General features: G+C 43.2%; 109 protein-coding genes (1 of these 109 running past the window's edge). 64 read left to right on the forward strand and 45 right to left on the reverse strand.

Annotated elements, in window-relative coordinates; translation table 11 throughout:
• Window positions 1–247 precede the first annotated feature (247 nt).
• Together MHO82_RS15865 and MHO82_RS15870 are read right to left on the reverse strand one after the other, a co-directional pair.
• The gene (locus tag MHO82_RS15865) at window positions 248–1,222 is read right to left on the reverse strand and encodes a hypothetical protein (RefSeq protein WP_239185197.1); all 975 of its coding nucleotides are present in this window, start codon (window positions 1,220–1,222) and stop codon (window positions 248–250) included.
• Between the two features lie 241 nt (window positions 1,223–1,463).
• On the reverse strand, window positions 1,464–3,044 hold the full coding sequence (locus tag MHO82_RS15870; protein WP_239185199.1) for a winged helix-turn-helix domain-containing protein: 1,581 nt from the start codon (window positions 3,042–3,044) through the stop codon (window positions 1,464–1,466).
• 297 nt (window positions 3,045–3,341) lie between these two features.
• Here MHO82_RS15870 and MHO82_RS15875 point away from each other — a divergent pair, with 297 nt between their 5' ends.
• On the forward strand, window positions 3,342–3,704 hold the full coding sequence (locus tag MHO82_RS15875) for a DUF2799 domain-containing protein (protein ID WP_239185201.1): 363 nt from the start codon (window positions 3,342–3,344) through the stop codon (window positions 3,702–3,704).
• A gap of 79 nt (window positions 3,705–3,783) precedes the next feature.
• Here the strand turns inward: MHO82_RS15875 and MHO82_RS15880 are convergent, their stop codons facing one another.
• Window positions 3,784–4,677 (reverse strand): LysR family transcriptional regulator, encoded by an 894-nt coding sequence (locus MHO82_RS15880; RefSeq protein ID WP_239185203.1) that lies wholly within the window; start codon window positions 4,675–4,677, stop codon window positions 3,784–3,786.
• A 200-nt stretch (window positions 4,678–4,877) separates the two neighbouring features.
• Between MHO82_RS15880 and MHO82_RS15885 the strand changes: the two genes are divergently transcribed.
• Window positions 4,878–5,762 (forward strand): aldo/keto reductase, encoded by an 885-nt coding sequence (locus MHO82_RS15885; RefSeq protein WP_239185205.1) that lies wholly within the window; start codon window positions 4,878–4,880, stop codon window positions 5,760–5,762.
• 100 nt (window positions 5,763–5,862) lie between these two features.
• Here the strand turns inward: MHO82_RS15885 and dapD are convergent, their stop codons facing one another.
• Together dapD and MHO82_RS15895 are read right to left on the reverse strand one after the other, a co-directional pair.
• Window positions 5,863–6,894 carry a 2,3,4,5-tetrahydropyridine-2,6-dicarboxylate N-succinyltransferase gene (gene dapD, locus MHO82_RS15890; RefSeq protein ID WP_239185207.1) on the reverse strand — a complete coding sequence of 344 codons (1,032 nt, stop codon included), beginning with the start codon at window positions 6,892–6,894 and terminating at the stop codon, window positions 5,863–5,865.
• Window positions 6,895–7,115: 221 nt separating this feature from the next.
• Window positions 7,116–7,415 carry a YebG family protein gene (locus tag MHO82_RS15895; RefSeq protein WP_239185209.1) on the reverse strand — a complete coding sequence of 100 codons (300 nt, stop codon included), beginning with the start codon at window positions 7,413–7,415 and terminating at the stop codon, window positions 7,116–7,118.
• 80 nt (window positions 7,416–7,495) lie between these two features.
• Here MHO82_RS15895 and MHO82_RS15900 point away from each other — a divergent pair, with 80 nt between their 5' ends.
• The gene (locus MHO82_RS15900) at window positions 7,496–8,182 is read left to right on the forward strand and encodes a DNA-3-methyladenine glycosylase I (protein ID WP_239185211.1); all 687 of its coding nucleotides are present in this window, start codon (window positions 7,496–7,498) and stop codon (window positions 8,180–8,182) included.
• Between the two features lie 100 nt (window positions 8,183–8,282).
• Here the strand turns inward: MHO82_RS15900 and MHO82_RS15905 are convergent, their stop codons facing one another.
• On the reverse strand, window positions 8,283–9,185 hold the full coding sequence (locus MHO82_RS15905) for a LysR substrate-binding domain-containing protein (RefSeq protein WP_239185213.1): 903 nt from the start codon (window positions 9,183–9,185) through the stop codon (window positions 8,283–8,285).
• A 137-nt stretch (window positions 9,186–9,322) separates the two neighbouring features.
• On the opposite strand from MHO82_RS15905, the gene MHO82_RS15910 reads away from it, so the two are divergent.
• The 4 genes from MHO82_RS15910 (at window position 9,323) to recD (ending at window position 19,798) form a co-directional block, all read left to right on the forward strand.
• Window positions 9,323–10,294, forward strand: a complete 972-nt coding sequence (locus MHO82_RS15910; RefSeq protein WP_239185215.1) for a TDT family transporter — start codon at window positions 9,323–9,325, stop codon at window positions 10,292–10,294.
• A gap of 128 nt (window positions 10,295–10,422) precedes the next feature.
• On the forward strand, window positions 10,423–13,857 hold the full coding sequence (gene recC / locus MHO82_RS15915) for an exodeoxyribonuclease V subunit gamma (protein ID WP_239185217.1): 3,435 nt from the start codon (window positions 10,423–10,425) through the stop codon (window positions 13,855–13,857).
• 297 nt (window positions 13,858–14,154) lie between these two features.
• Window positions 14,155–17,751 (forward strand): exodeoxyribonuclease V subunit beta, encoded by a 3,597-nt coding sequence (gene recB, locus MHO82_RS15920; protein WP_239185468.1) that lies wholly within the window; start codon window positions 14,155–14,157, stop codon window positions 17,749–17,751.
• 10 nt (window positions 17,752–17,761) lie between these two features.
• Window positions 17,762–19,798: an exodeoxyribonuclease V subunit alpha gene (gene recD / locus MHO82_RS15925; RefSeq protein WP_239185470.1), complete on the forward strand. Its 2,037-nt coding sequence runs from the start codon at window positions 17,762–17,764 to the stop codon at window positions 19,796–19,798.
• A gap of 123 nt (window positions 19,799–19,921) precedes the next feature.
• Here recD and argA read toward each other — a convergent pair whose 3' ends face one another.
• Window positions 19,922–21,259, reverse strand: coding sequence for an amino-acid N-acetyltransferase (argA, locus tag MHO82_RS15930; protein WP_239185219.1), 1,338 nt, complete (start codon window positions 21,257–21,259; stop codon window positions 19,922–19,924).
• Window positions 21,260–21,414: 155 nt separating this feature from the next.
• On the opposite strand from argA, the gene MHO82_RS15935 reads away from it, so the two are divergent.
• Window positions 21,415–21,804, forward strand: a complete 390-nt coding sequence (locus MHO82_RS15935) for a DUF2850 domain-containing protein (RefSeq protein WP_239185221.1) — start codon at window positions 21,415–21,417, stop codon at window positions 21,802–21,804.
• A 7-nt stretch (window positions 21,805–21,811) separates the two neighbouring features.
• Here MHO82_RS15935 and MHO82_RS15940 read toward each other — a convergent pair whose 3' ends face one another.
• A complete protein-coding gene (locus MHO82_RS15940; protein ID WP_239185223.1) occupies window positions 21,812–22,036 on the reverse strand; it encodes a hypothetical protein in 225 nt (74 codons plus the stop codon).
• A gap of 229 nt (window positions 22,037–22,265) precedes the next feature.
• Here MHO82_RS15940 and mltA point away from each other — a divergent pair, with 229 nt between their 5' ends.
• Both mltA and tcdA read left to right on the forward strand, forming a co-directional pair.
• Window positions 22,266–23,369 (forward strand): murein transglycosylase A, encoded by a 1,104-nt coding sequence (gene mltA, locus MHO82_RS15945; RefSeq protein ID WP_239185225.1) that lies wholly within the window; start codon window positions 22,266–22,268, stop codon window positions 23,367–23,369.
• Window positions 23,370–23,453: 84 nt separating this feature from the next.
• Window positions 23,454–24,263 (forward strand): tRNA cyclic N6-threonylcarbamoyladenosine(37) synthase TcdA, encoded by an 810-nt coding sequence (gene tcdA, locus MHO82_RS15950; protein ID WP_239185227.1) that lies wholly within the window; start codon window positions 23,454–23,456, stop codon window positions 24,261–24,263.
• A 132-nt stretch (window positions 24,264–24,395) separates the two neighbouring features.
• On the opposite strand, the gene csdE is transcribed toward tcdA, so the two are convergent.
• Both csdE and csdA read right to left on the reverse strand, forming a co-directional pair.
• On the reverse strand, window positions 24,396–24,824 hold the full coding sequence (gene csdE, locus MHO82_RS15955; protein ID WP_239185229.1) for a cysteine desulfurase sulfur acceptor subunit CsdE: 429 nt from the start codon (window positions 24,822–24,824) through the stop codon (window positions 24,396–24,398).
• Between the two features lie 39 nt (window positions 24,825–24,863).
• Entirely contained in the window at window positions 24,864–26,093 is a 1,230-nt protein-coding gene (csdA, locus tag MHO82_RS15960; RefSeq protein ID WP_239185231.1) for a cysteine desulfurase CsdA, read from the reverse strand.
• A gap of 378 nt (window positions 26,094–26,471) precedes the next feature.
• Between csdA and MHO82_RS15965 the strand changes: the two genes are divergently transcribed.
• From MHO82_RS15965 to rlmM, 4 genes are read left to right on the forward strand one after another with little or no spacing between them, the layout of a single operon-like run.
• The gene (locus tag MHO82_RS15965) at window positions 26,472–27,392 is read left to right on the forward strand and encodes a transcriptional regulator GcvA (protein ID WP_239185233.1); all 921 of its coding nucleotides are present in this window, start codon (window positions 26,472–26,474) and stop codon (window positions 27,390–27,392) included.
• Window positions 27,393–27,409: 17 nt separating this feature from the next.
• The gene (locus MHO82_RS15970) at window positions 27,410–28,036 is read left to right on the forward strand and encodes an alpha/beta family hydrolase (RefSeq protein WP_239185235.1); all 627 of its coding nucleotides are present in this window, start codon (window positions 27,410–27,412) and stop codon (window positions 28,034–28,036) included.
• The gene (locus tag MHO82_RS15975) at window positions 28,026–28,415 is read left to right on the forward strand and encodes a DUF423 domain-containing protein (protein ID WP_239185237.1); all 390 of its coding nucleotides are present in this window, start codon (window positions 28,026–28,028) and stop codon (window positions 28,413–28,415) included. Before MHO82_RS15970 ends, MHO82_RS15975 begins: the two co-directional genes overlap by 11 nt.
• Window positions 28,412–29,503, forward strand: coding sequence for a 23S rRNA (cytidine(2498)-2'-O)-methyltransferase RlmM (gene rlmM, locus MHO82_RS15980; RefSeq protein WP_239185239.1), 1,092 nt, complete (start codon window positions 28,412–28,414; stop codon window positions 29,501–29,503). Before MHO82_RS15975 ends, rlmM begins: the two co-directional genes overlap by 4 nt.
• A 92-nt stretch (window positions 29,504–29,595) precedes the next feature.
• Here the strand turns inward: rlmM and xni are convergent, their stop codons facing one another.
• The 5 genes from xni to queF all read right to left on the reverse strand — a co-directional run bounded on the left by xni (window position 29,596) and on the right by queF (window position 36,884).
• On the reverse strand, window positions 29,596–30,372 hold the full coding sequence (gene xni / locus MHO82_RS15985) for a flap endonuclease Xni (protein WP_239185241.1): 777 nt from the start codon (window positions 30,370–30,372) through the stop codon (window positions 29,596–29,598).
• Between the two features lie 91 nt (window positions 30,373–30,463).
• Window positions 30,464–31,828 carry a nucleotide 5'-monophosphate nucleosidase PpnN gene (ppnN, locus tag MHO82_RS15990; protein ID WP_239185243.1) on the reverse strand — a complete coding sequence of 455 codons (1,365 nt, stop codon included), beginning with the start codon at window positions 31,826–31,828 and terminating at the stop codon, window positions 30,464–30,466.
• A gap of 134 nt (window positions 31,829–31,962) precedes the next feature.
• The gene (locus tag MHO82_RS15995; protein WP_239185245.1) at window positions 31,963–33,522 is read right to left on the reverse strand and encodes a GGDEF domain-containing protein; all 1,560 of its coding nucleotides are present in this window, start codon (window positions 33,520–33,522) and stop codon (window positions 31,963–31,965) included.
• Window positions 33,523–33,646: 124 nt separating this feature from the next.
• Complete coding sequence (locus tag MHO82_RS16000; protein ID WP_239185472.1) at window positions 33,647–35,926, reverse strand: GGDEF domain-containing protein; 2,280 nt, start codon at window positions 35,924–35,926, stop codon at window positions 33,647–33,649.
• A gap of 112 nt (window positions 35,927–36,038) precedes the next feature.
• A complete protein-coding gene (gene queF, locus MHO82_RS16005; RefSeq protein ID WP_239185247.1) occupies window positions 36,039–36,884 on the reverse strand; it encodes an NADPH-dependent 7-cyano-7-deazaguanine reductase QueF in 846 nt (281 codons plus the stop codon).
• Between the two features lie 79 nt (window positions 36,885–36,963).
• Between queF and syd the strand changes: the two genes are divergently transcribed.
• Together syd and MHO82_RS16015 are read left to right on the forward strand one after the other, a co-directional pair.
• Entirely contained in the window at window positions 36,964–37,512 is a 549-nt protein-coding gene (syd, locus tag MHO82_RS16010; protein WP_239185249.1) for a SecY-interacting protein, read from the forward strand.
• Window positions 37,512–38,288, forward strand: coding sequence for a Zn-ribbon-containing protein (locus MHO82_RS16015; RefSeq protein WP_239185251.1), 777 nt, complete (start codon window positions 37,512–37,514; stop codon window positions 38,286–38,288). Before syd ends, MHO82_RS16015 begins: the two co-directional genes overlap by 1 nt.
• A gap of 50 nt (window positions 38,289–38,338) precedes the next feature.
• Here MHO82_RS16015 and MHO82_RS16020 read toward each other — a convergent pair whose 3' ends face one another.
• The 5 genes from MHO82_RS16020 to MHO82_RS16040 form a co-directional block, all read right to left on the reverse strand.
• Window positions 38,339–38,788, reverse strand: coding sequence for a YaiI/YqxD family protein (locus MHO82_RS16020; protein ID WP_239185253.1), 450 nt, complete (start codon window positions 38,786–38,788; stop codon window positions 38,339–38,341).
• The gene (locus MHO82_RS16025) at window positions 38,788–39,066 is read right to left on the reverse strand and encodes a hypothetical protein (protein ID WP_239185255.1); all 279 of its coding nucleotides are present in this window, start codon (window positions 39,064–39,066) and stop codon (window positions 38,788–38,790) included. The genes MHO82_RS16020 and MHO82_RS16025 overlap by 1 nt, the downstream gene beginning before the upstream one ends.
• Before the next feature lie 18 nt (window positions 39,067–39,084).
• On the reverse strand, window positions 39,085–39,306 hold the full coding sequence (locus MHO82_RS16030) for a DUF2789 family protein (RefSeq protein ID WP_239185257.1): 222 nt from the start codon (window positions 39,304–39,306) through the stop codon (window positions 39,085–39,087).
• A gap of 1,377 nt (window positions 39,307–40,683) precedes the next feature.
• Complete coding sequence (locus tag MHO82_RS16035; protein ID WP_239185259.1) at window positions 40,684–41,010, reverse strand: DUF3301 domain-containing protein; 327 nt, start codon at window positions 41,008–41,010, stop codon at window positions 40,684–40,686.
• A 51-nt stretch (window positions 41,011–41,061) separates the two neighbouring features.
• Window positions 41,062–42,102, reverse strand: a complete 1,041-nt coding sequence (locus MHO82_RS16040) for a DUF3549 family protein (RefSeq protein WP_239185261.1) — start codon at window positions 42,100–42,102, stop codon at window positions 41,062–41,064.
• 107 nt (window positions 42,103–42,209) lie between these two features.
• On the opposite strand from MHO82_RS16040, the gene MHO82_RS16045 reads away from it, so the two are divergent.
• The gene (locus MHO82_RS16045) at window positions 42,210–42,533 is read left to right on the forward strand and encodes a YqcC family protein (RefSeq protein ID WP_239185263.1); all 324 of its coding nucleotides are present in this window, start codon (window positions 42,210–42,212) and stop codon (window positions 42,531–42,533) included.
• Between the two features lies 1 nt (window position 42,534).
• On the forward strand, window positions 42,535–43,260 hold the full coding sequence (gene truC / locus MHO82_RS16050) for a tRNA pseudouridine(65) synthase TruC (protein WP_239185265.1): 726 nt from the start codon (window positions 42,535–42,537) through the stop codon (window positions 43,258–43,260).
• A 64-nt stretch (window positions 43,261–43,324) separates the two neighbouring features.
• Here the strand turns inward: truC and MHO82_RS16055 are convergent, their stop codons facing one another.
• The 3 genes from MHO82_RS16055 to map form a co-directional block, all read right to left on the reverse strand.
• Window positions 43,325–43,708: a DUF3461 family protein gene (locus MHO82_RS16055; protein ID WP_239185267.1), complete on the reverse strand. Its 384-nt coding sequence runs from the start codon at window positions 43,706–43,708 to the stop codon at window positions 43,325–43,327.
• A gap of 231 nt (window positions 43,709–43,939) precedes the next feature.
• The gene (gene glnD, locus MHO82_RS16060) at window positions 43,940–46,570 is read right to left on the reverse strand and encodes a bifunctional uridylyltransferase/uridylyl-removing protein GlnD (protein ID WP_239185269.1); all 2,631 of its coding nucleotides are present in this window, start codon (window positions 46,568–46,570) and stop codon (window positions 43,940–43,942) included.
• A gap of 156 nt (window positions 46,571–46,726) precedes the next feature.
• The gene (gene map / locus MHO82_RS16065) at window positions 46,727–47,521 is read right to left on the reverse strand and encodes a type I methionyl aminopeptidase (protein ID WP_239185271.1); all 795 of its coding nucleotides are present in this window, start codon (window positions 47,519–47,521) and stop codon (window positions 46,727–46,729) included.
• A gap of 360 nt (window positions 47,522–47,881) precedes the next feature.
• Here map and rpsB point away from each other — a divergent pair, with 360 nt between their 5' ends.
• The 24 genes from rpsB to MHO82_RS16185 all read left to right on the forward strand — a co-directional run bounded on the left by rpsB (window position 47,882) and on the right by MHO82_RS16185 (window position 72,898).
• Window positions 47,882–48,613, forward strand: a complete 732-nt coding sequence (gene rpsB / locus MHO82_RS16070; RefSeq protein ID WP_239185273.1) for a 30S ribosomal protein S2 — start codon at window positions 47,882–47,884, stop codon at window positions 48,611–48,613.
• Window positions 48,614–48,758: 145 nt separating this feature from the next.
• Entirely contained in the window at window positions 48,759–49,604 is an 846-nt protein-coding gene (tsf, locus tag MHO82_RS16075) for a translation elongation factor Ts (protein WP_239185275.1), read from the forward strand.
• 93 nt (window positions 49,605–49,697) lie between these two features.
• Window positions 49,698–50,429 (forward strand): UMP kinase, encoded by a 732-nt coding sequence (gene pyrH / locus MHO82_RS16080; protein ID WP_239185277.1) that lies wholly within the window; start codon window positions 49,698–49,700, stop codon window positions 50,427–50,429.
• A 47-nt stretch (window positions 50,430–50,476) separates the two neighbouring features.
• The gene (gene frr, locus MHO82_RS16085) at window positions 50,477–51,034 is read left to right on the forward strand and encodes a ribosome recycling factor (protein WP_239185279.1); all 558 of its coding nucleotides are present in this window, start codon (window positions 50,477–50,479) and stop codon (window positions 51,032–51,034) included.
• Between the two features lie 76 nt (window positions 51,035–51,110).
• Window positions 51,111–51,872 (forward strand): isoprenyl transferase, encoded by a 762-nt coding sequence (locus tag MHO82_RS16090; RefSeq protein ID WP_239185281.1) that lies wholly within the window; start codon window positions 51,111–51,113, stop codon window positions 51,870–51,872.
• 17 nt (window positions 51,873–51,889) lie between these two features.
• Entirely contained in the window at window positions 51,890–52,729 is an 840-nt protein-coding gene (locus MHO82_RS16095) for a phosphatidate cytidylyltransferase (protein ID WP_239185283.1), read from the forward strand.
• A 63-nt stretch (window positions 52,730–52,792) separates the two neighbouring features.
• Window positions 52,793–54,001, forward strand: coding sequence for a 1-deoxy-D-xylulose-5-phosphate reductoisomerase (gene ispC, locus MHO82_RS16100; RefSeq protein WP_239185474.1), 1,209 nt, complete (start codon window positions 52,793–52,795; stop codon window positions 53,999–54,001).
• Window positions 53,998–55,356, forward strand: a complete 1,359-nt coding sequence (rseP, locus tag MHO82_RS16105) for a sigma E protease regulator RseP (protein ID WP_239185285.1) — start codon at window positions 53,998–54,000, stop codon at window positions 55,354–55,356. Before ispC ends, rseP begins: the two co-directional genes overlap by 4 nt.
• 36 nt (window positions 55,357–55,392) lie before the next feature.
• Window positions 55,393–57,828, forward strand: a complete 2,436-nt coding sequence (gene bamA, locus MHO82_RS16110) for an outer membrane protein assembly factor BamA (RefSeq protein ID WP_239185287.1) — start codon at window positions 55,393–55,395, stop codon at window positions 57,826–57,828.
• A gap of 18 nt (window positions 57,829–57,846) precedes the next feature.
• Window positions 57,847–58,356, forward strand: coding sequence for an OmpH family outer membrane protein (locus MHO82_RS16115; protein WP_239185289.1), 510 nt, complete (start codon window positions 57,847–57,849; stop codon window positions 58,354–58,356).
• 8 nt (window positions 58,357–58,364) lie between these two features.
• Window positions 58,365–59,390, forward strand: coding sequence for a UDP-3-O-(3-hydroxymyristoyl)glucosamine N-acyltransferase (lpxD, locus tag MHO82_RS16120; RefSeq protein WP_239185291.1), 1,026 nt, complete (start codon window positions 58,365–58,367; stop codon window positions 59,388–59,390).
• Window positions 59,391–59,472: 82 nt separating this feature from the next.
• The gene (gene fabZ, locus MHO82_RS16125) at window positions 59,473–59,925 is read left to right on the forward strand and encodes a 3-hydroxyacyl-ACP dehydratase FabZ (protein WP_239185293.1); all 453 of its coding nucleotides are present in this window, start codon (window positions 59,473–59,475) and stop codon (window positions 59,923–59,925) included.
• Window positions 59,926–59,928: 3 nt separating this feature from the next.
• Window positions 59,929–60,717, forward strand: a complete 789-nt coding sequence (gene lpxA / locus MHO82_RS16130; protein ID WP_239185294.1) for an acyl-ACP--UDP-N-acetylglucosamine O-acyltransferase — start codon at window positions 59,929–59,931, stop codon at window positions 60,715–60,717.
• The gene (lpxB, locus tag MHO82_RS16135) at window positions 60,718–61,860 is read left to right on the forward strand and encodes a lipid-A-disaccharide synthase (protein WP_239185295.1); all 1,143 of its coding nucleotides are present in this window, start codon (window positions 60,718–60,720) and stop codon (window positions 61,858–61,860) included.
• Window positions 61,860–62,477: a ribonuclease HII gene (rnhB, locus tag MHO82_RS16140; RefSeq protein ID WP_239185297.1), complete on the forward strand. Its 618-nt coding sequence runs from the start codon at window positions 61,860–61,862 to the stop codon at window positions 62,475–62,477. Before lpxB ends, rnhB begins: the two co-directional genes overlap by 1 nt.
• A gap of 104 nt (window positions 62,478–62,581) precedes the next feature.
• Window positions 62,582–66,058 carry a DNA polymerase III subunit alpha gene (dnaE, locus tag MHO82_RS16145; RefSeq protein ID WP_239185299.1) on the forward strand — a complete coding sequence of 1,159 codons (3,477 nt, stop codon included), beginning with the start codon at window positions 62,582–62,584 and terminating at the stop codon, window positions 66,056–66,058.
• 54 nt (window positions 66,059–66,112) lie between these two features.
• A complete protein-coding gene (gene accA, locus MHO82_RS16150; RefSeq protein WP_239185301.1) occupies window positions 66,113–67,072 on the forward strand; it encodes an acetyl-CoA carboxylase carboxyl transferase subunit alpha in 960 nt (319 codons plus the stop codon).
• Between the two features lie 116 nt (window positions 67,073–67,188).
• Window positions 67,189–68,502 carry a tRNA lysidine(34) synthetase TilS gene (gene tilS, locus MHO82_RS16155; RefSeq protein WP_239185303.1) on the forward strand — a complete coding sequence of 438 codons (1,314 nt, stop codon included), beginning with the start codon at window positions 67,189–67,191 and terminating at the stop codon, window positions 68,500–68,502.
• Window positions 68,503–68,580: 78 nt separating this feature from the next.
• Window positions 68,581–68,889 carry a c-type cytochrome gene (locus MHO82_RS16160; protein WP_239185305.1) on the forward strand — a complete coding sequence of 103 codons (309 nt, stop codon included), beginning with the start codon at window positions 68,581–68,583 and terminating at the stop codon, window positions 68,887–68,889.
• Between the two features lie 177 nt (window positions 68,890–69,066).
• Entirely contained in the window at window positions 69,067–69,753 is a 687-nt protein-coding gene (locus MHO82_RS16165; RefSeq protein ID WP_239185307.1) for an HAD family hydrolase, read from the forward strand.
• 165 nt (window positions 69,754–69,918) lie between these two features.
• Entirely contained in the window at window positions 69,919–70,317 is a 399-nt protein-coding gene (locus tag MHO82_RS16170) for a hypothetical protein (protein WP_239185309.1), read from the forward strand.
• Between the two features lie 140 nt (window positions 70,318–70,457).
• Window positions 70,458–70,796: a nitrogen regulatory protein P-II gene (gene glnB, locus MHO82_RS16175; protein ID WP_239185311.1), complete on the forward strand. Its 339-nt coding sequence runs from the start codon at window positions 70,458–70,460 to the stop codon at window positions 70,794–70,796.
• Between the two features lie 243 nt (window positions 70,797–71,039).
• Window positions 71,040–71,837: a DUF2189 domain-containing protein gene (locus MHO82_RS16180; RefSeq protein ID WP_239185313.1), complete on the forward strand. Its 798-nt coding sequence runs from the start codon at window positions 71,040–71,042 to the stop codon at window positions 71,835–71,837.
• A 212-nt stretch (window positions 71,838–72,049) separates the two neighbouring features.
• Window positions 72,050–72,898 carry an endonuclease/exonuclease/phosphatase family protein gene (locus tag MHO82_RS16185; protein WP_239185315.1) on the forward strand — a complete coding sequence of 283 codons (849 nt, stop codon included), beginning with the start codon at window positions 72,050–72,052 and terminating at the stop codon, window positions 72,896–72,898.
• On the opposite strand, the gene MHO82_RS16190 is transcribed toward MHO82_RS16185, so the two are convergent.
• The 3 genes from MHO82_RS16190 to gloB all read right to left on the reverse strand — a co-directional run bounded on the left by MHO82_RS16190 (window position 72,878) and on the right by gloB (window position 76,041).
• Window positions 72,878–73,567 (reverse strand): YIP1 family protein, encoded by a 690-nt coding sequence (locus MHO82_RS16190; protein ID WP_239185317.1) that lies wholly within the window; start codon window positions 73,565–73,567, stop codon window positions 72,878–72,880. The two genes, MHO82_RS16185 and MHO82_RS16190, sit on opposite strands and share 21 nt — an antisense overlap.
• The gene (locus MHO82_RS16195) at window positions 73,564–75,123 is read right to left on the reverse strand and encodes a LysM peptidoglycan-binding domain-containing protein (RefSeq protein ID WP_239185319.1); all 1,560 of its coding nucleotides are present in this window, start codon (window positions 75,121–75,123) and stop codon (window positions 73,564–73,566) included. The genes MHO82_RS16190 and MHO82_RS16195 overlap by 4 nt, the downstream gene beginning before the upstream one ends.
• Before the next feature lie 159 nt (window positions 75,124–75,282).
• On the reverse strand, window positions 75,283–76,041 hold the full coding sequence (gene gloB, locus MHO82_RS16200; RefSeq protein WP_239185321.1) for a hydroxyacylglutathione hydrolase: 759 nt from the start codon (window positions 76,039–76,041) through the stop codon (window positions 75,283–75,285).
• Between the two features lie 43 nt (window positions 76,042–76,084).
• On the opposite strand from gloB, the gene MHO82_RS16205 reads away from it, so the two are divergent.
• Window positions 76,085–76,819: a class I SAM-dependent methyltransferase gene (locus tag MHO82_RS16205; RefSeq protein WP_239185323.1), complete on the forward strand. Its 735-nt coding sequence runs from the start codon at window positions 76,085–76,087 to the stop codon at window positions 76,817–76,819.
• Window positions 76,820–76,822: 3 nt separating this feature from the next.
• On the opposite strand, the gene rnhA is transcribed toward MHO82_RS16205, so the two are convergent.
• Window positions 76,823–77,287 (reverse strand): ribonuclease HI, encoded by a 465-nt coding sequence (gene rnhA, locus MHO82_RS16210; RefSeq protein ID WP_239185325.1) that lies wholly within the window; start codon window positions 77,285–77,287, stop codon window positions 76,823–76,825.
• Between the two features lie 54 nt (window positions 77,288–77,341).
• On the opposite strand from rnhA, the gene dnaQ reads away from it, so the two are divergent.
• Together dnaQ and MHO82_RS16220 are read left to right on the forward strand one after the other, a co-directional pair.
• The gene (gene dnaQ, locus MHO82_RS16215) at window positions 77,342–78,085 is read left to right on the forward strand and encodes a DNA polymerase III subunit epsilon (protein WP_239185327.1); all 744 of its coding nucleotides are present in this window, start codon (window positions 77,342–77,344) and stop codon (window positions 78,083–78,085) included.
• A gap of 8 nt (window positions 78,086–78,093) precedes the next feature.
• Entirely contained in the window at window positions 78,094–79,344 is a 1,251-nt protein-coding gene (locus tag MHO82_RS16220) for a TIGR03503 family protein (protein WP_239185329.1), read from the forward strand.
• 432 nt (window positions 79,345–79,776) lie between these two features.
• On the opposite strand, the gene fadE is transcribed toward MHO82_RS16220, so the two are convergent.
• Complete coding sequence (gene fadE, locus MHO82_RS16225) at window positions 79,777–82,233, reverse strand: acyl-CoA dehydrogenase FadE (protein WP_239185331.1); 2,457 nt, start codon at window positions 82,231–82,233, stop codon at window positions 79,777–79,779.
• A gap of 409 nt (window positions 82,234–82,642) precedes the next feature.
• Here fadE and dauA point away from each other — a divergent pair, with 409 nt between their 5' ends.
• The 3 genes from dauA (at window position 82,643) to MHO82_RS16240 (ending at window position 85,857) form a co-directional block, all read left to right on the forward strand.
• Window positions 82,643–84,328, forward strand: a complete 1,686-nt coding sequence (gene dauA / locus MHO82_RS16230; protein WP_239185333.1) for a C4-dicarboxylic acid transporter DauA — start codon at window positions 82,643–82,645, stop codon at window positions 84,326–84,328.
• 71 nt (window positions 84,329–84,399) lie between these two features.
• Window positions 84,400–84,978, forward strand: coding sequence for a D-sedoheptulose 7-phosphate isomerase (gene lpcA, locus MHO82_RS16235; protein ID WP_239185335.1), 579 nt, complete (start codon window positions 84,400–84,402; stop codon window positions 84,976–84,978).
• Window positions 84,979–85,011: 33 nt separating this feature from the next.
• Window positions 85,012–85,857, forward strand: coding sequence for a class II glutamine amidotransferase (locus tag MHO82_RS16240; protein ID WP_239185337.1), 846 nt, complete (start codon window positions 85,012–85,014; stop codon window positions 85,855–85,857).
• Between the two features lie 78 nt (window positions 85,858–85,935).
• On the opposite strand, the gene purN is transcribed toward MHO82_RS16240, so the two are convergent.
• Complete coding sequence (gene purN / locus MHO82_RS16245) at window positions 85,936–86,574, reverse strand: phosphoribosylglycinamide formyltransferase (protein ID WP_239185339.1); 639 nt, start codon at window positions 86,572–86,574, stop codon at window positions 85,936–85,938.
• A gap of 138 nt (window positions 86,575–86,712) precedes the next feature.
• Complete coding sequence (purM, locus tag MHO82_RS16250) at window positions 86,713–87,753, reverse strand: phosphoribosylformylglycinamidine cyclo-ligase (protein ID WP_239185341.1); 1,041 nt, start codon at window positions 87,751–87,753, stop codon at window positions 86,713–86,715.
• A 180-nt stretch (window positions 87,754–87,933) separates the two neighbouring features.
• Between purM and upp the strand changes: the two genes are divergently transcribed.
• A complete protein-coding gene (gene upp, locus MHO82_RS16255) occupies window positions 87,934–88,560 on the forward strand; it encodes a uracil phosphoribosyltransferase (protein WP_239185343.1) in 627 nt (208 codons plus the stop codon).
• Between the two features lie 95 nt (window positions 88,561–88,655).
• Here upp and MHO82_RS16260 read toward each other — a convergent pair whose 3' ends face one another.
• Window positions 88,656–89,906, reverse strand: coding sequence for a uracil-xanthine permease family protein (locus MHO82_RS16260; protein ID WP_239185345.1), 1,251 nt, complete (start codon window positions 89,904–89,906; stop codon window positions 88,656–88,658).
• Window positions 89,907–90,173: 267 nt separating this feature from the next.
• On the opposite strand from MHO82_RS16260, the gene MHO82_RS16265 reads away from it, so the two are divergent.
• Window positions 90,174–91,325, forward strand: a complete 1,152-nt coding sequence (locus MHO82_RS16265) for a DUF2066 domain-containing protein (protein WP_239185347.1) — start codon at window positions 90,174–90,176, stop codon at window positions 91,323–91,325.
• A 64-nt stretch (window positions 91,326–91,389) separates the two neighbouring features.
• Here MHO82_RS16265 and MHO82_RS16270 read toward each other — a convergent pair whose 3' ends face one another.
• The 4 genes from MHO82_RS16270 to MHO82_RS16285 form a co-directional block, all read right to left on the reverse strand.
• Complete coding sequence (locus MHO82_RS16270) at window positions 91,390–91,824, reverse strand: DUF2069 domain-containing protein (RefSeq protein ID WP_239185349.1); 435 nt, start codon at window positions 91,822–91,824, stop codon at window positions 91,390–91,392.
• Window positions 91,825–91,852: 28 nt separating this feature from the next.
• Entirely contained in the window at window positions 91,853–92,422 is a 570-nt protein-coding gene (gene wrbA, locus MHO82_RS16275; protein WP_239185351.1) for an NAD(P)H:quinone oxidoreductase, read from the reverse strand.
• Window positions 92,422–92,772 carry an arsenate reductase (glutaredoxin) gene (arsC, locus tag MHO82_RS16280; RefSeq protein WP_239185353.1) on the reverse strand — a complete coding sequence of 117 codons (351 nt, stop codon included), beginning with the start codon at window positions 92,770–92,772 and terminating at the stop codon, window positions 92,422–92,424. Before arsC ends, wrbA begins: the two co-directional genes overlap by 1 nt.
• Before the next feature lie 67 nt (window positions 92,773–92,839).
• Window positions 92,840–94,297 (reverse strand): M48 family metallopeptidase, encoded by a 1,458-nt coding sequence (locus tag MHO82_RS16285; protein WP_239185355.1) that lies wholly within the window; start codon window positions 94,295–94,297, stop codon window positions 92,840–92,842.
• A 169-nt stretch (window positions 94,298–94,466) separates the two neighbouring features.
• Here MHO82_RS16285 and MHO82_RS16290 point away from each other — a divergent pair, with 169 nt between their 5' ends.
• Entirely contained in the window at window positions 94,467–94,697 is a 231-nt protein-coding gene (locus MHO82_RS16290; RefSeq protein ID WP_239185357.1) for a sulfurtransferase TusA family protein, read from the forward strand.
• Between the two features lie 6 nt (window positions 94,698–94,703).
• Window positions 94,704–95,771, forward strand: coding sequence for an AI-2E family transporter (locus MHO82_RS16295; RefSeq protein ID WP_239185359.1), 1,068 nt, complete (start codon window positions 94,704–94,706; stop codon window positions 95,769–95,771).
• An 81-nt stretch (window positions 95,772–95,852) separates the two neighbouring features.
• Here the strand turns inward: MHO82_RS16295 and bcp are convergent, their stop codons facing one another.
• Together bcp and MHO82_RS16305 are read right to left on the reverse strand one after the other, a co-directional pair.
• Window positions 95,853–96,323 (reverse strand): thioredoxin-dependent thiol peroxidase, encoded by a 471-nt coding sequence (bcp, locus tag MHO82_RS16300; protein WP_239185361.1) that lies wholly within the window; start codon window positions 96,321–96,323, stop codon window positions 95,853–95,855.
• A gap of 25 nt (window positions 96,324–96,348) precedes the next feature.
• Window positions 96,349–96,891, reverse strand: a complete 543-nt coding sequence (locus tag MHO82_RS16305) for a glycine cleavage system protein R (RefSeq protein ID WP_239185363.1) — start codon at window positions 96,889–96,891, stop codon at window positions 96,349–96,351.
• Between the two features lie 183 nt (window positions 96,892–97,074).
• Here MHO82_RS16305 and dapA point away from each other — a divergent pair, with 183 nt between their 5' ends.
• On the forward strand, window positions 97,075–97,953 hold the full coding sequence (dapA, locus tag MHO82_RS16310) for a 4-hydroxy-tetrahydrodipicolinate synthase (protein ID WP_239185365.1): 879 nt from the start codon (window positions 97,075–97,077) through the stop codon (window positions 97,951–97,953).
• Window positions 97,954–97,968: 15 nt separating this feature from the next.
• Entirely contained in the window at window positions 97,969–99,003 is a 1,035-nt protein-coding gene (gene bamC / locus MHO82_RS16315; protein ID WP_239185367.1) for an outer membrane protein assembly factor BamC, read from the forward strand.
• 68 nt (window positions 99,004–99,071) lie between these two features.
• Here the strand turns inward: bamC and MHO82_RS16320 are convergent, their stop codons facing one another.
• The 4 genes from MHO82_RS16320 to MHO82_RS16335 are packed head-to-tail and all read right to left on the reverse strand — an operon-like array spanning window position 99,072 to window position 101,439.
• On the reverse strand, window positions 99,072–99,254 hold the full coding sequence (locus tag MHO82_RS16320; protein WP_239185369.1) for a DUF2897 family protein: 183 nt from the start codon (window positions 99,252–99,254) through the stop codon (window positions 99,072–99,074).
• Window positions 99,238–99,930 (reverse strand): M15 family metallopeptidase, encoded by a 693-nt coding sequence (locus MHO82_RS16325; protein WP_239185371.1) that lies wholly within the window; start codon window positions 99,928–99,930, stop codon window positions 99,238–99,240. The genes MHO82_RS16320 and MHO82_RS16325 overlap by 17 nt, the downstream gene beginning before the upstream one ends.
• Entirely contained in the window at window positions 99,927–101,060 is a 1,134-nt protein-coding gene (dapE, locus tag MHO82_RS16330) for a succinyl-diaminopimelate desuccinylase (protein ID WP_239185373.1), read from the reverse strand. Before dapE ends, MHO82_RS16325 begins: the two co-directional genes overlap by 4 nt.
• Window positions 101,061–101,088: 28 nt before the next feature.
• Window positions 101,089–101,439: an ArsC family reductase gene (locus MHO82_RS16335; protein WP_239185375.1), complete on the reverse strand. Its 351-nt coding sequence runs from the start codon at window positions 101,437–101,439 to the stop codon at window positions 101,089–101,091.
• Between the two features lie 271 nt (window positions 101,440–101,710).
• Here MHO82_RS16335 and MHO82_RS16340 point away from each other — a divergent pair, with 271 nt between their 5' ends.
• Complete coding sequence (locus MHO82_RS16340) at window positions 101,711–101,992, forward strand: helix-turn-helix domain-containing protein (RefSeq protein ID WP_239185377.1); 282 nt, start codon at window positions 101,711–101,713, stop codon at window positions 101,990–101,992.
• Between the two features lie 85 nt (window positions 101,993–102,077).
• On the opposite strand, the gene MHO82_RS16345 is transcribed toward MHO82_RS16340, so the two are convergent.
• Together MHO82_RS16345 and narQ are read right to left on the reverse strand one after the other, a co-directional pair.
• Entirely contained in the window at window positions 102,078–102,698 is a 621-nt protein-coding gene (locus MHO82_RS16345) for a response regulator (protein WP_239185379.1), read from the reverse strand.
• Between the two features lie 15 nt (window positions 102,699–102,713).
• Window positions 102,714–104,408: a nitrate/nitrite two-component system sensor histidine kinase NarQ gene (gene narQ / locus MHO82_RS16350; RefSeq protein WP_275440638.1), complete on the reverse strand. Its 1,695-nt coding sequence runs from the start codon at window positions 104,406–104,408 to the stop codon at window positions 102,714–102,716.
• Window positions 104,409–104,683: 275 nt separating this feature from the next.
• On the opposite strand from narQ, the gene napF reads away from it, so the two are divergent.
• The 6 genes from napF (at window position 104,684) to MHO82_RS16380 (ending at window position 109,248) form a co-directional block, all read left to right on the forward strand.
• Window positions 104,684–105,181, forward strand: a complete 498-nt coding sequence (gene napF, locus MHO82_RS16355; RefSeq protein ID WP_239185381.1) for a ferredoxin-type protein NapF — start codon at window positions 104,684–104,686, stop codon at window positions 105,179–105,181.
• Window positions 105,181–105,465 (forward strand): chaperone NapD, encoded by a 285-nt coding sequence (locus tag MHO82_RS16360; protein ID WP_239185478.1) that lies wholly within the window; start codon window positions 105,181–105,183, stop codon window positions 105,463–105,465. The genes napF and MHO82_RS16360 overlap by 1 nt, the downstream gene beginning before the upstream one ends.
• Window positions 105,462–107,948, forward strand: a complete 2,487-nt coding sequence (gene napA, locus MHO82_RS16365; protein WP_239185383.1) for a periplasmic nitrate reductase subunit alpha — start codon at window positions 105,462–105,464, stop codon at window positions 107,946–107,948. Before MHO82_RS16360 ends, napA begins: the two co-directional genes overlap by 4 nt.
• Window positions 107,949–108,028: 80 nt before the next feature.
• Window positions 108,029–108,490, forward strand: a complete 462-nt coding sequence (locus MHO82_RS16370; protein WP_239185385.1) for a nitrate reductase cytochrome c-type subunit — start codon at window positions 108,029–108,031, stop codon at window positions 108,488–108,490.
• A gap of 30 nt (window positions 108,491–108,520) precedes the next feature.
• Window positions 108,521–109,096 (forward strand): NapC/NirT family cytochrome c, encoded by a 576-nt coding sequence (locus tag MHO82_RS16375; protein ID WP_239185387.1) that lies wholly within the window; start codon window positions 108,521–108,523, stop codon window positions 109,094–109,096.
• Window positions 109,097–109,113: 17 nt separating this feature from the next.
• A complete protein-coding gene (locus MHO82_RS16380; protein WP_239185389.1) occupies window positions 109,114–109,248 on the forward strand; it encodes a TIGR02808 family protein in 135 nt (44 codons plus the stop codon).
• Window positions 109,249–109,952: 704 nt separating this feature from the next.
• Here the strand turns inward: MHO82_RS16380 and MHO82_RS16385 are convergent.
• Window positions 109,953–110,306 carry a DUF2956 domain-containing protein gene (locus MHO82_RS16385; RefSeq protein ID WP_239185391.1) on the reverse strand — a complete coding sequence of 118 codons (354 nt, stop codon included), beginning with the start codon at window positions 110,304–110,306 and terminating at the stop codon, window positions 109,953–109,955.
• A 122-nt stretch (window positions 110,307–110,428) separates the two neighbouring features.
• On the opposite strand from MHO82_RS16385, the gene MHO82_RS16390 reads away from it, so the two are divergent.
• The 3 genes from MHO82_RS16390 (at window position 110,429) to MHO82_RS16400 (ending at window position 114,300) form a co-directional block, all read left to right on the forward strand.
• Window positions 110,429–113,194 (forward strand): EAL domain-containing protein, encoded by a 2,766-nt coding sequence (locus MHO82_RS16390; protein WP_239185393.1) that lies wholly within the window; start codon window positions 110,429–110,431, stop codon window positions 113,192–113,194.
• A 251-nt stretch (window positions 113,195–113,445) separates the two neighbouring features.
• A complete protein-coding gene (locus MHO82_RS16395) occupies window positions 113,446–113,910 on the forward strand; it encodes a DUF2919 domain-containing protein (RefSeq protein WP_239185395.1) in 465 nt (154 codons plus the stop codon).
• Entirely contained in the window at window positions 113,911–114,300 is a 390-nt protein-coding gene (locus MHO82_RS16400; RefSeq protein WP_239185397.1) for a hypothetical protein, read from the forward strand.
• Between the two features lie 24 nt (window positions 114,301–114,324).
• Here MHO82_RS16400 and MHO82_RS16405 read toward each other — a convergent pair whose 3' ends face one another.
• On the reverse strand, window positions 114,325–115,343 hold the 3' portion of the coding sequence (locus MHO82_RS16405) for a GGDEF domain-containing protein (RefSeq protein WP_239185399.1). It continues 568 nt past the right edge of the window; the window shows 1,019 of its 1,587 coding nt (coding positions 569–1,587); its start codon lies beyond the right edge, outside the window — the gene reads right to left on this strand; its stop codon occupies window positions 114,325–114,327.

The raw sequence follows: 115,343 nt of genomic DNA on the forward strand, positions 1-115,343 counted from the left end.
TATGAGCAGCAGTTACAGTTATTAAAGGACTGATAGCGTGGTCGCCCCCTTCTAGGGGGCTATATTGCAAAACCGCCTTCTAAGAAGGCGGATATTTTTAATGAGAAATACGAGGGGATTTTGTTTATTTCTGAAGGTACGATATTTGGGGGGATATAGCCTGCTTAAATCGAAATGTTTAGTAAAAGGTAATAAAAAACCGAGCAAATAATATGCTCGGTTAAATAAAAGAAGAAAATTGGATATATTATTTAAGCTTAAATGAAGTTAATACAGTATCTTCATTCTTGTGGTCACCAATCATTTCATTTACTTTTACATTGCCAAATACTGGGTTATACCAAATAGTTTTTCGTACTGTTTGGTTCGCAGTTTTAGTTTCGCCTCGGTATGATTGACAGCTGAAATTATAGGTGTCACCAGAAACTATTTTAAAAGTTTCAATAGTGTCACTTCCTACTTTTAGGCTTTCGATGATTTTATCATTTGAATTCCAGTCTGTAGTGTAGATTAGTGTACACGTATCAGCTGAACCTCCTAGATCAGGGCCAGCTCCTTGCCATAACCTGCTAGTAAGCTCCGTAAAGTCGATTAAACGTGCCGTTTTTGTCACCGTTGAGGATACTTTAATTTGGCTGTTTAATAAATCGTTACCATTAACAATAAATTCCGCATCTTGATGTATATTTTCGATATTTTTATCGGTGCTAATAGATGAATCAGCATCTAGCTCGAAAACAAATTCAGTATTAGGAGTAGAGAAGTTGCTTGTGAAATACAGTGAGTCTTCATCTTCTCCAATTTGTGTTCCGTTTAAGTCATAGTGAGTTTCATTAATATTGAAAAAGCTGCTCTTTCCATCATTATCCAGCTTATTGAAAACTTTTTGCAGACTTTCTAGCTCTGCTTTGTCTTCCTGATTCTCTTCTTCATCAATGCTTTTTTGGATTAAACTAGCTAGTTCACTATTACTGTAGCTGCTAAATTTTTGTGTAAAGGTTCTGTTTTGTCCTGAATTGTGCGCGTTTGTTTGAGCAGTACTTGCTAGTAGGTTAACAGAATAAGTTAATTCCTCAAGCTTTGCAGCGTCAAAAGCGGTGTCTGCAATTTTGTACGTTTGGCCGCTGCTCTTTTGATGTGAGCTGCCGTTATCACCTGAACCGCTGTTACATCCAGCTAGTGCCATTGCTACAATTATTGATAGAATCGAAACTTTATTCATGAATGAGTTGCCTTATATTCTGATCATTAAAAGCAAAAATAGAATAGTGTTTCTTATTTTGCTTGAAGGGTAAATTCGATGTGGGAATATTAAGGTTCTGGCTAAGATCTTAGCAACAAACAAAAGATCTTATTGAATAAGAAAAGCTTAATTATTATTTAACTGATTGTTATTAAAAAATTATTTATGGCTTGGTTCATGTCATCAGCTGAGCTTGCCGATGACATGAATATAAATGTGGTTACTGTAGATATTCTTCAACTCGGGTACAATATGTGTCTAATGCTTGTTTCCAGTGGGTGATGGTGGCTTCCGTTTCACCTTCGCGATTAAACTTTAATTTGTACCATGGTTTCATACAGGTCTCTTTACTTTCTGCCTCTGATAAGCGTTCAAACATTTCTTCTGATGGAATAACTTCACTGAGTGCGACAAATGATTTTAAATAAAATAGCCTGAAGTTCCTTACATCCACTTCTTTTAATGCCAAAGAAGATAAGATGACATAGAGGTAAGCATTTTGAATTGAGTTATACGCATTACTTTTTTGAAGGACTTCTGTGGACTGTTGGAAATTACCTATTTTAAAATGCAATAAGCCTAGCCAGACCGCCATCTCTTTTGGTAAGTAATTAAAGCTGGATTCAATACGAGAAATAACCATGGCTATATCTTGGGGGCTGAGTGTTTGTGATTGCATGGAAAGGCGTGCAATAAACTCGGCCTCGAAGCGAGTGAGTTTTTCGTTGCCTTGTATAAAGGCAACTAATTCCTTCTCTCCACCATTAATCCACGTTAAATTTTCATCTCGATCATAAGGAGTGAAAGTATCTGATATTGGTAAAGTCATAAACTCGCCTAAGTCGAGAGATATTTGGTGCAAATCTTTTTTCAAACTATTTAGGCTAAGCGTATATTCTGCTTTCAATGCGAGTTTATTATGTGATCGAGAGATAAGTTCGACAATTGCTTTAAGCTCATCATCTTTATCGGTAGATGCTGTCGATATATTTACTTTGTAATCATAATTAATAATATTACGGCTGCCTGGCCAGTAAGGGCTATTATCAATACGATCAATAAAATAAGTAGGGGAGTTTTGGTTTCCTAAATCGATATAGGAGTAATTAACAACACTGCTTAAGATGAGTGCTTTTAATTCTCTGGTATATTGTTTTGCTTTATCATCTTTGGCTTTTAATGAGCCTAATAATACCGTGACTGATGGAATAAAGGCGCGATTTTTGAGTCCGACGCTATTTGAACTTAAATCGGAAGATAAATAGCTTTTCCAAGGGGGAGCCATTGAGCTAATTAAAACTAATAAGCCGATAATAACAGACAAGTAGATTACATGTGTTTTTCGGGGGACGAGGGTTGATTGAGTTGTGCTGATCGGGCCATGTTCAGATCGGCTTTCTTCTGCGTCAGAAGTGACCTCCGGTAGCGGTTTAATCTTTACCTCAGATAATGAAACCAGTTCGGGTTGGATGTAATACCCTTTTTTAGGGTACGTCACGATCAGCTTTTCAGCCCCTTCATGGTTTGAGTTTTGCTTGAATATGGCTCTTAATGTACTGATGCGGTTTGTTAGTACATTTTTAGAAATATAGTCACTTTGCCACACTCGTTGAATGATTTCGTCGCTTGATACGGCTTCACCTACGCTACTAAGTAGTACTTCAAGTAACTCAATACTACGGGGCTCAATATCAAGGTTTCCATCATGATTGCTTAAGTTTTTCGAAAGAGGGTTATATGTTAACCCTGCAATTATTATGTCGCAGCCAGCTTGTTTCGCTTCTTGTAAAATATCTTTCATTGATCATACCGTCTACCCGATCTTTGTTATGTCCTTTTATCGATGGGTAATTTCGTGAAAAGTAATGGGTTATCAGTAATTATTGCATCTGATTTTATAAGGATAATTTTGTCGTAATCTATCTTAAAATTTTAGCTAATACCAATAAAATACCAGCTAGAAACAGAGTGTTTATTATCATTCTCTATAGTTGTGACTTAGGTATTCATTAACATGAGTATTTCATGCTTAACTGTGGTTCAGACTCCTAGAATATACTAAAAATATATATACCGAATATAAATATACGGGGAGATTATGGTTAGTAAGGTGTTGATTTCTTTTATATCGTCTATTTTCTTATTTGGCTGCGCCTCTCCTGTGGTGGAACAATTTATTTCTGAGCAAAATTGGTACCAGGTTGGTTATTATGATGCGGAACAAGGAAATTTTTCACGGACAGAAGAAGCTGTTAATCAGTTAATAGAGAATGGTGATCCTGATTTCTCAGTGTATTTACAAGGGTATAGTGACGGTAAAGAGGCTTATTGTCAGCCTAAAAATGCCTGGATCTTGGGGCGGATAGGGCAGCCTTATCGTGGAATTTGCCGCGATTTAAAAAATGGTTGGCAGTTTCAACAAGATTGGAATGCGGGCCGAGAAAATTATTTGAGGTGGTAACGGAGTCTCTCAAGATATCGTGTCCAGAGTTCGTATCTTGAGATTATGGGTATCACGCTCAGCCCAGGTTTTGTTTATATTATTTTTTATTCTCAAACCATTGTTGTATGAAATGAGTAAAAGCGGAGAGCTTAGTACTTTGACGTAGCTGCGGGGGATAAATTAAATAAATTCTGTTTTTGGCGATGAAATACGAATCTAATACTTGTACTAACTCCCCAGATTTTAGTGAAGGCTCCACAAGGTAACAGGGCATTTTTATGATCCCTTTTCCTTGGTGAGCGGCTTTTAACAATAAGAAATTATCGTTAATGAGAAAGTCACCTTGGGTATCTACTTGAATGGTTTTGTTGCCATCAAAAAACTGCCAGTGTGTTAGGTGTGGATCCGATAAGCAATTATGGTGGTGTAAATCGTGTGGGTGTTCTGGAGTTCCGCAATGAGCTAAGTAGCTTGGTGATGCGCAGCAGATATGTTGATATGACATGAGTTTTTTGGCAACCATGTTATCCGGTGGGGTGTTGGTTGCCCGTATGGCGAGATCAAAGTGGCTCTTAGCTAAATCTTGTCTGTTATATCCAACATCAATGTCGAACTGGATGTCGTTGTACTTTTTTTGGAAGTCGTGACAAATATCGACCAAGAAACGCTGGCTGAATATGGCCGGAGCCGTGATCCTCAATAATCCGCTGATCTCACTTTTGGTGTGATCTAACTCTTTCTCTAACTGCATGATAGAGGCGTTGATGCCTTGCATCTTTTCAAGAATTTTTTCGCCAGCCGGAGTTAAACGTACACTGCGTGTCGAGCGTATTAGCAAGCTAGTGGCTAATTCTTGTTCAAGCTGATTGATTTGAGAGGACAGGTAGCTGCGAGATATCCCTAAATGGTCGGCGGCTTTGGAGAAGCTGAGTTGTTTAGCTACTTCACTGAAAAGTGCATAACGTTCAAATCGCTTGTGCATTTTATGCATGGGTTGCTTTACATCGAGCAGAGGTAAGATGGGTTCATTATATCGTTCAATATATCAAACTAATATCGAGTAATTGTGCTCTATATCGAATTATCTTTTCTTTTAAGTGGGGTTAATCCAGCCATAGACCCTAAGTATACTGATGTTAATACAGTAAGTTACCAAGTGAAGGTAACGACACAATAAAAGAGGTGTGGATTGTGCTTAAAGGAAACTCGGTTTTTTCACCGTTAGTACAAGGCTATTGGCGTATGGCTGCATGGGGAATGACGACCCAGCAGCAGCTTTCTTTTGTAAAGCAGCATATTGAATTAGGCATTACTACCGTGGATCATGCGCCCGTTTACGGAGCCGCTGAAAGCATGTTTGGCGACGTACTTGCGTTAGATCCGAGCTTGCGTGAACAGATTAAGATTGTCTCAAAATGTGGTATTTATCCTGAAAATACAGGCGATGGTAATCCGCGAGTTTCTCATTACAACAGCAGTAAAGAGGCCATTTTAACTTCAGTTGATGAATCTTTATCTCGCCTGAAAACGGATCATTTAGATGTATTGTTACTGCACCGTCCTGATTTATTGATGGATGCCGATGGAGCAGCAGAAGCGTTTGCTGAGCTGACTGCTGCGGGGAAAGTAAAACACTTTGGGGTATCGAATTTTACACCATCGCAGTTTGACTTACTTCAGTCTCGTCTAGAGGCTCCGCTGGTGACGAACCAAGTGGAAATTAACCCTGCGAATTTGCAAGTGACAGAAGACGGCACGTTAGATCAATTGCAACAAGCACGTGTACAGCCAATGGCGTGGTCGTGTTTAGCAGGTGGCCGTATTTTCACGGACAATAGCGAGCAGATGGTACGTTTACGTGAAACATTGACCGAAGTCGGCCATGAAATTGGTGCCACTTCGATTGATCAGGTCATTTTTGCTTGGGTAATGAAAATGCCATCAAAGCCTGTTCCTATTATAGGCAGCGGCAATATTGAACGTGTGCAAGCGGCTGTCGCGTCACTTGAATTGAATTTGACCCATGAACAGTGGTATCGAGTTTGGGTTGCCTCAAAAGGCCATGGTGTTGCATAGAGTCGTAACAGCAGTCGCTAAATGAGAATTAAGAGTTACTAAAGAAAAGGTTGACGGATTTCGTCAACCTTTGTGTTTATAAGCAATAAGGAAGAATGATTTAGTTATTGCTGTGTAGCTCGCTGTTTAGTTCAACGGCTGTTTTGTTTGTTAGGCATTCAATCTGGCCTGTTACTGAGTTACGACGGAACAGTAGATCAGATTTGCCAGTAAGATCGCGAGCTTTAACCACTTCCACTTCTTGGCCGGCTGTATCTAGCATACGTACTTTTGAACCTGCGGTTACGTATAAGCCAGATTCAACTGTACAACGGTCGCCCAGTGGGAAACCAAGGCCAGCATTGGCACCGAGTAGGCTGTTTTCACCAATAGAAACAACCACGCTACCACCGCCAGATAAAGTACCCATGATAGAAGCTCCACCACCAATGTCAGAGCCTTCGCCAACCATAACACCCGCAGAAATACGGCCTTCAACCATGCTAACACCCGCCGTACCTGCGTTGAAGTTGATGAAACCTTCGTGCATTACGGTTGTGCCTTCACCAACGTGAGCGCCTAAACGGACACGAGAAGTGTCAGCAACACGGATGCCAGCAGGAACCACGTAGTCCACCATTTTCGGGAATTTATCAACACAATCAACCGTGATAGTTTCACCGTTTAGGCGAGCTTCGATTTGACGATCGGCTAGCTCAGGTAGATCGATAGGGCCTTTGTTTGTCCATGCGATGTTGTGAAGCAGACCGAAAATACCATCTAAAACGGTGCCATGAGGTTTAACAAGACGGTGAGAGATAAGTTGCAGTTTTAGGAAACCTTCAGCCACAGAGCTTGGTTTCTCATCTGTTGCTAGTACAACAAGAACAAGTGGTTGAGAAGATTGCGCCGCTTTTGCAGCAAATGCACCATTTTTCTCGTCGCCATTTGCGTTAAATGCAGCTGCTAGTGCTTCACATTTGTCCGCAGAAATTTCGATAAACTGGTTACCTTCCTTGTAACCACTCACTTCAGCAACCGCACTAACTAGCGCGTCGCTTGGGTTCAGTACTGGGTTTGGAAAAAATGCTTCAATGATTTTTTCGTCACGGTTTTTCGTTGCGGTACCAAAGGCAAGTGAAAAGTGAGCCATTATTGATAGTTCTCCATTACTATTAAAGTCGACTGCTTATGCAGCGTATTCATGAGTTGATACCATCATAATGAGACTTTGATCATTATAGAAGAGCTAAACACGCGAATATTTAGAATAAGTCGGTAGGATTTACTACAAAAAGGGATATAAAAGACAGATAAGAAAGGAAAGGGGGATAAGCAGCAAACCTTAGGAGTCGGTTCACTGCTTGAGATGCTTTATGCAGCTTCTGAGTCAGAATCAGAAGACGCTTCTGGCTCTTCTTTTTTCGCTTTTTTCGGAGCTGGCTTGCGTTTTGCGCCTAAAGCAGCAAGAACATCATCTTTACGTTTGGCTAAGTATAAAGACAGCTCTTCTTGTTTTGCTTCATCTTCAATAAGCTCACTTTCACTTAATACAGTGAATAGCTCATCAGCCATATCCAGCATTTTGTCATAAGCGTCAGCTTCTGCTTTAGAGGTAAAAGTCATCTTTTCTTCTCCGTTGCGTTCCACTACGTACTTGACGATAACAGCCATGGTCATCCTCTCTCTATTGATTTACTGGCTTTTTATACAGTAGGATCCACTGTCTGTCTAGTTGATGAAGCGACATTGTGATGACAAAAGAGAAATTTGACGCCATTTATCAGCGAGCCGCTGAACGTAAAGGCGGGGAAGTGGAATTAGAAGCACGTTTAAGCCAAGTGTTAACGGATCAAGAGTTGGTTTTATTACCTGATGATCGTTGGTTGGCAGTGATGACACAAAAGGTGTTTCAGTGTGGCATTACGTGGCAGGTAGTGCGTAATAAGTGGCCAGGTTTTGAAGAAGTATTCTGGGGCTTTGATATCGAAAAAATGTTACTGATCCCAACTGATATGTGGGAAAGCAAGGCGCAAGATACCAAAATTATTCGTCATTTAGGTAAGGTTATGACCATTCCAGCCAATGCTGAGATGATTTACCAAGCTCAAAAAACACATGGCTCTTTTGCACAACTGGTCGCGCAGTGGCCTTCCGAAGACATTATAGGCTTATGGCAATACATGAAAACCAAAGGTAAGCGCTTAGGTGGTAACACTGGGCCGTACGCGCTGCGTCAAATGGGAAAAGAGACGTTTTTACTGACAGGTGATGTAGAGGCGTATTTAAGAAATACGGGTATTGTGGATAGCGGTAAAAATACCAAGCGAGCACTAACCGCAACGCAAGCGGCTTTTAATGACTGGCAACAAGAATCTGGCCGTAGCTTAACGCAAATTAGCCAGATCATTGCTTTCAGCGCCGGAGATAATCGTATTTAATCGTCTTCCTATAGGTAAGTGTGTACAGCTTTTAGCTCACAAAGTATTAAATAGCTGATTGGCACATTGTGATCTAAAAGCTCTTGAGTATAGTCTTTGACTATTGTGAAGCAGTTTGATTTTGTTGCCATTGCTGACAAAAGGCGATGAAGGCTTGCAGCAGTGGGCTTTGGTATTTTTCTTTATGCAGTAATAACCAATAACGGCGTTTCATGTCGAGAGGGAACTTGAGCTCAACCAGTCGTCCATCGGCCAAAGCATGTTGAGCGGCGAGTTGTGACAAACAAGCGATACCAAGCCCTGCGGCAGTACTGTTGATAATGGCTTCGGTGGTATTTAGCTCAAAAGCTTCTGACCATTGCTCAATACGTGGTGCAATGCGTTGTAAGAAAAACTCTCGACTACCGGAGCCTGCCTCACGCAGTAACCACTGGCTCTTTTCTAAATCTCCCAGCTGGATATTGCCTTGTTTTGCCAATGGATGATTTGGCGAGCACACCACACACATCTCATCACTGTGCCACGGCTCCATAAATAAATTGGGGTGCTGGGTTTTCCCCTCAATTAAACCAATATCTAATTCGTAATCACTGAGCTTTTGGCAAATTAAGGCGCTGTTGCCAATCAGCAGTTGTTGTTCGTGTTGATCGGTATGTTTGCGAAAATCACTGAGCAAATAAGGAGCAACTTGATTGCCAATGGTGTCACTGGCTCCAATTTTGAGTTCACCATTTAGTAAGCTTTCGCTGTCAAACAGGTGGCTGATATCGCTAGTACGCTCTAACAGTTCATTGGCCAGAGGTAATAGTCGTTTGCCCTGAGCATTAATAAATAAGCGGTTGTTGACGCGATCAAACAGCTTATGGCCGATGACTTTTTCTAACTCACCCAGTGCCATACTAATCGCAGGTTTTGATAAAAACAGTTTATCTGCCGCCGCCGTGATGGTTTTTTCCTGTGCGATGGTCACAAACACATTGAGTTGTTTTAGGGAAATATTCATAACAAATGGGCACTTATTATTACGTCTCTAAATGAGTTAAGTTATATTTAAAAGGTGGTTAAATATATTCAGATATAATTAATTATTAAGCCTGATTACACTGACAACATCAACTTAAATAGCGATGTGAGATCAGAATGTTTATAGCAACCAAAAGAAAAATAGCCGCAGCGCCAACCCCTATGGCTGGGCTTGCCCTTGGTATTGCCAGCTTAGGTTGGTGTTGGGAAAATGCTTTACAGTTAAACGGCCAAGGTCAGTTGATTGGTGCTGGTATCGCTTTTGTTCTTTTGTTTGTACTGGCAGGTAAGTTTGTTCTTCACCCGCGTTTACTATGGAACGATTTAGCGCACCCAGTCGTTGGGAGTGTGGTGCCGACATTTGCCATGGCATTGATGGTGGTGTCTAACGGTATGGGTAAGGCGCTGCCAAGTGTTGGTGAAGGGCTATGGCTGGCGGCGGTGGCGATGCACGTGATCTTTCTTATTCTTTTTTTGTACCACCGAATTCCTGAATTTGAACTGCATCATTTGGTGCCGAGCTGGTTTGTCCCCCCTGTCGGCTTAATCGTGGCAGACGTGGCTTTCTCTGGTTCTGACAGCTTACGCCCATTAGCAGAGGCATTATTGATGTTTGGTTTATGTGCGTATGCGGTGATGTTACCTGTAATGATTTATCGTTTGATCTTTAGTCATGAAGTGCCTGATGCGGCAAAACCAACCATTGCCATTTTGGCTGCCCCTGCCAGCTTATCGTTAGCGGGCTACTTAACCGTAAGTACAACGCCATCTCCGGTGATCATTGCACTATTAGGTGGTATTGCGATTTTAATGACATTCGTTATCTATACGGCATTGTTTCGCTTATTGCGTTTGCCTTTTAGTCCTGCGTATGCCGCTTTTACGTTTCCTCTGGTGATCAGTGCAACAGCATTATTTAAAACCGCGGCATGGATGGGGGAGCAAAGCGTTGCTCAGCAATACGTGAATCAGGTACAAACATTAGCAACCTTAGAGCTGATCATTGCTTCCTTGGTGGTGGGCTATGTGGCCATTCGTTATTTAGCTTTTTATCGACCTTTGACTAACTTGGTTTATAAAACACACTAATTGCTATTATTGTGAGCGTAAGGCCTGTTTTCTTTACCGAACACAGGCTTTTTTTGTTGAATTGATTGATAGCAACCCTGAGCTGATAGACAATTTAGCCATTCCCCCCTCAATACAGAGATGGCCACGTGTTTACTGTTTATCACTCAAACCAGCTGGATTTATTAAAATCTTTGCTGGTGGAACTGATCCGTTTAAATCCTCTTGATAACCCGTTCGAGCAAGAACAAATTTTAGTCCAAAGTCCTGGTATGTCTCAGTGGTTAAAGATGGAGTTGGCCAAATCATTAGGGGTAGCAGCAAACATTGAATTTCCTCTGCCTGCGACGTTTATCTGGAATATGTTCACCAAGGTGTTGTCAGATGTTCCCGAACGTAGTGCTTTTAACAAAGATGCCATGACATGGAAGCTGATGCAGGTATTGCCACAGCAGTTGGAACAACCCGAATTTGAACCGCTCAAACGTTATTTAGAAAACGATGGCGATCATTTAAAGGGCTATCAATTAGCGGAAAAAATCGCCGATATCTTTGACCAATACTTGGTGTATCGACCGGAGTGGATCCAGCAGTGGGAATCTGGCCAAGTGGTGGCCGAGCTGGAAGGGGAGCATCCATGGCAGCCTATTTTGTGGCAGGCACTGTATGATCAAACGTTGGCTTTGGGTCAATCACCGTACCACCGTGCTAATTTGTATGAGCACTTTATTGAAACCTTAGAAGGGTATTTGCACAGTGGCGATTTACCTCAAGGTTTGCCAAAGCGATTGTTTGTTTTTGGTATTTCTTCACTGCCTCCTCGCTACCTTGATGCTTTAGCGGCAATGGGTGAGCATATTGATGTTCATTTGATGTTTACCAACCCATGTCGTTACTACTGGGGAGAAGTGCGCGATCGTAAATATTTGGCTAGATTGGCGGCAAAGCGACGACTTCAAGTGAAATGGTTGGATGATCACAGTGAGCAAGGGGAGTTATCTGAACAGCTAAAAGGCACCATTGATGAAAATGTCATTGATGATTTTCATGATGATGTGGTCGGAAACAGCCTGTTGGCGTCGATGGGGAAATTAGGTCGAGACAACTTGTATTTGATCTCAGAAATGCAGGGCCAAGAAATTGAAGCCTTTGTGGACATTGAGCCCGATTCGCTCTTACACGCCATTCAAGCGGATATTTTGAATTTAGAAGAGCGTCAAGATGATTCTATTTTAGATTCAAGTTTGCATAAGTTTGCCATTGACCCAAGTGACGATTCGCTTTCTATTCACGCTTGCCATAGCCCGATGCGAGAAGTAGAGGTGCTGCATGACAAGTTGCTGACCATGTTTGATAGCGATTCAGCTCTGAAACCTCGTGATGTGATCGTGATGGTGGCAGACATTAATGCCTACAGCCCAGCGATTCAGGCGGTATTTGGTAATGCACCAGGTAACCGTTATGTGCCTTTTTCTATTTCGGACCGTACTGCAGAGCAGGAAAACCCGATTCTTTTGGCTTTTTTACGTCTGCTTAACTTACCGGAAAGCCGCTGTGCTGCCTCTGAGCTTTTAGAGTTATTAGAAGTGCCTGCCGTGATGAGCAAATTTGGTTTTGATAGCCAAAGCTTTGAACAGGTAAAGCGCTGGATTGAGGAAGCGGGTGTACGCTGGGGGCTAGATAAAGACACCGCCAGCCAGTTTGAATTGCCAGAGCAGAGCCAAAATACGTGGTTATTTGGTATTCACCGTATGTTACTTGGTTATGCGATGCCTCACGATGTGGGGTTATTTGATGGCATTTCCGCGTATGAAGAAGTTCAGGGATTAGACGCGGAATTGGCCGGGCAATTGGCACACTTTATTGATTGCCTAATTGTTTATCGTCACCAGTTAGCGAAAACGCAATCAGTGACTCAGTGGACAGCAACCTTAAACACCTTATTGGACGACTTTTTTGAGGTAGAGCTGGAAGGTGAGTTGGTCTTAAAGTCGATTCGAGATAATTTGCAGCGATTACAAGAGCAGCTTGATGATGCGGGTTATCAAGAAGGCATTACCCCAGCGGTGTTAAATTATTACCTGCAAAATAAACTGTCTGGTGAGCGGGTCAGTCAGCGCTTTTTAGCGGGGCAAGTCAACTTTTGTACTTTGATGCCAATGCGCTCCATCCCTTTTAAAGTGGTGTGTTTGTTAGGCATGAACGATGGTACTTACCCACGTAACATCGCGCCAGAAGGCTTTGATTTGATGAACGGTCGCACTAAAGCCGGGGATCGTTCTCGACGCGATGATGACCGATACCTTTTTCTAGAGGCTTTACAGTCTGCGCAAGAAACCTTGTACATCAGCTATGTTGGCCATTCAATCCAAGACAACAGTGAGAAAGTGGCTTCAGTTTTAGTCAGTGAGCTGGTGGAATATTGTCAGCAGAGTTATTGCTTGGAAGGGGATCAGCACTTAGCCGTGGATGAATCCGGAGAGCGCCTGAAAAACAACATAATTGCACACCACCCACTAGTGCCATTCAGCCCTGACACGTTTACCAGTGAAGTGGGTAGTTATGCGGCAGAATGGTTACCAGCGGCCACTCGTTCAGGTATGGCCAGCCAAGGTTTTCAATTAGCCGAGCTCAATAGTGAAGAGTTTAGTGCCGATCAGGCTCGTACGTTAGACTTGGCTGAATTTCAGCGTTTTTGGCGCTTGCCTGTTCGTTACTTTTTTAATCGCCGTTTGAAAGTGTTCTTTGAGCCTCCAATGGGCGTGTTGAAAGACGATGAGCCGTTTACCTTAAATGGCCTTGATAGCTACTTAATGCGAGATGAACTGTTAGAGCTGTTATTGAGCCACCAAGGTGGAGATGAAAGCGCTTCATTTGCTCAGTTTGCTGCTGCACAGAAAGCCGCAGGTCGTTTACCTATTGCCGCTTTTGGTGATATTGAGCTAGAGATCACTCGTGCTGAAGTGGTGAATTTAGCGGAATCTATTTTACCACTTGTGAGTACACCGAAAGACGATCATGAAGTTAAACTGACTTTAGATGTGGATGGGAAAACCGTTCACCTCCAAGGATGGCTTAAGCAGCGCTATTTTAAAGGCATGGTGCGCTATCGAAGCGGGAAAATTCGCCCTCAAGATTTGCTGACCGCGTGGTTTGATCATCTGTGTTTGGCTGCCTCAGGGGAAGGTCAGCCGACTCATGTGATTGGTACTGACAGCCACTTAGTGCTGAATAGTATTGAAACTGAGCAGGCTCGGAGTTATTTGACAGAGGTTATTTCACTTTACTACCAAGGGTTGAATAGGCCTGTTGCGTATTTTCCAAGAACGGCGTTGGCTGGCATAAAAGGCTGCATTGGCCGTGATGGAAAGTGGAAAGACGATGAAGAAACCTTAGTGAAAGCGTATAAAAAAATGGCAGACAGTTTTAACGACGGTTATCTGTTTCCAGGAGAAGGCAGCGATGTGTACATTGCACGTGTATGGCCACAATGGACAGAAGAATTAGCGGTTGAATCCATGCAGTTAGCCAATCTCGTATTACAAGCGGCGGTGATGAACAGCGAAGAAGTGGGTGATGAATAGTGAGTTGAAGATGTAGTGTGGCCGCCAGCAAATCATTTTTATTTGTAGGGTGTCCGCTGTACGACCACAGGTCCAGAGGTAGACCAAGTTTCTGTTGGCGATACTAACTAATGCATGATCTACAAACCGTGAGAAAGATCTCACATTAATAGAAACAAATTTTATTCTTAAAGCGAATTGCATTTTCTAAGTGTTTGATCACATTTGCATTGTGATCATCATCACGGCAAGCCGCTTTATTCAATACGGTGGTCTTTAATGACTAAAATAACGATAGCGGAATCTCAGCCTGTAGAGATGGTCGCCCCTCAAAAATTGCATCCGATGACGTTTCCCCTTCATGGTGCGAGATTGATTGAAGCGTCGGCAGGCACAGGGAAAACATTCACCATTGCCAGCTTATATTTGCGTTTGTTGCTAGGTCATGGCAGTGAAGAAACCAGCCATGTTAGCGAGCTAACGGTGGATCAAATTCTGGTGGTGACATTTACTGAGGCTGCGACTGCGGAGCTGAGGGATCGTATTCGAGCTCGTATTCATGATGCCCGCTTAGCGTTTAGCCGTGGAGTGAGTTCCGATCCGGTGATTGCGCCCTTGTTAGAAGCGATTAGTGATCATAAGACGGCGGCAAAAATCTTATTGCAGGCCGAACGTCAAATGGATGAGGCGGCCATTTATACCATTCATGGTTTTTGTCAGCGCATGCTAACGCAAAATGCCTTTGAATCCGGTAGCCGCTTTAACAATGACTTTGTGACCGATGAAAGCCAGTTAAAAAATGTCGTGGTGGCAGATTACTGGCGTCGTAATTTTTATCATTTACCGTATGTATTAGCTCAAGAAGTGCGTCAGGTGTGGGGATCGCCTGAGGCGTTATTAAAAGACATTGGTGGCAGCTTAACAGGTGCGCCAGTGAAGCTCAGTGTTGAAGCCATGACGGACTCTTTAGAGCAACTTCATCAGCAGAATCTAGCACGAATTGATGCTTTAAAAGCACTGTGGCGTGAGCATGAAGACGATTTAGAAGTGTTGATTGCGAACTCTGGGGTAAATAAACGCAGCTACACCAAAAAGAGCTTACCTACTTGGCTGGCTCAGGTGAGTGCATGGGCAGCGACGCCAACCTCTGGGTATGAGCTGCCGGATAAGTTGGAAAAGTTCCATCAGCAGACACTCATTGAAAAAACAGCCAAAGGGGATGCGCCAGAACACCTTGTGTTTAGCGCGATTGCTGAGTTGCTTGATAACCCAGCGAGCTTACGTGATCCGCTGATGGCCCATGCGATTAATGAATGTCGTGGTCTCTTGGCGCAAACCAAACAAAAGCAAGGTTGGCTGTCGTTTGATGACTTGCTGACTCAGCTCTCGGCGGCGATCGACAACGATCAAGATGATCTTCTGACTGATCGCATTCGTAGCCAGTACCCGGTTGCGATGATCGATGAATTCCAAGATACAGACCCACTTCAATACAGTATTTTTAGCTCGATTTATACGGGAGAACGTGCCCAGCAAGCGAGATGTGGGTTATTTATGATCGGTGATCCTAAACAAGCGATTTATGCTTTCCGTGGGGCTGATATTTTTACTTATATCAAAGCTCGACGTCAGGTCACGGATCACTACACATTGGATACAAACTGGCGCTCTACAGCCGATATGATCGCATCGGTGAACAGTGTGTTTGAGCGCCCAGATAGCCCGTTCATTTATGATCAAGATATTCATTTTCTGTCCGTGAACCACAGTCCTAAAGCACCTAGCCGAAGCTGGTGGCTTGATGGGCAGCAACAGTCAGCGCTGACATTCTGGCATCAAGACAGTGTGGATGGTAAGCCAGTAACCAAGGCCAGCTATCAACAAATCATGGCAGAAGCGACTGCTGCTCAAATTCAGCATGTTCTAACTCAATCTCAGCAAAATAATGCCTACTTCCAAGATGAAGAGCATAAAAAGGCGATTAAGGCGGGTGACATTGCGGTATTGGTGCGTACCGGAAGCGAAGGAAAGCTGGTACGAAATGCATTGGCTGAACAAGGCATTGCCAGCGTGTATTTGTCTAACCGTGATAGTGTGTTTTCCAGTGCGGAAGCGGCGGACATTCAGCGTTTATTACAAGCGGTGCTTACACCACAAGATGAACGTGCACTTAGAGCCGCATTAGCATCGAGGCTTTTTTCACTGACCGCCATGAAGCTTGATGAGCTCAATAGTGATGAAACCGAGTGGGAAAATGCGGTTAATGAGTTTAAGGAATACCGTAAGCTGTGGTTGCAGCGAGGTGTTATGCCTATGCTGCGTAGCGTGATGAGTAAACGGGAAATTGCCGAGCGTTTATTGGCCGAAGATGGGGGCGAAAGGCGATTAACCGATTTACTTCATTTAGGTGAACTGCTTCAGCAAGCCAGTCAAACTTTAGACAGTGATTATGGTTTGTTGCGTTGGTTGGCGGAAAATATTGCCGAGCCTAACGGCAATGTTGAAGATCAAACCTTACGCTTAGAATCTGAACGTAACTTAGTACAAATAGTAACAATCCATAAATCAAAAGGCTTGGAATACGATTTGGTCTTTTTGCCGTTTGTGTGCAGCTACCGTGAAGCAAGCGAGGCGAAATACCATGATGAACAGCAAAGCATCACCATACTGGATATTACTAAGCAAAAAACGTCGTTAGAGCTGGCAGATAAAGAGCGGTTAGCAGAAGACTTGCGTTTGATTTATGTGGCCTTAACGAGGGCGGTTTATGGCTGTTATGTGGGCATGGCTCCGGTTCGTAATGGTCGCAGCACTAAAGAGCCTACCGGGTTGCATCGCAGTGCGATGGGTTTTTTGGTTCAAAACGGCCAAGAAGGGGGCATTGCCGATTTGGAACTCGCTTTAGCCAAACTTTCCGAAAGTCAGCCTGCCATGAGCGTCATGGATCCACCATCATTACCTGAGAGCCCTTGGCAGCCAATGGTTTCTGGTGAAGTGGAGCTAAAAGCCAAAGAGTTTACCACGCAGATTGAACGAAACTGGTGGATGACCAGCTACTCTAGTCTCGTCAAACAAGGCCATCAAGCGCATCATGACAGCAGTTTTGATCTACCTGGTTTTGATATTGACTCAGCACAAGAGCAATTTGATGGGGTGGCTGAACATGAGTTGGAAGTTGAGCCTGAATACTCTATTTATACTTTTCCGCGTGGTGCTCGACCGGGTACGTTCTTGCACACAGTGTTTGAAGAGGTTGATTTCACCGCCCCTGTAGACAGCCCTGAAACCGTGGCGATTCTTACGGATCTATTGACTAAAGAACATTATGATTTGGTTTGGTTACCCGTACTCCAAAAGCTGATTGATGATGTATTGCAATGTCCGCTTGATGGGCATGATCTGAAATTAGCAGAGAAAAACAGCAGCCAGCGTTTAACCGAAATGGAATTTTTATTGCCCATTGAGTTACTGTCGGCACCGATGGTGAATAAAGTGATTGCCAAGCACGATGCGATTTCTGCCAAAGCCGGTGAGCTTGGTTTTGCGACGGTCAGCGGCATGCTAAAAGGGTTTATTGATTTAGTGTTTGAACATCAGGGTAAATATTATGTTCTGGATTGGAAATCAAACCATTTAGGCGATGATCCCAATGTGTACCGAGGTGAGCAGCTTACCGAGGCAATGCGCGATCATCGTTATGATTTACAGTATCAGATCTATGCAGTGGCTCTTCAGCGCTTTTTACGTAGCCGTATTCCAGATTATGACTACGACACGCACTTTGGCGGCGTGTATTACTTATTTTTACGCGGGATGAAAGCGGGGAGTGACAGCGGTATTTTTTACGCTCGTCCAAGCCAAGCATTACTGCATGATTTTGATAAATTGATTGACGGAGAACCAGTCGATGTTTAATTCATTGCCAATTCTTGAGCGCTTACAAGAGTTTGCAAAACAAGGGGTGATTCGTCAGCTTGATTACCAGTTTGCAACTTTTGTGGCCAGCCGTGTAGAACAAAACCAAGCCTCACTCGCAGCTCTGATGGGGGCTCTGGCCAGTTTTGAGCTGGGGCGCGGCCATGTGTGCGTATTGCTGAATGAATTGGATCCTGAGCGCTTATTTGGTTTGCCTGCTCGTGTTTCGAGTACTCTGACATCAGAGCTGAGTGCTCCTGAACATTGGTTGCAAGAGCTTGAGTGCATGCCTGTGGTGTCTACTGGCGGGCAAGCCACGCCGTTGGTACTTGAAGGCGGCAGATTATATCTTCACCGCTATTGGAACTTTGAGCAGCTGGTCGCCAGTAAGTTAAAACAAGCGGCATCTTCGATTGAGCCAGCTGCTATCATGAGTCAGGTTCTCGATGAGCTGTTTGCCCGCAGTTATACGTTTTTATTTGATGCTTTAAAGCAAGCGGAGAAAAAACAGCCCCTTACTCAACAAGATCGCCAGCAGCTTGTGTGTGACATGCTGGATGTGGTTGCGCCCGAACGTTTGGATTGGGGCTCTATTGAGCAAGTGCTAACAACGGCAACTCGTGTTGCTGATCTTGCGGTTTTGAATCAGCTTATTCCTAACTCAGCATGTTTGAACTGGCAAAAAGTGGCAGCGGCGGTGGCACTTACTCGTCGTTTTTCCGTGATATCGGGTGGGCCAGGTACAGGTAAAACCACCACGGTAACTAAGCTATTAGCGGCTTTAGTCATTCAGGCGCAAGAGCAGCAACAAGTGCCGACAATTCAGCTGGTGGCTCCAACAGGTAAGGCGGCTGCGCGTCTGACAGAATCCATTGGTCAGGCTGTTAATTCGTTAGCGGTAGATCCTGAGATTAAGGCGTTAATCCCAACTCAATCCAGTACGATTCATCGCTTGTTAGGCTCGATTCCAAATCAAGTGGATTTTCGCCATAACCGAGAGAATCCACTTCACCTTGATATCTTGGTGGTGGATGAGGCTTCCATGGTTGATTTGCCTATGATGGCCCGACTGCTTGATGCCATGCCAAATCATGCTCGTTTGGTACTGTTGGGAGATAGGGATCAGCTCGCCTCGGTAGAAGCGGGCGCGGTATTGGGGGACATTTGTTCGTTTGCCGATCATGGTTACAGCGAAACCCAAGCGACGCAGTTATCGAAATTAACGGGTTATCAACTTAGTCATCAAAATCTATTAAGCTTGCCAAGTGCAGTGGCGGATAGCTTATGTATTCTGCGTAAAAGTTACCGTTTTGATGCTCGTTCTGGTATTGGACAGTTGGCAAAAGCGGTCAATGCGGGTAATCGTTATCAAGTAGAACAAGTCTGGGGTAAAGGGTTTAGCGATATACGCTTTCATGAATTCAGTAGTGATCATTACCAGAGTATGATTCGCATGATGGTCAATGGCTATCGCAGTTATTTAGGCCACATTAGTGCCAATGATGAACCGAAAGTGGTGTTGAATGCTTTTTCTAAAGTACGGTTATTGTGCGCGCTCAGAGAAGGAGATTTTGGTGTTTCCGGGTTAAATCAGCGTATTGAAAGAGCGTTGATTCGAGATAACCTGATAAGCCCAAATGAAGAGCTGTGGTATGTCGGCCGGCCTATTATGATCACCCGTAATGATCATGGCTTGGAGTTATACAATGGCGATATTGGTATTGCGATGCGAGATCCCATTGAGCAGCGTCTACGGGTTTATTTTGATATGCCTGATGGCTCCATTCGTGGGGTATTACCAAGCCGTTTACCAGAGCATGAAACCGCGTATGCCATGACGATTCATAAGTCCCAAGGATCAGAGTTTGAACACACGGTAATGGCATTGCCTCAAGATTTTTCACCGCTATTAACTCGTGAGCTGATTTATACCGGGATCACGAGGGCGAAAAAGCAGTTAGATTTATTTGGTACTCAGCCTGTCGTCGCTCGAAGTGTTCAAGTGAAAACCGAGCGAGCAAGCGGTTTAGGGGTACTACTCAGTTAACAGAGCTAACGTGGTTGAGCAGATTTGACCACGTTATTTGTAAAAAAATAAAAGTGCCAGCGCTCTATGATGAGATCAGCTGGCATTTTTATGGGCATAAGTATTCAGCTTTTCCTGAGAAGTTTATACATCCAGCACCAAGATTTTTGAGCGACGCTGCAAGTTGTATAAGTCTTGTTTTTCCATCGGCAACTGTGAAACATTCACTTCATAGAAACCTTGCTCTCTGAACCAATGCAAGCTGCGGGTAGTAAGAACGAATAACTGGCGTAGCCCCTGCTCACGAATTTGCTGTCGTAAGTGGTTCAGCAGCAAAACACCCCGATCGCCATCGCGGTAGTCAGTGTGCACGGCAACACAGGCCATCTCGGCCATTCTGTCTTCTGGGTATGGATAAAGTGCCGCACAGCCAATGACTAAGCCATCTTTCTCAATAATGGTGAACTGTTTGATCTCTTGTTCAAGTTGCTCACGAGAACGACGAACGAGAATCCCTTCTTCTTCTAGCGGCCGAATAAGGTCTAAAATACCGCCAATATCATCAATGTCAGCTTTACGTACTTGTTCAGCGCTGGCCATGACGACCTGAGTACCAATACCATCAAACGAAAATAGTTCTTGAATTAAAGCGCCATCTTCTTTGTAGCTGATTAAGTGGCTACGTGGTACACCAGCTCGGCAAGCCGTCACCGCTCCTCGTAAAAAGCGCATGGTGCCCGTGGTGTTGCCATCGTTCGGATCCAAATCGCGTTCTAGACGATGAAGAATTTTATTGGCTTCACTTGGCAAAAGTTCAGCGGCGATCTGGCCATGTTCGTTAACGACCCCTTGTTCTGAGCAAAAGCCAATGAGTTTATCGGCACTCAGTCGAATGGCTAATTGAGTGGCCACTTCTTCTGATAATAAATTAAAACATTCGCCTGTCACTGAACTAGCAATAGGGCCAAGCAGTACAATGGATTGTTGATCCAGCATTCGGTTGATACCTTCAATATCAATACGGCGAATGCGACCGCTGTGGCAGTAATCCACGCCTTCATCGACCCCGAGCGGTTGGGCGATGACAAAATTACCGCTGATGACATTAATTTGTGTGCCTGCCATCGGGGTATTATTCAGGCTCATGGATAAACGAGCAGTAATGTCGAGCTGTAATTGGCCAGCGGCTTGTTTTACGAGCTCTAAGGCATATTCATCGGTGACACGTGTGCCTTTGTGATAAGGGGTTGTGTAATCATGAGTGTTGAGAATATGACTGATTTGCGGGCGAGCGCCGTAAACAATCACAATGCGCATCCCTAGGCTATTAAGCAAAGCGATGTCGTTGACGATGTTAGCGAAGTTTTGATCAGCAATGGCTTCACCACCTAGCATGATGACAGCGGTTTTGCCTCTATGGGCATTAACGTAAGGGGCAGACTGACGAAATCCCTTAACTAAAGCGGTACTACGTAATTTCACTATTAATGTCCATTTAAATAATTATCCACTTATAGTGACTAATTATTTTTATTTGTGCAATAGTTAGGTTCTGGTTCAAGTTTTTTCGTGTTCTGGATAAGGATGAACTAGGATAAAGTATAGTATCGTCAAACAGTAACCGTCTTTTGGGCCTTATGGACGACAAAACGAAGCAAGAAAAAAATATTCAGCAAAAGCGCTTTCGCACGATCGCGTTACTTTCCGTGATTGCCGTTGGCATTGTTGGGGCTGCGACAACCGCAATGATTAAAAGTGGCTATTTTAGCCCACCACCACCCAGTGACATTTACGGCACTTGGGTGGAGCAGGGGGTGCCGAAATACGCGGCCGATATGTTCATTGTAAGTAAAGAAGGAATTCGCACGGAAGGGCGACTCATTAGTACCGATTTTGAATTCGACGGCCATGAGCTAACGTATCAGCAAGGTGAGGTTCGATATCGTTATGTTATTGATGACCTTGATAATCGAATTTTACTACGTGAAGAGCCTGCCCATTATCGTTCGAAATTTGTTCGTGAGTAGGCAAGCTTCATCGCTGATTTAACAGTGGCAATAATTCATGCACCGAGCATTGTTTTATTGCCACTTGCCGCATTGTATTAGCAACGGTTGTATTGCCACCTAAGCAACGTTGTATCACTTTATTGATTTCTTCTGGTGGGTTTCCATCTTTACTGAGCCCTCGAATCCATTCGTATTCAAGAGAATTAATATTAAGTAAGGTTTCTTTACCTACTTTTAATTCAGCGTCCATGGCAGTAACTCCGTTCTTTTCATTTTTATGACGTTAATATGATCTGTGCTTTATAAATATATGTCGCATGTGACGCTTTTGTGACACTAATTATACTCTGAGAGCTATTTCAATTTATTAATGCAATAGATGTAATGTTGACCTTTTACTAACAATTCAGGGTTTGCGATTCTAGGCCGAGTTTGTCATGCTTCTTGGCACAGTGACTTATTAATTACAGGCGATATTTGTGTTTCGTAAACTTGCAGTGGCGTGTGCCATTCTTGGCTTAGCTGGGTGTGCCCAACCTACCGATCGTGGTCAGCAATATTTGGATGGCAGTTTTGAAGCCAACTTAAATGAAACCGCGGTGATCAAATCTGATAAGCCTTCTGACTTTAGTGTTTTTTATCAACAGAGCCAGCAAGTATTAGAACGTTCGCCATCGATGGCTAATCGTTATAAAGAGTTGTATGTGCAATTAAGAAAATGGGCCCGAGAAAGTGGTGATACCACGACGATGGGCAATTATGGGATTGAATTTGCACAAATGGGTGGCGGCGATCGTAACGGTAATGTGCTATTCACAGGTTACTTTTCTCCTGTGATCGAAGCGCGCCACACCAAAGATGAAACCTATCGTTACCCGTTATATTCCAAACCCACTTGTGAAGGGCGTTGCCCAGATCGTGCCGCCATAAACGCTGGCGCTTTAGAAGGTCAAGATCTAGAGCTAGGTTATGTCGCCAATATGATTGACCCGTTTATCATGGAAGTACAAGGCAGCGGCTTTGTCCATTTTGGGGATGACGATAAGCTGGAGTATTTTGCCTATGGTGGTAAAAATGGTCATGCGTATGTCAGCATTGGTAAGGTCTTGATTGAGCGTGGGGAAGTGCCGCGTGAGAAAATGTCACTAAAGGCCATTCAAGATTGGGTGTCTCAGCAAGATGAAGCGACAGTACGAGAATTATTGGAGCAAAACCCATCTTATGTATTTTTTACTCCTCGCTCCGCAGATCCGGTAACCGGAACGGCAGGCATTCCATTGTTAGCTGGTGGTTCTGTTGCGGCAGATCGCTCGTTATTACCGATGGGAACACCTTTGTTGGCGGAAGTGCCACAGTTAGATAAAGAAGGTAACTGGACAGGTCAGCACGTGTTAAAGCTTCTGCTGGCGTTAGATACCGGCGGTGCAGTAAAAGAAAATCACCTAGACTTATACCATGGCATGGGGGCAAAAGCGGGTACAGACGCTGGCCACTACAAGCACTTTGGTCGAGTGTGGAAGCTAGGTTTGCAAAATACCCCAACTCAAGCGCCTTGGGTATTACCTGAAGCCACAGAAAAATAGCGCTTATTGAGAGCACTAGACAATTCAGCTCAGAGTGCGTATAAAACGCACTCTTTTTGTATTTGCTTTCTAAAAGGCACAGTTATGCGTGAACTTACAACTCCAGCATCGGAGAACTACGACCAACGTTTTGGTGGCACTCGTCGTTTATATGGTAACAGTGAAGTGGAAATTCTTCGTGCTGCCCATGTGTGTGTGATTGGCATTGGTGGTGTAGGTTCATGGGCCGTTGAAGCTTTGGCACGAACTGGTGTGGGTGAGCTGACATTGATTGATATGGATGATGTGTGTGTGACTAACATTAACCGCCAAATCCACGCCATGACAGGCACTGTCGGTCAGAGCAAAATTGAAGTGATGGCAGAGCGTGTAAAGCTGATTAACCCAGAGTGTAAAGTTAACTTAATTGATGATTTTATTACTCCTGACAACATCGCAGAGTACATTGATAAGCGTTTTGACTATGTGTTAGACGCTATTGATAGCATGAAGCCAAAAGCGGCGCTGCTGGCTTATTGTAAAAGCAATAAAATTAAGGTTATCACTACAGGTGGTGCGGGTGGTCAGGTTGATCCAACTCAAATTAAAATCACGGATTTAGCGAAAACCATTCAAGATCCGTTAGCGAAAAAGCTGAAAGATACCCTTCGTCGTTTTCATAATTTCAGTAAAAATCCACAGCGTAAATTTGGTATTGATTGTGTGTTTTCCACCGAGCAATTGAAATACCCACAAGCGGATGGTTCAGTATGCGGCACTAAATCCACAGCGGAAGGGCCAAAGCGAATGGATTGTGCGAGCGGCTTTGGTGCCGCTACGGTGGTAACGGCAACTTTTGGTTTTGTGGCTGTGTCTCGCATTGTTGAAAAGTTGATTGCTAAGCATAAAAAATAGTACATGCTTGAATAAGCAGATGTGATAGTAAGCTGGCGTAAAGTCGAAACATGAGAGGAGCTAACCGAAAAGGGCGAGCTCCTTTTTTCTTGGAATAGAAACAGTGTTTATGGGCAGATCATAACGCAGGGTTTATTGTGTAATGGTCTTAATGGTTTCCACAATGGCTTTTAGTCCATTACCACGAGACGGGCTTAAATGTGCAATCAGCCCCAGCTGCTCAAAGTAGCCATCAATATCAAATTGTTGAATTTCTTGTTTTGTTTTGCCGTTAAAGGCCGCCATCACTAAAGCAATCAGGCCGCGCACAATGCGTGCGTCAGAGTCGGCACAAAAGAAAAATTGCTCGTCATGTTGTTGATGCTGTAGCCAGACTTGGCTTTCACAACCAGCAACCATCACTTGTTCTTGTTTTAGCTCCTCAGGCATGGTTGGGAGCTTTTTCCCTAATTGAATTACGTGGCGGTATCTGTCTTCCCAACCATTGCTGTTTTGCATTAAAGCAACAACGTGGTCTGCATGAATTTCGGTACCAAAAGGGCTTGATGGAAAGTCCGTCATGACATCATATCTCGTAAATAAGTTTGCTTGGTTGAAGAGTTACAGCAGCTCACACGCTTTGTGCAGAGCGGTAATGAAACGATCAACATCTTGTTTTGTATTATACAAGGCGAAAGAGACTCGAATGGTGCCTTTTAGCTTCAGAGCATCCAATAATGGGTGTGCACAGTGATGACCGGAGCGTACGGCAACCCCTTGTTGATCGAGTAAGGTGGCAATATCTTGGTGGTGTACACCGTCTATTACAAACGAAAATAAGCTGGCATTAGGCTGCAAGCCAATAAAGCGGATATCGTCGAGATCTTTAATTTGTTCAACCGCATAATCACGTAAGGCATGAATATGTGCTTCGACTTCAGCTTGTTCAAATTGCGTGATCCAATCTATGGCAGTCGCTAATGCAATGGCTCCTGCCACGTTGGGTGTACCTGCTTCAAACTTGCCTGGCAGAGTCGAAAAGGTCGTGCCTTCAAAAGAGACTTTTTCCACCATCTTTCCTCCACCGTGCCAAGGTGGCATGGCTTCGAGTAAGGCTTGTTTACCATAAAGCACGCCGATGCCAGCAGGAGCATACAGCTTGTGGCCAGAAAAAACGTAAAAGTCGGCATTTAATGTTTGTACATCAATAGTGTGATGAACAATGCCTTGTGCGCCATCAACCACGACCACCGCGCCAACGTGATGCGCTTGCTCAATGATGGAGTCAATGGGTAATAGGGTGCCAGTTACGTTGGTGACATGCGCTACAGCAACGATTTTGGTCTTTTGACTAAGCAGATCTTGGTAGGCTGCCATGTCCAGTTGGCAATCTGGTGTCATTGGAATTTTGACGACTTTTGCCCCAGTTTGTTCTGCAACGATTTGCCACGGGACAATGTTCGCGTGATGCTCTAATTCACTGACTAAGATTTCATCGCCTGCCTGTAGTGTGTTACGCGCATAAGTTTGAGCAATGAGGTTGAGAGCCTCTGTGGCGCCACGTGTCCAAATGATCTCTTTTTCATCTTTGGCATTAATGAAGTTTTTTACACGGCTACGAGCGGCTTCAAACTGGCTGGTGGCCGTGGCGGTTAAGCTATGACTGCCACGATGAACGTTCGCGTTATGACCACTGTAATAATCACGGATTGCATTTATGACCGCTAAAGGCTTTTGAGTGGTCGCTGCACTATCAAAATAAGCCAGTGGCTGTTGATTTACCTGTTGGCTTAAAGCCGGAAACTGGCTGCGAACGGAATCAATCGTAAACGTGGTCTTTTGAGAAGTCATAGAATTAGTCACTGTTGATGTATTGGCGTTATTCGAGCCGGATCATGCGGATAAATAGAATGAAGAGCAAGTATTGATTGTTAAAAAGGGTGAGATAAAAAAATAGCACTGTATTGGGGTACAGTGCTAACAAAAATACTTTTGACAGACAGGGTCAAAAAATACAGGAAGTTAATGGTAGAAATCTACCAACTCGGATAACCGAGTAATATGCAAACACAACATCGCAACGACCAAGCTGCTGATAAACCAATAGAGGGAAATCAACCGTTCAAGCTTGCGTTGCCGGGGCACTATAGGTTTTATCTGGTAGTTGAGCAACGGACAATTTATAATGTTGCCCATTAAAAAAACTAATGGTTCAGATAGTGAGCTTTTATGTCCAGAAGATTACCCCCATTAAATTCTTTAAAAGTTTTTGAAGCAGCAGCACGCCATTTAAGTTTCACTCGTGCCGCAGAAGAATTATTTGTTACTCAGGCGGCGGTCAGCCACCAAATTAAAGCGTTAGAAGAGTTTCTTGGCTTGAAGTTATTTCGTCGTCGTAATCGCTCTTTGTTGTTAACAGAAGAAGGGCAAAGCTACTTTCTCGATATTAAAGATATTTTTTCTTCGCTTGCGGAAGCCACAGATAAAGTTTTAGAGCGCAGTGCCAAAGGGGCATTAACGATCAGTTTACCCCCAAGTTTTGCGATTCAATGGTTGGTGCCGCGTTTAGCGGATTTTAATACCCAAGAGCCAGATATTGATGTGCGTATTAAAGCGGTGGATTTGGATGAGGGCTCATTAACCGATGATGTGGACGTCGCCATTTATTATGGCCGGGGCAATTGGCCGGGTCTCAGAGCCGATAAGTTATACCAAGAATGTTTGATCCCAGTGTGTTCACCGCAACTGTTAACGGGTTCAAAACCTTTAGAAACCATTGGTGATCTGAAACTGCATACCCTTTTGCATGATACTTCTCGTAAAGATTGGAAGAGCTACGTGCGCAAACACGAAGTGGAAGGGGTCAATGTTAACCAAGGGCCGATTTTTAGCCACTCAGCGATGGTACTGCAAGCGGCAGCACACGGTCAGGGCGTCGCATTGGGTAACAATGTACTGGCGCAACCGGAGCTGGATGCTGGGCGCTTGATCTGTCCGTTTGATGAAATGCTCGTGAGTAAAAACGCGTTTTATTTAGTGTGCAGTGAAAAGCAAGCGGATACCGGTCGAATCGCTGCTTTTCGTGATTGGGTACTGGCAAAAGCCGCCAGTGAACAAGAAAGTTACAGCAATAACTCTGGGGCAGAATAACAGTGGAAAATAGAACAATGAATGAATATTTGGTCGATGGCCCAGATGATGCCAAAGTTACGTTTCTGTTTGCTCATGGTGCTGGTGCCGGAATGGATCATGAATTCATGACGGCCATTGCAACAGGGTTGGCTAAGACGGGCATTAAGGTCGTGCGTTTTAATTTCCCTTATATGGTTAAACGCGCCGAAGATGGCAAAAAGCGTCCGCCAGATCGTCAGCCTAAACTGACGGATGATTTTTTACGTCACATTGAGGCTTTTTCTCAAGATAAGCTCGTAATAGGTGGGAAGTCCATGGGAGGTCGAATGGCCAGTATTATTGCCAATGAAGCCAACGTATTGGCGCTGGCCTGTTTAGGTTTTCCTTTTCACCCACCGGGTAAACTGGATAAGTTCAAAGGTGAGCATCTTGCAGAGTTGGAAAAGCCAAGCCTAATCTTACAAGGTGAGCGTGACACATTTGGTAAGCGTGAAGAAGTCGAAGGTTATGCTTTTTCAAAGGCTGTTAGGGTGCAGTATGTACCAGATGGCGATCACAGCTTTAAACCGCGTAAAGCGTCGGGCTACACCGAAGAACAAAACCGCCAGCAGGTGATTACTCAGTTATCGGCGTTTATTTGGGAGCAGGTCGATGCTAGCTAGTCGCACGATTTTATTGATTGCGAGCCTAAGTGGGGCCGTGAGCATTATTTTAGGTGCGTTTGCTGCACATGGCTTAAAAAGTCAGTTATCGCCTTATCTCCTTGATGTATTTGGTACTGGTGTTCAATATCAGGCGTGGCATTCACTGGCATTGCTGGGATGCGGGATCTTATTGCGCATTTGTCCGTCAAAAGCGGTATCATACGCCGCACTATTTTTTACCCTGGGTATTGTTTGCTTTAGTGGCAGCCTCTATGCGCTGGCATTAACAGGGATTAAATGGTTTGGCCCAGTGACTCCATTGGGTGGTTTATGTTTTATTATCGGTTGGGTAGCTCTTGCTGTAGCTGCTTGGCGTTTACCTGAGGTTACAAAGTGAAGCAAGTTTTGTTGTATTGTCGTCCGGGCTTTGAAAAAGAGTGTGCCGGAGAAATTCAGGACAAAGCCAATAAATTAGAAGTGTATGGTTTTCCACGCACTAAACGTAATACAGGCTATGTTCTGTTTGAGTTTTATCAAGATTCAGACGCAGTAAAATTCACCAAAGAGGTAAAATTCTCTGAGTTGATTTTCTCTCGTCAAATGATCTTGGTTGCGGCTCAATTTACTGACTTGCCTTCAGAAGATCGTATTTCACCGATTTTGAATGAGCTGGCTGACATTGAAGCGCTGCCTCGTTGTGGTGATATTCGTATTGAAACCCCAGACACTAACGAAGCCAAAGAGCTACTAAAATTCTGCCGTAAGTTTACTGTGCCACTGCGCCAAGCATTGCGTGGCAAAGGTATTTTATACAGCAAAGACAGCCCGAAAAAGCCAGTGTTGCATGTGTGTTTTACTGAGCCGGGATCGTGTTTTATTGGGTATTCTTTAACAAGCAATAATTCACCATTCTTTATGGGGATCCCTCGTTTAAAATTCCCATCAGACGCACCAAGCCGCTCAACGTTGAAATTGGAAGAAGCTTTCCATGTATTTATTCCGCGTGAAGAGTGGGATGAACGTTTAGCTGCGGGTATGTGGGGTGTTGATTTAGGTGCATGTCCAGGTGGTTGGACGTATCAGCTGGTTAAGCGCTCTATGTTTGTTCACTCTATCGATAATGGACAAATGGCTGAAAGCTTGATGAACACTGGCCAAGTGAAACATCACGAAGTGGATGGGTTCAAGTTTGAGCCACCACGTAAAAACGTCACTTGGATTGTGTGTGACATGATTGAAAAGCCAGCACGTGTGGCACACTTGATGGGCGAGTGGATTGTTAAAGGTTGGGCGAAAGAAGCCATTTTTAACCTGAAGCTGCCAATGAAAGGCCGTTACGATGAGGTGCTTCAAGATATTGAAAACTTAAAAGAGTTTCTTGCTCAAAATGGTGTGAAATTCACGTTACAGGCAAAACACCTTTACCATGATCGTGAAGAAATTACGGTTCATTTACGTAGCCTAAGCAACATCTCTCCACATTGATTTTTTGATGTTTCGTAATAGATAAATAACAACGCCAAGGTATCAAGCCTTGGCGTTTTTGTATCTTGTTTCTTTTTCTAGAAGAGTAACAGTTAAGAGGCTTGTCTATCGTAGCGAATGTCTTGCAAGTTGAAGCCTAATGGAATGTCCGTTTTTAGGGCGGAGATTTGCTTGCTGATTCTTGCTATTTCGATGTGCTCATCCATCTTTTTTCTATATTTAGGAGCAAGATCGTCGGCGTTATAGGCCGTTTCAATGTCTTCATATTGGCTTAAAATTTCGACAGCGGCTTTGGGCCCTACACCAGGAATCCCTGAAATTTTACTTGAGCTGATGCCTGCTAAGCCCCAATAATCAGGAAGTTGTTCCGGTTTAATACCATACTCTTTTTCTACAAACGGCATGTCTAACCAACGTTGTTGAAAGTAGTCACGGATGCGCAGAGTCGGATTTAATAATTGGCAGTAACCTTTATCTGTCGATACGATGGTGACTTGTTCATTGCGAGAAGCGACTTTCATGGCAATGGTGGCGATCAAATCGTCGGCTTCATCTTCAGCACAGATCAACGAATCAACCCCTATCTCCCACATGGCATCTTGTATGCTGTCCATGTTTTTGGCGAGTGCCTCTGGCATTGGCTTTCGGCCTTCTTTATAGCTTGGCAGTAGCTCTGCACGCCAGCCTCGATTCTGCTCATGGTTATCAAAAACCGCAATAATATGGCTTGGTTGGCTTTGTTTGATGATTTTTTTGAGCGCTTGTAAACACACTCTACGAGTTTGCTCAATATCCGATTCATCTTTTTGAACAGCATGAATGCGGCGGATCAGATTTAGTGCATCGATAACAACAAGGTGTAGAGACATAGTTTGGTATTTGTTTGCCAGTGAAAGAAAAAAGCTCAGAGAACTGAATTATCTGAGCTTTATTGTACTGGGGGAGAGGCGGGAGTATCAATTAGTTTCCGTTGGTGATGATCTCATAACATGGGATATATTGGGTTCCAGGTAACTTCATGCGTTTTTGATCCACAAAGTCTTTCAGTAACTTGTCCATCTTCTTCATTAAGTCGGCGTCACCATTGATTTTAAAGGGGCCATTGCGCTCAATCTCTCGAATCCCTTCTGCTTTGACATTACCAGCCACGATGCCTGAGAAAGCACAGCGTAAATTGGCGGCTAAGCTTTCAGGGCTTTGGTTTAGATGTAAATCTAAATTGCTCATTGATTCGTGCGTGGGATCAAAAGGTAGTTGGAACTCAGGGGATATCTTGAGTGACCAGTTAAAGCTGTAGGCATCGCCAGTTGATTTACGGTGTTCCCGAACTTCAGTCATGGATTGCTTCACAATTTGTGCCGCTTTTTCATAATCGTCAATCACAATGGTGTAGTGCTGTTGTGCTTCTGGTCCTAATGTATCGCCGATGAATTGGTCGATGGACTTGAAGTAGGCCTCACTCTCTTTTGGGCCCGTCAGAACAATAGGCATAGGTTGCGATTTATTTTCTGGGTGCATCATGATGCCAAGAATATAAAGTAGCTCCTCGGCAGTACCTGCGCCACCGGGGAAAATAACGATGCCGTGAGCCAAGCGCACGAAGGCTTCGAGCCGTTTTTCAATGTCAGGCATGATAACCAGTTCATTAACGATGGGGTTTGGCGGCTCAGCTGCAATAATTGAAGGCTCGGTTAAACCAAAGAATCGGCTGTCGGTATAGCGTTGTTTGGCATGACCAATGGCAGCCCCTTTCATTGGCCCTTCCATGGCACCTGGTCCACAGCCAGTACAGATATTCAGTTCACGGAGGCCTAGTTCATGGCCGACTTCTCGAGTGTATTGATATTCTATAGAGTTAATTGAATGGCCGCCCCAGCAAACCACTAGGTTAGGATCGGATCCTGGGTGCAATGATCTGGCGTTACGAAGAATACTAAAAACTAAATTGGTAATGTGGGTGGTGTTGGTTAAATTGAGTTTGGCTTTGTCTTCAAGCTGCATATTGACGTACACAATATCGCGCAGTACTGAAAACATATGCTCTTGAATGCCTTTGATAATTGTACCGTCAACAAAAGCGTGGCTCGGTGGGTTTATTAATTCGAGTTTAATGCCGCGCTCACGGCGCATGACGCTAACATCAAAAGATTTATATTTTTCGAGAAGTTCTTTTGAGTTGTCTGAGTGGCTGCCGGAGTTTAGCACCGCAAGTGAACAGTTGCGGTAGAGGCGATATAAATCACTGGAGGCGGTGTGTTTTAGTTGTTCTACTTCCAGTTGAGAGAGAAGATCCATACTGCCAGCGGGACTTATGTGTGTGATCATGGTGACCTCCTTGACGTTGGAAAGTAAAGGAGCATGGAGCCCCTTTAAAATCAGTCTGTTATTTCACCATACACAGCAAATTCAGTTTTCGCTAGTTTTCGCCTCGATTCAATGTGATATTAATGACATTAATGTTAGATCCAGATCAGCTGGTTTCGGCCACTGTCTTTAGCGTGGTACAAGGCTTTATCTGCTCTCTCAATCACATCATTAGGGGTATCGCTTTCCGTAAATAAAGTAGCCCCGATGGACACCGTAATACTGACTTGGCTGTCTTTAAATTTGAAAGGCAGCTCGCCGACCGCATCGTTGATGGATTGAAGGATAGAAGAGCGTTCTTCTTCAGTGGCGTCAGGTAACAGAACCACAAACTCTTCCCCACCAAAACGGGCGATGAAGTCAGTATCTCGCAACTGCTTTTGGATGGTCTTTGCCATTACCTTGAGGGCTTTATCTCCTGCAAGGTGCCCAAAGCTGTCATTAACGTCTTTAAAGTGGTCAATATCAATCATAGCTAGGCATAATGGGTGTTGGTAGCGTAGCCAACGTTTGTATTCATGCTCTAGGCGATCCGTTAGGGCTGCACGGTTATACACCTTGGTTAAGTGATCAAGGAACATTCTTTTTTCCTGATCATTCAAACGACGGCGATAGTCCAGCGTTTGCTCGTACAAAACAGAGATCTTGTTTTCGTTGTATTGCAGTTGCTCAAGCAGCGTTTGCTCGCGTGCTTCCATTGCTCGCTGACGATCCACCAAAGAGCTCATCTCGGCATGTAAATGGCTAAGGCCTTTTCGCCAGTCTTCTAAGTTAGCATGGCCCTCTAGCCCAGCATTGACTTTATTCGCTATGCCTTCAAACTCACTGGTCATATCGCGCCGCTGATCAAAGTAGGAGTTACCTTGGCTGAAGCTTTGATTGGTGGTTTTTTGTAAGGTGGCGAGATCACTGTTTACTTGATCAAGAAATTTTTGTGATGAACGGCGCTCGTGGTGAGTACCATCTAAAACCAGTCGAAGAGTTTCAAGTGCCAATTCAATTAGGGTTTGAGCATCGACACCCAGCAGTAAGCGGTTTCGGATATCGAGCAGGCTTTCTCCTGATTCACTGTCAAAATCAAGCTCAGTAATGAGGTGTTGCAGTTCATTGGTGAGCTGCATTTGCATGTCGGTATCTAGACTGTCTTTTAGCAGTGTGCCTTCATGACCATTGGTTGAAATTAACTTTACGGCACGTTCATACAAGTCAACTAAACGAATTACTCGACTAATGTTATCACTGCTGTCTACGATTGGGCGTTGCAGCAGATTACGCAGATCGCGTTTTAACTGGGCAGGAAGGCCACTCATTCGTTGGAGCGTTTCGCCACTGTTCCTGATTTGTTCATTTAGCCTTGCGTGATATTTGTCCATTTGTGCGGTATGCCTGATAACCATACGTTCTACGACGGCCAAACGCGGAATAAGCTTAGAAACATCTTTATTATGTTCTAAATCATTACGAAGTAGAGTAAGCTTTTGATCTAATTCTGCGTTTTGACCACGGCAAGCAATACTTAAACGTGAAATTAATCGTTTTAAGATAATTGTCTCACGTCGAGATTTTAATGTGGTATCTCTGTGAGTTAAGCGGGCTTGATCTAATTGTTGTTTCAGCTGACTAAATTCAGCTGCAACCATTGCAACTTCACTCATAAGATTAGACTAGCAACTCCTGCTGTACAACAATTCAAAATAATCAATAACATTGATGAGTAACTGGTAATAATAACAAATTTATTATTACGAGTAGAGTAATAGCAAGCAAAAAGCTCAAGTGTTAATCATTTGACGCCATATTTCTGACTGATTCGTGATCGTCGCTCCAATTAATGTCATCATCACTTGAAGTTTGTACTTTCACTAAACCTTGGTTTATTGCTTGCTGGCAAGCCAGACGGATATTGTCGGTTGCAAAACTGGCGGCTGGGGCACTTTCTATTGCACTTAAGTGTACCCAGTGACTGCCTGGTTCACTTTTGCTGATTTGACGAGCAAAGTGAGTGGCCATTAATAAAATATCAATTAACTCTCGGTCATTAATGGCGGTATACGCTCTTGGTAAAAACGGGTATTCAGTAATGCCTGTACGTATACGTCTATCTAATGTACGTTCTAGAGAAAAATTATCAATGATTGATTGAATCATATCCGCCAATTGTTGCGGATCTTTATTAGGATTGGAGTTAGGTTCAATATATAGAAACGCCGCATCGGAAAAATGATATAACCGAGAAGGTTTCTGGATGTGTTGTTTTAAGTACTCCCCAAATTCCTTTTCAAGAGCCAGGCCTTCTTGGTAGCCGTGGTGAAGATAAACATGGCGTAAAAATGGCACATCGATGAGCGCAAAGCGGAGGCGGTCACTCAGGGGTTCATTAATCAGCTCACCTAAGTGCCATTGTTCAAAATGAGCACTGCTTTGTTGTAGCGATGATGGCAAACGTGCTGTGAGCAGCCGTAAATTCCGCAAACCACTTCTTGGATGAGTGTAAAAGTCGTGACGCAGTTTATCGAAATTGCGGTTTAAACGGTTGTTGAGCCTACCACGACGAAATGAGATGGCGCTGATCAGAATTAACAGACAGAATAGCGCAAACGCCACCTTTTGCATTTTCCTAAATTCTTTCTGGCCATCTTTTAATTGCTGTTCTAGACCTTGGTAGTGCAGCGTTTTTTCAATAATTTCTTTTTGCTGGCGAAAAACATCTTCATTGATTTCATTTTGCCTAGCTTGTTTTGAATCAAACAGCTGTTCATATCGGCGCTGTGCTTGCAGCGACAGCTTAAACTCTTCTGATAGCTCATACGCTAAAGAAAGCAGTTTCTCTCCTTCCATCTTGATGTCGTTTCTTTCTATATGCTGGGCGATGGTTAAGGCGCTTTGAATATTGGTAATGGCGTCGTGTGTCAGATCTTGAGTGAGTAAGAGTTCTGCTTCTAGTAACAGAGTTCGGGCTTGTAAGGGCTTTATTTGTGTATAACTGACTAAACGCTTGGCCTGCTTTAAGTACTGATCGCTTAAGGTGTAGTTATATAGGTTTAAATAGGTTTTGGAGATGTCCAGTCGCAGCTGAATCACTTTACTTAAGTCTTGCTGGTCTTTTTCTTGGTCTAATACGTTGAAGTAGTGGACTAAGGCCAAGTTGTAGCGCCCTTGCTTGAAGTAAATTTCGGCCATCAGGTTAAGAATGTCAGCCAGATTTTGGTTGTAGTTGAAACGACCATAAAACTCGGCGGCCTGTGAAGCGTGCTCGATGGATTTATCCAAAACTTGACGTTGGAAAAAGAGTTTTGCCAGTTGGAAATTGGCTTTAGCCAGTAGGCCACTGTTGTCTTCTGATACTGACCGCCAATAGGCTGCCAATAATTCAGTTAGGGCTTGGTCGTATTGTTTATGATCCAGATAGTGCTGACCAAACGACAGGTGATATTGAATGGTGTTGGCTGGCGTATTGTCGTTGGCTAAATAGTTTTGAGCCTGTTTATAAAAGGCAATGGCTTGAGCGGCATTGTTTTGGGCTGATTGCAGTTCAGCATTGAGCAGAGCTAAACGAAAATACAGATCACCACTGAGATCAGCCGAAGGGGGCATTGTTGTGAGGTCTTTTGCTATCTCATCGAGCAAAGCTTGTGAAAGAGGTGTATTTCGAGTCTGTTGCCATAAAATTTGTGAGCGGATTAATTTTGACTCTAAATAGGTATAAGTCAGAGAGTTATTTTTGGCGATGAGCTCCGCTTCTTTAATGGCTTGTAAGGCTGCTCTTGGAGCGTTGAGCAGGCTAAGTGCTTGTGCCTGGATTTGTAAGGCATCAATGGTGTTCATTGGGGTTCGAATGGCTCGGTCTGTTTCATCATTAATATGAACACTGGAGGAGCCTTTAGGTGCACTAAGGCGACGTTGTGATAAGAAACGTTCTGCGATAATACGCGCTTGCTCTGGGTTGGTCTCCAGCAGCTGGTGAGCTTCAGCAAGAATAGGGGCGGTATAAATCTTTGCGGCTACAGGGGTGAGCCAAAAGAGTAAACCGATGCAGAGAGATCGAATCACAAGTTTCATCATATTTGTAGTGATAGCCTAACTAAGAGTTGTTCATAATATCTGTGTTATAACCAAAGTCCAACAAGTTCGCTGGGAATGAAACTTACTGGACTTGAAGAGGTTATTGCTCTTATTGGCGAGCTAAACGAAAGTTGTTTGCTGGCTGAGTTTGTTCGCTAGAGCGGTATGGGTTGATGTCTAATCCACCACGGCGAGTATAGCGAGCATACACAGTTAATGTAGTTGGTTGGCAATATTTCATGATGTCGGTAAAAATACGCTCGACACATTGCTCGTGAAATTCATTATGCTGGCGGAAAGAAATCAGGTAGCGCAATAATTTTTCACGGTTGATTTGGTGGCCCGTGTATTGGATCTCGACGCTGCCCCAATCTGGTTGACTGGTGATCAAACAGTTCGACTTTAATAAGTGGCTGTGCAGGGCTTCGGTGACAACAGTGTCTTCTTTTGCCCCTTCTAATAAACTTGGGTCAAAGTCATAACTTGTGATTTCAATATCTTGATCGTCAATACACTCACCCGCCATGCCTACAATAGGTTGGTTATCATAAGCCGTTACTGAATTGACGGTGACGCTAACACTTTCTCCAGCACACTGTGACAAGTCTTTTTGCAGTGTTTCTTCTACTTGCTGCCATGAGTCAAAGCGTGTTTGGTTAAAGCTATTTAAGTACAGCTTAAACGACTTTGATTCAATTAAGTTTGGGCTTGTAGCGGGTAAGGTCACTTCTGCGACAGCCACTTGCGGTAGACCTTTGTTATTTAACCAAGACAGTTCATAGAGAGTCCAAATATCTACGCCGTGAAAAGGCAGTGAGTCACCAAGTTCAAGATCATCACGGTTTAAGCTACGTGGTACAGGGTGTAGAAGGCTTGCGTCATATTGATCTTTGTAGTCTGTTTTTTGACCGAGGGTTAACCCCGCCAGCTCTTTTGCGCCAGAGTATTTGCTCATATTGAATTTGATTAAATTAGATTAGAATAGCCTAAGTTTACTGAATCATAATGATAGTGTCACCAATAGGAGAAAATCAATGAATCATCTTGCTGCTCAGGCATTAGCTGAGTTTAGCCAACGTTATGTTGAGGCTTGGCAACAAAAACACGATACGTTGCCGATGAGTGAAGACATGGTTGATTTACCTTCGTCTTGCGTGACCAAAGAGAATGACAGTTGTGTGATTTGGCAGCCGGTTGCTCGCAATGAGTTTGCGGATTTTGAAAATGTAGAGCAGGGCATGGAATTGCTTTTACATGAAGACAGTAAGGCTTTTTACGGCAGCCAATATAGCGCAGATATGCAAGGTGAGTGGGAAGGAAATACAATTACCTTATTACAAGTGTGGAGTGATGATGACTTTACCCGCTTGCAGGAAAACATTATTGGTCATCTGGTTACACAGCGTCGTTTAAAATTAAAACCAACCGTATTTATTGCCGCGACAGATGCTGAACTGGATGTGGTGTCTATTTGTAATTTAAGTGGTGAAGTCATTTTAGAAAAACTAGGCACCAAGAAGCGTACTGTGCTTGCTGCTAACGTAAGTGAGTTCTTAGCTAAATTAACGCCAGTGGTTGAGTAATGTACGTAATTGAATTGCAGTTTGAGTGTTTCGATAATACGACGGTTAGCGCGGTAGACAGTGCCATTAATGGCTTGATGGACGCATTGCGCTACAACGGCCAAGTGTTAGGGCGTGAGTTTCCTATTATCATGGGGGAAGGGGAGTTTCGGGTTCGGGCAGTGTGCCCTGAGCAAGACAGTTTACATCCTGACTTTCATTCTGACTCTGTGAATGCCCATTTTAATCGCTTGTCAGACGCAAAGTTGTTGGCTCCCAAGGTTCGATTACTGGGGCGCGATTTAAACTCGGAAGAATCTGCCGAAGACAGTACGCCAAGCTGGCAGGTGATTTATACCACCTTTGTTCATACCTGCTCGCCATTACGCAGCGGTGATACGCTGATGCCTATTCCGCTGTATCGAAATGGCCCGACGTTAAACGGCGATCATAAAGCGGTTGTGAAGTGGCAAACAGAATGGCAAGCGTGTGATGAGATTCAGATGACCGACGGTTGTGAAGCGAAGCACTCTGCCTTAAAAGAAATTGCTGATATTCATAGTGACCTTTTCCGCCGAGGCTGGGATTTACGAGGCCGAATCGAATACATTACCAAAGTGCCGACCTACTACTATTTGTATCGTGTGGGTGGGGAAAGTTTAGAGCAAGAGCAGCAACGCAGTTGTCCTAAATGTGGCAGTCAACAATGGCGACAAGATGAACCATTGCATGGTTTATTCCATTTTAAATGTGACGATTGCCGAATTGTGTCTAATCTGTCTTGGGATTTTCAGTAACAATAGTGGCCAGTAGTTCTTGAAAAACTGGCCCTCATTTTATTTTCGGATTAACGCTTTGCCTTGGCTAAAATGCGATCGAGCTGGTTAGCAAATTCACGGCGATCGGTTTGTGATAGTGCGCTTGGGCCACCTGTTTGAATTCCGCTTGATCTTAACGTATCCATAAAGTCACGAATGTTTAAGCGGGCTTTAATCGTTTCTGGCGTATAGAGCTCACCACGAGGGTTGAGAGCTTGTGCGCCTTTATCAATGACCTCAGAGGCCAACGGAATATCGGCAGTGATGACTAGGTCTCCTGTGTTTACGCGCTGGACTATTTCATCATCAGCCACATCGAACCCAGACTCTACTCTTAAAGATCGAATATTGGCTGCGCTAGGAACTGGAATATTGTGATTAGCGACCAGAGTTAAATCAAACCCTGTTCGAGTGGCAGCACGAAATAGTGTTTCTTTGATGACTTTCGGACAAGCATCAGCATCAACCCAAATATGCATTATTGTGCTCCTTGTTGTTCAAGTACGGCAAGGCGCTCAGTCAGTGCTTTCACTTGTTGTTCTAACTCTTCGATTCTTTGTTCATGATCTTTAGGGGCGGTGGTCACTTCAATTTTGGGTACTTTATTACCCGCTTTCCATGCTTTTAAGGCAGTAATAATCGCAGGCATAGGTGCTGGGGCGGTAAGGCGGGCTTTAATAAGAGCGACAGTGGGGGTTTTACCTTCTGCCGCTAATGTACTTATTGCGTGTTCAAGTTGTGAGGTTATGTCTTTCATTGTGTGCTCAGTTAGTGATCATTCCCTGAGCATCATATCTAATTGATCAATAACTTCACACCAATCCGCGTCATCAGCTAGGGCTTCGGCTAAAAACTGTTTTTGGGTTGGTGTCCAAAAAGGGGCTTCAGTAAGTTTCTGTCCATCTTTTAAAGAATGTTCGGCAATAAACTGAACTTCCTTTTCATTAATTCCTAACTGACTGAATAAATTAGCTAAATTATGCTCAAATACTTCCATGCTACCTCCATTACTACCAGTATTGAGTTAAGTATAGGATAAGAAAAAAGAGAAACCCTGTAGAGCTTGTAAGAGATCTCTCACAACGAATGTAAGAAAAATCGCTTTATCGTCAGCAATAATACGCACAATAAAAATTAAGTCATTGATATTTAATAATATTGGCTTTTGTCTGTGTTTTGGAGCCAGAAAAGTGTGATAAAAGACTATTGCTGAAAAATCAGGTTGGCGTAATCTTAAAAGTGTCGGAAGGATGCTGACACGGAACAGGAACTTAACCACGGATTTGGTTAGTCTCAGGATGAGGCATCGGTGATTCAGGATGAATGATCGGCATGGATAGCAAAAGGACATTGAACGGACTCAATAGTAACTAGGATGGTTACTAGCAAGGAAGACAATGGACACCTCTAGGACAGAGGCAAGGAACGAACTTCAGGATGAAGGGGTCAGGAAGGCCGAGGACACCGCTAGGACAGCGATGAAAAAAGGATTGAGCTTTAAGGATTAAAGCTAACTATCATGGAATGATGCAGGGAGCACCATCAGTAGCCGGATTGCTGCGAGTAAGACTAAGGGCCCGAGACGTGAGAGCGTATCGGGCCCATTCTTTTTATCCACTTCTTTATCTCTTTCTATAACTGCGCTTGTGTGCCTTAAGCCGTCGATAAGTGAATTTCCCTTTTGCATAAATTTCATATTATGATGATTTTTTATTCACGTTGGTGATTTTCGAGTACATTGACGAATCATGTTGTGAGAGATCTCTTACACAGGACGTAAGATAAAACGCTTTAGTACGGTGAAAAACTTGCTTTTGTTCATTTAAGTTATTGATTTTTAATGATATTGATTTTTTCGTGTTTTTAGGTGAATCACTTTTGTGATCAAGATCTATTGCTGAAAATCTTAGCTAGCGTAATCTTATTGGTGTCGGAAGGATGCTGACACGGAACAGGAACTTAACCACGGATTTGGTTAGTCTCAGGATGAGGCATCGGTGATTCAGGATGAGTTATCGGCATGGATAGCAAAGGACATTGAACGGATTCAATAGTAACTAGGATGGTTACTAGCAAGGAAGACAATGGACACCTCTAGGACAGAGGCAAGGAACGAACTTCAGGATGAAGTAAAGGACACCGCTCAAGGAACAAGCGAGAGAGTTAATACTGGATGTATTAATGGGTCAGGAAGGCCAAGGACACCGCTAGGATAGCGATGAAAAAAGGATTGAGCTTTAAGGATCAAAGCTAACTATCATGGAATGATGCAGGGAGCACCATCAGTAGCCGGATTGCTGCGAGTAAGACTAAGGGCCCGATATGCGTATGTGTATCGGGCCCATTCTTTTTCTGGACACATACAATAAACCGATCAGTAAATGACTCTTTCTGATTCATTGGCAGGCATGTGGTGAGGTGGTAGAATGAATTTCATTGAACGGAAGCCTTTCACAATCAATTGTCCTTGATAGCAATCCTCACCCGTCGCAGAAAATTCAAATAAATACACGGTATGCCAGCCTATTTTACCATTAGGTAAACGTAATTTATGTTCGCCTCGGGCCACACTCAGTAGTTGTAAATTGAGTTGTTTGCAATGGCGAGCAATGGCTTTTTTGGCGACTTCAGTTTGCTTATTTTGCTGCCAGAATCCATAGCCGACGAAAGCAAGAGCAAGTATGGCGAGTAAGTTTGTCATCGGGTTCCCTTCAATGAAATAGCCTGAGCGTTGAGGCTCAGGCTTAAATGATTATTGTTGTTTTGTGCTTTGTTGTAATTGCGCGATGGCCTTGTGCAAGGCTGGATCGGCTTCACTATTTAGAATTTGCAGCATGGTTAAGCGCAATGTTGGCTGCATCACTAAATCTGCAAACAGTTGATTAAATAAGGACTGGTTACCTGTTTGAGCTAAACGCAGTAGGTATTGGCTTGCTAGCGTTGTGTCTTGCAGAGCTTGCCAGCTTCTTCCTGCAATACCGATTAACACTTCTGGGTGGCTTAAACGCTCACTGGCTAAAATGGCGGTGAGTGCTTTTTTTAATAAGGTGGATTCTGCACCTGATAAGGCTCTAATTAATGCAGAGATCAAGAATAAATCGGGATCTGTGCTTTTACACTCTTCTTCTGTGAATTCAAGTAATCGCTCTGCTAGTTTTGTCGGTAAGTGACTGTGTTCTAAACAGCCTAACAGCGCATACAGAGGTTCTGTGGGTAATTGGGTTAATGCTTTACGAACGATCACGCCATTTTGTTGTTCGTTTAAACGGGCGCACACATCGGCCAATCCTTGTAGGCCTACGGTTTGCCAGTTATTCCAACCTAATCCACCTTCTAGGTAATGGATTGTGTGCTCGTAATACTGACTGGTTGGTTGTTTTAACGTGACACGCAATAGACTGTGAAACATCGCCATCTTGTCGTCTTGAGGCTTAAATGTATAAGGATTGTTGGCTAACTTTTGCTGCTGCTCTTCTGTTGGTTGTTTATTCAGGCTTAGGCCCGTTGCTTCAATAACAAATTTAATGAAGTTGCCCATATCGGCTTGTTTTAGCAAGCTACGTTCATCAAGAGGCAGTTTTAAGAACCACACCCAAGGCTGGGCGACATCGTTCCAGAAAGCGATGGCTAAATGTGCGTGTTTTTGCAATGGATAAGGGTATGGCTGCTGGCTGGCCTCTACGGATTCAAACTGTTGATTGTCGATCGGCTGAACACGGCGGCCTAAATCGTAAATTTGATATTGGCAGTTCGCATTATTGAGTAGTTCTGAAAGAGTATGAATAGTATCCATTGCTGTTTATCTGTTGTTCCTAAGTGGCTTTCGATTATAGGGAGTATCAAGAGAAGATGGTATCCTTGACTTCTCAAACCTCGCCTCTAGTAAGACAAAGGTACACCATGGATACATATCAACACACTTCGTTACTGCTTGATAAATTAGAGCAAGCCCTTATTGCGCATGATTTATGGCAATCCACATCACCAACGAAAGAGGCACTGGCCAGTGTGGAGCCTTTTGCTGTTGATACTTTGTCGTGCACAGAATGGCTACAGTGGATCTTTATTCCTAAAATGCGTCATTTGGTGGAGATGAAAATGGCATTGCCAATGGGTTTTTCCATTGCGCCTTACGTTGAGGAAGCCCTAAAAGAAACCGTAGGCCAACAGAGCGTTTTAGCCGTAGTGTTAGAATTAGATAATCTATCAAAAGGTGTGCAGTAACATGGAATTAGAAATTGTATACCGCGATGAATATTTAATTGCTGTGAACAAGCCTGCGGGAATGTTGGTGCATCGTTCTTGGCTTGATAAGCATGAAACGCAATTTGTAATGCAAACATTGCGTGATCAAATCGGCCAGCATGTTTTTCCTCTGCATCGATTGGATAGGCCAACCTCTGGTGTGCTTTTCTTCGCTCTTTCAAGTGAAATCGCATCCCAAGTGATGCCTTTGTTTGCCAGCCGTGAGATGAAAAAAACGTACCATGCGGTGGTGCGTGGTTGGATCACAGAAGGCGCAACGCTGGATTACGCTCTAAAAGAAGAGCTGGATAAAATTGCTGACAAGAACGCCACTAAAGAGCCAGAAGCTAAAGAGGCTATTACTGAATATCGGCCATTGGCGCAGATTGAAGTGCCATACTCGACAGGGCGTTTTCCAACCAGCCGATACTGCTTAATGGAAATGAAACCACACACAGGCAGAAAGCATCAACTTCGTCGTCATATGCATCATTTAAGTCATCCTATTATTGGTGATACTTCCCATGGTGATGGCCGTCATAATCGATTATTTCGAGAGCATTATGATTGTCACCGTCTAATGTTACATGCATCAGAGCTGGCATTTACTCATCCAATCACCAACGAAAACGTGATTATTAAGGCAGGCTTTGATGCTGTTTGGCTAAAGCTTATTGAAGAGTTTGGCTGGCAAGAGGCCTTTTAGTGATACGATAAAACGTCAATACAGAGCGGCTGAACGCTCTGTATTTTTACAGTTTATGAGCTGATTATTTTAATTTTTCCAGATCAGATTCAATCTCAGCAATTTTGCTGGCCACCACTTTTTCTAGATGACGAAGATCGGTAAGGATTTTTTGTTTCACATCGACTTCTGGTGTCTTTTCTGGTCGAGTGATTTTATTCAATTCATCAATCACAATCGTCAGGTTACGATTGATTTCAGTGACTTCCTTGTACTGATGGCTACCGCTATCAACCAGTACATTTTTGCGCTGGCGTGGGTATTTGAATTTTACGCTTTTGGCAAAAAACTCCCCTTTTTGTTTTGTGAAGTAGATTTTTAGAATGTCCGCTTGTGCTTCTTGGCGAAGTGAATAGCGGCCAATTTTCTCTGGCTCTGTGATGCCTAAGCCTTTGAGGTTTGGATACATAAATACCTCATTCATCGTTATTGTAAGTAAAGAAAAGCAAATGTGGGTGTATAGAGTCAATGTACTAAAAGGTGGTTACATTGATTCAACTAGCTGGTATTAAACAGGATAACTGTAGCAAGAACTGATGACTCCGGACAGCTACCCACCTAGGTCAAACAGGAGAGTTGTGGGCAAGATCGCCTCTTTAGTAACCAGAGGCAACCTTGCTGTGATTATTGAGGACTCAGCCTAGCTTGGGTTAGCAAGCTGATGGACGTTTTCAACTAGCTTGGCTGATAAGGCGGTTTGTTGCTCTTCATTCAGCCGTGTCCCTTGCTCTGAGGTGATAATGAACAAGTTTTCGGCGCGCTCACCAATGGTAGTAATTTTTGCAGCATGAAGATGAATCGCTAATTCAGCAAAGGTAGCGCCAATGGTGGCCAACAGCCCTGGAGAGTCAAGAGCGACAAATTCCATCAAGGTTCGCTTACCGGTTTTGGTTGGTAAAAAGTCGACTCGAGTACGCACATTAAAGTGCATCAGTTGTCTTGGTGTTCTTCTTACTTTTATCTTGGTCTGTTTTTCACTCTCAAGAACATGGGTAATGTGTTTAATTACAGCATGGTGACGAGATTCATCTATTGGTTTCCCATGGTGATCCAATACCATAAATGTGTCCAAGGCATAGCCATCTTTGCTGGTCATGATTTGTGCATCATGCACACTAAAGTTACGACGATCCAGCTCTGCTACTACGGTAGCAAATAAGCTCGGTAAATCTTTACTGTAAATAAATAGCTCAGTGCCACCTCGGCTAGGCTTTTTGCTCATCAGTACCATGGGTTTTTCTATGGGTTGGCGGAGCAGTTTTTCTGTATGCCAAGCAATTTGTTTATGAGTGTGGCGTAAAAAATAGTCGGCTTTAAAACGTTGCCACAATAATTCGATTTCTCGTGGGCTAAAACCTTCACTACGAACCAGTGCAGAAGCCATTTGTTGGTTATGACGAATGCGATCTCGAATATCTGGTGGATTTTCTAGGCCTCGGCGTAGCGCTCGTTGAGTTGAGTGGAACAATTCGGAAATTAAAGTGCGCTTCCAGCTGTTCCAAAGTTCTGGGTTGGTGGCGCAAATATCGGCCACTGTTAGGCAAACTAAATATTCAAGGTACTCTTCTTCACGAACTTGTTTGGCAAATTCAGTGATGACATCGGGATCGTAAATGTCTCGTCGTTGAGCTGTGACCGACATGAGTAAATGGTGCCGTACAAGCCACGACACTAATTTGGCTTCAGGCTTAGATAGCCCATGGCCGATACAAAAATCATAGGCTTCTACTGCACCAATTTCAGAGTGATCGCCTCCGCGTCCTTTGCCGATATCATGAAAAATAGCGGCTAAAATCAACAGCTCTTTTTTGATGATTCGGGGATACACTTCACAACAGATCGGGTGCTTTTCACGGTTATCGGGATCAGAGAAACGGTGGATATTTTTTAGTAAACGGACACTGTGTTCATCAACGGTATAGACATGGAAAAGATCGAATTGCATTTGTCCAACAATCTGGCTCCATTGGGGTAAATAAGCAGCCAGTACGCCTAAACGATGCATCAAGCTAAAGGCTTTGGTAAGAGCATTAGGGTGACGGGTTAGCGCGATGAACTTGTCTCGGGCTTCTGGAATATCACATAAAAAGCGGTTGAGGCGTCGGCGAGCTGTTCTTAGCTGGCGCAATGTCGGGGGGCTAACGCCATCAATGGTAGAGTCATTCGCCACATGCAAAAACATGTCTAAAATGGTTTCGGGTCTTGCTTGGAAGAGCGCCGGTTTTCTGGCTTCAATGAGGTTATCTCGGCGCTGAAAATCATCATCGAGAATTTCTGCTTCAGGTACTTCACCTTTGTTGATGATGGCTTCATCAAACAATTTCAGCAGCATTTTGTTGAGTTCTGCAATACGACGAAGAGTGCGATAAAACTCTTTCATCATTTTCTCTACGCCGCGGTTTCCTTCTCCCTCAAACCCTAAGTGTTCGGCTACTTGCGCCTGGTGACCAAAGGTTAGGCGGTTATCGTAGCGCCTTAATTCAATGTGCAGAGCAAAGCGCACTCGCCATAAAAAGTCTTGGCATTCGACAAGTTCACGGTATTCCGCGTCTGTTAAAAAGCCGAAGCGGCTCATTTCAAACAGCGATGTTGCACCAAAATGGCGTCTGGCGACCCAGCTTAATGTGTGAATATCACGTAGGCCACCTGGGCTGGACTTAATGTCAGGCTCTAGGTTGTAGGTTGTGTCATGGTAGCGAGCGTGGCGTTCTTTTTGCTCTATGAGTTTTGCTTGGTAAAAGTCTTCACTAGGCCAAAAGGCTTCTGAGTGAATGTGCATTTTGAGCTGATGGAATGTTTCATCACAGCCACATAGATGTCGAGATTCTTGCAGGTTAGTGGCAACCGTTAAGTCGTTCTGCCCAATATCAATACACTCTTCGATAGTACGAACACTGTGGCCGACTTCTAAGCGAAGATCCCATAAAAGAGTAATGAATTCACTGATTTTGGCACCAATTTCATCGGAGATGGCTTCACGTGAAAGAATTAGGATATCAATATCTGAGAGAGGATGAAGCTCTCCACGACCATAACCACCTACGGCCACAAGTGTCAGATTTTGTTGTTGGTTAAATCCGTAAAAAGCCCATAAACGATTGAGTAGTTGATCAATGTAATCGGATCGATCATGAACCAAATCGGTAATAGAGGCGTGATTACTAAACTGAACTTTTTGAGCATCAGCAAACAAGGTGAGCTGGTGACGTAACTCTACAGCAGAAATATGCTCACTTGAGAGACTCAATGGGGGAAGGTAGGCAGTTGTCATAGCATTCCTTGCAAGTTTTCTTAAACAATATTAAGAGTACAGAATGCTATTATTAATACAATGCAGAGATGATAATATAGTCAATATGAGGGTTGATTATAGTTACCACCTCTGTATTTATGATCCTGTATTCACAGTGAATAAAGAACAGTTAAATTAGTTTTTTAGGTGGCGAGGCAGTGTTTCATCTGAACGTAATGTTAACACTTCACAACCTGTGTCTGTTACAAGTAATGTGTGTTCCCATTGTGCCGATTTTTTACCATCCACAGTGTAAACCGTCCAGTTGTCTTCTTCGTCAAGAACACAGCCGTATTTACCAGCATTAATCATCGGTTCAATCGTAAAACACATGCCCGCTTTTAAGACAGTTTTATCGTTGTTTTTGTAGTGAACCACTTGTGGATCTTCATGGAATTCACTACCGATACCGTGACCACAGTAGTCACGCACGATTGAAAAGCGGCTGTTACCGTTTTTAATGAACTTTTGAATAGCTGTGCCAATTTCGCCTAATTTCACACCTGGTTTTACTTTCTTAATGGCTAAATATAGGCTTTCTTGAGCAACACGGCACAGACGTTTGTCTTCCAATGAGACTTCACCAACGAAGAACATTTTTGAAGTGTCGCCATGATAGCCATCTTTGATAACCGTGATATCAATGTTAATGATATCACCATCCTGTAATACATCTTTTTCACTTGGGATGCCGTGGCAAACAACGTGGTTAATTGAGGTACAGATGGATTTAGGGAAGCCATGGTAGTTCAGAGGGGCAGGAATCGTGCCTTGTTCGTTAACCATGTAATCATGACAAATCTTATTGAGCTCTTCTGTGTGTACTCCTGGCTTCACATACGGGCCAATCATTTCTAAAACGTCTGCGGCAAGTTTGCCGGCAACACGCATTTTTTCAATTTCTTCTGCTGTTTTTATTTTGCTAGTCATTCAATTTTCTCAGCTGACATGATTTAAGTGGCAATCTATTCATATTATCAGTGTGAACGCTGTCTGAAAACTCGCAGAGGAAGAAAGTTGCCAGAATATAACCCTTCTTTGTATAGGTTTATAAAATGGAAATTGTGTTGAAGAACGGAATAGTTCTGGATGTGTATCGGCATTATATGGTATAAAGCGCGCCGGATTCACAAACAATCTGTTTTGTGTCTTCCGAACTAACTTAAATTTTAATTTACACACATGCCGACACATGTTCCGGGGTGCCCCATATCTGATGCCTGAATTGGATAGCTGAGAGGGTCGGTAACATGGGGTATGTGGAGCCTAAACCCCAAAGAGGAAATCTCAATGGCAACTGTATCAATGCGCGATATGCTTAAAGCTGGTGTTCACTTCGGTCACCAAACTCGTTACTGGAACCCAAAGATGAAGCCGTTCATCTTCGGTGCTCGTAACAAAGTTCATATCATCAACCTAGAATCAACTGTACCAATGTTCAACGATGCACTAGCTGAGCTAGGCAAAATCGGTGCTCGTAAAGGTAAAGTTCTTTTCGTAGGTACTAAGCGCGCTGCATCTGAAGCTGTTAAAGAAGCTGCAATCAACAGCGACCAGTTCTACGTAAACAACCGTTGGTTAGGTGGTATGCTAACTAACTACAAAACTGTTCGCCAATCAATCAAGCGTCTAAAAGACTTCGAAGCACAGTCTCAAGACGGTACTTTCGAAAAGCTAACCAAGAAAGAAGCGCTAATGCGTACTCGTGAAATGGAAAAGCTTGAGAAATCTCTTGGTGGTATCAAAAACATGGGCGGCCTACCAGACGCTCTATTCGTAATCGATGCTGACCACGAGCACATTGCAATTAAAGAAGCTAACAACCTAGGTATTCCAGTATTTGCTGTTGTTGATACTAACTCTAACCCAGATGGTGTTGACTACGTAATCCCAGGTAACGATGACGCAATCCGTGCGGTTCAACTTTACCTGAACGCTGCTGCACAAGCTGTAACTGAAGGTCGTAACCAAGACATCGCAGTACAAGCTGAGCAAGACGGTTTCGTAGAAGAAGCTAAGTAATTTTCACTATTTAGTGAAGATCACAAATTTAGCTCGCTCCTAGTGAGTTGCTTAGTTTCTATGTAAACTAAGTTATAGTTAGCAGGGGCCTCATATTGGCCCCTGATTTTTAACTTTCCATGTTTGGAATAACGAGGAATAAACAATGGCAACTGTTACAGCAGCCCTAGTTAAAGAATTACGCGAGCGCACTGGCGCTGGCATGATGGAATGTAAAAAAGCACTTGTTGAAGCTAACGCTGATATTGAGCTAGCAATTGAGAACATGCGTAAGTCTGGCGCAGCGAAAGCAGCTAAAAAAGCTGGTAACGTTGCTGCTGAAGGCGCAATCATCATCAAAGAAGAAAACGGCGTTGCTGTTCTTCTTGAAGTTAACTGCCAAACTGACTTCGTTGCTAAAGATGGTAACTTCACTGCATTCGCAGAGAAAGTTGCGGAAGCTGCTCTAGCTTCTAAAGCAACTGTTGAAGAGCTAGTAGCTCAATTCGAAGAAGAGCGTGTTGCTCTTGTTGCTAAGATCGGTGAGAACATCAACATCCGTCGCGTTGCTTACGTTGAAGGCGCTGCAATTGCTTCTTACCGTCACGGTGAGAAAATCGGCGTGGTTGTTGCTGGTGAAGGCGATGCAGAAACTCTTAAGCACGTTTCAATGCACGTTGCTGCTTCTAAGCCTGAGTACGTTAACCCAGAAGACGTACCAGCTGACGTAGTTGCTAAAGAGAAAGAAGTTCAAGTTGAAATTGCTATGAACGAAGGCAAGCCTGCTGAAATCGCTGAGAAGATGGTTGTTGGCCGTATGAAGAAATTCACGGGCGAAATCTCTCTAACAGGTCAAGCGTTCATCATGGAACCTAAGAAAACTGTTGGCGACATCCTTAAAGAGCGTAACGCTTCTGTTTCTACTTTCGTTCGCCTAGAAGTTGGTGAAGGTATCGAGAAAGCTGAAGAAATGAGCTTTGCTGAAGAAGTAGCGGCAGCACAAAAAGGTTAATCCTAATTTATTAGGTTAAACTTAAAGACCGTGGCTTAGGCTGCGGTCTTTTTATAATCATCATTAGACAAACTCTCTATGAAAGGTAATTCCATGACTACAAGCCCGAAGCCTGCTTATCAACGTATTCTACTTAAATTGAGTGGCGAAGCCCTTCAAGGTTCTGAAGGTTTTGGTATCGATCCAACGATCCTTGATCGTATGGCTCAAGAAATTAAAGAGCTTGTTGAGCTCGGTGTACAAGTTGGTGTCGTAATTGGTGGTGGTAATTTATTCCGTGGTGCAGGCCTTGCTGAAGCGGGTATGAATCGAGTAGTGGGCGACCACATGGGCATGCTAGCAACGGTAATGAATGGTTTAGCAATGCGTGATGCGCTGCATCGTGCTTATGTGAACGCTCGAGTAATGTCCGCAATTCCTTTAAATGGTGTTTGTGATGACTATAACTGGGCAGATGCTATTAGCCAGTTGCGTAACGGCCGTGTTGTGATTTTCTCAGCAGGTACTGGTAACCCGTTTTTCACGACTGATTCAGCAGCGTGTCTACGTGGTATCGAAATTGAAGCGGACATCGTATTAAAAGCAACCAAAGTTGATGGTGTATTTGATAGCGATCCAGTAGCTAACCCTGATGCAACTCTTTATGATAAACTGAGCTACAGTGAAATTCTTGAAAAAGAACTGAAAGTCATGGATTTGGCTGCATTTACACTAGCTCGTGACCATGAAATGCCGATTCGTGTATTCAACATGAACAAACCTGGTGCTTTACGCCGTGTTGTTATGGGTGAAACTGAAGGTACACTAATCAGCAGCGCTGAATAATATTAATGCTTAAGTATTAATAAAAATAGATTTTATAGGACGATATTGTGATTAACGAAATCAAATCTGACGCTAAAGTACGTATGGAAAAAAGCGTTGAAGCTCTAAAAAATAACCTGGCTAAGATCCGTACTGGTCGTGCACACCCAAGCCTACTTCAAGGCTTATCGGTTGAATACTATGGTGCAGCAACACCTATCAACCAAGTAGCAAACATTGTAGCAGAAGACGCTCGTACTCTAGCTATCACCGTGTTTGATAAAGAGCTGGCTTCAGCAGTAGAAAAAGCAATCATGAAGTCTGATCTAGGTCTGAACCCACAGTCTGCTGGTACTGTAATTCGTGTTCCACTTCCACCATTAACAGAAGAGCGTCGTCGCGATTTCGTTAAAATCGTACGTGGTGAAGCTGAAGGTGGTCGTGTTGCTATCCGTAACATCCGTCGTGATGCGAATGGTGATCTAAAAGCACTACTAAAAGACAAAGAAATCTCTGAAGATGAAGATCGTCGTGCACAAGACGAAATTCAGAAGTTAACAGACGCAGCGGTTAAGAGTGTCGATGAGCTTCTTGAAATTAAAGAAAAAGAGTTGATGGAAGTGTAATAAGTAATACACTTTACAATCTACGAAAGCGCTGGGCGTGCAGCACAGCGCTTTTTATTTTGTATAGGGAATATATATGGCAGATAGTATTGGTGAGTCTGCTATCTCATCACAGGCTCTTCCTAAACATATTGCTGTGATAATGGATGGCAATGGACGCTGGGCGAAGGCAAAAGGTAAACCTCGAGTTTTTGGTCATAAAGCTGGCGTTGATTCAGTACGAAAAACAATTTCAGCAGCAAACCGATTAAATGTTAAAGCCATTACGTTATTTGCGTTTAGCAGTGAAAATTGGCGAAGACCTGAAGATGAAGTCAGTTTATTAATGGAGTTGTTTATCTCTGTACTTTCCAGGGAAGTGAAACGACTGCATAAAAATAATATTCAGCTGCGTATCATTGGTGACAAAAGTCGCTTTAGTAAGCGTTTACAGACCAAAATTAGGGAGTCTGAAGAGCTTACTGCAAACAATGATGGCATGGTTTTGAATGTTGCAGCTAACTATGGCGGCAAATGGGATATTACCCAAGCCGTGAAAAATATTGCTCAAGATATCGAGCAAGGTCTGTATCGTTCAGACCAAATAGATGAAGCTTTGTTAAGTTCCAAGATGACGATGTCAGATCTTCCTGAAGTCGATCTTCTAATTCGTACCAGTGGGGAATGCCGGATCAGTAACTTTATGTTGTGGCAAATGGCTTACGCTGAGATGTATTTTACAGAACAATATTGGCCTGACTTTGATGAACAAAGTTTAGCTGAGGCTGTGGCTTGGTTTGTAAATCGAGAGCGCCGCTTTGGTTGTACTGGGGAACAGATCCACGCTTTAATGAAATAAACAGAGGACGATAAAGTTTGAAACAACGCATAATTACAGCCCTCATTCTTGCTCCACTTGTTATTGCTGGGATCTTTTTATTACCAATTCCTGGTTTTTTAATCGCGTTAACTGCTGTGACGGTTATCGGCTTCTGGGAATGGACACAGTTTGTTAATGCTAAATCACGTTTAGTGGCTCTAGTGCCAGCTCTCGCTGTGGTGGCGGGCACACTCGTTTGGCTTCCGTTTGATGTTAATTCTTTATCGGAAGTTGGGGGATCACATCAAAGTGTTCTCATGGCGGGAGGCCTATGGTGGTTGATTGCTTCTGCATTGGTGATCAGTTACCCGAAAAGTTCTAAATTGTGGTCAGGTAGTAATGTGATCCGTCATGTATTTGGTTTGCTGACCATGGTGCCATTTTTATGGAGTGTGGTGTTACTGCGTGCGGCAGAGTACCAAGCTGACCCTTATTACGGTGCAAAACTGGTTCTTTTAGTGTGCTTTTTGGTATGGGCTGCTGACAGTGGTGCTTATTTTGCTGGTAAATCTTTTGGGAAATATAAGATGGCTCCCGCCGTTAGCCCGAATAAAACCATTGAAGGCCTAATTGGTGGTATAGTTGCTGCTATGCTTGTTGCCTGGGGGGCGTCTAGTCTATTTGGCATCCACTTTTCTAGCGTTGGTGCCATGCTAGGTATTTCCATGGTGACTGTGATTATTTCAGTGCTTGGTGATCTTGCTGAAAGTATGTTTAAGCGAGTATCAGGCATTAAAGATAGCGGTAACATTTTACCAGGACACGGTGGGATCTTAGACCGAATTGATAGCCTAACAGCTGCTTTCCCTGTCTTTGCTCTTTTGTATTTTTGGTAGATATACATATTTTTAAAAGTGGCTCTAAAGTAGCCACTTTTTATCTATTTTGGTCAATTCGTGATGCGTAACTTAACCATTCTTGGAGCAACTGGCTCTATCGGTTCTAGCACCTTATCGGTCGCTGCTCAAAATCCCCACTTATATAATATCATTGCCCTTGCCGCAGGCTCTAATGTTGAAAAAATGATGCAACTTTGCCTTCAATGGCAGCCTCAGTATGCCGCAATGGCGGAGCCAACAGCAGCACTTGAACTTCAAATGCGCTTAGCAGAAAAAGGCGTCAAAACCGAGGTTTTAGCGGGGAATGATGGCTTATGTCAGCTGGCCTCTTTACCCGATGTCGATACCGTCATGGCCGCTATTGTTGGTGCGGCAGGTTTATTGCCTACAATGGCTGCAGTAAAGGCTGGAAAGCGAGTTTTATTGGCAAACAAAGAAGCATTGGTGATGTCTGGTCAGTTGTTTATCGATGCTGTTGAAAAGTATGGGGCGGAATTACTACCAGTTGATAGTGAGCATAATGCAATTTTCCAATGTCTTCCCGAAAAAGTGCAAACCAACCTTGGACGCTGCGATCTTGATGAAAGTGGTATTAGCAGTATTCTCCTGACTGGCTCGGGTGGCCCTTTCCGTTACACTGATGTATCCGAGCTGAGCTCAGTAACGCCTGAAATGGCCATCGCTCATCCGAATTGGTCGATGGGGCCTAAGATTTCTGTCGACTCTGCCACGATGATGAACAAAGGCCTAGAGTACATAGAAGCACGCTGGCTGTTTAACACTCGTCAAGAGCAGTTGAAAGTGATCATTCATCCCCAGTCTGTGATTCATTCTATGGTGCAGTATCGCGATGGTTCTGTGTTGGCGCAAATGGGCCTACCGGACATGAAAACCCCAATTGCGTGCACCATGTCTTATCCTGAGCGTATCAATGCGGGCGTTGAGCCGTTAGATTTCACTAAAGTGGGCGAGTTTACGTTTTTGGAACCCGATTACCAACGTTACCCATGCTTGAAGTTAGCGATTGATGCATGTTATCAGGGGCAACAAGCAACGACAGCATTGAATGCTGCAAATGAGCAGAGTGTTGCTGCTTTCTTAAATCATCAGCTTCGATTTACCGATATCGCGATGATAAATGAGCAGGTTTTAAACAAGCTCGTAGGTTCTGAACAATTCCGTCAACTTGTTGACTTGGAAAGCTTAGTCGAGCTAGATAGAATGGCTCGCAAATACGCAGATGAAGCAATTCAAAAGGCAATGTCATGACAGGTTTATTATGGAACTTGGGTTCCTTTCTTTTAGCTCTTGGTATTTTGATTGCCGTTCATGAGTTTGGCCATTTTTGGGTTGCTCGTCGATGTGGTGTCATTGTAGAAAAATTCTCTATTGGATTCGGCAAATCTATCTGGCGAAAAGTCGCTAAAGATGGCACAGAATACAGCTTGTCTATGATCCCACTTGGTGGGTATGTGAAAATGCTGGATGAGCGAGTTGATGAGGTCCCAGAAGAGTTAAAGCATCGCGCATTTAATAACCGTCCTCTTTGGCAGCGTACTTCCATTGTGGCTGCTGGTCCTATTGCTAATTTCTTATTTGCTATTTTTGCTTATTGGATTGTGTATCTGATTGGTATTCCTGCAGTGAAGCCAGTGATTGGCGTTGTTACGCCAAATTCTATTGTTGCTCAGGCTGGAATTGAACCTGGAATGGAACTTAAAGCGGTTTCAGGACTCAAAACCGCGGACTGGGAATCAGTTAACATGGCGATCATCTCCCATATCGGTGATGAGAGCATGGCCTTTACGGTGACAGATTCTGACAATATTGGTGTTGAGCATACTAAAACGCTTGATTTATCTGAGTGGCACTTTGATCCAGAGAAAGACTCTGCAATGCAGACGTTAGGTTTTAAACCTTTTTCTCCAGAAATATCGCCAGTCATTGCCCATATTGGAGAACAAAGTGCAGCGGAGGCCGCAGGTTTTCAAGTTAATGATGAATTGCTAGAAATTAACGGTGTTGAAGTTAAAAACTGGCAGCAAGTTGTTGATATTATTCAATCTAGCCCAGGCCAAGATGTGTCAATAACGGTACTACGTGATAACAATAAGCTTGATGTTGTTTTAGTCCCAAACAGCCGAGAGCTTTCTGATGGTCGCATGGTTGGCTTTGCTGGCATTGGCCCACAGGTTGCAGAATGGCCTGAAGATTATCGTTTCGAATTACGCTTTGGTGTATTTGAAGCCATAGGTAAAGCCGTTGAGAAAACAGGTCAGTTAGTGGATCTCACTTTCGGTATGGTGGTGAAACTGATCACTGGCGATGTTGCAGTGAAAAACTTAAGTGGCCCTATCTCAATTGCGAAAGGCGCAGGAATGACGGCCGATTATGGCTTGGTGTATTTCCTGGGCTTTTTGGCTTTGATCAGCGTGAACCTAGGCATTATTAACTTATTACCTCTTCCAGTATTGGATGGAGGCCATTTACTGTTTTTTGCTATTGAAGCAGTAACAAGAAAGCCTGTTTCGGAAAAAGTACAAGATATAGGTTACCGAGTAGGTTCTGCGATTATAGTAATGTTGATGGCGGTTGCGCTATTTAACGACTTTACGCGCCTTTAATAAATGCAGTAACAGCAAGGAATAATTAGAGTAGTCATGGCGATGAAAAAACTGTTAATCGCGTCGCTTCTTTTTGGTAGTGCGATGGCGCAAAGCGCAGAACAATTTGTTGTAGATGATATCCGTTTTGAAGGGTTACAACGAGTTGCTTTAGGTGCCGCTTTGCTCAAAATACCAGTACGTGTTGGTGATAATGTTACTGAGCGTGATACTGCTCAGATCATTAAAGCATTATTTGCATCTGGTAATTTTGAAGATGTAAAAGTATATAAAGATAACAATACCTTACTGGTAAAAGTTAAAGAACGTCCAACCATTGCGAGTATTTCTTTCTCAGGAAATAAAGCGATTAAGGAAGAGCAATTACAAGAAAACCTTGATGCTTCTGGCATTCGTATAGGTGAAGCTCTTGATCGCACAACGTTAAATAAGATTGAAAAAGGCCTTGAAGACTTTTACTACAGCGTTGGTAAGTACAATGCGACGGTAAAAGCAGTGGTAACTCCATTGCCACGTAATCGTTCTGATTTGAAGTTTGTGTTTACGGAAGGCGTTTCGGCGACCATTCAGCAAATCAACTTTATTGGCAATGAAATTTTTACAGATGAAGAATTATTAGGGCGTTTTAACTTAAATGTGGATTTGCCTTGGTGGAACTTCCTTGCTGATGAAAAGTACCAAAAGCAAGTTTTAGCGGGTGATATTGAAGCATTACGCTCATATTACTTGAATAAAGGTTATTTAAAATTCCAAGTTGAATCGACTCAAGTTTCTATTTCGCCTGATAAGAAAGGGGTATACATCACCCTGACTTTGAACGAAGGTGAAGCTTATACAGTTAAAGATGTCGAGTTTAGAGGGGATTTAATTGGTAAAGAGGCTGAATTTGATGCCCTTGTGCCATTTGAGGCAGGAGAAACTTATAACGGCTCTTTGGTAACAAGCCTAGAAGAAAACGTGAAGCGTGTTCTTGGTGAGGCTGGTTATGCTTACCCTCAAGTTCGTACTTTGCCAGAGTTCGATGACGAAGCCAATGAAGTGTCCTTAGCGATTCATGTTGAGCCGGGTAATCGTATTTATGTTCGTGACATTAAGTTCTCTGGTAACACAGCAACAAAAGACGAGGTGTTACGTCGTGAAATGCGTCAAATGGAGGGGAGCTGGCTAAACTCGAAATCCATTGATCGTGGTAAAGAGCGTTTGAATCGTCTTGGTTTCTTTGAAACGGTGGATGTTCAAACGGTTCGTGTGCCGGGTACTGATGATCAGGTAGACATTGCCTACAACGTGAAAGAAGCAAACTCTGGTAATATCAACTTTGGTGTTGGTTATGGTACGGAGTCGGGTGTTAGCTTCCAGATTGGTTTACAGCAAGATAACTTTATTGGCAGCGGTAACCGTGTAGGTATCAGCGCCATGATGAACGACTACCAAAAGAACGTAAGCTTTGAATATCGAGATCCGTACTTTACGCTTGATGGTATTAGTTTAGGTGGTAAGGTTTTCTACAACGAATTTGAAGCCTCTGATGCTGGTATTGTTGACTACACCAACCAAAGCTATGGCACCACGTTAACTTGGGGTTTTCCGTTTGACGAATTGAATTATTTTGATTTGAGTATTGGTTATACCCATAACAAAATTTCGAACTTAGACTCTTATTTACAAATTGAGCAGTTCTTACAAGCTCAAGAAGAAAATGTGAACCCAGACGGTAGCTTAGAAGTGAATGACTTCGATGCCACAATTTCTTGGACTCGTAATAATTTAAACCGTGGTTACTTCCCGACAGCAGGTAATTACCAACGTGCGTATTACAAGATGACGGTTCCTGGCTCGGATGTTCAATTCTTTAAGACTCAGTACGACGTTCGTCAATATTTCCCATTAACCAAAAAGCATGAGTTCACACTCTTAATGCGTGGCCGTTTAGGTTACGGTAATGGTTATGGCCAAACGAATGGTAATGATAATTTATTGCCATTTTACGAAAACTTTTATGCCGGTGGTTTTACAACCCTACGTGGTTTCCGTTCTAACTCGGCTGGTCCTAAAGCCGTTTATGATGATCCAACGGGCTGTAGCAGTAACGTAGGTGGTAATAACCCATGTTACAGCGGTACTGATGACTCTGTTGGTGGTAACGCCACGGCACTGGCCAGTATTGAATTGATTGTACCAACGCCGTTTGCTTCGGAAGAAGCTCGAAATCAGATTCGAACCAGTGTGTTCTTTGATATGGCAAGTGTGTGGGATACCGAGTTCTCGTACCGGGAAGCTGATGCCAATATGCCGGGCAAACAGTACTACTATGATTATTCAGATCCGAGTAACTACCGTTCATCATATGGTGCAGCCTTACAGTGGATGTCACCGATGGGGCCACTAGTTTTCTCGGTTGCAAAACCAGTTAAGAAATTTGAAGGTGATGACGAAGAGTTCTTCACTTTTACTATTGGACGTACGTTCTAACACTTTGAGGTGAATATTTTGAAACAATGGATTAAAGCGGCCGGTATTGGCCTAGTAGTATTAAGCTCATCTGTGTTTGCTGATGCAGCACAAGCCGCACAGCAAGTGGGCTACGTAAATATGGCTAAAATCTTCCAGCAGTTGCCTCAACGTGAAGCCGTGAGCAAAAAGCTTCGTGAAGAATTTAAAGACCGTATCGATGCTTTACGTTCTTTAGAGCAAAAAATTAAAGATAAAGTGGGTAAAATTAAACGTGATGGCGAATTACTTGGTGAATCAGGCCGTACTCAACTTGAACGTGAAATTGCCTCTTTACAAGCAGACTATAAACTAAAAGCAAAAGCGTTGGATGAAGACAACCGTCGTCGTCAGGCTGAAGAGCGTAATAAGCTTCTGATGCAAGTGCAGAAAACTGTAGAAACAGTGGCTAAAAAAGAAGGCTACGACATGGTTGTTGATGCCGCTTCACTATTATACGCACAACCAGAAAATGATCTTTCTGATAAAGTTCTTGCTGAAATTAAATAAGGTTTACCATGGTTCGAATCACACTAGCTGAGTTAGCTGAAAAACTTGAAGCAAAATTACACGGCGATGCGTCTGTCGTTGTGTCTTCAATTGCAAGTATGGATAAAGCTAGCGAAGGCGATATTACGTTTCTGTCTAACAGTAAGTACCGCCAGCATCTTGAGCAATGTAATGCTTCAGCTGTTATGGTGAAAGAGGCTGATTTGCCTTACTGTCAAACTAACGCCCTTGTGGTTCGAGACCCTTATTTGGCTTATGCACTGGTTGCTCAAATTTTAGATACAACCCCTGCTTCAGCAGTAGGCGTTTCACCTTCTGCACATATTGCGGATGATGCGGTTATTGGTGAAGGTGTGGCCATTGGTCATAATGCGGTGATTGAATCTGGTGCGGTGATTGAATCTGGTGCTCAGGTCGGTGCTGGTTGCTTTATTGGTAAAAATGCAAAAATTGGAACAAAGACTAAACTTTGGGCTAATGTTTCGATTTATCACGATGTTGTGATTGGTGATAATTGCTTGATTCAATCCGCCACAGTTATTGGTTCTGACGGCTTTGGTTATGCTAATGATCGTGGTACTTGGGTTAAAATCCCGCAGCTCGGATCTGTTCGCGTTGGTAATAATGTTGAAATAGGCGCAAGTTGCTCTATTGATCGTGGTGCGCTAGACGATACGGTTATTGGCGATGGTGTGATTTTAGATAACCAACTGCAGATTGCTCATAATGTTGTGATTGGTGAGAAAACGGCCATGGCAGGTGCAACAACAGTTGCAGGTAGTACTACGATTGGTAAACATTGTGTGATTGGTGGAGCCAGTGTGCTTAATGGTCACATTAATATTGCAGATGGTGTACATATTACTGGCATGGGTATGGTAATGCGTTCGATTTCTGAACCTGGCGTATACTCATCAGGAATCCCATTACAAACAAATAAAGAGTGGCGAAAAACAGCTGCCCGCACTCATCGAATTGATGAGATGCATAAGCGTTTGAAAACGGTAGAAAAGAAGCTAAGCGAAGAAAAGTAAACGCGCTCTTTTCTAACAGGCCTGCCCATTGCAGGCCGTTTTCGTTTTATATTAATAATTAAATTTAGACAGGAATATTGCTTTGAGTCGCGAAAATAAAACACTCAACATCACAGAAATTCAAGAACTTCTTCCTCATCGTTACCCTTTCTTATTGATTGATCGTGTTACCGATTATGAAGAAGGTGATTATCTAATCGGTCTTAAAAACGTCTCTGTGAACGAGCCTCAATTTACGGGACACTTCCCGCAATTGCCTGTATTCCCAGGTGTGCTGATTCTTGAAGCAATGGCACAAGCCACAGGCCTGCTTGCATTTAAAACCTTTGGTGCTCCTGCGGAAAATGAATTGTACTACTTTGCTAGTGTAGACAACGCAAAGTTCCGTCAACCAGTTGTTCCTGGCGATCAGTTGTCTATTAAGGTGAATTTTTTGAAAGAGCGTCGTGGCATTGCATTATTTGATTGTGTAGCGACGGTTGATGGCAAAGCGGTTTGTACTGCAGAGCTTAAATGTGCAAGACGAGAGTTTTAATTCATGATCCATGAGACAGCTCAAATCCACCCAAGTGCGGTGGTTGAAGAAGGTGCCATTATTGGCGCAAACGTCAAGATTGGCCCATTTTGTTTTGTTGATAGCAAAGTTGAAATTGGCGAAGGTACAGAACTGACTTCTCACGTCGTTGTAAAAGGGCCTACTCTGATTGGTAAAGAAAATAAAATTTACCAATTTGCATCGATTGGCGAAGAGTGCCAAGACTTAAAATACGCGGGTGAAGATACGCGTCTTGAAATTGGCGATCGCAATATGATCCGCGAAAGCGTGACAATGCATCGTGGTACTGTTCAAGATGGCGGCTTAACTAAGGTTGGCAGTGATAACCTATTTATGATCAATGCTCACGTAGCTCATGACTGTATGATCGGCGATCGATGCATCTTTGCAAATAATGCGACGTTAGCAGGCCATGTAAAAGTAGGCAACCATGCCATTATTGGCGGCATGTCTGCAATTCATCAGTTCTGTGAAATTGGTGAGCATTGTATGCTAGGTGGCGGCTCTATTGTTGTGAAAGATGTGCCGCCTTACGTTATGGCTCAAGGTAACCACTGTGCGCCGTTTGGCATTAATATTGAAGGCCTAAAACGTCGTGGTTTTGAAAAGCCAGCATTACATGCGATTCGTCGTGCTTATAAAGAAATTTATCGTTTAGGGAAAACGTTGGATGAAGCAAAACAAGCCATTGCTGACATTGCAAAAGATCATCCAGAAGTTCAAGCTTATGTTGATTTCTTTGCCCGCTCTAAACGTGGGATTATTCGTTAGATGACTAAGCCTCTACGAATAGGTATTGTCGCCGGGGAAATCTCCGGCGATATTTTAGGTGCTGGATTTATTCAAGCCATTAAACAACAGTACCCAGATGCTGAGTTTGTGGGCATTGGCGGTCCACGTATGATAGCTCAAGGTTGTGACTCTCTATTTGATATGGAAGAGTTAGCCGTGATGGGGTTGGTTGAAGTATTGGGTCGGCTGCCGCGCTTACTAAAAGTAAAAGCAGAGCTGGTTCGTTATTTTAAGAGTAATCCCCCGGATGTGTTTGTTGGCATTGATGCACCAGATTTTAATTTACGTTTAGAAGCGGATTTAAAGCAATCAGGTATTAAAACCGTTCATTATGTGAGCCCTTCTGTGTGGGCTTGGCGTCAAAAACGTATTTTCAAAATAGAAGCGGCAACTCATCTCGTATTGGCGTTTTTACCTTTTGAAAAAGCGTTTTATGATAAGTTCAACGTGCCTTGTCAGTTTATTGGCCATACGATGGCTGATTCCATTCCATTACAGCCTGATCAAAGACAAGCTCAAGATAAGCTGGGCTTAGATCCAACTAAAACATGGCTAGCTGTTTTGCCTGGTAGCCGTGGCAGCGAAATGGGCATGCTAGCTGAGCCTTTTATCCAAGCCTGTCAAAAACTTAAAAAGCAGCACCCTAATTTAGGTTTTGTTGTTGCTTTGGTGAATCAAAAGCGCCGTGAACAGTTTGAACAAGTTTGGCAAGCAACAGCGCCGGAGTTAGACTTTGTACTGGTTGACGATACCGCTCGTGATGTTATGACTGCTTCAGATGTGGTTCTATTAGCATCGGGCACTGTCGCACTGGAATGTATGCTAGTGAAGCGACCAATGGTAGTAGGTTACCGAGTAAAACCAATTACTTACTGGATTGCTAAGCGTATGATAAAAACAGAGTATGTGTCGTTACCTAATATTTTGGCAGACAGAGCACTTGTGCCTGAATTATTACAGCACGATTGTACTCCAGAAGCATTGGCTAACGCGGTAAATCACTATTTAACCACAGACAACCAAGAGTTGATTGAACAATTTACTCAAATGCACGAGTGGATAAAAAAAGACGCAGATAAGCAAGCAGCAAGCGCTGTTTTAGAATTAATTGGCAAAGCATAATGACAAAGAAAAACACAGAATTAGAGCCGTTCGAATACCCTGAAAATGTCGATTTAATCGCAGGAGTTGATGAGGTGGGGCGGGGACCATTAGTGGGAGCTGTAGTGACGGCTGCTGTGATTTTAGACCCGAATAATCCGATCGAAGGTTTAACGGACTCGAAGAAGTTGTCAGAGAAAAAACGCAACGCCTTGTTTATAGAAATTAAAGAAAAAGCCTTGTCGTGGTCTCTTGGGCGTTGTGAGCCCGAAGAAATTGATCAGATTAATATTCTTCAAGCAACCATGGTTGCGATGCAGCGCGCTATCGCTGGGTTAGATGTTCAGCCTAACTTTGCGCTTATCGATGGCAATAAAGTACCTGAGTTACCAATGCCAGGTCAGGCAGTGGTGAAAGGTGACTTACGAGTGGCAGAAATTAGTGCTGCCTCTATTCTGGCCAAAGTCACTCGAGACGCTGAAATGGAAGCGCTTGATGAGCAATACCCTGATTATGGGTTTGCTAAACATAAAGGCTATCCGACCAAAGCGCACTTTGAAGCTTTAGAGAAATTTGGTGCCATTGAGCAACATCGTAAAAGCTTTAAGCCTGTAAAAAGGGCTTTAGGTCTAGAATAGAAATACATACAGAGCCTAATGATGTTGCGTTAGCGCTCTGTTTATCATGTCAGGTAATGACTCTTATTACTTTCATCTTCGAATAACCGGTTATAACTTCAATCATGGCAGAACCTCGTTTTATTCATCTTCGTGTTCACAGTGACTACTCCATGGTGGACGGCCTTTCCAAAGTGCCGCCATTAGTAAAGAAAGTGGCTGAGCTGGGCATGCCTGCAATGGCGCTTACGGATTTCACTAACTTATGTGGTTTGGTGAAGTTTTACTTTGCAGCACACGGAGCCGGAATTAAGCCTATTATTGGTGCTGATTTTAAAATGCAGTCACCAGAGTTTGGTGATGAGCTGACTCAACTAACCGTATTGGCAGCAAATAATGAAGGGTATAAAAATTTAACCCTTTTAATCTCGAAAGCGTATCAACGTGGTCACGTTCAGCACCAGCCTGTTATAGATAAAGAGTGGTTAGTTGAACATAAAGAAGGCCTGATCCTGCTTTCTGGTGCCAAGCAAGGTGATGTGGGTAAAGCCCTATTAAAAGGTAACCAAACGCTGGTTAACCAGTGTGTCGAGTTTTATCAGACTCATTTTGCCGATAATTATTATCTTGAGCTGATCCGCAGCGGTCGTCCTGATGAAGAAAATTATCTGCATTTTGCAATAGCCCTTGCTGAACAACGTGCTCTTCCTGTTGTGGCGACAAATGAGGTTTGTTTTCTATCTGAAGATCAGTTCGATGCCCATGAAATCCGTGTTGCGATTCATGATGGTTACACGATGGCGGATCCTCGTCGTCCTAAAAACTACAGCAATCAACAATACTTGCGTAGTGAAGAGGAGATGTGCGAGCTATTTGCAGATATTCCAGAGGCTCTTGAGAACAGTGTTGAAATTGCCAAACGCTGTAATGTGACGGTGCGTTTAGGTGAGTATTTCTTACCTAACTTTCCCACTGAAGGGATGACCATCGAAGATTTTTTAATTAAGAAATCGGAAGAAGGGCTGGAAGAGCGCCTCGAGTTTTTATTCCCAGATCTTGAAGTTAGAAACCAAAAACGTCCAGAGTATGATGAACGTTTAAAGGTAGAGCTCAAAGTAATCAATGACATGGGTTTCCCTGGTTACTTCCTGATCGTAATGGAATTTATACAGTGGTCTAAAGACAACGACATTCCTGTTGGTCCAGGGCGTGGTTCTGGTGCAGGCTCATTAGTTGCTTATGCTTTAAGCATTACCGACTTAGACCCACTCGAATATGATCTTCTTTTTGAACGTTTCTTGAACCCAGAACGTGTCTCCATGCCTGACTTCGATGTCGACTTTTGTATGGACAAACGTGATCAGGTTATTGAGCACGTGGCAGAGTTGTATGGTCGAGATGCGGTATCTCAGATTATTACCTTTGGCACCATGGCAGCCAAAGCGGTAATACGAGATGTAGGCCGCGTACTTGGCCACCCATATGGGTTTGTTGATCGTATCTCTAAGTTAGTTCCGCCCGATCCGGGAATGACACTGGCTAAAGCTTTTGAGGCCGAACCTCAGCTGCCTGAAATTTATAATGGCGATGAAGAAGTAAAAGCGCTTATCGATATGTGTCGTATCCTTGAAGGGGTGACACGTAATGCGGGTAAACATGCCGGTGGTGTTGTTATTTCACCAACGACCATCACAGATTTTGCGCCTCTATATTGTGATGCAGAAGGTCAGTTCCCGGTTACCCAGTTTGATAAGAATGATGTTGAAACTGCGGGTCTGATTAAGTTTGACTTCTTGGGCCTTAGAACCCTTACCATTATTGACTGGGCACTGGGTCTGATTAACCCAAGGTTGAAAAAAGAGGGTAAAGATCCTGTTCGTATTGAGGCCATACCTCTTGATGACCCGGCTTCTTTTGCACTAATGCAGCGCTCTGAAACTACTGCGGTATTCCAGGTGGAATCTCGAGGTATGAAAGAGCTGATTAAACGCCTTCAACCTGACTGCTTTGAAGATATTATCGCACTGGTAGCCCTGTTCCGACCGGGTCCTTTGCAATCGGGCATGGTAGATAACTTCATTGACCGTAAACACGGCCGGGAAGAGATTTCGTACCCAGATGAAAAGTGGCAGCATGAGTCTCTAAAAGACATTCTAGAGCCTACTTATGGCATTATTCTGTATCAAGAGCAGGTAATGCAGATTGCTCAGGTCTTAGCGGGTTATACCCTAGGTGGAGCTGATATGCTTCGTCGTGCAATGGGTAAGAAAAAACCGGAAGAGATGGCTAAACAGCGTGCTGTCTTTGAAGAAGGCTCGGTCAAAAATGGGGTTGATGGCGAGCTCGCCATGAAGATTTTTGACTTGGTAGAGAAGTTTGCTGGTTATGGTTTTAACAAATCTCACTCTGCGGCATATGCGTTAGTTTCTTATCAAACGTTATGGTTAAAAACCCATTATCCAGCCGAGTTCATGGCCGCCGTAATGACCGCGGATATGGACAATACGGATAAAATCATCGGTTTGGTGGATGAGTGTCTGCGCATGGGCTTAAAAGTTTTGCCGCCAGACATTAACTCCGGCTTGTATCGATTTAATGTTGACGATGGTGCTATTGTATACGGTATCGGTGCTATTAAAGGTGTCGGTGAGGGCCCCATTGAAAATATTATTCAAGCGCGGAACAAAGGAGGCCACTTTCGTGATCTTTTTGATTTTTGTGCTCGAATTGACACCAAAAAAGTCAACAAACGAGTGATTGAAAAATTAATTCAATCCGGTGCGTTAGATCGACTAGGTCCACACCGAGCGGCGATTATGGCGTCAGTGGATGATGCTGTAAAAGCTGCGGGTCAGCATCATCAAGCAGAGGCATTTGGCCAAACGGATATGTTTGGTGTCCTTACCGCCGAGCCGGAAGAAGTGGAGCAAGCGTATGCGCAAGTACCTAAATGGCCTGAGAAAGTATGGCTTGAAGGGGAGCGCGAAACCTTAGGCTTATATTTAACTGGTCACCCAGTCAATTCTTATTTAAAAGAGCTAAAACGTTACACGACATGGCGCTTAAAAGATGCACATCCTACTGGACGTGATAAAGTGGTTACAGTAGCGGGGCTAGTGCTTGCTGCTCGTGTGATGACCACCAAAAGAGGGAACCGTATTGGTTTATTAACCCTTGATGACCGTTCAGGCCGAATGGAAGTCATGTTATTCTCTGATGCGTTGGACCGTTACGCCGATTTACTTGAAAAAGACAAAATTTTACTTGTTTCTGGACAGGTCAGCTTTGATGACTTTAATGGTGGCCTTAAAATGTCAGCGCGTGAAGTGCTAGACATCTCAGAAGCAAGAGAAAAGTACGCCAGAGGACTTGCACTCTCGGTCACTGAGAGGCAAATTGATGGCCAATTTTTTGAGCGCTTTAGCCAAGTGCTGGAGCCACACCGGGCAGGTACTGTGCCGGTAAATGTATATTATCAACGAGAAGACGCTCGCGTTAAGTTAGTTCTTGGTACAGAGTGGCGGGTAACGCCTTCTGATCAATTACTTGATGATTTAAAATCGTTGCTTGGCGAAGAGCAAGTCGAACTTGAATTTAACTAGAATATCCAGTTACAGCAATAAACGTGACTGTACTGATAAAGGATTCTTAGTGGTATGAGCCTGAATTTTCTTGAATTTGAAAAACCAATTGCAGAATTAGAAGCCAAGATCGAAGCATTGCGTGATGTATCTAAACATGATGAAGATGCATCTATCGATCTAGATAAAGAGATCTCTCAGCTAGAAGAAAAAAGCCTTGAGCTAACAAAAAAAATCTTCGGAGATTTAGGCGCATGGCAAGTGGCGCAACTTGCGCGTCACCCTCGTCGTCCTTACACGCAAGACTACTTGGATCATGCGTTTACTGAGTTTGATGATTTAGCTGGCGATCGTGCTTATGCTGATGATAAAGCTATCGTAGGCGGTATCGCTCGTTTGGATGGCCGACCAGTTATGGTTATTGGTCATCAAAAAGGCCGTGAAACAAAAGAAAAAGTACTTCGTAACTTTGGTATGCCTAAGCCGGAAGGTTACCGTAAAGCGCTACGTCTAATGGAAATGGCAGAGCGTTTTAACATGCCTATCATTACTTTTATCGATACTGCAGGTGCTTACCCAGGCGTTGGTGCGGAAGAGCGCGGCCAATCAGAAGCGATTGCGAAAAACTTAAAAGTCATGGCAGGCTTAAAAGTCCCTGTGATTTGTAATGTTGTGGGTGAAGGCGGCTCTGGTGGTGCTCTTGCTATTGGTGTTGGTGATTATGTGAATATGCTTCAGTATTCAACGTACTCAGTGATTTCACCTGAAGGTTGTGCTTCTATTCTATGGCGTGATTCAGATAAAGCGCCACAAGCTGCTGAAGCAATGGGTCTAGTGGCAGAGCGTCTGAAAGAGTTGGAGCTGATCGATACGATCATCGAAGAGCCTTTAGGTGGCGCGCACCGTGACCATATTCAGATGGCTGAAAACATGAAAACGCGTTTGCTTGAGCAGCTGGCAGAGCTTGATCAATTAGATCAAGAAACGCTACTTGAGCGTCGTTACCAGCGTCTAATGAGCTACGGTTACTGTTAATCGTGTTCTGAACTAGATATTTAACTCATTGATTTGATCGATTTGTTTTTAATATCAATAATAAGCGGGCTTCGGCTCGCTTTTTTCGTTTTTAGGTTTCTTGATTGAATAACGCTATGCTTACAGATCATTTTTTCACTGTGCTTCAACCATACCTTACCCAACCGAGAAAGTTTGTTCTTGCCTTTAGTGGTGGAGTGGATTCTCGGGTGATGTTACAGCTTCTTGCTCAGTTTCAAGCAAAGCATAAAAATGCAGAGTGTATTGCGGTGCATGTCCATCATGGATTAAGTGAGCATGCGGACACTTGGCAACAGCAATGTGAGAGTTGGACGAATGAAGTGGGCATTCCATTGTATGTAGAAAAGGTCACCTTGTCATTGGGGGCTCGTGTAAGCATTGAGCAAGCCGCTCGTGAAGCCCGTTATCAAGCGTTAGAAAAATACATTAGTCGTGACGATGTACTACTAACAGGGCAACACAGCGACGATCAGGTTGAAACGTTTTTGTTGGCGTTAAAAAGAGGAAGCGGCCCTGCGGGATTGTCGGCCATGGCACCGGTGAGTCAATTTGGTCAGGGAGTGATGGTTAGGCCTTTATTGTCAGTGCCACGACATGACGTCGAAGCGTTTGCGAAGGCTGAGCAGTTAGAGTGGGTGGAAGATGAAAGTAATCAAGATACTCAGTTTGATCGTAATTTCTTGCGCCATCAAGTGACGCCCCAATTGAATCAGCGTTGGCCGGGCTTTAGAAAGTCGGTAATGCGAACCGCTGAATTGTGTGCGGAGCAGGAGAGTCTACTAACAGAGTTGTTGATGGAGAAGCTACAGTCTATTAAGCAACCTGATGGCAGTGTAGATATACCTCTTTTACGTCAAGAGTCAGATCCGGCCAGAGCGTATCTGTTGCGTATGTGGCTTGCCTCTCATCAGTGTCAGATGCCAAGTCGTATTCAGCTAGAGCAGATGTGGCAAGATGTAGCGTGTGCCAGTACCGATGCCAACCCTATTTTTAGTCTGCATGATATGCACATACGTCGTTTTCAACAGCGGTTGTATTTGGTTAGGCCATGTGAAGATATCACCGATTGGCGTGCTCCATTAGTCGATGAACTAGCTCTTCCTGATGGGCTTGGTCGTTTAGCATTAAAGGCATTATCGGGCAGAGAGCTGGTCGAATTTGGTTTACGCTTACCAAGCAAAGATGAAGTGGTAACGGTTTGCTTTAATCCTGAAGGTATTTCTGCTCATCCACAGAATCGTGGTCATAGTCGTAAGCTGAAAAAATTGTTTCAAGAGTATGGTGTTCCAAGTTGGAATCGTCGTCGTACCCCGCTTATTTTTTATGGCGAACAGCTGGCAGCGGTGGCTGGCTTATTCGTATGTCGGGGGTTTGTTGGTCAGCAGTGTGAGCTAACGTGGCATATTTAATCGGTTCAGTGGAAATTCTCAATAAGAAAAGCAAAAATATAAACTAATAAAAACACAATAAATTATTGAGAGGAAGCAATGAAAAGAGCACTAGGATTCGCAGTTGCGGCATTAATGATGGCTTCACCAGCAATGGCCGGTGATGCAGCCGCAGGAAAAGCAAAAGCAGCTGTGTGTGCGGCATGTCATGGCGCTGATGGTATCGCATTGATCCCAGGTTACCCTAATCTGAAAGGTCAAAATGAGCAGTATTTAGTGAGTTCACTGAAAGCGTATAAGTCAAAAGAGCGCAGTGGTGGTATGGCGATGGTTATGCAGCCACAAGCGGCAATGTTAAGTGATGCTGATATCGAAAACTTAGCAGCGTATTTTGCTAGTTTGAAGTAAATACAACTCTGCATATAGGTAAATAAAGCATAGTCTCTTGGCTATGCTTTTTTGTTTATATAAGGGGGCGTACACTGAAAATATCTGTGGTTTCATTGGAAAGTGTGAAAAGGCATCGCATTAGTTGATAACATGTGATTAACTTGGGGTTATCCTGTAGTAAATAAGGGGCATCTTATGATTTTCTTCGACTTGGACAACACCTTATTGGATCATGATGGCGCAGAGAAAGATGCAATTTGTGATTTTGTCGCTAAGTATCATTCACAGTTAATAGAGTTAGAGCACGCACCGGATGTAGCTTGGCGTGAAATAACCGATAAACATCGAGAGCGTTGGCGACAAGGAGAGTTGGACTTTATTGGTCAGAGGCGAGCTAGGATCAGTGAGTTATTCAGTCGCCCCTTGACCACTCAGCAAGCTGATGCGTTATTTAGCGAATTTTTTGCTATTTATCAATCTTATTGGCGTCCTTATAGTGATGTTATTCCTGCGCTTGAGAAACTAAAAGGTATCCCATTAGCAGTAATCAGTAATGGTTTTACGAGTCAGCAAGTGGCAAAATTAACAGAAACTGGATTACGCCCTTATTTTCAGTTGATAGTGAGCTCAGAAGAGGCTGGTTACGCTAAGCCAAGCCCTGAGATTTTTCATTATGCGGCTGGCATGGCGGGTGGTGACGCTAACAGCCATTGGTTTATTGGTAACCATCCAGAACGTGATGCTATTGCTGCCCATCGGGCTGGAATGCGATCAGTGTGGCTGAATCGGGATAATACTGTGTTTTCGACTGAAACCCGAGTGGTTAAAAGCTTAACGGGTTTTGCTGATTTGGTTTGTGAAAGCTATAAAATGACGGCTTGAGTCGGAACTGAGATCGTACAATTTTGGATTGTACTTTACATTTCTTACGATGATATATAGCTTAGTAAATACTTAGTATGTGCTTTCACAGGAGGTGAACAGCAATATTAAGTCATTTAGTTGTTTCAATGGATGAAATGACATTAATTAAGAAGGACTTTATTTGTGATAGCTCATGCAATTGGTGAGCTTAAACCTAATCATACGCTAGATACCGGACGGGTATTAGCCATCATATTAGGTGCTTGCCTTATTTATCATATCGATACGTTTAGTAGTGTGTTTACTGCTCGTACGCTAAGCGTGATTCCTCTATTCATCTCTGGTTTGATTTTTACGGCCGGTGGCTTGGCCGTGACTGGTTTGTGGCTAAGAAAATTGTGGGGTTATATCCCAGCTTATTTCTTTATCCCTGCCATAACCATGTTTTCTGATATTAGTCTTGTGCCTTTTTTACCGACATTGTTTCCGGGTGAGTTCCAAGCGTGGAGTATTGTGGTCAGTAATCTGGCTGTGCTGCTTTTTTCTGTCTGGTCTTTGCTTCATAAAATGAAAGCGCCGTAATCGTAAAGAGGTTTAGGTCTTTTCCTTATTTGTTAAAGAGTTCAATTTGGATTCAATACCAATATAAGTAATAATGACATCAGATTTTTGTTGCTGGTGAGATTGGTGCAAGCCAGGAGTAGCCATACTAAGGGACTATGATGAAAAAGATTGAAGCGATTATTAAGCCATTTAAGTTGGATGATGTACGTGAAGCACTGGCAGAAGTTGGCATTACTGGTATGACAGTATCTGAAGTTAAAGGCTTTGGTCGTCAAAAAGGCCATACTGAGTTGTACCGTGGTGCGGAATACATGGTGGACTTTTTACCAAAAGTAAAGCTGGAAATTGTTGTGGGTGATGAAGTCGCAGATCAGTGTGTAGACTGTATTATCGAAACGGCTCAAACAGGCAAAATTGGCGATGGTAAGATCTTTGTATTTGATGTGGATCGTGTGGTTCGTATTCGTACTGGCGAAGAAGATGAAGACGCCATCTAAGTGGCCACACAGTGATACTACTATCTGTAATTGATTTAAGCAGCCGTGGTTCATTTTTAAATTTACATGGGCTCTAAGGGATAACCTTGGGGCTTTTTTATCTTGATCTAATCCACCTTTCTTTTTTGCGCTTGGTCGACTGTTGGACTAATAATTGAAGTTGTGACTTTTTTCACTTCTTACCAATAGTTAAATACCGTCTAGACTGTATATAACCAACGAAAAATTTATTAAGGAGGATATATGCCTCGTACGGTTAACCCTTCAGACTTTGAAGATAAGAAAAAGCATGTCCCTGATCATGAGTATGCTCGAACGATTCCATGTAATCAGGTAAGTGTGTCGGCTCCATTTCATTGGCTATCACTTGGTTTACACGATTTTATTCGTATGCCAGTGATCAGTGCTTTCTATGGTCTTTGTTTTATGGCCGCCGCCATTGGTATTGTTTTATTGGTGCAGTGGCAGGGAACGCACCTAGTAGTAATGCCCAGCTTAGTTGTTTATATGCTGATTGGTCCTTTTTTAGCTTTAGGGCTCTATGATGCGAGTTGGGAGCGAGAAAAAGGGCACCATGCAAAATTGTTCCACTCCATGAAAGCGATAGGGCGTAACTCCACATCTCAATGGGCCTTTGCCGTTATGCTTGCTGTTGCGATGATCTTTTGGATGCGAATTGCTGCTTTGTTGCATGTTCTCTACCCTTCAGTGCAAGGTGCGCCATTGACTGATTTCTTGCCTTTCTTAGTGATTGGCTCTCTTATCGGGCTTGTTATTGCTAGTGTGATTTTCAGTATTTCCGCTTTCTCTATGCCACTAATGATGGAGCGTCGAGTGGATATGATGACGGCGGTATTTACAAGTTTTAATGCTGTTAAATCTAATGTACCTGCCATGATCGTATGGGCTGCCATTATCTGCGGCGGGATTTTGATTGGGTTTGCGACTTATGGAATTGGGATGTTATTTACTATGCCTATTTTAGGTTACGGTACTTGGCATGCTTATCATGAAACGGTTAAAAAGAATCATCACTTATAAATTTTTAACACCGCTTATTTAAGAATAAGCGGTGTTCCTTCCTAAAAATAATTCTCCCCTGACTTTCCTTGCTAAAAGAATGCTTGCCAGCATAATGGGTAGGCACTGGCTTAATGGCTTCTAATGTCTTTAAGCCAAACTGTTGTGTCTAATCTTAAATTCTCCTGAGTTCAGGTTATGTTTTTGGGCTCGTTAATTGAGAGCAATGTTTAATGAAAATTCTTATTGGGCTTGGTGCTGTGTTTGTAGCTGCCATAGTTTCTTTCCAAGTGTCTTTTACCATTCCTGAGCAAGCAGAAGTGATGGCACTAGAAGCTGAATCTAATGAGCTTAAAGTCCGTTGTCTTACGGAAAATCAGGTCACTGCGCTTGATCGCGACGGAAAGTTGTCATTACTGGTGTGGAATATTTATAAGCAGCAGAAGGAGAGTTGGCAATCGCAGTTGCAGGAATTATCAACGGATGTCGATCTAATTTTATTACAAGAAGCCAGTTTAACCCCATCTCTAAAAAGTGCCATAAAACAAGCAGGTTGGGTAGCAAATCTTGTGCGAGCGTTTGATGTGTTAGATACCTCAGCAGGCGTATTAAGTTTATCTCGCAGTCAGCCTAGCTCAGCATGTGCCCATACGGCGTTAGAGCCTTGGTTACGTTTACCTAAATCGGCGTTACTGAGTTTGTTTCCTTTGAGCACTCAAGAAAATTTAGCGGTGGTGAATATCCATGGTGTTAATTTTACCTTGGGTACAGAGGAGTATCACGCTCAGCTATCTGAGCTACAAAACGCGTTAGAGGCACATCAGGGGCCAATTATTGTGGCTGGTGATTTTAATACATGGAGTGAAGACAGGTTAGCGGTGGTAAGGGATCAAGTGGGTCAACTTGGTTTGAAGGAGGTGAGTTTTACTGACGATCATCGAACTCAGTTTCTGACGGGCTTGCCGTTAGATCATATTTTTTATCGGGGTTTAGAGCTTGAAAAAGCAGAAGCGCCCAAGTCGGACGCTTCTGATCATAACCCTATGATTGCCCATTTTCGATTACAAAATAGCAATGAATAGTGGCCAAACTGTAAAGCAGATTAACCATGGCAGTAGGGCGATGGTGAGCGCCTTCGCTTTATCGAAATCTGTCCATGCTCCGATGGCGGCATAGCTGAGAACAATATACCAAGGCATTAAGAGTGGGAATGCGCTGGTATAAGTTGCCCAAGGGTTATTCAGGGGTAACTTAACCAGTCCATTTAGGCTGTTTAAGTCGGCATTTCCTGGTAAAACATGCGCGTGATTCATCAATAGGTTCACATAGCTTGCTAAATCACCAATGATGGCTGGAAACATGATGATGGTACAAGCAGCGACCCATTTAAAATAGCTGTGCTGGTATTGGCTTGGTTTGGTTGCGAGTTTAAACCAAAACGCGAGCATAAGAATGGAAGCCGTACGCCCAAACACATCGTTAAAGACTTCACCTGCCAGTAGGACTTCTTTGTTTAGCCAGTCTTGTTGTACTTGGGCGTCCACTGGCCCAATGACAGCAAGTAAAGACTGAATAAGCCAGTCAAAATTGACCATACTAAAGTAGGTATCCCAAAATACTAAAGGGCTAAAAATGAGTAATAAGTAAGGGAACCAAGCCCATTTTCCTTTCTGGTACAGAGCAGCAAAGCACGCTGTGGGTGCTCTAAAAATATCTAGAATTAAGAATAATGGGTTCGCAGATGGGCTCATACGCTCACCTTAGTCACATCAACGTACAGCTTGAGTTGTTGGCCAGGCTGAATGTAGACGCCTTTTTTAAGGTTGTTCCATTTTCTTAGGTTTGCAACCGAGACCTTATGGCGAGCAGCAATGGTACTTAGAGAGTCACCCTTACGGATCTTGTAATACACCGTGCGGATTATTGCGCCGTCTTTACCGTCTTTCCATATCACGAGCTTTTGCCCAATGCGAAGGGGATCTTTAGGGCTCATGCCATTCCACTTCGCTAATGTTTTGTGTGATACCTTATTTTTACGTGCAATTGTCCAGAAGCTGTCACCGCTTTTTACGACATGAGTCAGTTTGTATTTACCACGAGACGCGGATTGTAGTTTTTCTTGGCGTTGAGCGACCGTCAGCGTGTATTGCTCACTGCCTTTGCTCGACGCAGGGATTAATAAATACTTACCGACACGGATATTATTGCTGGTGAGATTATTGCTACGCTTAATTTGGGCTGTAGTCGTGCGATAACTTTCGGCAAGTTGGCTCAGTGTGTCGCCACTTTTTACTTTGTAACGAACAACATTAATGCCTTGGCCTTTATTTTTTGCGAGGTTTGTATTGAAAGAATCTACTTTATCTAAAGGTAAGAGCAGATGGTGGGGGCCACTTGGCGAGGTTGCCCACTGATTATAAGCGGGATTATAACCTTGTAGTTCTGTAATGCTCATTCCTGCGTATTTTGCCGCTAGCGCTAAATCCATTTGTTGCTTTGGATCGATGCGTTGCAGTGCTGGTTTATTCTCAATTGCAGGTAGGTCTAAACCATATTCTTTTCTGTTTTTGATCACGTCTGCTAAGGCGATCAGTTTTGGTACATAGCCGCTGGTTTCTTTTGGTAAATCGAGAGAGAAGAAATCTGTTGGTTTACCGGCTTTTTTGTTCTTTTTAACGGCACGGAAAACGCGTCCTTCACCACTATTGTAAGCCGCAATAGCGTAAGACCAGTTACCATCAAATTTTTTGTTTAAGTACACCATTAGATCCAAAGCGGCATCGGTTGCTTCTTCCACATCACGACGACCGTCATACCACCAGTTTTGCTCCAGGCCAAAACTACGAGCGGTTTCAGGAACAAATTGCCATAAACCCGCAGCACGGCCGTGAGAGTAGGCAAATGGGTCGAAGGAGCTTTCAACGATAGGAAGTAGTGCCAGTTCGAGAGGTAAACCGCGTTTTTCAATTTCCTCTGTGATCATGTAGAGAAAAGGTTCAGCACGTTTAGAAACAGTAATAAGGTGCTGTGGGTGCTTTAGGTACCAATTGCGATAGTAATCGACTTTCTTATGATCTGGAATCGGCATTTCTAATTGCATAGCAATGCGTTGCCAAACATCACTTTGTTCTTGTGGTGTTGGCTGCTTTACAACAACAGAAGGTTTGTTAGCTTCTTTGGGTGTTGGAGATGGGGCAACTTGAGTTGTGTTTGTTGGAACCTGCTCTGTTCCCTCTTCTGTTGTGGGTTGGGTTATCTGACAACCTGTCAGAAATAATGCACCAACCCAATATAGCTTTAATTTCATTGTTCCAGCCTTTTACCTAATTGGCTGGAGATAATACTTGTCTCGATACCGTCTCGCAATGATTTGAATCTGTAGGTGCGGTTAAAATTTGACCTGACAACCAAAATAATGAAAGCGATATGAACTCTTGTTCACTTGGTTGGGAGATAACATTTCGCCTTAGAATTCATCTTTCCATTGTCGTAATGCGGTAAATGTGGCGAGGTCTGATGTATCGTAAGCCTTGCTGGCCACAGAGCGTTTTATCGTGCTTTCATGGCAACGCAAAAATGGGTTGATTAGCTTTTCTTGTTGCAGAGTAGAAGGGAGCGTTGGCGTATTTTGTACTCTGAGCTTGGTGACTTGCTCGCGATATTTATGTAAGTAAATGTTATCGGGCTCAGCGGCTAGGGCGAAAGAAAGGTTCGCTGCTGTGTATTCATGAGTGCAGTACACTTCGGTTTCATCCGGTAAAGCCAACAGTTTTTGCAAAGAATGGTACATCTGCTCAGGAGTTCCTTCAAACAGGCGGCCACAGCCAGCAGAAAACAGTGTGTCACCACAAAATAGCTTTTCATCGCCCACATAGGCAATGTGTCCTAACGTATGGCCAGGTACTCCTAGTACCATAAATTGTTCATCAAATAACTCCACTAAATCCCCATCTTCAACAGGATGCGTTAAAGTTGGAATTGGCTCTTGAGCTGGGCCAACGACATTTGTGCCTGGGTATTGGCGAATAAGCTCTGGAACGCCGCCAATGTGATCGTGATGGTGGTGTGTAATAAGTATGGCGTCTAAAGTGAAATTATGTTGTTGTAATGCATCAATAACTGGTTGAGCATCGCCCGGATCGACGACAACACAATGGTTATCATTATTGTGAATAAGCCAGATGTAATTGTCGTTAAATGCAGGTATGCTTTTTACTGTCAGCATTAATCAGATCTCCAACCTTCGGTGGTAATGAGTAGTGATATAAATGAAGCCAGCACGCACATATCGTCAGCTTGACAAACCACACTCGTGGCAGCAACTTGGTAATGGGAAATGGGTCGCTGAACTACTTCAAACCCGCTTAGATGAATGGTGTCCAAAATTTTTTGGCTACCATATGCTCAAACTTGGCGGTCTCAGTAGTGAGCTTGCCAGTGCTCAGTGTAATATTCAACATCAAGTTTGTGTAGATGAAGAAAATCCTCTTCATAATGTGATAGCCCATCCTTTTGAACTTCCTTTTGCTGAAAAAACATTCGATGTGTGTTTATTGGCTCATCAACTTGACTATTGTGATGACCCCCATCGATTACTCCGGGAAATGGATCGAGTGTTAATTAATGATGGTTATGTCATTATTTCTGGCTTTAATCCTTTAAGTTTAACAGGCATGGCCAGTTTATTACCGTGGCGGAAAAATAATTTGCCTTGGAGTGGGCGTATGTTCACTCCGTATCGAGTGAAAGATTGGTTGGGAGTATTAAATTACGAAGTGGTGCACCATGAAAGTTTTGCGGTGATCCCTGCCACCAAATACCAAACCTGCTGGACATGGTTAGAAAACAGTTGTGGGGGCTGGCTTTCAGGGGCTGGAAGTTTGTACTTCATTGTCGCTCGAAAGCGCACTTATCCCCTGAACCCCATCAAGCGCAACTGGCAGGTTAAACGACGCTTCTCACCGGTTGGCGTTAATTTTCGGACCAAGCACTTAGATCGCTAAATTTTAGCTTGGTTTGTAGCCTGTATCGATGTCCGTTGGATTCTCGGCTGCGTGACGGGCTAGCTCATCACACATTTCATTTTCTCGATGACCTGCGTGGCCTTTTACCCATTTCCACTCAATTTGATGGCGTTGGCTCTCTTTGTCGAGTAATTGCCATAAATCGGCATTTTTTACGGGCTTTTTATCAGCGGTAGTCCAATTACGCTTTTTCCAATTGTGGATCCATTTGGTTATGCCTTGGCGAACGTATTGGCTGTCTGTGGTTAAGGTTACTTGGCACGCTTGAGTGAGGTTTTCCAAACCAATGATTGCGGCTAATAATTCCATTCGGTTGTTGGTGGTGAGTGTGAACCCTTTTTTGAAGGTTTTTTCATGTTGTTTGTAGCGCATAACAATGCCATAGCCACCAGGACCAGGATTACCCAAACAAGAACCATCAGTGAAAATTTCTACCTGCTTCATCATCTTTGGTAGTATTACCTCAATACGTTAAAAAAACAGTCTGACACAATCACGCTTATGAACGCTAGCAATACAGTAGATAACGAACGCATTATTGTTCTCGATACCGAAACCACCGGTATGAATATGGGCAGTGGCCCGCATTATGAAGGGCACCGAATTATTGAAATTGGTGCCGTAGAAATCATTAACCGGAAGCTGACTGGCAGACACTATCATGTGTACATTAAGCCTGATCGTATCATTGATGCTGAGGCGATTGAAGTTCACGGTATTACGGATGAATTTTTAGCGGATAAACCTTCTTACGCCGATGTTCACCAAGAATTTTTAGAATTTATTAAAGGCGCCGAATTAGTTGCCCATAACGCGCCCTTCGATACGGGCTTCATGGATTATGAATTCTCCAAGCTTGATGCCAGCATCGGGAAAACGGAGGATTATTGCAAGGTTACCGATACCTTGGATATGGCGAAAAAGCTATTTCCGGGTAAGCGAAACAACTTAGATATCCTTTGTGATCGTTATGGTATCGATAATTCACATCGTACTTTGCACGGCGCTTTACTCGATGCCGAGATCCTTGCTGACGTATACTTGTTAATGACAGGTGGGCAAACCAGTTTAACGTTCAGTGGCTCACAAAGTGAAGAGGGAGAGGGTGCTGCTGAGGCAATAAAAAGGTTAGCTTCTGGTCGTAAATCGTTAAAGGTTTTACGTGCATCGGCCGATGAATTAGAAGCGCATGAATCGCGATTGGACTTAGTTGATAAAAACGGCGCCTGTTTGTGGCGTCAATAGGAGAAAATATGTGGCGATGGTTCTTATTGGCATTTTTGTTTCCCATAGCAAGTTGGGCTCAAGATGGAACGGACATGTCATGGTTGGATAATCGCTTTCGTGTTGATCCTACCATTCGTCAGGCTTCATTTGTGGTATACCGTGAAAAAGCGTCTCAGCCAGTGGTGCTTGTTCGTCCTGACGGGGTGAAATATTACGCTTGGAAACACCCTAAAAATGTTGCTTGGCATGAAGAAGATGGCATGGACATTATTTCGATTGAAAAACCCATGCCAGGCCCATGGCAGGCTATTGGTAAGGTCACGCCTAAAAACCGCATTAAGGTGTTATCTAACCTCACCATGAACGTGGATAATTTGCCAGCGAAGTTGTATCAATCGGAAGTGCTGAAGTTTACTGCTCGTTTATTGCAAGAGGATAAGCCATTAGTGTTACGAGACTTCTTAGATCGCGTGAACCTAAATGTGGTGTTTACCGAATACGTGGCAAATGAAGAGGACTTACCAAAAGAAGCGAAACCGCTTTCCACTATTGTGGGCACTTACGCCGATGATGGGCAGGGTATGGATGAATTCCCTGGTGATGGTGTGTTTACGGTGGATTTACCAATTACGGTAAAACCGGGTAAATATCGCGTTCGTATTCGTTCTGGTAATGGCGTGTTTTTAAGAACCATTGAACAAGAAGTGTTAGTGTACCCGCCGCCAATTCGAGCCAGCTTCATTCAAGCGCGTACGGATAAAACGGATCATGCTATGTCTATTGATACGGAAGCTGGGGTGGTTTTACCGGGTTCGTTATCAGCCCACATTGAACAGCAAGACCCGGAAGGCATTAATACGGTGAGCCAGGGCCAATCTCATGAAGAAGAGATTAAGTTGTCTTTCAATTTGCCAAATAGCAACATTCCGGGGCGCAACTCATGGTGGGGCTGGGTGTATGCAACGGATAAAGGAACGGGTCGAGAGCTGATTTTCCCTCTACCTAAGCAAAACTACGGTGTGGTTGAACCGATTGACTTAGAAAGCACATACGCCGCCTATCAAGCAGAAAAAGAGGCAAAGCGTTTAGCAGAAGAAGCACTACGTTTAGAAGAAGAACGTAAAGAGGCTCAAACCAAAGCACTGATTGCGATTGGGGTGGGTAATCTTATTGTTATTATTCTTGGCGTATTAGGTGTCTTTATTTGGCGTAAAGTGAAACAAAGAAAAGCCAAAGCGGCAGAGCAATTAAGTATGCCACCGCCACCAAAAGTGTAAGGCGATAAGCTACCTAGATAAACAGAGCCAGTTGGTATTCCAGCTGGCTTTTTTGTTTGTCAGTAACAGTGTCTTATCACTTCTTTAAGCTCATTCATCTCGTCAGAATGATGAGTGCATCCCGTGTTTATTAAAGCTTGGGATAAGGTTTGATAAAGCCTTGAATTACGCCTTGTGGTTTTTATTGAAGAGGATTCGATAAAGATAAACTGGATGTGCTATGCGGAAGTAGACAGGGCGGATGCTAGTTAACCTGATGGCCTATTGCGATAACGTTAACGAAGTTAGGCGCTAAAAGAGCGAGTAGAGTGACTTAAATGATGAATCAATGGAGAGGTGAAAAACCAGCGAGGAAGATAGGACTTTATTAAGACTCTTCAATAAAAAGGGAGAGCGTAATAGGCTCTCCCTTGCGGTACGTTGACGGTTTAATTAAGCCACACTGTGCAAATCAGGCTTTTTTATTTGAACTGGCTTGGTTGCAAGCTCTTCATGTTCAAAGTCATCGACGTTAATGGTTTCCAGTCTGCCAGCTTCTGCTTTACGAAGTAATTCTGCTTCTTCTTCGGTAATGGCTTTTGCTTCCAAACCTAGTTCAGCAACGTTATCCAGCTGCATGAATGGCAGTTTTTTCCCAGTCGCTTGGCAAACACGATCAAACAGAGGTTCCGCGGCTAGAATATCCAGCAGAGTTTGCTCAATTTTACCGATTGGATTGTGCTCACTGGCTTCTAGGAACTGACCTCGACCGATGCGTGAACGAGACTCGCTTGGTGTCTGAATAATACGAGCTACCTTGCTATCTAGTACATCTGAAGGCTTAGAGCGACTTAATCCTGTTGGGAAAAGGACCACTCGTAGCGCTTTTGCCACAAAGCGGTTAGGGAAATTAGCTAAGAACTCATCAATGGCCAATTCAGTTTGGTATAAAGAGTCTTGTAAGCCCCAGTGTACCAGTGCTAAGTCTTCTTTTTGGCGCCCTTCATCGGCAAAACGTTTTAACGTTGCAGAGCTTAGATACAGCTGGCTTAAAATATCACCTAAGCGAGCAGATAAGCGCTCACGACGTTTTAATGAGCCACCAAGTACCGCCATAGAAATATCAGATAGCAAAGCCATGTTAGTGCTGTAGCGGTTGAGTTGCTGATAATAGCGAGTCGTTTCGTCTTTAAATGGGGCAGCAGAGCCTCGGCCATCTGTTAAGCCTAACCAGAAGCTACGAGCAAAGTTACTAAAGACAAAACCCATGTGACCAAATAGCGCCGAATCAAAACCTTTTAGTGCTTTTTGTGCATCATCAGAGTAAGCCGCTTCCATTTCTGCCAGCACGTATGGATGGCAGCGGATAGCGCCTTGCCCGTAAATGATCATAGAGCGAGTAAGAATGTTGGCCCCTTCAACGGTAACGGCAATCGGAGCACCTTGATACGCACGCGCCAAGAAGTTTGATGGCCCCATGCAAATACCTTTACCACCGACGATGTCCATTGCATCAATGACGCTGCGTTGGCCGCGATGGGTACAGTGGTATTTGACGATAGCGGAGATCACCGAAGGTTTTTCACCTTGGTCGATGCCTGCAACTGTAAGAGCACTAGCTGCATCCATCACATAAGCGTTACCAGCAAGGCGTGCTAGTGGCTCTTCGATACCTTCCATTTTACCAATCGGAAGCTTGAACTGACGGCGAATACGAGCATAAGCACCTGTTGCCATCGCCACGCTTTTTGTGCCGCCTGTTGAGTTAGAAGGTAAAGTAATGCCACGGCCCACGGATAGACATTCAACCAGCATACGCCAGCCTTGGCCCGCCATGTCGGCACCACCAATAATGAAATCCAGTGGAACAAACACATCGTTACCGCGTGTTGGGCCGTTTTGGAATGGAACATTTAACGGGAAGTGACGGCGGCCAATACCAACGCCATCAATGTCGGTTGGGATCAGAGCACATGTAATGCCTAGTTCTTCTTTGTTACCTAGCAAGCCGTCTGGATCGCGCAGTTTAAAAGCAAGACCCAGTACGGTTGCGATAGGGGCTAGGGTAATGTAGCGCTTATTCCACGTAATACGCATACCAAGCACTTCTTCTCCATTCCACATGCCCTTGGTAACCACACCGTAGTCAGGGATTGAGCCTGCATCAGAGCCTGCTTCAGGACTGGTTAATGCAAAACACGGAATTTCTTGGCCTTTAGCAAGGCGCGGTAGGTAATGATCTTTTTGTGCTTTTGTACCGTAGTGTTGTAGTAATTCACCAGGGCCTAGTGAGTTAGGCACACCTACAGTTGAAGAGAGCACACCCGATACACCTGTAAGCTTTTGCAGCACTAATGATTGTGCGTAAGCCGAAAACTCTAAGCCACCGTATTCTTTTTTGATGATCATCGCGAAGAACTTATGATCTTTTAGGTACTGCCAGATCTCTGGTGGTAGATCGGCCATTTCATGAGTGATCTCGTAGTCACTGGCCATACGGCACACTTCGTTTACTGGGCCATCAAGAAAGGCTTGTTCTTCAGCGGTCAGTTGCGAAGCTGGAATGTTATGCAGCTTTTTCCAATCTGGATTACCACGGAATAAGTCAGCTTCCCACCATACGGTACCTGCATCAATTGCCTCTTTTTCAGTTTGAGACATGGCTGGCATGATGGTTTTAAACACCGCTAAAACTGGGCGGCTGATCAAAGATTGTCTGATCGATGTGATATTGATTGGAAGCGCAATAATTGCAAACGCTAGCCAACCGAATAAGCCAACAATGTCTAATGCACTGCCAGCAGCCAAAATCACCGCAGTTGTAAAGGTAAATGTTTTTAATCCGGCTCTTTGGTAGGCCAGTATGCCAAGCACTAAAACCAAAGAAAGCGAAAAGAGCAGTGTTGCCATTGTGATTCTCCTTATCGTGCAACGTATTTTTATTGTGCTTGGTAAGAGGTCCAACCACTTCTATGTAAAGTGTAATCAATTTTTTAATAAAATGTAAATTGTTTGATTGTTGAAAAAGTGATCTACTTTGCGTAAAAGCTCTAAACTTTCGTGCGGATTGATTAAGATCATGAAAAGACGTTGAGTTATCGCGCTAAAAAACAGTGATGTTCGGTATAATATTTTCTTCTGACACGTTCGTGTTGGATAGTTTGTGCAAGCTCATTAGTTGCCTTTCCCTGTTTTTACCGCTTGGTTGAAATCTCTTCTTGGGACGACAAATTTTGTAATTGCTGTCATATGACAACCTTACTCTACCGCTTCTTATCGCGTGGAGGGGTTGCCCGTTCTTTTTTATTAGGAGTAGGTTGTGTCGTTATGCTATTCATTACGTCAGGTGATGAAATCTGGTTATTCACTTGCATTATTACGGAAAGATATCGTTTCAGGGATGACAGTGGGCGTGGTGGCAATACCACTTGGTATGGCTTTAGCTATCGCTATTGGAGTACCGCCACAGCATGGTTTATATACGGTGATTGTTGCTGGTTTCTTAGTCGCTTTGTTTGGTGGTTCTCGTTTTAATATCACAGGCCCTACCGCGGCTTTTGTGGTTATTTTATTGCCTATTACTGAGCACTTTGGTTTAAGTGGGTTATTGATCGCCACTATGATGTCGGGCATGTGGTTGGCACTAATGGGAATGCTTAAGCTCGGGCGTGTGATCCGTTTTGTACCTTATCCTGTAACGATTGGTTTTACGGCAGGTATTGGCTTTGTGATTGCGTTCTTGCAGTTAAAAGATCTTCTTGGGTTAACTCTCATGTCTTCGCCTATTCACTTTTTCGATAAAGTTTTCAGCTATGTTAATGCTTTGCCGAGTATTAATTACGCAGACGCTGTGATCGGCTTGCTTACTATTGTGAGCTTTATTATGTGCAGTAAGGTGCCACCCCATGTAATGGCGCTGCTTGTTGCAACGGTTTTAGCTGCCATTATTAACAACTCTTCTTGGGCGATGGCTACGACCATAGGGGATAAATTTCATTATGTGATTGATGGGGTTTTTGGTCGAGGTATCCCTCAGCAATTACCTGAACTCTCATTACCATGGCAAGATATTGAGTTGAGCTGGGGGCTGATTTATCAGTTATTGCCTGCATCCATTGCCATTGCGTTATTGGGGGCCATTGAATCTTTATTATGTGCTGTTGTGGCTGATGGCATGACCAAAACTCGGCATGATTCGGATTCAGAGCTGGTGGCTCAAGGTTTAGGGAATATGATTGCGCCTTTATTTGGTGCTATTCCTGCTACTGCGGCGATTGCCCGAACAGCAACGAACATTAGAGCAGGGGGCGTGTCACCCATATCAGCCATGATCCACGCGGTATTTGTATTAATTGCAATGCTGATATTAGCTCCTGTGCTGGCCTATATCCCAATGGCCGGGCTGGCAGGTTTATTAATTATGGTGGCTTGGAATATGTCTGAAGCGCCTCATTTTGTAAAACTGATCAAAACCGCCCCTCGCCGAGATGTGATCGTGCTATTGGTGTGTTTTAGCCTAACCGTCGCCTTTGATATGGTTGTTGCGGTTGCCGTAGGAATAGCATTAGCAGGTGTATTGTTTATTCAGCGAGTACTGGCATTAACAGCAGCACACAGCACTGTTCCAGCGGACATTGAACATGAATCTATGGTTTATCATTACTTAGAGGGGCCCTTATTTTTTGCAGCTTGCGATAAGATAAAACAGTTGGTTGATGACACGCCTAAATCTGCCCAAGTGATCATTTTTGATATGGAAAAGGTAACCGCAATTGATATTAGTGCGTTAAATGCCATTCAGGAAGCGATGGATCAGCTATCGCATGCACGGATTTTGGTGTGTAATTTATCTTCTGAATTATGGTTAAAAGTGCAGCGTATTGGCTGGGAGAGTTTACCTAATGTGACATTATGTGAATCCGATGCACAATTTACGCATCATCTTTCAGCAATCAGAGCGGATAATCGAGTTTCAGTATCGACACCTTCTCCTCTTTCTATGTAAACTGCAATAAGGCTTGATATGGGCATGTAAAGGCATGCCTGTTCATTAATAATAAATAAAGAGATATTGCCATGTACCAAGATCTGATTCGTTCTGAGCTCACAGAAGCTGCTGATGTTCTTAATGCCTTTTTAAGTGATAACGATAACCTCGCTAACATTGAAGCAGCAGCTAAAATGATTGCAGATTCTTTCAAAAAAGGCGGTAAAGTACTGTCTTGTGGTAATGGTGGCTCCCATTGTGATGCCATGCATTTTGCTGAAGAGCTAACAGGTCGCTATCGCGATAATCGCCCAGGTTACCCTGGTATTGCTATTTCAGATCCGAGTCATCTATCGTGTGTGAGTAATGACTTTGGTTACGAGCACGTATTTTCTCGTTACACACAAGCGGTAGGTTCAGCGGGCGATGTACTGTTTGGGCTGTCAACATCAGGTAACTCTGGTAATATTCTTAACGCAATTGAAGCTGCGAAAGAGAAAGGAATGACGACCATCGCGCTTACGGGCAAAGATGGCGGTAAGATGGCGGGTTTGGCTGATATTGAGATCCGCGTACCACACTTTGGCTATGCTGATCGTATCCAGGAAATCCACATCAAAATCATCCATATTATTATTCAGCTGATTGAAAAAGAGATGGAAGCCTAAAACGGCAAGAAGTAACAAGGAGTACAACCGGATATGTGTGAATTGCTCGGAATGAGCGCCAATGTGCCAACTGATATCTGTTTTAGCTTTACAGGCTTAATACAACGTGGCGGTAATACAGGTCCGCACCGTGACGGCTGGGGGATCACTTTTTATGAAGAAAAAGGATTCCGGACTTTTAAAGACCCAAAGCCGAGTTGTGAATCTAAAATTGCAGAATTAGTTCAGCATTATCCAATAAAGAGTTGTGCGGTTGTTAGCCATATAAGGCAGGCGAATCGGGGTGGGGTTAACCTTGAAAACACCCATCCGTTTACCAGAGAGCTTTGGGGGCGTTACTGGACTTTCGCGCACAATGGGCAATTGACGGATTACGATGATCTGGACAGTGGGCGATTTCGCCCTGTTGGTCAGACCGACAGCGAATTGTCTTTTTGTTGGTTGATTAAGCAATTAGAAGATCGTTACCCTGAGCCTCCACAAGACATGGAGGGCATGTTTCGGTACGTCGCAGAGTGTTGTGATGTATTGAGAGAAAAGGGGGTCTTTAATATGCTGCTAAGCGATGGTGAGTATGTGATGATTTACTGCACAAACCACCTTTACTGGATCACCCGCCGTGCACCTTTTGGTAAAGCCAGTTTAATCGATGAAGATGTTGAGATTAACTTCCAAGAAGAAACGACACCTAATGATGTGGTTTCAGTGGTGGCTACTCAGCCTTTAACAGACAACGAAACTTGGTCACGCATGAAACCAGGAGAGTTTGCGTTGTTTCACTTCGGTGAATTGATTGACGGGAACAAAGAAGCACTTAGTCATGTGGCATTTGCGCCGAAGAAAGTGGCAAGTCAGGCACCGACGGAACCCCTTGAGTAATTCCTCTTACATGGTTATACGAAAAGAGCTGATTTATCGTCAGCTCTTTTTTGTTTATATGTAGGCGAGGCCGTGACACTATTCTTCAGCGTAGCCGTGGAGGCCGAGAACGTTGCCATCTAACACGGCTTGTCCTTCTTCCATTACAAGACGTTCTTCGACAAACCATTTTGTCACAAGAGGGTAAATTTTATGCTCTTGAGTCAGTACACGAGCTGCCAGAGTTTGGGCGTCATCTTCTTCAAATACAGGCACTTTTGCTTGTAAAATAACAGGCCCACCATCGAGCTCTTCGGTTACGAAGTGAACACTGGTGCCGTGTTCTGAATCTTTGGCATCAATGGCGCGTTGATGGGTATTAAGGCCCGTATATTTAGGCAGTAACGATGGATGAACATTGATCATTCTACCCATGTAGTGATTAACAAACTCTCCACTTAGAATGCGCATGTAGCCAGCAAGAACAATCAGATCAGGTTGATAGCGATCAATTTGATTCATTAGCTCTAAATCGAAATCGTCTCGTGAATCGAAGTCTTTCGGGTTAATGAAGTGCGCTGGAATGTGTTCGTCACGAGCGCGTTGTAATCCAAAGGCATCTTCTTTATTGGAAAAAACAGCGCTTACTTTTGCCACATCAATGTTGGTGTTACAGGCGTCTAAGATCGCTTGTAAATTACTGCCGCTACCAGAAACTAAAACAACAATATTTTTCATATGGTGCAGACCAAATTCTCTGATTAAACGTTAACGTATTGAGTAATATACTTATCTTTACTATGGTTTTATGCTGTGTAAATAGCAAAATGAGGACTCAAGAGCCCTCATTTTATTTAACCGAAGCAAGGTATTTGCTTAGTTAATTTCTACTTGTTCTTCACCTGCTTCGGCATTGGCAATTTCACCAATCACCCAAGTATTTTCGCCTTCTGCTTTTAGTAGCTCAACTGCTGCTTCAGCTTGCTCTTTAGGAAGAGCAATGACAAGGCCTACGCCACAGTTGAAAGTGCGGTACATTTCGAATGTTTCCACGTTGCCTTTCTCTTGTAGCCAGTTAAAGATAGCAGGCCATTCCCAGCTCTTACCGTCAATCACTGCTTTGGTCCCTTCAGGAAGGACACGAGGGATATTTTCCCAGAAACCACCACCTGTAATGTGCGAGATAGCGTGAATATCATGCTCTGCAATCATTTTAAGGGCTGATTTGATGTAAATTTTGGTTGGTTCCAGTAAGTGTTCACCAATGGTGCGACCTTCTAGCTCTTCATTCTTATCAGCACCAGATACTTCCAGTACTTTACGAATAAGTGAGTAACCGTTTGAGTGTGGGCCACTTGAGCCAACAGCGATAAGTGCATCACCTGCTGCTACTTTTGTACCGTCGATGATGTCTGCTTTTTCTACTACGCCAACACAAAAGCCAGCCACATCGTAGTCTTCACCTTCGTACATACCTGGCATTTCAGCTGTTTCACCGCCGATAAGTGCACAACCAGATTGAACACAGCCTTCCGCAATACCAGAAACAACGTCTGCTGCCGTATCTACGTCTAGCTTACCTGTCGCGTAGTAATCTAGGAAGAATAATGGTTCTGCACCTTGAACAATCAGATCGTTCACACACATAGCCACTAAATCGATACCAATGGTGTCGTGCTTTTTCATATCCAAAGCAAGGCGAAGTTTAGTACCTACCCCATCCGTACCTGAAACCAATACAGGTTCTTTGTATTTGGTTGGAAGTTCACATAGGGCACCAAAGCCACCAATACCACCCATTACTTCAGGGCGACGAGTGCGCTTAACGGCACCCTTAATACGGTCTACTAATGCATTACCAGCGTCAATATCGACACCAGCGTCTTTATAACTCAAAGAAGCGTTGTTACCACTCACGGGTTTACCTCGGCATAGGTTGGATTTGAAAAATCGGCGCTATTCTAACAGCAGATGATAGAAAAAGGAAAACGTTTGCGTCGCTTATTGTAATAAAAAAACACAGCAATAATATCGCCACAAATCAAAAGGAATAAGGTATAATTTTTCGGTTTTGATTAATTTGGGCCGGAGTCCGATATGAAGATTGTAGAAGTGAAACACCCACTGGTTAAGCATAAAATTGGTCTGATGCGTGAGGCTGATATCAGCACAAAACGTTTTCGTGAGCTGGCAACAGAAGTGGGTAGCCTTTTAACTTACGAAGCAACTGCGGATTTTGAAACAGAAAAAGTAACTATTGATGGCTGGAATGGTCCAGTAGAAGTAGACCAAATCAAAGGTAAAAAAGTAACAGTTGTGCCAATTCTTCGTGCTGGCCTTGGTATGATGGATGGTGTTTTAGAGCACATCCCAAGTGCACGTATTAGCGTTGTTGGCATTTACCGCGACGAAGAAACACTAGAGCCTGTACCATACTTCCACAAATTGGCTTCAAACATTGATGAGCGTTTAGCTCTTGTTGTTGATCCAATGCTTGCAACAGGCGGCTCTATGATCGCAACTATCGATCTATTAAAAGAGAAAGGTTGTAAGTCGATTAAGATCTTAGTGCTTGTTGCTGCTCCTGAAGGCCTAGAAGCACTAGAAAAAGCACACCCAGATGTGGAGCTTTACACCGCAGCAGTTGATGAGTGTCTGAATGATAAAGGTTACATCATCCCTGGCCTTGGTGATGCTGGTGATAAGATCTTCGGTACGAAATAATTTTGATTCTGCTTTGTATTAAAAGATAAGCAGAGCGAAAGGATAATGAAAGCCAACTTCCGTGAGTTGGCTTTTTTAATGACGCTTGAAAAGGCTTATTTTATCTCTTCTTCCATTTGGGCTTGATCCACCACCTTATTTTCGCCCAGATCTTTTGGCAAAATTAAATTAAGGGCAATGGCTACGATGCCACATAAGCTCACGCCTTGCAGGCTAAATTCACCAATGCCAAACGCCATGCCGCCAATACCAAATACTAAAGTCACACCAACAATGGTCAGGTTACGTGATTGATGTAAATCGACATTATTTTTGATCAGAGTATTAAGGCCAACCGTTGCGATAGAGCCAAAGAGTAGGATCATGATCCCGCCCATAACAGGCACAGGAATGGTTTGTAATGTCGCACCTAGCTTGGCAACAAGTGCAAGCACAATGGCACTGACAGCAGCCCATGTCATGATTACAGGATTAAATGCTTTGGTTAGCATTACCGCACCCGTTACTTCACTGTAGGTAGTATTTGGTGGTGCGCCAACCATAGAGGCCGCAATAGTTGCGACGCCATCACCTGTAATAGTGCGATGTAGACCTGGTTTTTTAAGGTAGTTTTTACCCGTAACGTTTGAGATTGCCAGCATGTCACCAACATGTTCCACGGCTGGAGCAATGGCGACTGGGATCATAAATAAAATGGCGTTAATGTTAAATTCAGGGGCAGTGAAACTAGGCAGAGCAAACCAAGGCGCTTGTTCTACGGCACTAAAATCGACGACTCCAAATGCAAGGCTTAAGCCGTAGCCCACAGCAATACCAGAGACGATAGGCAGCAGTTTAAAAAAGCCTTTAGCAAATACACTAACCGCAATTGTGGTTAGTAGTGATGCACAAGAAATCCATAGGGCCAAATCGGCATCGATAAGTTGAACGGCACCATCGCCAGTTTTACCAAGCGCCATATTCACAGCAACAGGTGCGAGACCTAAGCCAATCACCATGATGACAGGGCCAACCACTACTGGCGGTAAAATTTTATGGATAAATTCTACCCCTCGTACTTTGATTACCGCTCCCATAAGAACATAAATGATACCAGCGGCCATTAAACCGCCCATGGTAGCGGGGATGCCCCACGTTTGTGTTCCATACATAATCGGTGCAATAAAAGCGAAAGATGAGGCTAAGAAGATAGGCACCGAGCGGCGAGTAATAAATTGAAAGAGTAAAGTACCAATACCCGCACCAAAAAGAGCTACATTGGGATCTAACCCAGTCAGAAGGGGAACTAAAACCAGTGCGCCAAAGGCCACAAACAGCATCTGCGCGCCTTGCAGTACATTAAACATGAGCAAGTATCCATTGTTATTTTAAATAGGAATAATAAAATCGGCGAATTCTAGCATTGATGGCAATCGTTTGCCTACCAGCATAGGTCAAACTTATTAAAGACTCTTTAGCTTAAAAATGGAGTGATAAATAAAAAACACTAAATAGCCTTAGTGAATTTTATTTATCACTTTATTAACTTGGGATAGGAATCCCTAGTGCATGGCTTGCCCCATATAAAATATGCGCTTATGATCGGGGGAATTTAAATGAATAGTGGATGTACTATGCTGCGATTAGCTTTTTTATTGCTTTGTCTTTTGGCTCTGCCTGTAAAAGCAATGACTAATGTGGACTTATATAAAGCTCAGGTTGTACTGCCTGCTGGAAAAAATGCCGAAGAATTGGCTCGTCGTCAGGCACTTGAGCAAGTATTGATTAAAGTTTCTGGTCAAAGGAATGTATCGAAAAATGAAGTAATACAAAAAGCGCTGGCTAAGAGTAATCAGTATATTTCACAGTTTGGGTACGGTGAATGGCAAGGAAAGCGTACTTTAGTTCTGGGTTTTAATAATCAACTGATTCACAACTTATTGACACAAGCACAGCTAACATTGTGGGGATCGCAGCGCCCAGTGTTACTTGTTTGGTTAGCTGAAGAAGAAAACTACGATCGCAGCATCATTTGGGAGCAGTCGGGTAGCACATTGACCAAACAAGTGCGTTTCTCTGCCGAGCAACGTGGGTTACCTGTTAGTATTCCGGTTGGAGATTTTGATGACATTACGGCGATAAGTGTACCTGATCTATGGGGTGGCTTTGTTCGACCTATCGCGGAAGCAAGTTCTCGCTATCCATCTGATTCGGTTTTAGTCGCTAAAGTGGTACGTTTAGCGGGTGGTGACGTTAAACTTTATTGGCAGCTGTTTAATGATGAGCCGACCTCTATGTTAACTAGCCAGCGTTTGCCTATAGAGGGGAGAACTCAAGGCTCTGAAGCCGATGCGATTGCAACCATGATGAATACGGTTAGTGACTATTTTGCTAAGCAGTATGCAGTTAGATTAGGCGGAGAATCTGATGAAGGCGTGACGATCACTGTGTTAGATGTGAACTCACCAGAAGATTTTTTCCATCTTGAAGGGGTGATTAAGAAATTAAGCTCTGTTGCTAACGTGCAAGTGAATCAGTTGAAAGGCAATGAAGTGACTTTTTCGGTGAGTTTATTAACCAATGCCACAGAGTTTCAGCGTGAACTGCTTCTAGACTCTCGAATTCAACCAGTTCAAACTTATACGGATGTGGAGCCAGTAGATGATAAAGAGCCTACGCTGTTGGTTGAACCTGGCACTGTTGATGGTTCACTAGAGGCCCCCACAACGGAAGAGCCAACCGATACAAATGAGTCTGCTCAAACTTTGTATCACTGGGTTTCTTAACCTGGCTAAGGTTTGTTTGAAAAAGCCACGAAGATGCATTTCTTCGTGGCTTTTTTATTTGTTTTTAGTCAGAGTTTGATTGGTCAAACTTCTCTTTTTCTTGCTTCTCAACCGTTGATAGTTTGGGAAGTTTTAGACCAAGCTCTTGTCCACGGAATTTGGCGTAGAGCGTATTGCCAGCAAAGGCTGCAGAAACGATGATTAACTCCACCAGGGCTAATAATCTTTCGCCTTCATCTACCCAAATCATGGTAAGGGCGTGCAGAAAGTAGAACATTAATATGAAATTAGCCCAAGCGTGAGTATAGGCTTTTCCACGTAGTATCCCCGGTAGTGGGAAAAGTAGTGGTATTAGCCAACCAATGGTTAAGCCTAATGGATTGATTTGTGAATGAGGTGCGATCACGCTGTGCCATAGCACGACCCAAACAACCAATGAAAGATAGCTAAATAGGGCTAATCGGCGATACTGTTGAGTCTTGGGGCTCAGTTCTGTCATGTAGATTCCTTGGACTGACAAAGGTGGTTTATAGGCTCAGTTTTTTGGCGTGTTCAGCAAGTCGTTTACCTAATATGATCGCCAATTTTTGTTCGTCTTGCTCTAATCCAGCCTGTGGATTTCCGGCGTGGTGCGAAGCGCCATAAGGGGTCCCTCCATGGGCGTTAGTGTGTAATTCTGGAGTGGAATACGGGATACCCATCACCAACATGCCGTGATGAAGTAAAGGCAACATCATAGATTGTAGGGTTGTTTCTTGGCCACCATGTAAGGTGGAAGACGAGGTAAATACACACGCTGGTTTGCCTTCTAGCTCACCAGCCAGCCACAGTGGTGTAGTTTGATCTAAAAAATGTTTCAAGGGGGCGGCCATGTTACCAAACCAAACAGGGCTGCCTAATGCTAGCGCTGAACACTGCTTAAGATCATCAAGGGTAGCAATGGGGTCAACTTCAGAACCTTCTGATGTGGATAATTCAGCTACCGTTCGTATTTTGGCTTCACAGCCTTCGACTTGCTCTACACCACGGGCAATCGCACGCGCAAGGCGGCGAGTGCTTCCGTGGCGGCTGTAATAGAGAATAACAATAGAGAGCATTAAAGAATATCCAGCACTTGCTCTGGTGGTCGGCCTAATTTGGCTTTGTTATTCGCAATAACAATAGGACGCTCAATTAGCTTTGGTGTGTTATGCATTGCTTCAAATAAGGCATCATCTGAAACGCTTTCATCACCTAAGTTTTGCTCTTTATACACATCTTCTTTAGTACGCATCATGTCACGTACAGACTCAAAACCAAGTTGGCTATAAATCGTCTTAAGCTCAGACACACTTGGTGGCGTATCCAAATATTTAATTACTTCTGGTGTGATGTCTTGAGCTTCAAGTAGAGTCAATGTTTGACGGCTTTTTGAACAGCGGGGGTTGTGGTAAATGACAACAGACATGACCTGTCTCCGATATTGTTAAAAGAATGCAGTTCCATTGTAGTGGAACTGCATCATTCGTTAAATATCAAAGTGCTGAAAATCGATCTCGCGCGATTCGTAATTGGTCAATGCGAGCATCATAACGAGCTTGATTTAAGCTCCCAAGCTCTGCTAGTTGGCTAGCTTGCGTGTAGTTTTGCAAGGATTTGTTCCATAAGCCCTTTAAGGCAAAAATTTCAGCTCTGGCTGCCAATTCGCCATCGGTGATGCCTGCATTCGCATATGCTTTGGCAAGCAATGACCAGCCAGTTGTGTCGTTTGGTCGTTCATGGGTGTATTGCTGTAACGTTTTAATGGCTTGCTGAGCTTGATTATTTTCAAGCAGTGCATTGGCGTAGTTAATCATTAACACTGAGTTTTGAGGTTGTTGTTTTAACGCTTTTTCTAATCGTGTAATCGCAGAGGCATATTTTTCTTGATATAAGTCAAGATCGGTTATTGCGTCTAAATAAAAACGATTGTTGGGGTTGTCTTTTAACAGCTTATCTAAGATTTTTTGGGCGTCATCGAATTTCTTATCGTCTAGGTACACTAGCGCTTTACCATATTCTAAAGAAGGCTTAACCGTAGCACTGGCCTTTTTTAATTGACGATCGAACCAGTCGTGAGCGGCACTGCTTTCAATGCCAGCATAGCGGGCCACAATTCGTGCTCTCGCCAAATGATAACGTAGTGATGGTGCGACTTTTTTACTCTTGTATTGCTGAGCCCGAGAGCGAGTGTCGGTGATACGGTCTTCTGGTAAGGGGTGGGTCAGCAGCATAGGCGGCGGCGTGCTGGCGTAACGGTACTGATCCGCTAGACGACCAAAGAATCGAGGCATGGCATTGGTATCAAAACCACTTTTGGCTAATGTACTGATGCCAAATCTATCTGCTTCTTTTTCATTGCTACGAGTGTAGTTGATAGAGCTTTGCATGGACGATGCTGTTGTGGCATGAATAGCGGCAATACCAGCTTCAGGAGCGGCGACAGCTAAAATGAGCGAGCCTATTAAAGCAGCCATGGTTGCCGGAGAGCGGCGAGCTTGTTCTTCCATGCTACGAGCTAAATGGCGTTGGGTTACGTGGGCAATTTCGTGGGCAACAACAGATGCGAGCTCACTTTCAGTTTGAGCGTGTAGAAATAGGCCAGAGTGCAGGGCGACATAACCACCAAAAAACGCAAACGCATTAATATTACGATCTTGGATCATAAAAAAGTTAAATGGCGTTTTTACATCGTTGGCGTTAGCAACTAAGCGGTGCCCTAAATCTTGAATGTATTCGTTTAAAACGGGATCTGAGATGACAGGTTGGCTTGCGCGTAACATTCGCATGTAAGCATCACCATACTCCAGCTCTTGATCGATAGTAAGTGTCGCGGCAGCAGCTGTTCCGATATCGGGTAAATCTAAGCTATTAGCAGCCACACTGGTACTGAAACCAGAGCTTAATAACGCTGACAATAATAGGTAAACGGGGGCTTTTTTAAATTTAAGCATGAAAACAGCACTGCACCTTTTCTTGTTTTTCTGGTCTAGTAGTACCAGATAATTTAAGTTTTTAATGTAGATTGTAATGGTTCGACCACAAATCCTTGGTTAGGTTTCTTTTTTGTCGTGGCTATGTGATTTACAATATTGTTTTTGATAATAACTGTCGAGCTGAGTAATGGAAACCCAACTTCTTGATTTAACGTCTGAACGTTGTCCAATGTCCCTTCTATTAGCGAAGAGAAAAGGGGCAACACTCGGTGTTAATGAAACGCTCAAGATTTGTATTTCAGACGCTGGCTCGCAGAAAGACATTAGCGCGTACTTTCTACAACAAGGCTTTGTCGTGATCGTGAATAGTCAAAATGACCACGGTTTTGAATTAATTGTGACTAAAGAGAAGATGTAATTCATTATGCTAGAAATGATCAGCCGTTGGTATCAACGACGTTTTTCCGATCCACATGCCGTTAGCTTAGTTGCCATCTTAGTGGTTGGCTTTGTCACGATTTATTTCTTTGGTCATTTAATTGCCCCATTATTGGTTGCGATCGTCTTGGCTTATTTACTCGAATGGCCTGTAACCCGCCTTTGTAATGTGGGGCTGCCTCGGTCTATTTCTGTTGTTGTTGTTTTAATTATTTTTATCGGTTTGATGTTAATGGCTTTATTTGGCCTAGTTCCGACTATTTGGACTCAAATAGGGAATTTAGTCAATGATGTGCCTTCCATGCTAAACGGTTTTCAAAAGTTTGTTTTCAGTCTGCCTGAGCGCTATCCAGAAATGGTTGACCCTCAATTGGTTGAAACCATGATGAGTACATTGAAAAGCAAAGTGTTAGGCATGGGGGAAAGTGTTGTCAAAGGGTCATTGGCATCCCTAGTAAGCTTGGCAGCTCTTGGTGTGTATTTAATTTTAGTGCCACTGCTTATCTTCTTTTTATTAAAAGATAAAAACGAGATGCTAACAGCACTTAGCGGTATTTTGCCACAAAACCGTCGTTTGGCGGCGAAGGTTTGGTTTGAAATGAATGAGCAAATTTCAAATTACATTCGTGGCAAAGTCACTGAAATCATGATTGTAGGCGGTGTGAGTTACGTTACGTTTGCCGTGATGGACCTACGCTATGCGGTACTGTTGAGTGTAGCGGTCGGCTTATCTGTCTTGATCCCTTATATTGGGGCCGCCGCGGTGACAGTACCTGTTGCTATTGTGGCTCTGTTTCAGTGGGGGCTCAGCTCTGAATTTTACTGGCTATTGTTTGCCTATGCCATTATTCAAGCATTAGACGGTAACGTATTAGTGCCTGTTTTATTTTCAGAAGCAGTGAACCTACATCCTGTAGCGATTATTGTGGCAGTGTTGGTGTTTGGTGGTTTATGGGGATTCTGGGGCGTTTTCTTTGCCATTCCTTTAGCGACATTAGTAAAAGCAGTATGGAAAGCGTTGCCAGCTAGGGAAGATCAGTATTCCAAGGCCTAGTGGACAGTTTATCGAATTAAACAATAAAAAGCGCCGCAATAAGACATTGCGGCGCTTTTTATTGTTTAATTGGATAACGATTTATTCGCCGTTATTCAAATAATCCAGCACGACTTCATGGTGTGTTTTTGTTTTAAATTTATTGAACACTTTTTCAATCACACCTTCTTCATTGATTAAGAAGCTGATGCGATGTAAGCCATCGTACACTTTACCCATGAATTTCTTTTCACCCCATACGCCAAATTGATCAGCGGCAGCATGATCTTCATCAGACAGTAAAGTGAAGTTAAGATCATCACGTTCGATGAACTTTCCTAAGCGTTTTACAGGATCAATACTTACGCCCAGTACGACTACATTATGGCTGTCAAGCTCAGCTTTAATATCTCGAAGGCCTTGTGCTTGTACAGTACAGCCTGGAGTCATGGCTTTCGGGTAGAAGTAAAATAAGACTTTTTTACCAGCGAAGTCGGCTAATGTTACGGTGTTGTTGTCTTGATCTAACAATGAAAAGGCTGGTGCTGGTGTACCAGCAGTTAAAGTGTTCATTATTATTCTTTCTCCAAAAAGAAGGTTACTGACTGTTTTTGATGAAGTTTAAGCTACCAGTGACACTGAGTTCGGCGCAAATACGCTCAAACTCTTCTTGTAGTTGCATTAGGTGACACTCTTCAGGCAGCCTAGCGGTAATTTGAATTAAAAATTGATGCTGCGAACCGATATGTTCGTCAGCGGTGATGGTTTGTGCGCTGAGTGAAGCAATATCAATGTTTCGGTCGGCAAAGAACTGGGTGAATTGTTCTGTTAAACCAGGCTTATCGGCTGACTCAATCTGCATTTCTAATAAATAGGTATAGGGCTGCTCATGGTGCGTCGTAGTTCGCTTCATGATGGTGATCAACTCATGCTCTTGGCTGACTAGCGGCAAAGTTGACTCTACTCGGCTAATGCCATTGGCGTTTCCTGATAGCAGCATGATCAGAGTAAATTCGCTGCCATAAAGTTCGATGCGGCTATCGACAATATTACAGCCTGCTTTGGTGACTAATTGTGTAATGAGATTTGAGATACCCGGTCGATCGGTTCCAATAGCGGTAATAACAAGGTGATGAGTCATACTTTATGGCTTTTATTTATGCTTTTTTGCATGGTAGCACAGCTCTGTAAACTCTGATAACTTCTAGAAAAAGAAGTATGAGTAATTATTCATGGTTCCGTGACGGTAATGTGGGCTCGTATGCTTGTTTTTATTAAATCCGAAACGTACCATGGTGAACTGATTAAATTAAGGGAGATGTACATGTTCTCAGGAAGCATTGTTGCATTGGTAACACCACTAGATACGACTGGTGAAGTAGATTACGCAAGTTTGAAGACCCTAGTGGATTATCACGTTAATGCAGGCACAGATGGAATTGTTGCCGTTGGTACTACAGGCGAATCTGCAACATTAAGTGTAGAAGAACACGTTAAAGTTGTCATGAAAACGCTTGAATTTGCAGATGGCCGAATTCCTGTCATCGCAGGCACTGGTGCCAATGCCACTCATGAGGCCATCACCTTTAGTAAACTTTTCCATGATTCTGGTGTAGCTGGCTGCCTAAGTGTCACGCCATATTACAATAAACCAACTCAAGAAGGTTTATTCCTACATTATAAAGCGATTTCAGAGGCAACGGACTTACCTCAGATTCTTTATAATGTACCGGGCCGAACTGCAGTAGATATGTTGCCAGAAACAGTGGCTCGTTTATCTGAATTTGACAACATTGTTGCAATAAAAGATGCGACGGGTGATTTATCTCGTATTAAAAAAACGCGTGAACTTTGTGGTAAAGATTTTATCCAACTGAGCGGTGATGATGTTTCTGGTTTAGATTTTGTGGCGGCTGGTGGCCATGGTGTGATTTCGGTGACATCGAACGTGGCAGCGGCTGATATGGCTAACATGTTTAAACTTGCGTTAGCTGGCAATATTGAGGAAGCACGAGTTATCAATGAACGTTTAATGCCTTTACATACGAATTTGTTTGTAGAGTCAAACCCAATCCCAGTGAAATGGGCGGTACACAAGCTTGGCTTAATGAAGCATGGTGACATCCGTTTACCATTAACAACATTAAGCGAAGCGGCACAACCGCAAGTAGCAAAAGCCCTTGCAGAAGCCTGTGTGTTGTAATTAGCAGGAGCATAAATGAAATTCAAATATCGGTTTGTTCTTACCTCTGTTATGGCTGTCAGTTTAGCGGCATGTTCAGGAAACCCGACAGAGCGTAGACAAGCCAAGCAAGACTTCACTTACATGGAAACCACACCATTCAAAGTTTGGAATCAACCGGAAGGATCGAAGGTAGAGTTCTCTTCTTTCTATGCCATTCCTGAAGGTAACTTTAATGGTGAATTAGGGCCAGGTGTTGATATCAGGCCGCCTCAACAGGTATTGCAGTTAATTCCTGGTGCAAGAGCGGACTTACAAAATGGTGAAGTAACGCTTTGGTTAGTGAAAGAAGAAGAACTAACTAAAGTTTGGCAAACCGCTTTGGATTTGATTGCCAAACGTAATATTCCGTTACGTAGTCAAGACGATTCACGTCTCGAAACCGATTGGGTGTCTTGGATCTCAGAAGATGAAGACACAGAAATTGGCAGCCGATACGTAATCGAAAAGACGAAACAAGCGAAACGTCATGGTTTTAAAATAACGTTGGTGGATTGGAAAGAAGCTGGCAAAGTTCAGCCAGTGAGTGCGACCAACAAAGAACGTTATAATATTTTGATGACGAACTTAGTGACGTCTGCCTATGATCAACAAGTTCGTGACGATGCTCGTGTAAGGGCGCAAGAACTTGTGAAGCAAATTCCAATCAGTATGGGGCAAGACCGAAGTGGTCTTCCTGTGATTATTGCTCGTGCACCTTACAACGTATTTTGGGAGCGTTTACCTGATTTGTTGCCAAAAGTGGGTTTAACAATGGAAGGGCGTAACCGATCTCAAGGTCAGGTTCAGGTGAAATACCGTGCACCAGATGACGCCTTCTGGCAGGAAATTGGAACTAAGCCACTGGCATTTGAAGGAAAAACCTACAACCTATTATTAGGGGACTTAGGTAACCGAACTTCAATTAATGTTACCGATGGTGCGGGGAAACCAGTCAGCGAAGAGGTGCTAACCAGCTTGGCACCGGTATTAGCTGCTGCAGTAGATCGAGCAAATACCGTTACCGAGTAATTCGCTTTATTCAGTATGAACTTACTGACTAAATACGATTAGAAAGGGGGCATGTTGTATGCGCCCTTTTATTTTGTCTTGTGTTCAGAGTCTTCAGGCTTACCTTCTTCTTCTGATTGAGCATCGCTTTTGCGTTTTTTGTCCATTTGGCCAAATTTCATGTTGGCGGTGTATTTCAGGGCGGCGATATTACCAATAACCACACTCAATACCACCACAATAATGACCCAAGGGTTAGTCAGAAATTCCATTGCAATTCTCGTAAATGTTAGTGATATAACGAGTATAAAGCTTATCCAGTTCGGAAAGTATCTGAGTTTTTCCGGCAAGTTCGGTATTGTGCCATGCATCAACTAAAAGCTCAGGCGTGAGCATGGGTAGAAGTGTGTGACTGATAGGCGCAAAGCTGATGTGCCATGGCTCTTGTGCAACTCCACCCTGATCGTTTTGATAAGGGAAAAAGAAGTCAAACTTGCCTGCTTGTTCATTTAACCATTGGCTAAACTCTGCTTGATGGCCCGTCTCATATTCCCACGGCTCCAGCTGAAGTTGTATATCATTGGGTAAACAGTTTTTTGCGTAAACGTCTAAATCGGTGCCCCAATGATGTCGACTTGCGCCAGGGAGTGCAGACCAGCGCATGATGGCATGAATCTTTTCACTCTCTGTTAGGGTTGTAGGATCAAGAGGTTGGCTTTGGCTATTTAGTATTGGCCTCAGTCCATGAAACTTGTTATTCCATATCATCAGCTGACGGTCAAAGTCACGAAAACTACTGGCAATGGCCAAGTCGAATCCGGCTTGTTGTGCTGCGCTTTGAAGGGCTAAAAAAGGCCGATGCACTTTAGTATGGAGTAATCGACTCGGAATCTGTGCCAGAGGGGCTAAATGGCCAGTTTCCCGGCCAATCAGTTGAGATGGGATCATGCTAATAGCTTTTCCATCACTTTTTGGTACATGTCTGTCAGCTTTTCTAAGTCTGGAATCTTCACGCACTCGTTCACTTTATGAATCGTGGCATTCACAGGCCCAAGTTCAATCACTTGCGAACCCATTTGAGCAATAAAACGACCATCAGACGTCCCGCCAGTTGTTAGCAGTTCTGGCTTTTGGTGGTTTACTTCTTTTACTGCATCGACGACAGCGTTGAGGAGATCACCAGTACCTGTTAGGAATGGCTGGCCACTAAGCGTCCATTTTAGATCGTAATCTAAGCCGTGAGCATCTAAGATCGAGTGTACTCGGCGTTTTAACTCGGTGTCTGTGACTTCTGTACTGAAACGGAAGTTAAATTGAACGTTAAATTCACCAGGGATCACATTGGAAGCGCCTGTACCGGAGGCGACGTTTGGAATTTGAAAGCTGGTTGGTGGGAAGAATTCATTCCCATTGTCCCATGTGGTTGCTGCCAGTTCCGCTAGAGCTGGTAAGGCTTGATGGATCGGGTTGTTGGCCAGTTGTGGGTAAGCGACGTGGCCTTGAGTTCCTTTAATGACGAGATCACCTGTGATGGAGCCACGGCGACCATTCTTAACCACATCACCAACAGCATGTGTGCTGGAGGGCTCTCCAACAATACACATATCAATCAGTTCATTGCGTTCCATTAATGTATCAACCACACGAGTTGTTCCATTAATGAATGGGCCTTCTTCGTCTGACGTGATTAAAAATGCAATGGAGCCTTTATGATTTGGGTTTTCAGCAATAAAGCGTTCAACCGCAACAACCATACATGCCAATGAACCCTTCATGTCTGCCGCACCACGGCCATGTAAGTAATCATCGATTACGGTTGGTTCAAATGGTGGAGTATGCCATTGCTCCAAAGGGCCAGCTGGCACCACATCAGTATGGCCTGCAAAGCAAAATAAAGGAGCTTCCGTGCCTCGTCGTGCCCAGAAGTTGGTCGTGTCTTCAAATACCATTGGTTCAATTGTGAAACCAATGGCTTTAAGTCGAGCTATCATGACATCCTGACAGCCAGCGTCTACTGGTGTTACTGATTCACGACTCATTATATCTTTAGCCAATGCTAAAACTGGGCTATCTGCCATCCTTGAAATCCTTGTTTATTGCTTGGTGTTATTTATTAAAAATTGCGCTGTATTGATCAGCTTTAAAGCCTAAATGGTATTCATCGTTATGAACGAGAAGTGGGCGTTTGATCATGGCTGGAAATTCAATCATCAGAGCGATTGCGGTGTCTTGATTGAGGGTTTCTTTTTGCTCGTCACTCAGCTGTCGGTAGGTGGTACCACGTTTGTTCACCATGGCTTCCCAGCCAAGCTGTGCGACAAAGTTTTGGATCATCTCTTCATTAATACCATCAACACGATAGTCATGAAAGGTATAGTCGATTTCTTCAGCAGTTAGCCACTTACGTGCTTTTTTGATTGTGTCGCAGTTTTTAATACCAAAAACTTGGGTTGTCATCTTTATTACCATTAATGTCACTTTAGTGTGTCAGTTATAACGAGAAATGAGAGGAGAGACTAGAGCAAGAGGGTCTTTTATTACTATTTTTTTCTTTTTGTTTGTCACAATCTGAAAGGCAGAATGTATTTCGTGGTAATTTTTTAACAGTTTATGCAAAATTAAGAGGAGTTTTGCGGATTTATAGGGTGTTATGCGTCCCTTTTGATCAATCTCAACATATTTTTTGTATAAATAATAATAATGAAGCCTCAGTGTTAGGGAGGTATCAATGGAGCTGAATCCTGTTTTTGCTAGAAGGCTGTACCTTGCGATGCTAGTTGATAGCATTGAGCGGCCAAACGTACCAAAATTAATAGAACAGACTGGCTGGCCACGTCGGACGATTCAAGATGTGTTAAAAGCCTTACCGGGAATTGGTATCGAGTTGATGTTTGTTCAAGATGGTCGTCGCCATAATGATGGTTATTACCAACTATGTGATTGGGGGCCTTTTGATAGCCAGTGGGTACTTGATCGGCAAGATGTGATTGTTTCTACGCTTCGTGAGTAACTCATAGAGAAAGCGTAAGGATCGTTGTGGTAAAGATTTGATGACAGCCTGAGTGTGTGTATTCTCAGGCTGTTTCTTTTTTGGGTTATTTTCCTTGGGCTTCTAAGTACACTAAAGTTGCGGCAACCCGAGACTTCACATCGAGCTTTTTTAATAAACTTTTCATGTGTACTTTTACGGTCGCTTCAGAAATAAACAGTCGATCAGCGATTTGTTTATTACGGAATCCTTTTGCCACTTCTTGCAGAATTTCACTTTCTCTGGCCGTCAACGAAGATAGGATATCATCTTGATTAGAGTATTCATTGAGGTATTCCTTTACTTGGGCTGAGAAAGCTTCTCCACCTGTCATGGCTTGTTTTAGCAATGAGACCAATTCATCAGGCTCAGTGTCTTTTAATAGGTAGCCATCAGCCCCCGCAGCTACTAATGTTTTAATGTCTTGTCTGCTGTCAGAAACGGTAAGTATCACGATGGTTGATGTGATGCCCTCTGCTCGTAATGCCTCTAGGGTATCTAACCCTGACATGCCTTTCATGTTGAGATCGAGCAGAATTAAATCTGGCTCTTTGTCTTGGGCTAGAGCGACAGCATCAGCACCATTGCTGGCTTCACCAACCAGCGAAAATTCGGTTTCAATAGCAAGTAGTTGACCAATACCACGCCTCATTAGTGGGTGATCATCAACAATAATTACATTCCACATCGTCGTTATACCTATTTATTGTATTTTTAGGGGGAAATTAAGGCTGACTTGGCAGCCTGCATTTGGCTCTGAGTCAATGTTTAACTCCCCATGTATTCGGTTGGCACGTTCGTGCATTATCCCTAGGCCGTAGTGGTTTACTTTTTCTTCGTTTGGATTAAAGCCACATCCGTTATCAATAATTGTAATGTGGCCATGATCTGTACTTTGATCGCAGCGGATCGTAATGGTATCAGCTTTTGCATGTTTGATCGCATTGAGTACTGCTTCTCGGATCAGCTGCAATAAATGTACATGACAATTTGCATCCAGTGGTAAGGAAGATAAGGAGTTATCAACGGTGATTGTTGCGTCCGTTTGAGTCATTAAAGGGGTGATCATTTCAGTAAGGGCTTCACCAAAATGCGCCTGTTTAATGGTTAACCTAAAGGTATTGAGTAGCTCACGTAATTGAGTGTAAGCACTTTTTAATCCGTTATCTAATTCCGCCAGTGTACTGCCTGTATTAGGGCACTGACAATCATTAAGCTGGCGTTTTAGTAAGGTCATTTGAATTTTGAGATATGACAAAGATTGGGCAAGGGAATCATGTAATTCTCGTGCAATCGTAGCGCGCTCTTCCATTAATAAAAGATGTTGAGCTTGCTTTTGAGCTTGATTGTAATAAATCCCTCTGGCTAGTATTCGAGATACATTGATGATCAATTTATGATCCGGGCAAGGTAGAGTAAATTGCCACGCTAGGTAACCTAATAATTCACCATCAATGATCAGCTCTTCTTGGTGCCAATCTCCACCGTCGGCTATACCTGCAACGATGTCCCATGTGCCTCCGCTATCTTCTTCTATCACGAGCTTGACCGCAGTAATGCCATCAGTTTGAACTAAGGTATTGAGCATGGACTGGAAGTTAGCCTGGGTGAGCTGAGATACCGTTAATTGTTGAGAACACTGATACAGAGTATGAAGTGACTCGTTGGCTAGACTAAGCTTCCGTGTTTTTTCATCCACACTTTGCTCTAGATTGCTATAAAGATTCCCTAAATCTTTCGCCATATGATTAAAAGCATTACCAAGTAACCCTAACTCATTGTCACTTTTAATATTCACCGATATATCAAAGTTGCCTTGTGTCATGGAGTGGCTTGCCGCAACCAGCTGATTTAAGGGAGAGACAATTTTCCTTTGAGTGAAGTGAATAATAAATAAAGAAGCAAATAAAATCAGCGTGAGTCCCGCCCCTCCTGTTAATGCGAGCACTTGTAATTTGTGTTCTGAAAACTCTTGTAGCTGGAAAACAAACAGGTCTATTTCTTCCACAAATTCTGATACTTGCCCAACATAATTTGTGTTTTCACTATCGGTTATTTCAAGTTGTATGAGTTGCCAGCGTTTCGTTAATTGATGATATTGCTGTTCAATTTCGTCAGGAACGATCCAGTGATTTAGCGCTAATAACGCAGGAGAGGAAAGGGACTGTTCAAATTTCTTTAAATGCTGCGGCAAATTTTCAGAATTTGTCTCAATGTCGAACGCAAGACGGTAGCTTTGCATTCTTAATGAGCCAGCTACGTTGATCGCTTCAGCATCATTAATACTTGAAGATAGGGTAAGAAGTGCAACACTTGTTGTAGTGATTGATAGCAGTAAAATCAATAGCATAGTTCGTGCTATCGTACTGGTTACTGTTGTAGACGATTTAATCAACAAATGCTCTCCGGTCGGTATTCTCCGGCTCAAGACTAAAGCTTTTTTAAGTTAAGTGTTAATTCTGTGAGCCAATAAAGCGTAATAAATTGATCTAACTCAACTACCCCCTAGGAATAACCCTTAGTAGGTATTTAACCACTTATTACAGCTCTTAAAATTGAAAAGTGTAGATATTAAGAAATATGACAGTTGATGTTGAATTGTGATTTTTCGTAAAGCTGGCTATTTATTCTAGGCTTAATAGCAGTAGTCGTAACCTCTATTTGGGAGACCTAATGGTCGATTTGGCGAGACGTAGTCTGTTTCGTAGCAGAAAAAGAATCCCTCAATTATCACAGCAAAGATTGCCGTGGTTGATCAATGAAAGCACGTTTACAGATCAATGTACACGATGCGAAAAATGCATAGTGCTGTGTGAAACCAAGATCATTGTGAAAGGCGATGGTGGGTTCCCCATTGTTGATTTTCAAAAAGGTGAGTGCACGTTTTGTGGTGAGTGTGTTTCTGCTTGCCCTGAGCCGTTGTTCCAACCTGTGTCGGCCAAACCTTGGCAACACAAAATATCGTTAGCCGATGATGCATGTTTAGCAAGGCAGTCTGTTGAGTGTCGAAGCTGTGGTGAGTTATGCGAGCCTGGTGCTATACGTTTTCAATTAACGTTAGGCAGTGTCGCGCAACCTAAAATAGAAGCGGATGAGTGCACTGGTTGTGGAGCATGTGTTGCTGTTTGCCCAACACAAGCTATTGCCATCAAATTAGAAGAGCAAGAATGATGTTAGAAAACCTACCTGAACATGAAGTTCATATCTCGAGCTTGGTGGTTCATGTAAAACCTAAAGCCTTAGAGATTACAAAACAAAAAATATTAGCCCTTCCTAACACTGAAATTCACGGTGAAAGCGAAGATGGCAAAATCATTGTAGTACTGGAAACTGAGAATCAGGGCTATATAACTGATTCAATAGATAAAATTAATGATTTCGATGATGTGTTAAATACCGCTCTGGTATTTCATCAAATCGAACACTTTGATTCGCAATGTGAGGATGAATCATGAAAATGACAAGACGTGCATTTGTTAAGGCAAATGCAGCAGCATCAGCGGCAGCAGTTGCAGGTATTACGTTACCTGCAAAAGCCACGAATTTAATTGTGAGTTCTGATCAAACTAAGATTAAGTGGGATAAGGCACCTTGTCGTTTTTGTGGTACCGGTTGTTCTGTTTTGGTTGGTACACAAAACGGCCGAGTAGTTGCTACGCAGGGGGATCCTGAAGCACCTGTAAATAAAGGCTTAAATTGTATTAAAGGCTACTTCCTATCAAAAATAATGTACGGTAAAGACCGTGTGCAAACGCCATTGCTTCGTATGAAGAATGGTAAATTTGATAAAGACGGTGACTTTGCGCCAGTTTCATGGGATCAAGCATTTGATATCATGGCTGAAAAATGGAAAGCAGCGCTTAAAGATAGAGGGCCAACCAGCGTAGGTATGTTTGGATCTGGCCAATGGACGGTCATGGAAGGCTACGCAGCCGTTAAAATGATGAAAGCGGGTTTCCGTTCAAACAACATTGATCCAAATGCCCGTCATTGTATGGCATCCGCTGTAGGTGCTTTCATGCGAACCTTTGGTATTGATGAGCCAATGGGTTGTTATGATGACTTTGAAAATGCCGACTCGTTTGTGCTTTGGGGCTCAAATATGGCAGAAATGCACCCAGTATTATGGACACGAATCACTGACCGCCGTTTAAGTAATCCTCATGTAAAAGTGAACGTGTTGTCTACCTACTACCACCGTTCGTTTGAACTGGCTGATCGCGGTATGATCTTTGAGCCTCAAACCGACCTTGCGATTGCTAACTTCATTGCTAACTACATTATCCAAAATGATGCAGTGAATTGGGAGTTTGTGAACAAACATACTAACTTCAAGCGTGCAACGACAGACATTGGTTACGGCTTACGTGACGATCACCCATTACAGAAAAAAGCAGCGAACCCGAATTCTGGCAAAATGCAATCAATGAGCTTTGAAGAGTACAAAGCGTCTGTTGCTGAATACACTGTAGAAAAAGCTTCCGAGATATCTGGTGTATCTCAAAAAGAACTGATTGAGCTAGCGAAGCAATACGCGGATCCAAAAACGAAAGTGATGTCACTATGGACAATGGGTATGAACCAACATACTCGTGGTGTATGGATGAATAGCCTTGTTTACAACATCCACTTATTAACCGGTAAAATCTCAACACCAGGTAACAGCCCATTCTCACTGACAGGCCAGCCTTCTGCGTGTGGTACTGCTCGTGAAGTTGGTACATTCTCACACCGTCTTCCGGCTGACATGGTGGTTGCAAATCCTAAGCATCGTAAGATTGCTGAGACAATCTGGAAACTGCCTGAAGGGACGATTCCACCAAAACCGGGTTACCACGCTGTGGTGCAAGATCGCATGTTAAAAGACGGTAAGTTAAATGCTTACTGGGTAATGTGTAATAACAACTTGCAAGCGGGTCCGAACATTAATGATGAACGCTTACCTGGTTACCGTAATCCAGATAACTTTATTGTCTGCTCTGACCCATACCCAACAGCCACCGCTCAAGCTGCTGACTTGATTCTTCCAACGGCAATGTGGGTAGAGAAAGAAGGGGCCTATGGTAATGCAGAGCGTCGTACACAAGCTTGGTATCAGCAAGTTAAAGCAAAAGGTGAAGCTAAGTCTGATTTATGGCAAATCATGGAGTTCTCGAAACGCTTCAAAATTGAAGAAGTGTGGGGTGAAGATCTATTAGCGCAAATGCCTGAACTGCGCGGTAAAACGATGTATGACGTTCTATATCGTAACGGTCAGGTTGATAAATTCCCACTTTCGGAAGCTCAAGAGCTTAACGATGATGCACAAGCTCAGGGTTTTTACGTTCAAAAAGGTCTGTTTGAAGAGTATGCGACATTTGGTCGTGATCATGGCCATGATTTAGCCCCTTACGATACTTACCACCAAGTGCGTGGCCTACGTTGGCCTGTTGTTGATGGTAAAGAAACTTTATGGCGTTATGCTGAAGGCTCGGACCCATACGTGAAAAAAGGCGCGGGCTTTGAGTTCTATGGTAAACCAGATGGTAAAGCTCTGATCATCTCTGCGCCTTATGAAGCACCACCGGAAGCACCGGACAGTGAATTTGACATGTGGCTATGTACTGGCCGTGTTCTTGAGCACTGGCACACAGGTACGATGACTCGACGCGTACCTGAGTTATATAAAGCAGTACCAGATGCGCTTTGTTACATTCACCCTGATGATGCGAAATCGAAAGGCTTACGCCGTGGTGATGAAGTCTTGTTGACGTCTCGTCGTGGTGAAGTTCGCTGTCGAGTAGAAACTCGCGGTCGTAACCGTCCACCAGTAGGACTGGTATTTGTTCCGTTCTTTGATGCTCGAATTTTGATTAACAAACTGATTTTGGATGCTACGGATCCTCTGTCTAAACAGACAGACTTCAAGAAGTGCCCAATTAAAATTCAAAAAGTTTAATTAATCGAATGAGGCTGGCTATTTCATGAAATGGCCAGCGTCTGAGAACTGAATGTAGCCAATAGGCGGAGAAGAATACAATGAAACGAATAATTGTCGTGGTAATGGCACTTGGTATGTTGATGGCAGGTGCGGTGCAAAGTGAAGAAAAGCTTCATAATCCTGGTGGTATTGGCGGTGTTGAATCTTTACGTGGTGCTAGCGAATTAGAAGCAACCCGAGCAGCAGATGACTTTAAGCATTTCCCTAAAGAGAACTCTCTGGAGAGTGATTATGTTTATCAGCCACCTCTAGTCCCACATACGATTCGTAACTACGAAGTGTCGTTGAACGCAAATAAGTGTCTATCTTGTCATAGTTGGAAAAATGCAAAAGAGATGAACGCGACTAAGATCAGTGTTACTCACTATCAGAACCGTCAAGATCAAGTACTGTCTGATGTGTCACCTCGCCGTTATTTCTGCTTGCAGTGTCACGTTCCTCAAGCTGATGCTAAACCGTTAGTTGAGAACGAATTCCAACGTGTTGAAGCACTGCGCTAGTTATAGCCATACGAATAAGAGAGGCTATATATGAATATTTTGAAGACATTTTGGAGACGCTTAAAGTCTCCAAGTAAAGTGGCAGCAGGTGTTGTTCTATTCATGGGGTTCATGGGAGGCTTATTATTCTGGGGGGCATTTAATACCGGAATGGAAGCAACGAACTCTGAAGAGTTTTGTTCAGGGTGTCATGCTCCAATTGTGAAAGAAATTCGTGAAACGATTCACTTTTCAAACCGATCTGGTGTTCGTGCTATCTGCTCTGATTGCCACGTTCCACATAATTGGACAGATAAAATTGTTCGTAAGGTTCAGGCGTCGAAAGAGCTAGTGGCCTTTGCCATGGGGACGATCAGCACGGAAGAGAAGTTTAAAGAGCGACGGTCTTACTTGGCGAACCGTGAGTGGCACCGGATGAAAGAAAATGATTCACAAGAGTGCCGAAATTGTCATAACTTTGACTATATGGACTTTTCAGAGCAAGGCCCACGTAGTGCGCAACAGCACTCTACTGCTTTAGCATCTGGTGAGAAAACATGTGTAGACTGTCATAAAGGTATCGCACATAAACTGCCAGACATGCAAAACGTTGAAGGTTGGCAATAACAAGAAGGTAGGTAAGGATGAGTAATTTAGAATCAATTATTTGGCATGTGTTAGGGTATGCCGCAATGCCTGTGATCATCTTAACTGGTTTTGCTGTTGTTGCTGCGATATCCCTGTGGCTACTGTCATTAGGGAAAGACAAAAATATTTAGTGCCTTACTGCTAAATTATTAAACCAAAATTGAAATGAATGAAAGCCATGTTGTATGTATGACATGGCTTTTTTATTCGCAGCTTTTTATCTGTCTATGAGAGTGACTTTATTTTTTTAAAAAGCCCATAGAATAGCACCAAAGACCAAACAAGATATAAAGGTAGCCACTCAAGCCACCACTCACTCTTACTGCCAATAAAGAGTGTCTCATAGCTATGTATGGCCATCATAGTTAATAAGCCGATAAAACTGATCAATAAAAGAACGGGCCGATCCATATTCACCACCAAGATAGAAACACTACATACAGTTTAGATCTAAATGGTAATCATTATCAAGTGTACTTTTGGCTTTCATTATTGATTGCAGGTTATGCCTGACAGAAAATGGGCTGCTATATAGGTTGTGCTTAGGTCCAAGTGCCCAAAGAAGGAAGATGACTTAAGCATGAATTATTGCTAATGACCTTGATAAGACAGGAGGTTCGGTTTGTATCGCGCATATCTTTGTGGAATAGGTCATCATTTAGCCAATAGATAAAAGATGTTTTCGGTTTTGGTAGGTCAGGCAAAACATTTTATTTTGATTGGTGTTATAAACACCGGTGATGATCCGCTTTCTAATATCTCTTGTATCGATTTTAATTAGGTAGAAAGCGGTACGTACATTCAGGACTGTAGCTAAATTTATAGCATTTAGGGGCTATTTTTGCGTTACCCAGTAAAAGAGAGCAAACCCTAGCCAGCTAGCGATGAGTAAAATCCAAGGAAGCATGGATTTTTGCTGAGATTCTGCGGGTGCCTCAATGGTTTCTTGTGATGCTGCTTCTTGTTCTTTTTGCTTTAGTTTGGTTTCTTTTTTCTTTTGTTTATCGGCTTGGCGGGCTTTTTCTTTTTGTTGTTTCTTATAAAGCGTAATGCCTTTCTGGATACCTTGAGCAATAAGTTTTGTCTGCTCTTTTGATTGCCCAGCTTTTTGGGTGGCTTTTGCGATGGCCATTGCTTCAGCTTGTGTTTCCGCTGAAGGAGCTTGCTTTTTATTGTATTGAATTGTCATGGGGTACGAAGATCTCTGTATTTAAGTGCCTTGGAATGTAGAAGCATGATTTTCAGTAATGCTAAGTAACGAAGAGTATAAACGTTTTAAATGCATTACTCTTCTAATATGAGGTGAAGGGTTTGTTGTTTGTTCGATCCATTATTTCCCGCTTAATTTTGATTTTGATCTTAGCATTGATCCCATCGTTGATTGTGATGTCACTGAATACATGGAGAGAATTCTCGGAGCAGAAAGAGCAGGTGAGATCTCAAGCGGCTTTATACGCTCAGTTATTGGCATTGCAGCAACAAAAGTACGTTACCTTGACAGAATCTTTTCTGTTGGGCATTGCTAAGCTCCCTGCGATTAAAAAGCCTTCCCGTCTTATTTGCAGTGATACTGTGGCCAGTCTTCTAAAAACAAATCCTATTTTTGTGAATGTTGGAATTCCATTGGCGAATGGTGATCTATTGTGTAATGCCTTACCTCTACCTACCAATCGCAAAATTAACGTATCGGATCGTCGTTACTTTCGGAACACCATAGATAATGAAGAGTTCTCTATGGGGGAGTTTCAGTTAGACAGAGCTGCGGGTGTCTCGTCTATTAACTTCTCTGTACCCGTGTATAACGACAATAAAGAGGTGATTGCTGCTGCGGTTGCGGTTGTGTCATTAGATTGGTGGAGCAAACAATTGGCGGAGTTTGAACTGCCCAAGCAGGCCGTGGCTTTTATTTTAGATGCAAATGGCCGAGTCGTTGCCTCACATTATGGCTCTTTAGTTTCGACTACTATGCAAAAAATGTCTTTGATTCTGGGGGATTTCTCTTTTGATGAAGAAGGCGTTATCGAAGTGATCTCTAGCGATAATGTTAAGCGTTTAGTTGCTCATCAGCCCTTATTTGGAAGTGATTCAAGTTATGAGGCACAAGTGATTATCGCTTTGCCTGTGGAACATGCGTATTCAGGTGCTTATCAATCATTAAAAACAAGCATGTTCATTGTTTTACTGAGTTCAGCCATGCTCAGTATGATTTTGTATATCGGACTGAAAGCAACCATCTTAACCCCAATTTACTCATTGCTTGATACAACGAAAAAATTTGTGGCCGCCAAATTAAAACCAACGATTCAGAAAGCCAATATGGACGAGTTATCGGTTCTGGCGGATCACTTTAAACAAGTGATTTTAGAGCAAAGGAAAACAGAGCACGCATTACGTAAGAAAGAGGCGAGCTTAGAACAAGCGTATCTTCGGATAAATAACTTATTGGATAATGCGCCATTAGGGGTTATTGAGTGGGATCCGAAACTGTCAGTATGCCGCTGGTCTCAAGCTTGTGAGCAAGTGTTTCTATTGTCATCTGATAGGGTGATGTCTAAATCGATAGATGCTTTCCCAGAGCCGCTAAAGAAAGAGCTGGAATGTGTTCTTAATGCCTTGCTTGTGGTTCAGTCAGGTAAACCTTATCAGCACACTTTATTAAGTCACCATAAAACCTTAGAGGAAGAGCAGACACTGAGTTGGCGTTTTTCATCCATCTGTGATGCTAACGGCGATATAACGGCTATTTTGAGCTTATTTGAAAATGTGACAGAGCAAATTCGATATCAAGAGGAGCTTGAATACCAAGCTTGTTATGACACATTAACTCAGTTGCCAAACCGTTACCTGTTATTGAAAACGTTGAATGATGTTCTGGTGTCTGACCATCAGCCTGTTGCTGCTTTGTTGATCGCACTAAATGACTTTAAGATGTTGAATGATAATTTTGGCCATGAACTTGGTGATAGTTTATTGGTGACTGTTGCTGACAGGCTAAGCCATCAAGTAAAAGAGTCCGAGTTATTGAGCCGCTGGGGAGGGGATGAGTTCTTTTATGTTTTCCCATATAAGTCTCATGAACAAGTACAAAAAAAAGCGGAAGCTATCTTAGAGTTAATTTCAGATCCCATAAAGGTTGGGGACATGAATCACTCTATGCAAGCGTGTGTTGGTATTGCTATCAGTTCTGATTGTGAAGGAGATGTGGAGTACTTAATCAAACAGGCTGACTTATCTGTTTTTCATACTAAACGTAATAAACAGCTAAAAATTAGCTTCTTTCAGTCAGACATGGAGACGTTGGGAAGAGAACGTTTTGCATTAGAATCTGAATTACGCCATGCGCTCACACAAGAGCAATTACTTTTACATTATCAGCCAATTATAAACCTTCATTCAGGTAAATATGAGCTTGTTGAGGCGCTAATCCGTTGGCAACACCCAACTCGTGGTTTAGTCCCACCGATGGAGTTTATTGCACTAGCTGAAGAAACAGGGCTAATTATTGATATTGGTCGCTGGGTTATATTGGAAGCTTTGAAACAGTTAGCCGAGTGGCAACAAGAAGGCGGTATAGGCATTAAAGAAGTCGCAGTTAATGTTTCTCCGATTCAGCTCAAAGATGCTCATTTGGTAGCCTTGGTACAATCTGGGCTTGAAAAATACGGTTTACCTCCAGACTGTCTAACGCTAGAGATCACAGAGTCAGTTTTGTTGGATGGGGGAGAAGTGGTGTTTTCTCGTATTGAACAATACCGTCGTCTTGGTATTAAAATCGCGTTGGATGATTTTGGTACTGGTTACTCTAGCCTCAGTTATTTATCTCGTATTGAACTGGATAAAATAAAAATAGACCGTTCGTTTGTTAATGCCATTGGTTCAAGTAAAGATGAAGCGCTGATTAATGCCATTATGACTATGGCACACAGCATGAATTTACCTGTGGTTGCTGAAGGTATTGAAGACAAAGGGCAGCTGAATTTTTTAACTGGACATGATTGTGAATACGGGCAAGGGTATTACTTTAGTCGCCCCTTGGATGCAAAAGCGTTAGGTTTCTTTATTGAAAACGCAAAGTAAAATAACCATTGTATAATTATGTTATTTATCAATGTTGACTTTATTTACGCTCTTCATAAAGTGTGATCTGCTCTGTTTTTCCGAAAATAAAAGTTAATCTAGCTCGTATTTTTGACTCTCTAGTTCACCCCTTTAGTTCCATATTGGTATGTTAGGCTCATATTTACTTTCTGTGGTGTGATTGATATTTTCTAGCTCAATCCCCATAGCTTTTATATAAGCATGGGTCATGATCATTGAAGGTAAATGTAGTGCAGTACTCTTTAGAAGCATACGATAAACATGGTTTTTTGAAGCCGCCTATTTGGCTTTGGCTCGGTTGGTTTTTTTTGGCTCGGGCATGGGTGGTTTTTGTTATGGCAGGCGCGAGCCGCAATCAAGGATCTGATTTGCTTACGATGTTTTATCCCGACCATGATCGTTTTTATTTAGGGTTACTGCTGGGTTTGCCTGCTATCTTGTTAATGTGGTTATTTGGAATTAGAAAAAATAACAATCAAATAGCTGAACATGTATGGCGATATGGGCGTTTATTTACCATTTTGGTGGTTTTAATTGATTTAGTGATGGTAGTTGAACAGATTATTGTAAGCCGGGGTCAATTCCACTGGGTTAATGCAATTGTTCTGTTATTACTGAGTTGGTTGCTTCTTTTCTTATATAAAAGCCGACGAGTAAAAGACTGCTTTACCACTGAGTCTGTAGGAGAGAGTTAAATGGCAGATTGGGGAAGAGGACTGGTTTTATTCAGTGCATTGCTAAGCCCTTTAGCGATGGCTGATTGGCAGTTAGATATTAATTTTGAACTGTTACGCAATAATGCGATGACAAGTGCAAATAGCTCTGTGTCGTTAGTGCCGGGTGAAGACACCGTGATTTTTGATTCGAATAACGATGGTGCTGAGCTAGTTGGGCGGGCAGAGCTACTGGAATTTGATGCAGAGAAAATAAAAGTAGCTATACGGGTTGAAGAACATAACCCTAATGGTGTTATTCGAACTTTAATTTCACCAGTGGTGATGGCAGGGTTAAATCAACCAGCTTCTTTTGAGGTTGAAGACTCTGAACAATCTATGAAATTGTCAGTAGAAGTTATTTCAGTGTAACGTATTTATTATGGTAATGCAGTTTTATAAAGAGAGTGGCTCTAGAGCGCTCTCTTTTCGTTTTTGATGGTACATGGCATGATCCGCTCGCATGAGTAGGGCGTCTGCGGAATCTCCTTTTTTAAAGTGACTTACTCCGATGCTTGCCCCGATATGAATACGTTTCTCTCCAATAATAAAAGTTGTTTGGCTGTGATGCTGTACATCTTTTATCAGATATTCCAGTTCCTCAGTGCTTTCTTCACGTAATAGAATGACAAACTCATCACCAGCTAAACGGGCAAAAAAGGCATGTTTAGGTAAGCTGCTGGAGATACGAAAACTAAATTGCTGTAAGACTTTATCACCAATATGGTGACCATATGTGTCATTAACAGACTTGAATTTATTGAGATCAATAAAGAGTATTGTGACGGATGAGGTTGCCTGATCTGTATTGATTGTTCTTTCAAGCTCTTCCATGAGTGCGTAGCGGTTGGAGATCCCCGTTAGCATGTCTTTTTTTGCTAATAAAATGGCTTTGTTTTCGGCTGTTTTACGACGTTTGATCTCCTTTTTGAGCTTTTGGTTAACTATGGTGATATAACCAATGATTGAGAATAGTAAGAAAACGGCAGAACCAATGGGAAAGAACCAGCTTTTTATTTTTTCCCAATTGAGCTGGTGGTTCAGTGGGAAGATGAATTGATCGTCAATGTGTGTTTCTGGGATCAAACCAAATTCCGTTAGTTGATCTGCGATCGTCTGCCATCTGTGTTGGCTCATATGCCCAATATCCACCAATTTAGGCATGATGAAGTTAGATGCACTTGTTAACTCGAACCTAAGGTGTTCACGAGTCTTTCCTGTTTGGTAGTTCGCTTCTATCACATCTAAGGTTTCTTCTATATGTGTGAGGGCATAGCGCCAACCGAGCAAGCTGGCATCAACAAATTTTTTGACCTTTTTGGGGTTGTTTTTGGCGTAGTCTGAATGCGTGAAGAGAATATCACTGTAAAAATTAATGCCGACATCTTTAGGGTCAAAGATGCGTGGCTGTATAG

Origin of the sequence: Vibrio sp. Of7-15, from assembly GCF_022347565.1 — a bacterium.
Classification (GTDB): Bacteria; Pseudomonadota; Gammaproteobacteria; order Enterobacterales; family Vibrionaceae; genus NORP241.

What these genes read in the sequence shown, in the direction of transcription:
- fadE (WP_239185331.1), bottom strand. Translation starts at nt 82,233, where the DNA reads ATGGCAACACTGCTCTTTTCGCTTTCTTTGGTTTTAGTGCTTGGCATA.
- MHO82_RS16160 (WP_239185305.1), top strand. Translation starts at nt 68,581, where the DNA reads ATGAAAAGAGCACTAGGATTCGCAGTTGCGGCATTAATGATGGCTTCA.
- MHO82_RS16040 (WP_239185261.1), bottom strand. Translation starts at nt 42,102, where the DNA reads ATGGATACTATTCATACTCTTTCAGAACTACTCAATAATGCGAACTGC.
- MHO82_RS15940 (WP_239185223.1), bottom strand. Translation starts at nt 22,036, where the DNA reads ATGGACGCTGAATTAAAAGTAGGTAAAGAAACCTTACTTAATATTAAT.
- arsC (WP_239185353.1), bottom strand. Translation starts at nt 92,772, where the DNA reads ATGTCTGTTGTCATTTACCACAACCCCCGCTGTTCAAAAAGCCGTCAA.
- MHO82_RS16335 (WP_239185375.1), bottom strand. Translation starts at nt 101,439, where the DNA reads ATGACAACCCAAGTTTTTGGTATTAAAAACTGCGACACAATCAAAAAA.
- MHO82_RS16345 (WP_239185379.1), bottom strand. Translation starts at nt 102,698, where the DNA reads ATGTGGAATGTAATTATTGTTGATGATCACCCACTAATGAGGCGTGGT.
- dnaQ (WP_239185327.1), top strand. Translation starts at nt 77,342, where the DNA reads ATGAACGCTAGCAATACAGTAGATAACGAACGCATTATTGTTCTCGAT.
- accA (WP_239185301.1), top strand. Translation starts at nt 66,113, where the DNA reads ATGAGCCTGAATTTTCTTGAATTTGAAAAACCAATTGCAGAATTAGAA.
- napF (WP_239185381.1), top strand. Translation starts at nt 104,684, where the DNA reads ATGGTCGATTTGGCGAGACGTAGTCTGTTTCGTAGCAGAAAAAGAATC.
- MHO82_RS16285 (WP_239185355.1), bottom strand. Translation starts at nt 94,297, where the DNA reads ATGCTTAAATTTAAAAAAGCCCCCGTTTACCTATTATTGTCAGCGTTA.
- MHO82_RS16090 (WP_239185281.1), top strand. Translation starts at nt 51,111, where the DNA reads ATGGCAGATAGTATTGGTGAGTCTGCTATCTCATCACAGGCTCTTCCT.
- xni (WP_239185241.1), bottom strand. Translation starts at nt 30,372, where the DNA reads ATGTCTCTACACCTTGTTGTTATCGATGCACTAAATCTGATCCGCCGC.
- lpxB (WP_239185295.1), top strand. Translation starts at nt 60,718, where the DNA reads ATGACTAAGCCTCTACGAATAGGTATTGTCGCCGGGGAAATCTCCGGC.
- MHO82_RS16025 (WP_239185255.1), bottom strand. Translation starts at nt 39,066, where the DNA reads ATGAAAGACATAACCTCACAACTTGAACACGCAATAAGTACATTAGCG.
- MHO82_RS15895 (WP_239185209.1), bottom strand. Translation starts at nt 7,415, where the DNA reads ATGGCTGTTATCGTCAAGTACGTAGTGGAACGCAACGGAGAAGAAAAG.
- dapD (WP_239185207.1), bottom strand. Translation starts at nt 6,894, where the DNA reads ATGGCTCACTTTTCACTTGCCTTTGGTACCGCAACGAAAAACCGTGAC.
- csdA (WP_239185231.1), bottom strand. Translation starts at nt 26,093, where the DNA reads ATGACTTCTCAAAAGACCACGTTTACGATTGATTCCGTTCGCAGCCAG.
- MHO82_RS16020 (WP_239185253.1), bottom strand. Translation starts at nt 38,788, where the DNA reads ATGCATATTTGGGTTGATGCTGATGCTTGTCCGAAAGTCATCAAAGAA.
- MHO82_RS16045 (WP_239185263.1), top strand. Translation starts at nt 42,210, where the DNA reads ATGGATACATATCAACACACTTCGTTACTGCTTGATAAATTAGAGCAA.
- rnhB (WP_239185297.1), top strand. Translation starts at nt 61,860, where the DNA reads ATGACAAAGAAAAACACAGAATTAGAGCCGTTCGAATACCCTGAAAAT.
- napA (WP_239185383.1), top strand. Translation starts at nt 105,462, where the DNA reads ATGAAAATGACAAGACGTGCATTTGTTAAGGCAAATGCAGCAGCATCA.
- rseP (WP_239185285.1), top strand. Translation starts at nt 53,998, where the DNA reads ATGACAGGTTTATTATGGAACTTGGGTTCCTTTCTTTTAGCTCTTGGT.
- MHO82_RS15880 (WP_239185203.1), bottom strand. Translation starts at nt 4,677, where the DNA reads ATGCATAAAATGCACAAGCGATTTGAACGTTATGCACTTTTCAGTGAA.
- bcp (WP_239185361.1), bottom strand. Translation starts at nt 96,323, where the DNA reads ATGAACACTTTAACTGCTGGTACACCAGCACCAGCCTTTTCATTGTTA.
- syd (WP_239185249.1), top strand. Translation starts at nt 36,964, where the DNA reads ATGAATCATCTTGCTGCTCAGGCATTAGCTGAGTTTAGCCAACGTTAT.
- MHO82_RS16165 (WP_239185307.1), top strand. Translation starts at nt 69,067, where the DNA reads ATGATTTTCTTCGACTTGGACAACACCTTATTGGATCATGATGGCGCA.
- glnD (WP_239185269.1), bottom strand. Translation starts at nt 46,570, where the DNA reads ATGACAACTGCCTACCTTCCCCCATTGAGTCTCTCAAGTGAGCATATT.
- MHO82_RS16015 (WP_239185251.1), top strand. Translation starts at nt 37,512, where the DNA reads ATGTACGTAATTGAATTGCAGTTTGAGTGTTTCGATAATACGACGGTT.
- MHO82_RS15935 (WP_239185221.1), top strand. Translation starts at nt 21,415, where the DNA reads ATGGACGACAAAACGAAGCAAGAAAAAAATATTCAGCAAAAGCGCTTT.
- purN (WP_239185339.1), bottom strand. Translation starts at nt 86,574, where the DNA reads ATGAAAAATATTGTTGTTTTAGTTTCTGGTAGCGGCAGTAATTTACAA.
- MHO82_RS16400 (WP_239185397.1), top strand. Translation starts at nt 113,911, where the DNA reads ATGGCAGATTGGGGAAGAGGACTGGTTTTATTCAGTGCATTGCTAAGC.
- queF (WP_239185247.1), bottom strand. Translation starts at nt 36,884, where the DNA reads ATGAGCAAATACTCTGGCGCAAAAGAGCTGGCGGGGTTAACCCTCGGT.
- upp (WP_239185343.1), top strand. Translation starts at nt 87,934, where the DNA reads ATGAAGATTGTAGAAGTGAAACACCCACTGGTTAAGCATAAAATTGGT.
- MHO82_RS16385 (WP_239185391.1), bottom strand. Translation starts at nt 110,306, where the DNA reads ATGACAATTCAATACAATAAAAAGCAAGCTCCTTCAGCGGAAACACAA.
- bamA (WP_239185287.1), top strand. Translation starts at nt 55,393, where the DNA reads ATGGCGATGAAAAAACTGTTAATCGCGTCGCTTCTTTTTGGTAGTGCG.
- MHO82_RS15910 (WP_239185215.1), top strand. Translation starts at nt 9,323, where the DNA reads ATGTTTATAGCAACCAAAAGAAAAATAGCCGCAGCGCCAACCCCTATG.
- MHO82_RS16000 (WP_239185472.1), bottom strand. Translation starts at nt 35,926, where the DNA reads ATGAAACTTGTGATTCGATCTCTCTGCATCGGTTTACTCTTTTGGCTC.
- gloB (WP_239185321.1), bottom strand. Translation starts at nt 76,041, where the DNA reads ATGCTGACAGTAAAAAGCATACCTGCATTTAACGACAATTACATCTGG.
- csdE (WP_239185229.1), bottom strand. Translation starts at nt 24,824, where the DNA reads ATGACGGACTTTCCATCAAGCCCTTTTGGTACCGAAATTCATGCAGAC.
- MHO82_RS16055 (WP_239185267.1), bottom strand. Translation starts at nt 43,708, where the DNA reads ATGTATCCAAACCTCAAAGGCTTAGGCATCACAGAGCCAGAGAAAATT.
- MHO82_RS16295 (WP_239185359.1), top strand. Translation starts at nt 94,704, where the DNA reads ATGCTAGAAATGATCAGCCGTTGGTATCAACGACGTTTTTCCGATCCA.
- lpxD (WP_239185291.1), top strand. Translation starts at nt 58,365, where the DNA reads ATGGTTCGAATCACACTAGCTGAGTTAGCTGAAAAACTTGAAGCAAAA.
- MHO82_RS15975 (WP_239185237.1), top strand. Translation starts at nt 28,026, where the DNA reads ATGCTAGCTAGTCGCACGATTTTATTGATTGCGAGCCTAAGTGGGGCC.
- MHO82_RS15900 (WP_239185211.1), top strand. Translation starts at nt 7,496, where the DNA reads ATGACAAAAGAGAAATTTGACGCCATTTATCAGCGAGCCGCTGAACGT.
- ispC (WP_239185474.1), top strand. Translation starts at nt 52,793, where the DNA reads ATGCGTAACTTAACCATTCTTGGAGCAACTGGCTCTATCGGTTCTAGC.
- MHO82_RS16360 (WP_239185478.1), top strand. Translation starts at nt 105,181, where the DNA reads ATGTTAGAAAACCTACCTGAACATGAAGTTCATATCTCGAGCTTGGTG.
- dapE (WP_239185373.1), bottom strand. Translation starts at nt 101,060, where the DNA reads ATGGCAGATAGCCCAGTTTTAGCATTGGCTAAAGATATAATGAGTCGT.
- wrbA (WP_239185351.1), bottom strand. Translation starts at nt 92,422, where the DNA reads ATGCTCTCTATTGTTATTCTCTATTACAGCCGCCACGGAAGCACTCGC.
- MHO82_RS16180 (WP_239185313.1), top strand. Translation starts at nt 71,040, where the DNA reads ATGCCTCGTACGGTTAACCCTTCAGACTTTGAAGATAAGAAAAAGCAT.
- tcdA (WP_239185227.1), top strand. Translation starts at nt 23,454, where the DNA reads ATGCGTGAACTTACAACTCCAGCATCGGAGAACTACGACCAACGTTTT.
- recB (WP_239185468.1), top strand. Translation starts at nt 14,155, where the DNA reads ATGGTCGCCCCTCAAAAATTGCATCCGATGACGTTTCCCCTTCATGGT.
- MHO82_RS16205 (WP_239185323.1), top strand. Translation starts at nt 76,085, where the DNA reads ATGAAGCCAGCACGCACATATCGTCAGCTTGACAAACCACACTCGTGG.
- MHO82_RS16270 (WP_239185349.1), bottom strand. Translation starts at nt 91,824, where the DNA reads ATGACAGAACTGAGCCCCAAGACTCAACAGTATCGCCGATTAGCCCTA.
- pyrH (WP_239185277.1), top strand. Translation starts at nt 49,698, where the DNA reads ATGACTACAAGCCCGAAGCCTGCTTATCAACGTATTCTACTTAAATTG.
- MHO82_RS16260 (WP_239185345.1), bottom strand. Translation starts at nt 89,906, where the DNA reads ATGTTTAATGTACTGCAAGGCGCGCAGATGCTGTTTGTGGCCTTTGGC.
- MHO82_RS16265 (WP_239185347.1), top strand. Translation starts at nt 90,174, where the DNA reads ATGCTGCGATTAGCTTTTTTATTGCTTTGTCTTTTGGCTCTGCCTGTA.
- rnhA (WP_239185325.1), bottom strand. Translation starts at nt 77,287, where the DNA reads ATGATGAAGCAGGTAGAAATTTTCACTGATGGTTCTTGTTTGGGTAAT.
- MHO82_RS16195 (WP_239185319.1), bottom strand. Translation starts at nt 75,123, where the DNA reads ATGAAATTAAAGCTATATTGGGTTGGTGCATTATTTCTGACAGGTTGT.
- bamC (WP_239185367.1), top strand. Translation starts at nt 97,969, where the DNA reads ATGAAATTCAAATATCGGTTTGTTCTTACCTCTGTTATGGCTGTCAGT.
- MHO82_RS15965 (WP_239185233.1), top strand. Translation starts at nt 26,472, where the DNA reads ATGTCCAGAAGATTACCCCCATTAAATTCTTTAAAAGTTTTTGAAGCA.
- truC (WP_239185265.1), top strand. Translation starts at nt 42,535, where the DNA reads ATGGAATTAGAAATTGTATACCGCGATGAATATTTAATTGCTGTGAAC.
- MHO82_RS16185 (WP_239185315.1), top strand. Translation starts at nt 72,050, where the DNA reads ATGAAAATTCTTATTGGGCTTGGTGCTGTGTTTGTAGCTGCCATAGTT.
- MHO82_RS15870 (WP_239185199.1), bottom strand. Translation starts at nt 3,044, where the DNA reads ATGAAAGATATTTTACAAGAAGCGAAACAAGCTGGCTGCGACATAATA.
- lpxA (WP_239185294.1), top strand. Translation starts at nt 59,929, where the DNA reads ATGATCCATGAGACAGCTCAAATCCACCCAAGTGCGGTGGTTGAAGAA.
- MHO82_RS15995 (WP_239185245.1), bottom strand. Translation starts at nt 33,522, where the DNA reads ATGAGTGAAGTTGCAATGGTTGCAGCTGAATTTAGTCAGCTGAAACAA.
- MHO82_RS16030 (WP_239185257.1), bottom strand. Translation starts at nt 39,306, where the DNA reads ATGGAAGTATTTGAGCATAATTTAGCTAATTTATTCAGTCAGTTAGGA.
- MHO82_RS16240 (WP_239185337.1), top strand. Translation starts at nt 85,012, where the DNA reads ATGTGTGAATTGCTCGGAATGAGCGCCAATGTGCCAACTGATATCTGT.
- MHO82_RS15905 (WP_239185213.1), bottom strand. Translation starts at nt 9,185, where the DNA reads ATGAATATTTCCCTAAAACAACTCAATGTGTTTGTGACCATCGCACAG.
- MHO82_RS16190 (WP_239185317.1), bottom strand. Translation starts at nt 73,567, where the DNA reads ATGAGCCCATCTGCGAACCCATTATTCTTAATTCTAGATATTTTTAGA.
- MHO82_RS16375 (WP_239185387.1), top strand. Translation starts at nt 108,521, where the DNA reads ATGAATATTTTGAAGACATTTTGGAGACGCTTAAAGTCTCCAAGTAAA.
- MHO82_RS16290 (WP_239185357.1), top strand. Translation starts at nt 94,467, where the DNA reads ATGGAAACCCAACTTCTTGATTTAACGTCTGAACGTTGTCCAATGTCC.
- MHO82_RS15970 (WP_239185235.1), top strand. Translation starts at nt 27,410, where the DNA reads ATGAATGAATATTTGGTCGATGGCCCAGATGATGCCAAAGTTACGTTT.
- glnB (WP_239185311.1), top strand. Translation starts at nt 70,458, where the DNA reads ATGAAAAAGATTGAAGCGATTATTAAGCCATTTAAGTTGGATGATGTA.
- MHO82_RS15875 (WP_239185201.1), top strand. Translation starts at nt 3,342, where the DNA reads ATGGTTAGTAAGGTGTTGATTTCTTTTATATCGTCTATTTTCTTATTT.
- MHO82_RS16340 (WP_239185377.1), top strand. Translation starts at nt 101,711, where the DNA reads ATGGAGCTGAATCCTGTTTTTGCTAGAAGGCTGTACCTTGCGATGCTA.
- MHO82_RS16035 (WP_239185259.1), bottom strand. Translation starts at nt 41,010, where the DNA reads ATGACAAACTTACTCGCCATACTTGCTCTTGCTTTCGTCGGCTATGGA.
- lpcA (WP_239185335.1), top strand. Translation starts at nt 84,400, where the DNA reads ATGTACCAAGATCTGATTCGTTCTGAGCTCACAGAAGCTGCTGATGTT.
- MHO82_RS16380 (WP_239185389.1), top strand. Translation starts at nt 109,114, where the DNA reads ATGAGTAATTTAGAATCAATTATTTGGCATGTGTTAGGGTATGCCGCA.
- map (WP_239185271.1), bottom strand. Translation starts at nt 47,521, where the DNA reads ATGACTAGCAAAATAAAAACAGCAGAAGAAATTGAAAAAATGCGTGTT.
- ppnN (WP_239185243.1), bottom strand. Translation starts at nt 31,828, where the DNA reads ATGATCACACACATAAGTCCCGCTGGCAGTATGGATCTTCTCTCTCAA.
- MHO82_RS15865 (WP_239185197.1), bottom strand. Translation starts at nt 1,222, where the DNA reads ATGAATAAAGTTTCGATTCTATCAATAATTGTAGCAATGGCACTAGCT.
- rpsB (WP_239185273.1), top strand. Translation starts at nt 47,882, where the DNA reads ATGGCAACTGTATCAATGCGCGATATGCTTAAAGCTGGTGTTCACTTC.
- MHO82_RS16370 (WP_239185385.1), top strand. Translation starts at nt 108,029, where the DNA reads ATGAAACGAATAATTGTCGTGGTAATGGCACTTGGTATGTTGATGGCA.
- dapA (WP_239185365.1), top strand. Translation starts at nt 97,075, where the DNA reads ATGTTCTCAGGAAGCATTGTTGCATTGGTAACACCACTAGATACGACT.
- MHO82_RS16220 (WP_239185329.1), top strand. Translation starts at nt 78,094, where the DNA reads ATGTGGCGATGGTTCTTATTGGCATTTTTGTTTCCCATAGCAAGTTGG.
- dnaE (WP_239185299.1), top strand. Translation starts at nt 62,582, where the DNA reads ATGGCAGAACCTCGTTTTATTCATCTTCGTGTTCACAGTGACTACTCC.
- MHO82_RS16320 (WP_239185369.1), bottom strand. Translation starts at nt 99,254, where the DNA reads ATGGAATTTCTGACTAACCCTTGGGTCATTATTGTGGTGGTATTGAGT.
- tsf (WP_239185275.1), top strand. Translation starts at nt 48,759, where the DNA reads ATGGCAACTGTTACAGCAGCCCTAGTTAAAGAATTACGCGAGCGCACT.
- MHO82_RS16305 (WP_239185363.1), bottom strand. Translation starts at nt 96,891, where the DNA reads ATGACTCATCACCTTGTTATTACCGCTATTGGAACCGATCGACCGGGT.
- MHO82_RS16325 (WP_239185371.1), bottom strand. Translation starts at nt 99,930, where the DNA reads ATGATCCCATCTCAACTGATTGGCCGGGAAACTGGCCATTTAGCCCCT.
- tilS (WP_239185303.1), top strand. Translation starts at nt 67,189, where the DNA reads ATGCTTACAGATCATTTTTTCACTGTGCTTCAACCATACCTTACCCAA.